We start from the raw sequence: 113413 nt of genomic DNA, 5'->3' as shown, positions 1-113413 counted from the left end.
TTTGCCGACCGCATGATCGCCACCAGCGAACGCCCGGACATCCCGGTGATCGAGGCCAACGCCAACGTGCCGCTGCTGGCCGCCACCGGTAACGCCGCGCGCGGTGCGGGCAAGGTGGTCAACCCGCATACGTTCCTGTCGATCAGTGCGTCGATTGCCCAGGTCAACAATATCGCCCGCGAACTGGGCAAGCTGGACCCGGACAACGCCAAGACCTACACCCAGAACGCTCGCGCCTACGGCAAGCGTCTGCGCCAGATGCGCGCCGATGCACTGGCCAAGCTGACCAGCGCGCCTAACCCGGACCTGCGCGTGGCCACCGTGCACGCAGCCTATGACTACCTGCTGCGCGAATTCGGCCTGGAAGTCACCGCCGTGGTCGAACCGGCCCACGGCATCGAGCCAAGCCCGAGCCAGTTGAAGAAGACCATCGATGAACTGCGCGCCCTGGATGTGAAGGTGATCTTCTCGGAGATGGATTTCCCGTCGACCTACGTCGATACCATCCAGCGTGAGTCCGGGGTCAAGCTGTACCCGCTGTCGCATATTTCCTACGGCGAATACAGCGCCGAGAAGTACGAAGTGGAGATGACCGGCAACCTCAATACGGTGGTGCGGGCGATTCAGGAGTCCGGATCATGACGGCGGCGGAACAGCTGAGTGCCGTCAGCGTCGGCCCGACGCTTGAGTTCGATCAGGTTGCGCTGACGCTGGGACGCACGGTGATCCTGGATGACGTGAGCTTCCAGGTACAGCCGGGCAGTATCCATGCACTGGTCGGCCCCAACGGCGGCGGCAAAAGCTCGTTGATCAAGACGCTGCTCGGGCAAACCCCTCACCAGGGACGCTTGAGCCTGCACTGGCCAGCCACACCCGGCACCATTGGCTATGTGCCGCAGGCCCTGGAATTCGACCGGGGCTTGCCGATGACCGTGGATGATTTCATGGCCGCCATGTGCCAGCGGCGCCCGGCGTTTCTGGGCCTGTCCAAGCATTACGCCGGTGCGATTGGCGATGCGCTGGAGCGCGTCGGCATGCAAGACAAACGCAAGCGACGCATGGGCGCGCTGTCCGGCGGTGAACGCCAGCGCGTGTTGCTGGCCCAGGGACTGATCCCGGCGCCACAGCTGTTGGTGCTGGATGAACCGATGTCGGCGCTGGATGAAGCCGGTATCCAGGTGTTCGAACGCCTGCTCAATGACTGGCGCCTGGCCGGCATCACCGTGTTGTGGATCGAGCATGACCTGGAGGCCGTGGGCCGCCTGGCCGACCGCGTCACCGGCCTGAACCGCCGCGTGCTGTTCGACGCCACGCCTAAAGAGGCGTTGACCCCGGATCGCCTGCTGACCCTGTTCTCCACCCACCCTCGGAGCCCGGCGCAATGAGTTATGAAGCTTTTCGCTTGATGGTCCAGGGCTGGGCCTCTTCCGGTTATCTGCCGGAAGCGCTGGCCTACGGTTTTGTGGTCAACGCCCTGCTCGCCGGTCTGCTGATCGGCCCGGTACTGGGCGGTTTGGGCACGCTGGTGGTGGTCAAGCGCTTCGCGTTTTTCTCCGAAGCGGTCGGCCACGCTGCGCTGACCGGCGTGGCGGTGGGCATTCTGCTCGGTGAACCCTACACCGGCCCGTATGGCGCGTTGTTCGGCTACTGCCTGCTGTTCGGCATCCTGCTCAATTACCTGCGCAACCGCACCGGCCTGGCGCCGGACACCTTGATCGGCGTGTTCCTGTCGGTGTCCCTGGCGCTGGGTGCGAGCCTGTTGCTGATTTTGGCGGGCAAGATCAACGTGCATATCCTTGAGAACGTGCTATTTGGCTCGGTGTTGACGGTCAACGGCAACGACCTGCTGGTGCTGGCGGTGGTCGGCTCGCTGGTGATGGCCCTGGCGCTGCCGCTGTACAACCGCATCATGTTGGCCAGCTTCAACCCGCAATTGGCGGCGGTGCGCGGCGTCGCGGTGAAGACCTTGGATTATCTGTTCGTGATCCTGGTGACGCTGATCACCGTCGCGGCGGTCAAGGTCATCGGTGCGATCCTGGTGGGGGCGCTGTTGGTCATTCCAGCCGCCGCGGCACGCCTGTTGAGCCAGTCGCTCAAGGGCTTCTTCTGGATCTCGGTCGCGATTGCCACTGTCAGCACCCTGTGCGGGATCCTGCTGCCGATCATCTTCGACCTGCCTGTGCCGTCCGGCGCCGCCATCATTCTGGTCGCCGGTATCGCCTTCGCCCTGGCCGCCATCGCGCGCGGTACGGTGCCCAGCCTTAAAGGGAATCTTGGATAATGCGCTCCGTTCTTTCTCCCCTGGCCCTGGCCATCGCCTGCTTGTTCACCACGCCATTGATGGCGGCTGAAGCGGCCAAACCAGCTGCCCACGCGGCAAAACCGGTCAAAGTGCTGGCCTCGCTGCCGATCACCTATGGCCTGGCTGAAGTACTGCTCAAAGGCACCGACGTGCAGCTCGAACGCGCCGCCCCGGCCAACCTGCCGGGTTCGCGGCAAGTGTCCTACTTCACCGGCCGAGGCGCGCCAGCTCTGAGCAAATTGGCACTGGACGCCGACGCTGCCATCGGCCTGCGCTCGCTGTGGGCCGATGACCCGCTCTACCCGGTGGCGCGGCGCAGCAACATCCGCATCGTTGAAGTTGACGCTGCACGTCCGGTGGACGGCGGTCTGCCGGGCATCGCGGTGCAGCCGGGCGTCACCGATGGGCTGAACAGTCAGCCGTGGCTGTCGAGCAACAACATGGGACGCATGGCCGATGTGCTGGCCGCCGACCTGAGCCGCCTGGCGCCCACTGCCAAACCGAAGATCGACGCCAACCTCGCCACCCTCAAGCAGCGCCTGCTCAAGCTCACCGCCGACAGCGAGGCGCGACTGGCCAAGGTGGATAACCTGAGCGTGGTCAGCCTGAGTGATCACTTCGCGTACCTGGTCAGCAGTTTGAACCTGGAAGTGCTCAGCACCGATGCGCGACCCGACGCGGATTGGACGCCTGAGGCCTTGCAGAAACTGAGTGCCGAGCTAAAGGACAACGAGGTGGCCGTGGTGCTGCATCATCGGCAGCCGAGTGACGCGGTGAAGGCGGCTATCACTGCCGGTGATTCAAAACTGTTGGTGTTGAATGTGGACGGTGCCGAGCCGGTGACAGAGCTGGAAACCAATGTGGATCAGGTGATCAAGGCGCTGACCCCATAACATCCACACCCACATGAATGGCATCATGCCGCCAGAACTCCAGGTCGCAGTCGATCAACCGCTGGTGCTGATCATAATTGACCCGGGCGATCCGCAAGCCCGGGCTGCCCACCGACACGCGCAACGCGGCGGCGGCTTCCACCGGCAGTGACGTCGGCACGATTTCAAAGCGCACGCGCCCGTAGTGCAGGTCGTACTTACGCGCGTACAACTCCGTCATCGACTGATTCAAATCACACGCCAGGATCCCCGGAAAATACTGCGGGTTCAGGTAGTGCTCCACATACAGCACCAAGCGCCCATCAATCCGCCGTCCCCGGCAGATCTGGATCACACTGGACAGCGCCGGCAACTGCAACCACGCACACACCGCCGCCGAGGCCGGTTGCAGGCGTGCAGAGATGACTTCCGTAGAAGCGACCCGCCCCTGGTCGCTGACCATGGCGTGAAAGTGGCTGCGTTGCATCAGGTTGTACGCCAGCCGTGGCGGTGAGACAAACCAGCCGCGCCGCTCCTCGCGATAGATCTGGCCTTGGGCTTCCAGTTGTAACAAGGCTTCCCGCACGGTAATCCGGGTGGTACCAAACAACTCGCTGAGCTTGCGCTCGGCAGGCAGTTTGCTGGCAGGCGGCAACAAACCATGGTCGATCTGCTCTTGCAGCGCCAGGCCAATGGATGTCACCGCCTTGATTGCCTCATCACGCATCAACGTTACCTATCTGGACTAGACCAGCACCGATCCGGTGCACAAACCGCTGGGTAAACCGGCCAGCACTCAATCTTGCCAGCCTAGGCATTACAGATGACCGACAGATGACAGTCCGTATCCATCGCCCTTAGCACACCCTGCAATACATCGGCCAAGTCCAATCAACGCGGGCACTTGGGCATGGTCTACGCTAACTCTGCGACAAGCGACATCAGCGATTTAAAAACGACATCGACATGAAACTGTCATCCATCGAGCCTAGATTGGCTCAGGTATTGCTGACCTAGACCAACACCACCGCAAACGTCGATAAAAACGCAGCGTTGAAAACGCCCAAAGGAGCTTCGGATGAAACAGCTTTTCCTGGCATCACTGTTAGGCTCGACCATTGCCATGTGCACCGCCGCCATGGCCGCTGATACCGATCTAAAAACCCTGGAAGCTGCCGCAAAGGCAGATGGCGCCGTCAACAGCGTCGGCATGCCCGATGACTGGGCCAACTGGAAAGGCACCTGGGAAGACCTGGCCAAGACCTACGGCCTCAAGCACATCGACACCGACATGAGCTCGGCCCAGGAAATCGCCAAGTTCAAGGCCGAGAAAGACAACGCCAGCGCCGACATCGGTGACGTGGGCGCAGCGTTCGGTCCGATTGCGGTGAAGCAGGACGTCACCCAGCCGTACAAACCGTCCACCTGGGCCCAAGTGCCGGATTGGGCGAAAGACAAAGACGGCCACTGGGCCTTGGCCTACACCGGCACCATCGCGTTTATCGTCAACAAGAAGCTGCTGCACGGCTCTGAAGTGCCGACCAGCTGGGCTGACCTGCAAAACGGCAAGTACAAAGTCTCCATCGGTGACGTGAGCACTGCAGCGCAAGCGGCCAACGGTGTACTGGCAGCGGCCATCGCCAATAAAGGCGACGAAAAGAACATCGCCCCCGGCCTGCAATTTTTCACCAAGATCGCCCAGCAAGGCCGTCTCTCGCTGTCCAACCCGACCATCGCCACCCTGGAAAAAGGCGAAGTCGAAGTGGGCGTGGTCTGGGACTTCAACGGCCTGAGCTACAAGGCCAAGATGGCCAACCCGGACGACTACGTGGTGCTGATCCCATCGGACGGCTCGGTGAAATCCGGCTACACCACCATCATCAACAAATACGCCAAGCACCCGAACGCCGCGAAGCTGACCCGCGAATACATCTTCAGCGACGCAGGCCAACTCAACCTGGCGAAAGGCAATGCGCGCCCGATCCGCGCTGAAACCGACCTGAAACTGCCGGCCGATATCGCCAAGAACCTGATCCCGGGCGAGCAGTACACCAAGGCCAACCCGCAGCCGATCAAGGATGCGGATGCTTGGGAAGCCACGTCCAAGAAACTGCCTCAGTTGTGGAACGAGCAGGTCATCGTAGAGATGAAGTAAAGGTCTGAAATGCGGTCAGTGTGGGAGCTGGCTTGCCTGCTCCCACATTTTAAACCCAGCTAAGTCAGAGAAATTGAGTCAAACCTACTGTTGCGGAGCCCCAGCCCCCATGAAGCACAACGTCATCCTTGTCGTGCTCGACGGCCTGAACTTCGAGGTTGCGAGGCACGCCATGGGGCACTTGCAGGCCTATGTCGGCGCAGGACGCGCAGCCCTCTACAAACTGGAATGTGAACTGCCCGCCCTGTCCCGCCCGCTGTATGAGTGCATCCTCACCGGCGTGCCTCCGATCCAGAGCGGCATCGTGCACAACAACGTCTCGCGCCTGTCCAACCAGCGCAGCATTTTCCATTACGCCACCGACGCCGGCTTGACCACGGCAGCGGCGGCTTACCATTGGGTCAGCGAGTTGTACAACCGCACGCCCTTCCTCGCCGCCCGCGACCGTCATACCGACGACAAGTCACTGGCGATCCAGCACGGGCATTTCTACTGGAATGACCACTACCCGGATTCCCACCTGTTTGCCGACGCCGAGAGCCTGCGCCTCAAACACGCGCCGAACTTCCTGGTGGTGCACCCGATGAACATCGACGACGCCGGTCACAAGCACGGCCTCGACACCCCGCAATACCGCAACAGCGCACGCTCGGCCGACATTATCCTGGCCGACTACCTGCAAGCCTGGCTCGACGCCGGATACCAAGTGCTGGTGACCGCCGACCACGGCATGAACAATGACCGATCCCACAACGGCCTGTTGCCGGAAGAGCGCGAAGTGCCGCTGTTTGTCCTCGGCAATTCCTTCAGCCTGAACCCCAACGCCATGCCGAAACAGATCGACCTCTGCGGCACCGTCTGCGAGTTGCTGGGCGTGCCCCACGACAAACCTTTCTGCCGGGAGCTGTTGAAATGATCCGTGGCAAATGGCTGGCGCTGCTGTGCCTGGTGCCCTTCGCGCTATTCTTTACCGTGTTCGAAATCGCCCCATTGGTATGGGTGCTGATCAACAGCCTGCAAACGGAAGAGGCCGGTTGGGGCGTGGAAAACTTCGTGCGCATCTTCAGCTCGAAGTTCTACCTGCAAGCCATCCAGTTCAGTTTGGAGATCAGCTTCTACTCCAGCATCTTCGGCATCATTATCGCCACGCTGGGCAGCTACTCGTTGCGCCGGGTGGATTCGCCGCTGCGCAATTTCGTCACCGCCTTCGCCAACATGACCAGCAATTTTTCCGGTGTGCCCTTGGCCTTCGCGTTCATCATTTTGCTGGGCTTCAACGGCAGCATCACGATCATGCTCAAGCAGGCGGGGATCATTCAGGACTTCAACCTGTATTCGAAGACCGGCTTGATAATCCTCTATACCTACTTCCAGATTCCCCTGGGCGTATTGCTGCTGTACCCGGCCTTCGATGCATTGCGCGAAGACTGGCGTGAGTCGGCTGCACTGCTCGGCGCGAATGGCTGGCAGTTCTGGCGGCATATCGGCCTGCCCGTGCTCACCCCGGCCCTGCTCGGTACGTTCGTGATTCTGCTGGCCAACGCCCTGGGCGCCTACGCCACGGTGTACGCCTTGACCACCGGTAACTTCAACGTGCTGCCGATCCGTATCGCCGGGCTGGTCTCCGGTGATGTGTCCCTCGACCCGAACATGGCCAGCGCCCTGGCCGTGGTGCTGGTGGCGCTGATGACCGTGGTCACTGTGGTCCATCAACTGCTGCTCAAGAGGAGCTACCATGTCTCGCGCTGAAGCCGGCCCGGCCTCCCTCTACCATCGGGTGGTGGTGTGGCTGTTGTTTGCAATCCTGGTGCTGCCGTTGGTGGGCACCTTCGTCTACTCCATTGCCAGCAGTTGGTCAGCAACCATCCTGCCCGCCGGCTTCACGATGAAGTGGTACGTGCAGCTGTGGAGCGACCCGCGCTTTTTGATGGCCTTCGGGCAGTCGTTGCTGGTGTGTGTCGGCGCGCTGATCCTGTCGGTGGTATTGATTTTGCCGCTGCTGTTCGTGGTGCATTACCACTTCCCCAAGCTTGATGCGCTGATGAACATCCTGATCCTGCTGCCCTTCGCGGTGCCGCCGGTGGTGTCGTCGGTGGGCCTGCTGCAGCTGTATGGCTCCGGGCCGATGGCGATGGTGGGTACGCCGTGGATTTTGATCGGCTGCTACTTCACCGTCGCACTGCCGTTCATGTACCGGGCGATCACCAACAACCTGCAAGCCATCAACCTGCGCGACCTGATGGACGCCTCGCAACTGCTCGGCGCCAGCACCTGGCAGGCGGCGATCCTGGTGGTGCTGCCGAACCTGCGCAAAGGCTTGATGGTGGCGTTGCTGCTGTCGTTCTCGTTCCTGTTCGGTGAGTTCGTGTTCGCCAACATCCTGGTGGGCACCCGCTACGAAACCCTGCAGGTGTACCTGAACAACATGCGCAACAGCAGCGGCCATTTCACCAGTGCCGTCGTGATTTCCTATTTCTTCTTTGTGCTGGTGCTGACCTGGGCCGCCAACATCTTGAACAAGGACAAAAGCCAATGAGCTTCGTCAGCGTCCAACACCTGCAAAAAGGCTACGCCGGCACTCCGGTGTTCAGTGATATCAACTGCGAGATCACCAAGGGTGAGTTCGTCACCCTGCTCGGACCGTCCGGTTGCGGCAAATCCACACTGCTGCGCTGCATCGCCGGCCTGACCTCGGTGGACAGTGGGAAAATTCTGCTGGATGGGCAGGACATCGTCCCATTGAGCCCGCAGAAACGTCACATCGGCATGGTGTTCCAGAGCTATGCACTGTTCCCCAACATGACCGTGGAGCAGAACGTCGCGTTCGGTCTGCGCATGCAAAAGGTCAACGCCGACGATAGCCACAAGCGCGTGCAGGAAGTGCTGCAACTGGTAGAGCTCAAGGACCTCGCCGGTCGTTACCCGCACCAGATGTCCGGCGGCCAGTGCCAGCGTGTGGCCCTCGCCCGCTCCCTGGTCACCCGCCCACGTTTGTTGTTGCTGGATGAGCCGTTGTCGGCGCTGGATGCACGGATTCGCAAGCACCTGCGCGAGCAGATCCGCCAGATCCAGCGCGAGCTGGGGCTGACCACGATCTTCGTGACCCATGACCAGGAAGAAGCCCTGACCATGTCCGACCGGATCTTCCTGATGAACCAGGGCAAGATCGTGCAGAGCGGCGATGCAGAGACCCTCTACACCGCGCCGGTTGACGTGTTCGCCGCTGGTTTTATCGGCAACTACAATCTGTTGGACGCCGACAAGGCCAGCCAATTGCTGCAACGCCCGATCAACAGCCGCATTGCCATTCGCCCGGAGGCCATCGAACTGAGCCGCGACGGCGAACTGGACGCCCTGGTGCGCAGCCACAGCCTGTTGGGCAACGTGATTCGCTACCGCATCGAAGCGCGCGGCGTGGAGTTGGTGGTGGATGTGCTTAACCGTTCGGCTGACGATCTGTACCCCGAGGGGCAACGCCTGGCACTTTCCATCGACCCCAGCGCCCTGTGTGAAGTAGCCTGATGCAACGATTGATTGAGAGAGCGTGACCGATGGCATTGGTAATTTTTGATCTGGACGACACCCTCATCCACGGTGACTGCGCCACCCTGTGGAGCGAGCAGATGGGCCGCCTGGGCTGGGTCGACCCTGAGTCGTTCATGCGCAAGAACCACGAACTGATGGACGCCTACAGTCAGGGCAAGCTGAAAATGGAAGACTTCATGGACTTCAGCCTGGAGCCGATGATCGGCCGCACGCCGGAGGAAATCGAGCATTTAGTCGAGCCGTGGGTCGAGGACGTGATCGAGCCGTTGATCTACAGCGACGCCACCAAGACCATCGCCCGTCACCGCGCCAATGGCGACCGGATCCTGGTGATCTCGGCGTCGGGCACGCACTTGGTCACGCCGATTGCGGCGCGGATCGGGATTGATGAGGTGCTGGGGATCAACCTTGAAGTCAGCCATGGCGTGTACAGCGGGCATACCGTAGGTGTGCTGACTTACCGTGAGGGCAAGATCACGCGATTGCTGGAATGGTTGGAAAAGGAAGGTGAAACGCTGGGAGGCGCGTATTTCTATTCGGATTCGCGCAATGATTTGCCGTTGCTGCTGAAGGTGGATCATCCGCAGGTGGTGAACCCGGATCCCGTGTTACGTGCCCACGCGGAACAGGCTGGGTGGCCGATCCATCACTGGACCTGATTCAACAGAGATCAAAATGTGGGAGCGGGCTTGCTCGCGAAGGCGGTGTGTCAGATGAAACATTCTTCACAGATACGCCGCCTTCGCGAGCAAGTCGAATCGTCGCACCGCCGCTCCCACATTTGGACTGCATTCCAAATTGAGATCAGTTCAAGGCCTCATCAATCACTAACACCAACTTTCCAGAAATCCGGTTGGTCGCCAGCTCGGCAAACGCCGCCTCGGCATCCTTGATCGGGAAGGTCTTGGCCAGTTGCGGGCTAAGGCGCCCTTCAACAAACAACGGCCAAACATGCTGGCTCAAGTCGCTGAACAGGTCGGCCTTGAACTGATCACTGCGGCTTCGCAAAGTCGAGCCCAATAGCTGAATACGCTTGCCCAGCACCTGCGCCAGGTCCAACTTGGCCTCGCGACCGCCCATCAAACCGATCAACACCCAACGGCCATCCAGGGCGAGCAGCTTGAGGTCCAGCGCCGCATAGTCGCCACCCACCGGATCGAGGATCACATCAAACGGCCCGAAATCCCGCAGCCCTTCGAGGCCATCGGTGCGCACCACGCCGCCCTGGGCGCCGAGCGCCTCGCAATAGGCCAGGCGCTCCGCCGAGCCGACGCTGACCCAGCACGGGCTGCCAAACGCCTTGCACAACTGGATCGCCGCCGAGCCCACGCCACTGGCGCCAGCATGCAGCAGCACTTTCTCACCAGGCTTGAGGCCGGCCAGTTGGAACAGATTGAGCCACGCAGTGCTGTACACCTCAGGCAGCGCCGCCGCTTCGATCAGCGACAATCCTTCCGGCACCGGCAGAACGTGACGCGCATCCACCACCACTTCTTCGGCCATGCCACCCCCGGCCAACAGCGCGCAGACACGGTCACCGACTTGCCAGGATGAGCCCGCCCCCACTTCGCTGATCACCCCGGAACACTCCAGGCCCAGCACCTGGCTGGCGCCTGGCGGCGGTGGATAAAGCCCCGCGCGCTGTAATAAATCGGCGCGATTGAGGCCCGCTGCCGCCACACGAATGCGAACTTGCCCTACATCGCACGTAGGAACGGGTTCTTCCAACCACGCCACATGACCGTCAACGCCTTGCAATGCTTTCACACTGCCTCCATAGTGAGTCTGGACTGAGCCCGTAGCTGTATCGCCGGGCTTTTTGCATTATGCGACCGGACCATATGGAACCGGCTCCCTCAAAGACGGCCTAATATGCGTTATCAATTGCCCCCGCGTCGAATCAGCATGAAGCATTTGTTCCCCAGCACCGCCCTCGCTCTTTTCATTGGTCTCGGCTTTGCGTCGATGTCGACCAATACGTTCGCAGCCAACAGCTGGGACAACCTTCAGCCGGATCGCGATGAGGTGATTGCCAGCCTTAACGTCGTCGAGTTGCTCAAGCGCCATCACTACAGCAAGCCGCCGCTGGACGACGCACGCTCGGTGATCATCTATGACAGCTACCTCAAGCTGCTGGATCCGTCGCGCAGCTACTTCCTTGCCAGCGATATCGCCGAATTCGACAAGTGGAAGACCCAGTTCGACGACTTCCTCAAAAGCGGCGACCTGCAACCCGCATTCACCATCTACAAGCGCTACCTGGACCGCGTCAAAGCGCGTCTGGACTTCGCCTTGGGTGAGCTGAACAAAGGCGTCGACAAGCTCGACTTCACCCAGAAGGAAACCCTTCTGGTGGACCGCAAGGACGCGCCTTGGCTGACCAGCACCGCCGCCCTCGACGACCTGTGGCGCAAACGCGTCAAGGACGAGGTGTTGCGCCTGAAGATCGCCGGCAAAGAGCCTAAGGCTATCCAGGAGCTGCTGACCAAGCGCTACAAGAATCAGCTCGCGCGCCTGGACCAGACCCGCGCCGAAGATATCTTCCAGGCCTACATCAATACCTTCGCGATGTCCTACGATCCGCACACCAATTATCTGTCGCCAGATAACGCGGAAAACTTCGATATCAACATGAGTCTGTCGCTGGAAGGCATCGGTGCCGTCCTGCAAAGCGACAACGACCAGGTCAAGATCGTGCGTCTGGTGCCAGCAGGTCCGGCGGACAAGACCAAGCAGGTGGCTCCGGCCGACAAGATCATCGGTGTTGCCCAGGGTGACAAAGAGATGGTCGACGTGGTCGGCTGGCGTCTGGACGAAGTGGTCAAGCTGATCCGTGGGCCGAAAGGCAGCGTGGTGCGCCTGGAAGTGATTCCGCACACCAATGCGCCGAACGACCAGACCAGCAAAATCGTGTCCATCACCCGTGAAGCGGTGAAGCTCGAAGACCAGGCCGTGCAGAAGAAAGTCCTCAACCTCAAGCAGGATGGCAAGGACTACAAGCTGGGTGTGATTGAAATCCCGGCCTTCTACCTGGACTTCAAGGCCTTCCGCGCGGGCGATCCGGACTACAAGTCCACCACCCGTGACGTCAAGAAAATCCTGACCGAACTGCAGAAGGAAAAAGTCGACGGCGTGGTCATCGACCTGCGCAACAACGGCGGCGGTTCCCTGCAGGAAGCCACTGAGCTGACCAGCCTGTTTATCGACAAGGGGCCGACCGTGTTGGTGCGCAACGCTGACGGCCGCGTGGATGTGCTGGAAGACGAGAACCCAGGTGCCTTCTACAAAGGCCCGATGGCGTTGCTGGTCAACCGCCTCTCGGCTTCGGCTTCAGAGATTTTCGCCGGCGCCATGCAGGACTATCACCGCGCCCTGATCATCGGCGGCCAGACCTTCGGCAAAGGCACCGTGCAGACCATCCAGCCGCTGAACCATGGCGAGCTGAAACTGACGCTGGCCAAGTTCTACCGGGTTTCCGGCCAGAGCACCCAGCACCAGGGCGTACTGCCGGATATCGATTTCCCGTCGATCATCGACACCAAGGAAATCGGCGAAAGCGCCCTGCCGGAAGCCATGCCGTGGGACACCATCCGCCCTGCGATCAAGCCCGCTTCGGATCCGTTCAAGCCATTCCTGGCGCAGTTGAAGGCTGACCACGACACCCGCTCCGCCAAGGATGCCGAGTTCGTGTTTATCCGCGACAAGCTGGCCCTGGCGAAGAAGCTGATGGAAGAAAAAACCGTCAGCCTCAACGAAGTGGATCGCCGCGCGCAGCACTCCGACATCGAAAACAAGCAACTTGTCCTGGAAAACATCCGCCGCAAGGCCAAGGGTGAAGATCCACTCAAGGAGCTGAAGAAAGAAGACGAAGATGCGCTGCCGGCCGAAGCCGACAAGACCAAGCCGGAAGACGACGCCTATCTCGCCGAGACGGGCCGGATCCTGCTGGACTACCTGAAGATCACCAAACAGGTGGCCAAGCAGTAAATGATGGCGATTTAATGTGATCGCTCAGCAGAGTGTCATCATATAGACATCATTCTGTCGTGAAATGAAGGACCGCAGGTTTCCAGCCTGCGGTCCTTTTTTTTCGATCGAGATCGCCATGACCATGACCGAACAGCTGAATGCACTGGGCTCTATCCTGGCTCAAGGCAGTGTGCACAGCTTGTTCCAACCGATCATCAGCCTGTCCGAACGGCGCATTCTCGGCTATGAAGCCCTCAGTCGTGGCCCTTCCAACAGCCCGCTGCACTCCCCCATCGCCCTGTTCTCGGTGGCCAGCCAGGCCGGGCGGCTGAGTGAATTGGAGATCGCCTGCCGCGAAAGTGCGTGCCGACGCTTCAGTGAACAGAAGCTGCCGGGCAAGCTGTTCCTCAATGTCTCGCCGCAATCCTTGATGGAAACTGCACATCAACCAGGGCGCACTCTGCAATTGCTGCGCGACTTCGGTATTCCACCGAGCCAAGTGGTAATCGAGCTCACCGAGCAAACCCCCACCAACGATATCGACCTGCTGCAAACCGCCCTGCACCACTACCGCAACATGGGGTTCTCGATTGCCCTGGACGACCTGGGCGCCGGTTATTCCAGCCTGCGCCTATGGTCGGAGCTGCGCCCGGATTATGTGAAGATCGACCGCCACTTCATCGACGGCATCCATCAGGACGCGCTCAAGCGGGAATTTGTCGGCTCCATCCTGCAAATTGCCAAGGCGTCACGGGCCCAGGTGATTGCCGAAGGGATCGAGTTGCCTGAAGAGTTGGCGGTACTGACGGAGATGGGCGTGGACCTGGTCCAAGGCTACCTGCTCTGCCGTCCACAGGAGCAACCGCCGCAGGAAGCGCGCCTGATGCTGCCCAAGCCCGACAGCGCCAACGTGGCACTGAACGACGAAGGCAGTGACCTCAGCGCCCTGCTCAGCGAACAGCCAGCAGTAGATCAGGACACCGCCACCGCCCAAGTGCTCGAAGCGTTTCGCCGCCAGGCCAACCTCAATTCCCTGGCAGTGCTGGATGGGCGCGGGCACCCAATCGGTATCGTCCACCGACATTCACTGTCGGATGCACTGCTGAAACCCTTCGCCACCGACCTGTTTGCGCGCAAGCCCATCAGTCGCTTGATGAGCACCGACTTTCTGGCAGTGGAGCTGAGTCAGTCCCTGCAGCAAGTCAGCCGTTTGCTTACCAGTCGCGCGCGGCAACGCATCGAAGAAGACTTCATCATCACGCTCAATGGCGATTACCTGGGCCTGGGCCGGGTGATCGATGTGCTCAAGCTGATTACCGAATTGAAGATCCAACAAGCGCGCTACGCCAACCCGCTGACCCTGCTGCCGGGCAACGTGCCGATCCAGCAGTGCCTGACGCGATTGCTGCAACAGCAGCGCGAATCAGTGATTTGCTACGTGGATATCGACAGCTTCAAGCCATTCAACGATATCTACGGCTATGGGCGTGGGGATGAGGTGTTGTTGTGCCTGGCGCAGTGCCTGAACGACCGTGTCGACCCCAGCCGCGATTTTGTCGGGCATATCGGCGGTGATGACTTTTTGCTGGTACTGGGCCCGCAGGATTGGCGCAAACGCCTTAATCAGCTGCTGGATGACTTCCACACCCAATGCCGACGTTTCTACCGCGCCGAGCACCTTGAAGCGGGCTGCTTCGTGGCGCTCAACCGCCAGGGCGTGCGCCAGGAGTTTGCGCTGCTGTCACTGTCGATCGGCGTGGTGCATTTGTATCCACAGGCCTGTGGACAACTCGATGCCAGCCAGTTGGCGGAGCTGGCCTCGCAGGCCAAGCACCATGCCAAGGACATGGCCGGGTACAGCATCCATGTGATCGACAGCATGGACGCGCTGCCCCAGGCGCTTTAGGCCTCGGCAGACTCCGGGTACTCGTATTCGAACACCCGCACCACTTCCGATGCGTGCCAGGAGGCAGCGGCCACGCCATCGGACGGCCCACTGAAACGGCCCAGGCGCTCGACACATTCAAAGAAACCGGTACGCGGGAGGCGACTGGCGCCCTGGCTGATCACCAGCGAACTGCGCAGCGGCTGCTCGGCCTTGGCGTCCAACGCCGCCAGGTGCTCCAGAGCGGCAGCCAGGGTCTGCATGGCCGGCGTGGGGAATTGCAAGCGCTCCAGCAGCGCGCGGTAGGTCAGCAAATGGCGCTGGCGGCGCGCCTGGTCCAGTTCGTTGAGTAACCCATCCCAGTGTTGACGGCTGATACGTAGGCTCAAGATTCATCCCTCCAACCTGAAACGCCCAATTCCCAGGCCAGGCTGCGGCGGATTGCGGCATCCGGCTGGCGTTCACCACTTTCAATCAATCCAAGATATGAGGGGCTGATCCCCACGGTGCGGGCCAGGGTTTCAATCGCCAGGCCTTTGCCCTCACGCAAGCCGCGCAGGTCTGCGAGCGGGCGCAGGTCCTGTGCAGGGGCGGCTTGGGCAGGCGATGAGAGAGGAGGAAGCGAAGGTTGTTGCTGACCGGCAGCTTTTAGCAGCGCCTGGTACTGGTCCCATGGCAACACCGCGTACTCGGGTTCGCCATTGCGTGAAATTATCTGAATATCCATGACTGCCCCGTAGGATAACTGCACTTACTTAGTAAGCTCTTTCCTTAGGAGTGTAATCCTAACAGCCCTAAAGGTCGCAGGGGGATAGTCACGTCATGCGTTTTTTTGCGGGTTTTCCTTGGCCAGCAGAGCGGGCGTCGCAGGCAGGCGCTCAACCACGGCAAGCTTTTCCGGACGCTGGGCGTCGCGCCAGGCGCGAAAGGCGCTCAGTTCGCCGTCCAGGGTCTTCATGACCCACGCCAGCACGGCAATGTCGTCGAGCATGCCGAACATAGGGATGAAGTCTGGGATCGCATCGATCGGGCTCAAGAAGTACATCAAGCCTGCCACCACCGAGATCAGCGCCTTGGGGCTGATGGCCCGGTACTCGCCGCGCCAGTAAGCCAGGCACAAGGCCTGGAGCAACTTGAAGTCATCCTTGAGCTTGCCCAGGCGATTGCCCTGGCTGGAGCCCTTGGCGGCGACCGCGAACAGCAGCGTCGGCAAGCGCCCACGGCCCAGGAGGCGTGCGGCCATGGGCAGGAAACGGGTGAAATTGAAGGGTGGTTTCATCGGTCACTCCAGTTCCAGGCGACATAAAAGGTTATCCACACAAATTGTGGATAACCTTGTGAACAGAGCCTATTTTCTGCGCTGAAAGCCACGTAGTACAAGGCTTGCAGTCAGATCGGGCGTTTTTTGCGCACTGAAAAAAAACCCAAGATTTCATTGACTTGGCGTTGATGTGCGGCTACCCGTACTCGAGTCTTATATCAGACTGTTGCAGGCTGCAGGCGTTCGATCGGATGTGTGCGGGTGCGGGCTCTGCAACCCCCAGAAACAACAAAGCCCCGTCGAGACGGGGCGTTGTGTGTTCAGGCGCCTGTTACTTCTTGGCAGCCGGTGCAGCAGGAGCGTCAGCCTTGGCTGGGTCCTTGATGGCCAGCAGTTCCAGGTCGAATACCAGCACGGAGTTGGCTGGGATCGCTGGGCTTGGGCTTTGTGCGCCGTAGGCCAGGTCCGAAGGAATGTACAGCTCGACCTTCTCGCCCACGTGCATCAGTTGCAGGCCTTCGACCCAACCTGGGATTACGCCGCTGACCGGCAGGTCGATCGGGCTACCGCGGTCCACGGAGCTGTCAAAAGTGGTGCCGTTGGTGAGTTTGCCGGTGTAGTGCACAGTCACCACGTCAGTCGGCTTAGGCTGGGCGCCGTCGGCTTTCTTGGTGATCTTGTACTGCAGACCGGAAGCGGTGGTGACGACGCCGTCTTTCTTGGCGTTGTCTTCGAGGAATTTCTTGCCGGCGGCTGCCGACTCTTCACTCATCTTGGTCATGCGTTCTTCAGCACGTTTTTGCAGTGCGGCAAACGCTTCAACCAGCTCGTCGTCTTTGAGCTTCTGCTCTTTTTTGCCGACGGCATCTTCGATGCCTTGGGCTACTGCTTTGGAATCCAGGTCATCCATGCCTTCTTGGGCAAGGCTCTTGCCCATGTTCAGGCCGATGCCGTAGGAAGCTTTCTGCGCCGGGGTTTTCAGCTCTACGCTGGTCTGCGAATCACAACCCGCAAGTACCAGGCTAACCAGGGCCACCGCCGCCGCCAACCGATGCTGTTTCATGCTATTTCCTTGTTCATGCGCCAATAGGGCATTCGAATAAAGTCGCGAGCTTATCAGGCGGCCACGACCAATGGCTACCGGCATGTGAGCAGGAAACTTCTGATAAGTTCACGTGTTTAAAAGCATTTTCATTCATGATGGAGGCTCGCGAAGGATCGCGGTACCGCCCACTACCGGGCTCATGGCCACTTGCCGCACCTGTGGCGTAGTGGCATAACATCGCGACAACTCGACAAGGCCGAGACAAGGATAGCCATCTTGCGCATTTTTTCCCGTGTTTTACTCCTGATATTGATAGCTCTGGGCCTGATCCTGGCCGTGGTGCTCTATTACACCGTCAACCCCAAGCTGCCGGACTACGTGCCCGTGGAGCAGGTGCACTACCAGGACCAATGGAGTGCCGCCGACCGCCAGACCTATTACTTCACGCCTCAGGGCACCCAGGTAAAAGGCCTGCACTACGACTGGTTCACTGCCCTGGAGCTGCCGTTTTCCGAACAGCGTTTCGCAACGCCCGAGTATCTGGCGCGCTTTGGCTTCCTGGTGGACCCCAAGCAAGTGCCCACTGCGCAAAACCCCGGCAACCTGCCGGTGGGTTTCGCCCGGCATAAAAACGCCGGCAGCAACGCCCAATATCTGGATATCACCTGCGCCGCCTGCCACACCGGCGAATTGCATTACAAAAACCAGGCCCTGCGTATCGACGGCGGTTCCGCCCAGCACGTGCTGCCCTCCAGCGTGCCAACCTTGCGCGGCGGCAGTTTCGGTCAGGCCCTGGTCGCCAGCCTGGCGGCCACCTATTACAACCCGTGGAAGTTCGAACGTTTTGCCCGCCAGGTGCTGGGGGATCGCTACGACGCCGAGCACACGCAACTGCGTAAGGACTTCAAGCAGTCACTGAACCAGTTCCTCAAAGTGGCCTGGAACGACACTCACCGTGGCCTCTACCCTACTGAAGAAGGCCCAGGCCGTACGGATGCCTTTGGCCGTATCGCCAACGCCAGCTTTGGCGATGCCATTTCCCCGGACAACTATCGCGTCGCCAATGCGCCGGTGGACTACCCGCAGTTGTGGGACATCTGGACCTTCGACTGGGTGCAGTGGAACGGCTCGGCCCAGCAGCCCATGGCGCGTAACATCGGCGAGGCCCTGGGGGTCGGCGCGACGCTGGCGTTTTTCGACGACGCCGGCCAGCCACTCCAAGGCGACGCGCGCTACCCGTCCAGCGTGCGGGTACGCGACCTCAACCTGATCGAAGAAACCCTGCAACGCCTCAAGCCACCGACCTGGCCCGAGGACCTGTTCGGCACCGTCGACAAGCCGCTCGCCGCCCAAGGCCGCGCACTCTTTGCCGAAAACTGCGCCGGCTGCCATGTGCCCAGCGTCAGCCAGGAAGGCGGACGCCCGGTGCAACAGCTGAAAATGCTGCCAGTGGACTACATCGGCACCGACCCCGGCACAGCCAGCAACATCGCCGACCAGCGCTACGACCTCAGCGCGTTGCAATGGGACCTGGCGGAATTGGCCAAACTCAACGTCGAACTGCACCCCACGCCGACCGAGCCGCTGGACCTGAAAAAGATGTCCGTGGCCAAGGGCCTTGCCTACGTCACCGCGTTCGTCGAAGAACATGCCTACCGCGCCGCTGGCGTGACCCCGGCCGAACGCCCGCGCCTGGACGGTTACGGCCTGCCCATCGGCGTACGTGAGCTGCGCGCCTACAAGGCGCGGCCATTGGCGGGCGTGTGGGCGACGCCGCCGTTCCTGCATAACGGTTCGGTGCCGACGATCTACCAATTGCTCTCGCCCCAGGACGAGCGCAGCACCACCTTCTATAAAGGCACGTTCAACTACGACCCGCGCCACCTCGGCTTCGAGACCGGTGCGTTCAAGAATGCCTTCCTGTTCGATACCAAAATCACCGGCAACCACAACAGCGGTCACGAATTCCGTGCCGGCAGTCGTGGCAACGGCGTAATCGGCCGTGGCCTGCTGCCGCAGGAACGCTGGGCGCTGCTGGAATACCTCAAAGTGCTGGGCGGCCCGCTGGAGCAACAACTGCCATGATGATTCGATCCCCCTACGACCGACCTTCCCTGCTCGCACGCCTGTGGCTGCGCATCGGCGCGTTTCTGGGCAAGACTCTGCTGTGGCTGGTGGGCCTCGGCCTGCTCGGTTGGCTGGGCGCCAGTGCCTGGTACGCCTGGCAACACAGCGGCCCGGTGTCGCCGAATGAGCAGATTCCGCCCGGCGAAGCGGCGATGACCCAAGGCATCATCCAGACGGCGGTGCGCATCGTCGACCAGCACCGCGAAGGCACACGCTACCTGCGCGATGCCCACGCCAAGGCCCATGGTTGCGTGAAGGCCGAGGTCAACGTGGTACCTGATCTTGATCCAGCATTGCGCCAAGGCGTGTTCGCCGAACCGGGCAAGACCTGGCAGGCGATGATGCGGCTGTCCAACGGCAACGCCTACCCGCAGTTCGACAGCATCCGTGATGCGCGGGGCATGGCGCTCAAGCTGCTGGACGTGCCGGGCAAGCAACTGCTGGCCGACCAACAGGCGCGCACGGAACAGGACTTCGTGATGTTCAGCCACCCGAACTTCTTTGTCAGCGATGTGGCGGAGTACGCGCAGAACATCGGCGCGCAAGCAGATGGCAAGAAAGTCCTGGCGTTCTTCCCCAAGGCCGACCCACGGACCTGGCAGGTACGTCATTTGTTTATCGCCCTGGCGACCCTGGCGCCCGCACCGGCGAGCCCGACGCAGACCACCTACTTTTCGGTGTCGCCCTACAAGTTCGGCGCGGCCAACGCCAAGTTCCGCGTCGCACCCGACCCGCAGAGCTGCCCGGAATATCAACTGCCCAAGCAGAACCAGGCCCTGCCGAACTTCCTGCGCAGCGCCTTGAGCCAGCAGTTGTCCACTGACCGCGTGCCTGCGTGTTTCGTGCTGCAGATCCAGCGGCAGAACCCGCAGAAATTCATGCCGATCGAAGACACCAGCATCGAATGGAAGGAGAGCGATGCGCCCTATGAAACCGTGGCCAAGGTGCGTATACCGGCGCAGGATTTCGACACACCCGAGCAGAACCTGGCGTGCGACAACCAGTCGTTCAACCCCTGGTTTGGTGTAGCGGAACACCGCCCAATCGGCGGCATCAACCGCTTGCGCAAAGCCGTGTATGAAGCGGTCAGCGATTACCGCCACAGCCGCAACGCTCCGTAAAGAATGCGTAACAATGGACCCGACGGCGTAAGGATTGCGTCGGGTCTATTGAGCCGTTTTCACCCCGCCTCTACCGTGAGTGCCTACCCCATCACCCGTAGGAAATCACCGTGGAAAGCTCAACCCTCGGCATGATCGTACTGACCCTGATCGCCGTGTTCGGCACCGCGTCTTTTTGCTTCGAACACCTGGCGACACGCCAGGCCAAAAAGAAAAAAACCGGCCAGCACTGACCCTCAGCCAGCCTGTTCTGCCTGTGCCGTCCGAGCCTGCAACCACTGACGAAAACTGCGCACCGCCGCCGGAGGGTTGCGGTGGTGCGGCTGCATCAGGTGCAGGCGGCCACGACTGTGCATGCTGTGGGGTAAGGCCATTTGCAGGCGCCCGGAATCGAGGTCGCTGTCCAGCAAGCGCTTCCAGCCGAGGGCGACACCGTGCCCCATCACCGCCGACTGCATCAACAGTTGATAGCTGTTGGTGCGCAAGGCGTGACGCGGCGAGTAGTAATCGGCGCCCGCATCGGCAAACCAGTCGGCCCAGGTGAGCCAGTCGTGATGGTGGTCCTCGACGATCAGCAAAGTGTGAGCGTGCAACAAGTGATGCAGGTCGCGAATCGGGCCGTGACGCTCAAGGTAATCGGGGCTGCACACGGTGATGACCTGTTCGCTGTCAAACACCGGTGACAGCTCAAGGCCGTGGGGCGCCGCCAGTTCATCCAAGTGATAGAACAAACCCAGGTCGTATTCGCTGACATCCAGGTGGCTGGGACTTTCGCTGCACAGGATACGGATATCCAGGTCCGGGTGGTCGCGCTGGAACTGCGGCAACAGACCGGACAGCCAGATGGAACTGATGGTGGGCGTGCTGGCCAAGGTCAACTGGCGGTCGGCACCGCGCCTGCGCAACTCGGCGGACTCGCGGTCAAGCTCGCGCAACAGGCGTTGGACGGTACGGAAATAACGTACCCCGGCGGGTGTCAGGCTCAAGCCCTGGGCCAGTCGATAAAACAGCGGGCGAGCCAGGTCTTCTTCGAGGCGTTTGACCTGGCGGCTGACTGCGCTCTGGGTCAGGTTCAGTTCATGGGCCGCCTGGGTAAAGCTCAAATGGCGGGCCGCCGCTTCGAAGGTCTGCAAGCAGTTGAGGGGAGGAAGATCGACGTTTCGGCGCGACATGAGCAAGTCCATTGGCAATGACGGGCCCAGGTTACCCCAGGCCCGCAGAGATCACGTTGGCGTGCATCCTGCCAGTTGCCTGCTCAGAGCGCGACCCTGGCCACGCGTTTACTCCATTGCCGACGGTGTTCCAACTGGCCGTTTTCCCAGGCGGTCTGCTCCGCTTCGATGTAGAACCACTCGGCATCGGCGTGCACGCTCAAGTGGCTTTCCACCTCCACGGTCCACTGATCACGGCCGACACGGTAGTGCCATTCGATATCGGCGCGCGTCGACAGCGGGTCCCAAGGCAAGGTGCGGTATTGCTCGGTGCAACGCTGGTCCACCGACAAGCCGTGGTCGGTAAAACGCACCGAACCCAAGTCATCTTCGATTTTCACGCAGACTTCGCCACTGCCTACGTCTTCGATCAGCGTACGTTTCGGCGCAGCAGCACGTAGGACTTCCATCGCCACCGGCGTAGCCGACTGCGGCGCTTCGAACGGGCAGTCCACCGCCTCGCCGTTGAATATCGGCAGCTGCAGGCTTTGCAGGCTCGGCAGCAATGTCAGCGTGGTCAGCTCGCGGCTCGGCCACAGCAACGGGAAACTCGCGGTGCTGAGGGCCAGGCGCAAACGGTAGCCGGCGGGCAGGCGCATGCCGATGTGGTCGAGGTTTAACTGCACATCCATCGGCTCTCCTGGGACTACAGGCGTTACCTGGGAAAAGTCCTCACGCAAGGTGAGATTAAGCACACCGTAGCTGATCTGCGTGACCTGCCCGTCCGGCGCTATCGCATTCAGCCGGGCGACCAATTGGCCACAGGCGGTGTCACTGGCCAGGCGCAACTTAAGACGTGCATCGCCGAGCAGCGCCAGCGACTCGGTCAGCGGCTGGGAGTCGAAGCACAGCGAGTGGGCGTCATCACGGCGTTGATCCGTCGGCCCGTCGGGGCCAAACCAGATGGCACAGTATTCGCCCTGATGCAGGCCGGTGGTCAGCGGCGAGCAGATGGTGCGCGGCGTCGCCAAAGGCTTTGATCCTGCACTCAGGCCCTGTTCACCGAGACTGAAATCGGTCCATTGCACCTGCGGATCCGGCCAACCTGCCGTTTGCACCCAAATCCCCGGCCGCTCGGCATAACTGCCCTTCGGCGGCAGAATATCCTGTAGGTAAAAAGTGCAGGCTGCGTCATCCATTACCCCGTTATCGATGCCCTTAAGCCAGTGATCCCACCAGCGTTTGGCCTCTTGCAGAAAACCAATGGCCGGGTTCGGCACGGCAAAATGCGGGTACTTGTGGATCCACGGTCCGATCATGGCTTTCTTCGGGCCCGGCAGGTTTTGCATCAGGCGCGAAACGGTGTTGCGATAGGCATCGCCCCAGCCGCCGACGGCATACACGGCCGCCTTGATCTTTGAATAGTCCTCGCACACCGAGCCGTGGCGCCAGTAATCATCGCGGGTCTGGTGTTGCAGCCAGGTTTCCGCCAGCAACGGCATGGCGTCCAGGCGTTGGTGCCAGAGGCTTTTCCAGTCGTCGACCAACAGCGGGTCAGGCACCGCCGCGCTGAAGTTGAGCATGGTGGCAGCCCAGCCGAAGTTCTCCATCAACAGGTTGCCGCCCTTGTAATGGATGTCGTCGGCGAAGCGGTCATCGGTGGAGCACAAGGTGATGATTGCTTTCAACGCCTGGGGCTGGCGCGCCGCGACTTGCAGGCCGTTGAAGCCGCCCCAGGAAATGCCCATCATGCCGACATGGCCGTCGCACCAGGGTTGCTGGCACAACCAGTCGATCACTTCGAGGGCATCTTCCTGTTCCTGCAACAGGTATTCATCGGCCATCAAGCCCTGGGATTCGCCGTTGCCTCGCATGTCCACCCGCACACACACATAGCCCTGCCCTGCCATCCACGGGTGGGTCAGCGCATCGCGTACGGCGGTGCCATCGCGTTTGCGGTACGGCAGGTATTCGAGGATTGCCGGGAAGGTCTGCAAACCGGCGACTTCCGGCAACCAGATGCGCGCGGCCAGTTGGGTGCCGTCCTTCAAGGGGATCAGGCAGTGCTCGATTTCGCGCACGGTGTAAGCAAATTCAGTGACGATGTCCATCAGTAACTCCTACAGCGGTTCAATCGATCAGCGGGCGAAATCCGGCACCGGGCTGGCGCCGCGCAGTTCCGTCTCGGGGGTCAGCTGAAGGCGTTTCACGTCCAGCAATGCGGGGTTTTTCAACCAGAAGATCAGCGAGGTACTGGCCAGCAACACCAGGATCATGCCCGGCAGGCCGCCGAGGTTGGAGAGCATCTTCACGCCGTCAATGCCGACGAATGAGACCATCACCCACGACACCGAGCCGATGATCACGCCCCAGACGATCTTCAACAGCGGGTTGCCGTCCAGGTCGGAATCGGCGGTCACGCCTTTGCTGCACAGGTTGGCGATCACATCGGTGCTGGAGTCGGCGGCAGTGACAAAGGAGATGAACGCCACGAACAGCAGGAACGCGATCATCAGGCCGCTCGCCGGCAGTTGCTGGAACATCTGGTACAGCACGTGCTCCACCCCCTGCTCGTTCAGCACACGGTTGAGGCTGCCGTCGCCCAGCGCATCGAAGTACAGGCTGGTGCCGGAGAAGATGCAGATCCACACCGCCGTGAACAGCGCCGGGTAGAGCATGTTGATATGGATGAATTCACGCACCGTGTAGCCACGGCCGATCTTGCCGAGGAACAACGCGCTGACCGGCGCCCAGGCAAACCACACCGACCAGTAGAACACCGTCCAGCTGTGCGGCCAGGTGTCGCCACTGGCGGCGCCGGTGAACAGGCTGCGGCTGAAGAAGGTGTCGAGGTACACGCCCAGGGACTCGACGCCGAGGCTGAACATGTACAGGGTCGGCCCGCACAACAGCACGAACAGCCCCAGGGCCAGCATGATCCAGGTGTTGAACGAAGACAGCATCACAATGCCTTTCTGCAGGCCGCTGGCGGCCGAGGCAACAAAGGTGATGACGATGATTGCAATAATGATGGCCAGGCGGAACGGTGTGGTTTCACCGCCGATGTACTGGGCCAGGCCACCGGCCAGGGTCAATGCGCCGGTGCCCAGGGACGACGCCATGCCGGCCACCAGGGCGAACATCGCCAGGGTGTCGATCAGCCCGGCATAGCGCCGGACCCGCGCTTCGCCCAGCAACGGTTCAAGCATGGCGCCGATGGAAAAGTTGCTGCGACGGTTGTAGAACACCAACGCAAACACCAGCGAGGGCACCAGGTAGATGGCGTAGGGCGTGATGGTCCAGTGCAGGAACATCGTCGACATGGCAAAGCTCTTCGCCGCCGAGCTGCCCGCCTCGATCGGCAGGCTGGTGGGCGGGCCGTACAGGTGGTAAAGCGGTTCGGCGGTGGTCCAGAACAGCACGCCCACCGCCAGCGTGGTGCACAGCGCCACCATGAACCAGCGCCACTTGCTCAGCAACGGCTGGGCGTCTTCACCGCCGATACGCACCTTGCCCAGCGCGGAAAAGTAGACGATCGCAGTCAGCACCACCATGGCAAACGAGCCGGCACTGAACAGCCATGAGAAGTTCTTCAGGATCAGGTTGTTGAGCTGTTTGCTGACCGCAAGGAATGCATTCAGGTCAACGTAGCTGGCGATCACTGCCGCCAGCAGGATCAGGAACGTTGGCCAGAACACCAACGGACGCAGTGGATATTTCATAGAGAGCCATTCCCCTTGCAGACTATTTTTATGTTGGAGAGCGAGTCCCCGCAGCATCCTGCTGCCGGTAACCCGCCTGGAAGTCTTCGCGTGGCTATAGATAAACGTTTAAGCGACCGAGGGCGCAATCAACCAATGTGCATGGGGGTATTCCCCCACGTCATGACGCACCCGTACAGTTCAGGACGAATAAGCAGTGCACAACGGGAGTGCGCAAAGAGGATAAATCGCAGACGAAAAAAAGCCCGCTCAATGAGCGGGCTTCTTGGGGTGACCTGGCGTTCAGTGTTCCAGGTGACCGAATATGGCGCAGCGGACGGGACTCGAACCCGCGACCCCCGGCGTGACAGGCCGGTATTCTAACCGACTGAACTACCGCTGCGCGTAACACGTAAAACGAATGGTGGGTGATGACGGGATCGAACCGCCGACATTCTGCTTGTAAGGCAGACGCTCTCCCAGCTGAGCTAATCACCCTTCGTTTCGGTGTGGGCGCATCATACACCAAAAAATCGTAATGTCTTGATTTAAATGCAATTTATTTAAAAAAAGTTTAAATCGCGATTTTTTGCCATATTCCGGACAAAGAAAAGCCCGCGATTAAGCGGGCTTTCTGTGGTGACCTGGCGTTCAGTGTTCCAGGTTACCGAATATGGCGCAGCGGACGGGACTCGAACCCGCGACCCCCGGCGTGACAGGCCGGTATTCTAACCGACTGAACTACCGCTGCGCGTAACACATAAAACGAATGGTGGGTGATGACGGGATCGAACCGCCGACATTCTGCTTGTAAGGCAGACGCTCTCCCAGCTGAGCTAATCACCCTTCGTTTCGGTGTGGCGCGCATTCTACGGAGCGACCTTGAGTCTGGCAAGCACTTTCTTAAATCTTTTTTTTGATAGCTTCCAATGGCTTAGGCAGGGTTGGCCTGGGACGTTATCAAGAGAATAATGCCCCCCTTTGTATAAAGGAGAGACTCACCCCATGTGGTTCAAGAACCTGCTTATCTATCGCCTGACCCAAGATCTGCCTGTTGATGCCGAGGCGTTGGAAGCGGCCATGGCCACCAAACTGGCGCGCCCTTGCGCGAGCCAGGAATTGACCACCTACGGTTTCGTCGCGCCTTTTGGTAAAGGTGAAGACGCGCCCTTGGTCCACGTCAGCGGTGATTTCCTGCTGATCGCTGCGCGCAAGGAAGAGCGCATCCTGCCGGGCAGCGTAGTGCGTGACGCACTGAAAGAGAAAGTCGAAGAAATCGAGGCCGAGCAAATGCGCAAGGTCTATAAGAAGGAACGCGACCAGATCAAGGATGAAATCATCCAGGCCTTCCTGCCACGCGCCTTTATCCGTCGCTCGTCGACCTTCGCCGCCATCGCGCCGAAACAGGGCCTGATCCTGGTGAACTCGGCCAGCCCGAAACGCGCCGAAGACCTGCTGTCGACCCTGCGGGAAGTGATCGGCACCCTGCCGGTTCGCCCACTCACCGTGAAAACCGCGCCCACCGCAATCATGACCGACTGGGTCACCACCCAGAAGCCGGCCGATGACTTCTTCGTCCTCGACGAATGCGAGCTGCGCGACACCCACGAAGACGGCGGCATCGTGCGTTGCAAGCGCCAGGACCTGACCGGCGAAGAGATCCAACTACACCTGACCACTGGCAAAGTCGTGACCCAATTGTCCCTGGCCTGGCAGGACAAGCTGTCCTTCATGCTTGACGACAAAATGACCGTCAAGCGCCTGAAGTTCGAAGACCTGTTGCAAGACCAGGCGGAACAGGACGGCGGCGACGAGGCCCTGGGCCAACTGGATGCGAGCTTCACATTGATGATGCTGACGTTCGGCGATTTCATCCCGGCGCTGGTTGAAGCACTGGGCGGTGAAGAGACACCACAGGGCATTTAACGCCTTGTGAAGATCAAACTGTGGGAGCGGGCTTGCTCGCGAATGCGGTGTGCCAGTCAATGAATATGTTGACTGATCCACCGCATTCGCGAGCAAGCCCGCTCCCACATTTGGATCCGGTTTCCACTCCGACTACCTCTCTAATAAAAGGACATCCCCATGCGCGCACTCGCCGCCTTGAGCCGCTTCGTCGGCAATACCTTCGCCTACTGGGTATTGCTCTTCGCCGTCGTCGCTTTCCTCGAACCCAACTGGTTCATCGGCCTGAAAAGCGCCATCGTCCCGTTGCTGGGCCTGGTGATGTTCGGCATGGGGCTGACCCTCAAACTCGATGACTTCGCCGAGGTCGCCCGCCATCCGTGGCGCGTGGCCCTGGGCGTGGTCGCGCACTTCGTGATCATGCCGGGCGTGGCGTGGTTGCTGTGCCAGGCGTTCCACCTGCCGCCGGAAATCGCCGTCGGCGTGATCCTGGTCGGTTGCTGCCCAAGCGGCACCTCGTCCAACGTGATGACCTGGTTGGCCCGTGGCGACCTGGCGCTGTCGGTGGCCATCGCCGCCGTCACCACCCTCCTCGCCCCGCTGCTCACCCCGGCGCTGATCTGGCTGCTGGCGTCGGCCTGGCTGCCGGTGTCGTTCATGGAATTGTTCTGGTCGATCCTGCAAGTGGTGCTGCTGCCGATCGTGCTCGGCGTACTGGCGCAACGTCTGCTCGGTGAACGGGTACGCCATGCGGTGGATGTGTTGCCGCTGGTGTCGGTGGTGAGCATCGTGATCATCGTCGCGGCGGTGGTGGCGGCGAGCCAGGCGAAGATTGCCGAGTCGGGCCTGCTGATCATGGCGGTGGTGATGCTGCACAACAGCTTTGGTTACCTGCTGGGTTACTTCACCGGCCGCGTATTCAAGCTGCCATTGGCACAGCGCAAGTCGCTGGCGCTGGAAGTGGGCATGCAGAACTCCGGGCTGGGCGCCGCCTTGGCCAGCGCGCACTTTTCGCCATTGGCGGCAGTGCCGAGTGCGTTGTTCAGCGTCTGGCACAATATTTCCGGGGCGTTGCTGTCGACCTACTTCCGCCGCATGAGCGAAAAGGAAGACCGTCGCGTGCTGGAGAACACCCCGCAAACTTGATCAGCCGAGCACTTTTCGGCACTCTACCGAGCTGCGCGGGGACGACCCCGCGACGCTTCAAGCGGCTAATCCGGGGACGACCCCACCTAACGTTAGGAGGTCATCATGTCCTGGATCATTCTGTTTTTCGCAGGTCTGTTTGAAGTTGGCTGGGCCGTCGGCCTGAAGTACACCGATGGTTTCAGCAAGCCTTTGCCCACGGCTCTGACGATTGCCGCCATGGCCGTCAGCCTCGGCCTGCTGGGGTTGGCCATGAAGGAACTGCCGCTGGGCACGGCCTATGCCATCTGGACCGGCGTGGGCGCCGTGGGCACCGTGATTGCCGGGATCATCCTGTTTGGGGAGTCCATGGCGTTGTTCCGGCTGGCCAGCGTGGCGCTGATCATTTGTGGGCTGATTGGCCTGAAAATCTCTACATAACCCTGCGGGCGATGGCGGCCTGAAAATCGCCATCGCCGGCAAGCCGGGCGCCTACAGAACAGTGCCGCGTAGCTGGGTGACTTTTTCCTGTAGCTGCGCGGGAGTGGCAGCGTCTGCCGCCACCGGCTCACCCGCCACCAATACCACCCGCGACCATATGCGATGGAAGAAGCCCTTCTTCGGATCGCGACTGAAGAAACTCCCCCACAACCCCTGCAACGCCATTGGAATCACCGGCACCGCCGTCTCTTCCAGAATCCGCGTCACGCCCCCGCGAAACTCATTCATCTCACCATCGGCGGTCAGCTTGCCCTCAGGGAAGATGCACACCAACTCACCGTCCTTCAGGTACTGCGCAATCCGCGTGAAGGCCTTTTCGTAGATCTGGATATCTTCATGGCGCCCGGCAATCGGAATCGCCCCGGCGGTGCGGAAGATAAAGTTCAGCACCGGTAAACGGTAGATCTTGTAGTACGTGACAAAGCGAATCGGCCGACGCACCGCGCCGCCGATCAACAACGCATCGACAAACGACACGTGGTTGCACACCAGCAACGCGGCGCCTTCATCCGGGATCGCCTCCAGGTTGCGGTGCTCCACGCGGTACATGGAATGGCTGAGCAGCCAGATCATGAAACGCATGGTGAACTCGGGAACGATTTTGAAGATGTAGGTGTTGACCGCGATGTTGAGCAGCGACACCACCAGGAACAACTCGGGTATCGACAGCTTGGCCACACTCAGCAACAGGATCGACACGATGGCCGAGACCACCATGAACAGTGCATTGAGGATGTTGTTGGCCGCAATCACCCGCGCGCGCTCATTCTCGGCGGTACGCGACTGAATCAGCGCGTACAGCGGCACGATATAAAAGCCGCCAAACACGCCCAGGCCAAGGATATCGAACAGCACCCACCAAGCCTGGCCGTAGCTGAGCACGGCAAGCCAATCGTTGACCTGCACGTTCTGCGGGAAGCCGCCGGAGTGCCACCACAGCAGCAGGCCAAACACGGTCAAGCCGAATGAACCGAACGGCACCAGGCCGATTTCCACCTTACGACCGGAGAGTTTTTCGCAGAGCATCGAGCCGAGCGCGATACCCACCGAGAACACGGTGAGGATCAGCGTCACCACGGTCTCGTCGCCGTACAACCATTCCTTGGCGTAGGCCGGGATCTGCGTCAGGTAGATCGCACCGACAAACCAGAACCACGAGTTACCAACGATGGAACGCGAAACGGCGGGCGTCTGCCCCAGCCCCAGACGCAAGGTGGCCCAGGACTCGCTGAAGATGTTCCAGTTCAGGCGCAACCCAGGGGTCGACGCCGCCGCCCGTGGAATGCTGCGGCTGGCCAGGTAACCCAGCACCGCCACGCCGACGATCGCCACCGCCACCACCGGCGCGTAATGGGTGGACGACATCATGATCCCGGCGCCAATGGTGCCGGCCAGGATCGCCAGGAACGTGCCCATCTCCACCAGGCCGTTACCGCCCACCAACTCATCTTCGTGCAAAGCCTGAGGCATGATCGAGTACTTCACCGGCCCGAACAGCGCCGAGTGGGTGCCCATGGCAAACAGCGCCAGCAGCATCAGTTCCAGGTGATTGGTGAGGAAGCCCGTCGCCCCCACGGCCATGATCACGATCTCACCGATCTTGATCGCGCGGATCAACGCGTCCTTGTTGAATTTCTCGCCAAACTGCCCGGCCAGGGCCGAAAACAGGAAGAACGGCAGGATAAACAGCAACGCGCAGAGGTTGACCCAGATCGAGCGGTCACCGTCGATGGTGAGCTTGTAGAGAATGGCGAGGATCAGCGATTGCTTGAAGATGTTGTCGTTGAACGCACCCAGCAACTGGGTGATGAAAAACGGCAGGAAACGCCGTGTGCGCAGCAAAGTGAATTGCGAGGGGTGGCTCATCGTCCGTGTTCCTGCGTGGCCTATTTTTTTGTAAAAGCATTCAGGCCACGACTTTACCTAATCCGGCTTACTTATTCCCTAGTCCCGCAATGCAAGGCGAAACAAAAAGCTCACCTTTATATGCCCCCTGCACCGTGCGCTTGGCCACGATCAGCCACATCAGCGCCAATGCCACCACCAGCACACTGCCGAATACGCTGAAGAAACCCAGGTGCAACAGGCCCGCCAGCTTCAATGTGGCCAGGGCGTACACACCCAATGGGAAGGTGAAGCCCCACCACCCCAGGTTGAACGGAATACCGGCGCGCAGGTAACGCAGGGTGATCAAGACCGCAATCAGCATCCACCACAGACCGAAGCCCCACAGGGTAATGCCCGCCACCAGCCCCAGGCCGTTGGCCATTTCGCCGACACCCGGCAAACCATTGGCCGCGAAAATCGCCGGCGCATCGCCCCCCAGCAACAGCATGCCCAGCGCCCCGGTGCCAATGGGGCCCAACGCCAGCCAGCTCGACGCGGCCATATTGGCGTGGGGCAGTTTATGCAGGGCCATGCGCAGCATCAGGATAGTGAGGATGCTGAACGCCACCGGCAGGGAAAACGCCCACAGCACGTAGCTGGTCACCAGCATCACCAGTTGCGAATGGGCATCTGCCAGGTGTGGTGCGAGCAGGCCACCGCTGGCGGCGGCGACTTCGGCAGCCACCACCGGCAATAGCCAGACGGCGGTCATCTGGTCGATGCTGTGTTCCTGGCGGGTGAACATCATGAACGGGATCAGCACACCGCAGGCCAGGGCCATGGCCACATCCAGCCACCACAGCGCTTCAGCCAGAGGGATCACGTCGCTGCCCCAACGCGGCAGGCCGAACACCAGCAGGCCATTGAGAATGGTCGCCAGTCCCATGGGAATTGTGCCGAAGAACATCGACACCGTGGAGTGTCCGAAAATTCGCCGCGCTTCATGGAAAAACATCACCCAGCGCGCCGCGTACAACCCGCTGAACAGCACAAACAGGCCGATGGTGAACAACCACAGCGCTTCGGCAATCGCGTGCAAGCCAGGCAAATTGAACGGCAGTTGCGCCAACGCCAACGCAAGCACGCCGGTGCCCATGGTGGCGGCAAACCAGTTCGGGGTGAACTGGCGGATCACTTCCCGTGGACGGGTCAAGTGACTGAAGGGTTTGTAGCTGATGGTATTCGAGCAGGTCATGATGGCAATCCTCTTCCTCATTGAGGTTGGGACCATGGTAGAACCCGATCGAATATCTATATAACGGGTAATATCTCTAACTGTTATCTGTTTTACCAATATAGCGTCAAACACTGCCTTCGCTTTCGATCACCAGGATACGCGCCGGGCCCTGAGGGTGAGCCACATGCTCGGTGCCGACGCTGGCGTAGAAGATGTCACCGACGCCCAGTTCCGCCACCTGTTCGAAGCCATTGTCGCGATAGTGCATCTGCACCCGGCCATCGAGCACCACAAACACTTCTTCACCGTCATTGATGTGCCAGCGGTACGGCTGGTCGGTCCAGTGCAGGCGCGTGGTGATGCCGTTCATGTTGGCGATATCCAGCGCCTCCCAGGCCCGGCTGCCGGTGAAGTCCTTGCTGCGGATGATCTTCATGCTTGCCTCTCGGTCAGGCGAATACAAGGCATCGATTATTACCCATCAGCCGCCCGTCGTCGCCCTGGCCCGTGCCGAATCCTGCATCAGTAGACCGATCAGCGCCCCCAGGGCCAACAGGATCAGCACCGCGCCATAGCCATCCGTGGTCACGATCAGTCCATACACGTGGCTCAAGTTACCCGCCAGCAGCGCCGGCAAGCAGAACGCCAGGTAGCTCAGCACGTAGAAAGCCGACATCAATCCAGCCCGTTCGTGAGGCAACGCCAGGCCCACAATGCTGCGGACACTGCCCATGAATCCGCCGCCAAAGCCGAAGCCGGCGATCACACTGGCGGCAAAGAACAGCACCAGGCTGGCGCTCTGCACGGCGACCAGCAGCAAGGCCACGCCCACCGCCAACAGCACGGCCGACAGGCGCATGACCTTGTCCGCCGCGCGATCCCGCAGGCTGTAGATCATCACCGCACCGCTCAAGGTGACCACGGCCACCAACCCGCCGCCGATCAGGTGCGAGGTCGAGCCGGTCGCCGCCCGCACCAGCGAAGGTGCCAGGGAGGAAAAGAACCCGCCGAGTGCCCACACCGCCACATTCAACGGCATCGCCAGCCACAGGGCCCGGCGCGCCTGGTCGGGCACATGCAGGGTCGGCGCCAGGGATTTCAAGGCACCCGGAATCCGGCTGACCGTTTCCGGTAAACGCCAAACATACAGTGCCTGCATCACCATCAAGGCGAGCATCGCCAGATAAATCAGCTGGGTTGGCCGGGGCGCGTATTCCACCAGCAAACCACTGCCCAGGCCGCCACTGGCCATGCCCAACAAAGGCGCCAGGCTGTTGAGCATGGGGCCACGCAGGCGATCGGTATCGAGCAGCGTCGCGCTCAACACCGCCGTGGCCATGCCGGTCGCAAAGCCTTGCAACGCGCGGGCGGCGATCAGGTAAGCGGTGCTGTCGGCGTTGATAAACAGCAGCATCGCCAGAATGTTCAGCAGCAATGCGATGAAGATCACCGGCTTGCGTCCCAGGTGATCCGACAGCGAACCGACGGTCAGCAACGCCGCCAGCAGGCTCACGGCGTAGACGCCGAATATCACCGTAAGCATTGCCGCCGAAAAGTGCAGGTTGTCTTGATACACCTGATACAGCGGCGTCGGCGCGCTGGACGCGGCGAGGAAGGTCAACACCGTGACCACCAGGAAGGCCAGGTTGGCACGGTGTGAAGGAGTACTGGACATGGGCACGCTCCGCTAAAGCTAATATTTTGCTTTTGCCGAGTGTGCTACTGGAAAGCGCTTAAAGCAAATTCTTTGTGTTAAGGTTTTGTGCATGGCGATCAAAGAAGGCCTTCGCCCGGGAGGCCGCAGTGCCCGGGTCCAAGAATCAGTGCATAGCGCCGCGCGTGAACTGCTGGAAGCCCATGAGCGCTCCAGCGTGACCGTGCCGATGATTGCTGCACGCGCGGGCGTTACGCCCTCCACCATCTACCGACGCTGGGGCGACCTCGCCGCCCTGCTCGCCGATGTGGCGTTGGAGCGCCTGCGCCCGGACAGCGAGCCGGCCAACACCGGTAGCCTGCGCGGTGACCTGCGCGCCTGGGGCGAACAATACCTGGATGAAATGAGCTCCGACCTGGGCCGCAACATGATGCGCGACGTGCAGTGCAGTCATCCCAAGGACTACTGCAGCCACATTCTGATGGGCCAGTTGCAGGTCATCCTCGACCGCTATCAGGGCAGCGTCGACGTGTTGCCAAGCCTGGATCGCCTACTGAACCTGATCGCGGCCCCCACGGTGTATCGCAGCCTGTTTTCCAGCGCACCGTTGCCGGTTGAAGAGCTGCATGAACTGATCGATCTGGCCCTGCTCGGCACCTAAAAAAAACGGCCTCAATTGAGGCCGTTTTTTATGGCGGGTCGTCGCTTACGTACGCATCCCGCGCCCACTCACCAGCAGCTTCGCGCAGCCAATGTACAGCACCACCGTCGCCACCAGCATGAAGGTGATTGCCACGCTGATCTTGATGTCCGACACCCCCAGAATGCCGTAGCGGAAGGCGTTGACCATGTGCAGCACCGGGTTGGCCAGCGACACGGTCTGCCAGAATGGCGGCAACAGGGTAATGGAGTAGAACACCCCGCCCAGGTAGGTCAGCGGCGTCAGCACGAACGTCGGGATGATCGAAATATCATCGAAGTTGCGCGCAAACACGGCGTTGATGAAGCCCAGCAGCGAGAAGATCGTCGCCGTCAGCACCACGACCAAAATGGTGACCCCAAGGTGATGCACCTGCAGGTGGGTGAAGAACAGCGACAGCAGGGTCACGATCACGCCCACCATCAAGCCACGCAGCACACCGCCCAGGGTGTAGCCGATCAGGATAGTGTGGGGCGACACCGGCGACACCATCAATTCTTCGATGGAGCGCTGGAACTTGCTGCCGAAGAAACTCGAGACCACGTTGCCGTAGGAGTTGGTGATCACCGACATCATGATCAAGCCCGGCACGATGTACTCCATGTAGGTGAAGCCACCCATGTCACCGATCTGCCGGCCGATCAGGTTACCGAAGATCACGAAGTACAGGACCATGGTGATCGCCGGCGGCAGCAGGGTCTGCGGCCAGATCCGGGTAAAGCGTTTCACTTCGCGATAGACGATGGTTTGCAGCGCGACGAGGTTGGGTTGCAGTTCGGAACTCATACCGCCACCTTCGCCAGATTTTTCTCCACCAGGGACACGAACAACTCCTCAAGGCGATTGGTTTTGTTACGCAGGCTCAGCACTTCGATGTTTTGGGCCGCCAACTGCGTGAACAGCGCGGTGATGCCCATGGCCTTGTCCACCTGCACTTCCAGGGTATGACTGTCCACCAGGCGACTCGGGTAACCGAGCAGTTGCGGCGGCGCCGACAGGTTGTTTTTCAGGTCGAGCAAGAAGGTTTCCACATGCAACTGGCCCAGCAGGTTACGCATGCTGGTGTTCTCGACAATGGTGCCGTGGTCGATGATGCCGATGTTGCGGCACAGCTGCTCAGCCTCTTCCAGGTAGTGGGTGGTGAGGATGATGGTGATGCCCTTCTCGTTCAGCTCGGTGAGAAAGGTCCACATCGAGCGACGCAGTTCGATGTCCACGCCGGCAGTGGGTTCGTCGAGGATCAGCAGGCGCGGTTCATGCACCAATGCGCGGGCGATCATCAGGCGGCGCTTCATGCCGCCAGACAGCGAACGCGAAGGCACGTCGCGCTTGTCCCACAGGCCCAGCTGGGTCAGGTACTGCTCGGCGCGTTCCTTGGCGACTTTCGCCGGGATGCCGTAGTAGCCGGCCTGGGTCACGACGATGTCGAAGGTCTTTTCAAACTGGTTGAAGTTGAATTCCTGGGGCACCACGCCGATGGAACGCTTGAGCGCCGCCGGGGATTTGTCCAGGTCATGGCCAAAGATATTCACCGTGCCACTGGTCTTGTTGACCAGCGTGGAGAGGATACCGATGGTGGTGGATTTGCCGGCGCCGTTGGGGCCAAGCAAGGCGAAGAAGTCACCTTCGGCAACGTCCAGATCGATACCACTCAGGGCCTGGAAACCGTTGCCGTAGGTTTTGGTTAGCTGCCGGATGGACAGAGCGGAACTCATATCGGATTACGCACCAAAGAAGGGAATAGAAAGAGTAGATGAGGGCGCAGCCCAGGTAGTTCAACGGCGGCGCATGACAAGCATGGTGCTTGCCCGCGCCGCACAAGTACAGTCACCCGTATTAATAGTGGGTATTAAGTCAACGCAGTCATGACCGCTTTGCGGTAGGCCGGACGTTGTTGCAGGCGCGCATACCAGGCCTCTAGATGGGGCATCGCAGGCCGCTCAATGGGCATTTCGAACCAGGCGTAGATAAAGCTGCCCAGGGGAATATCGCCCATGCCGATCTCGCTGCCCGACAGATACGGCTGTGTAGCCAGCGCTTCATCAACGGTTTTGAGCACATCGATACAGGCCTGGCGACCGGCGTGGATGTTGTCCCAGTTCTGTTTGTCCGCCGGGGTGCGCAGCACGCCCCAGAACACAATCTTGAACGGTTCGGCAAAAGTGGAGGTGGTCCAGTCCATCCACTTTTCCGCGTTGGCGCGGGCTTTCACTTCTGTCGGATACCAACTGGACGCTTGCTTGGCGCAGAGGTAACGCACGATGGTATTGGACTCCCACAGCACGAAGTCGCCGTCTTCGATCATCGGCACCCGGCCGTTGGGGTTCAATGCCCGATATTGCGGCGTGTCGACCACACCAAAAGCCCCGCCCGCATCAATTGCTTCATAGTCCAGGCCGAGTTCCTCGGCGCACCACAGTGCCTTCCTGACGTTTGATGAATTTTTACGACCCCAGATTTTCAGCATGACCGCGCCTTTCTTGTGGATGAACATGGCTGGATGAAGGCAGCAGCATACGCCGGTTCACGCGCGGCTCAAATCGCTCTGCATGTCGCCGAGTAACGGCGGCAGGTCGTCGGCAAACAGATGCGGGTAACACTGCTGGATATGGGCGAAGAAAAAGGCCTCGGGCACGTCAGGAAATTGCCCGTGGTCGACCACGTATTCCATCGAACGCTGGCCTTGGCGGTTGAACGCGTGGAAAACGCTGTCGTGAAGGCCGTCGAACTCCAGCGGCGGCACATCGAATACATCGCACAGTTGCTGGTTGAACGCAGGCGTGGCCTTGACCCAGCGATCATTCAGGTAAAGCTCGGTATAGCCGTGCATGGCGAACACATCACTCTTGAGCAGCGCGATCAGACGCGGCGTCGACAGATGATTGCGCACATCCGCCAGGCCGATGCGCGCCGGGATCCCGCAATGGCGGGCGCAGGCGGCAAGTAACGTGGCCTTGGGCACGCAATAGCTTTCGCCGGCAGCCAGGGCGAAGCTGGCACTCAATGTGTCTGGATCGCGGCTAAAGGTGTAGGGGTTATAGCGAATCGCCTCACGCACGGCGTAGTAGAGGCTGACTGCCTGGTCACTAAAATCCCTACGGGTTCCACGGTGTTTTTCGGCGAACTCCACCACCGCAGGGTGGTCACTATCGATGAAGCGGCTGGGACTCAGGTAGGTATCCATGAGCTTTATCTCCGAAGGAAGCCTGGAGTCTAACCACAGGCCTGCCGGGGAGATAACGACGAATCGGCCAAATCTCGTTACACCCTGATCACCCCGCTTGTTCGGATGCCGACTAAGCTCCCTGGTGGTTTCGCCCCTGGTTTCACGGAGGATTGAATATGCTGTTGTTGTGGATACTGGTGCTGGTGGTCGGCATTGCCTACCTCGCACACCGCCGCGTCGCGCCCCTGCCCGCCCTGGGCGTGGTTGCCGTCTACCTGCTGGCGATGGGCGCCTGGAGCCACGCACCGGGTTGGCTGCTGCTGATCTTCTGGGTGTTGATCGCCGTGGTGGCCGCGCCCCTGCTGCTGCCCGACCTGCGCCGCCAATACTTCACCAAGCCACTGTTCAGCTGGTTCCAGAAAGTCCTGCCGCCGATGTCCGAGACCGAGCGCGACGCCATCGACGCCGGCACCGTGTGGTGGGACGGCGAACTCTTCAGCGGTCGCCCGGACTGGGACAAGTTGCTGGCCTACCCCAAGGCCCAGCTGACCGAAGAAGAACAGGCGTTTATCGACGGCCCGACCGAAGAACTCTGCGCCATGGTCAGCGACTGGGAAATCGGCCAGGCCATGGACCTGCCGCCCGCGGCCTGGGAGCACATCAAGACCCATGGCTTCTTCGCCCTGATCATCCCCAAGGAATATGGCGGCAAGGGCTTCTCTGCCTATGCGCATTCCCAGGTTGCGATGAAACTCGCCACCCGCAGCGGTGACCTGGCCTCCACCGTGATGGTGCCCAATTCCCTCGGCCCCGCCGAACTGCTGCTGCACTACGGCACCGAAGAACAGCGCAACCACTACCTGCCGCGCCTGGCCCGAGGCGATGACATCCCCTGCTTCGCATTGACGGGCCCATTGGCCGGCTCCGATGCAGGCGCCATGCCCGACACCGGCGTGATCTGCAAAGGTGAATGGGAAGGCAAGGAAACCCTCGGCCTGCGCCTGAACTGGGAAAAACGCTACATCACCCTCGGCCCGGTCGCGACCCTGCTCGGTCTGGCCTTCAAGGCCCATGACCCGGACCACCTGCTGGGTGAAGAAGAAGACCTGGGCATCAGCCTGGCGCTGATCCCCACCGATACCCCCGGCGTAGAAATCGGCCGTCGCCACCTGCCTCTGGGCGCCGCGTTCATGAACGGCCCCAACTCCGGCAAGGATGTCTTCATCCCGCTTGAGTTCCTGATCGGCGGCCAGGAAATGCTCGGTAAAGGCTGGATGATGTTGATGAACTGCCTCTCCGTGGGCCGTTCGATCTCCCTGCCTGCGGTCGGCACTGGCGCGGCCAAGTTCACCAGCCTGGTGACCGGCCAATACGCCCAGGTGCGCGAACAATTCAATGTGCCCCTGTCGGCCTTCGAGGGCATCCAGGAAGCCTTGGCTCGGATCGGCGGCAACGCCTGGCTGATGGACAGCGCACGCATGCTCACCGCCAACGCCGTGGACCTGGGAGAAAAACCCTCGGTGCTGTCGGCGATCCTCAAGTACCACCTCACGGAGCGGGGGCGCGAGTGCATCAGCCACGCCATGGACGTGCACGGCGGCAAGGGCATCATCATGGGCCCGAACAACTACCTGGGTCGCAACTGGCAAGGTGCGCCGATCTTCATCACGGTGGAAGGCGCGAACATCCTGTCGCGCAACCTGATGATCTTCGGCCAGGGCGCGATCCGCTGCCATCCGTTCGTACTCAAGGAAATGGCCCTGGCCGGTCGCGAAGACCATGACCAGGCGCTGAAGGAGTTCGACGGGCTGCTGATGCAACACATCGGTTTCGCTGTGAGCAACGCCGCCAGTACCCTGGTGCTGAACCTCGGCGTCGGTCATTTCGAGAAGGCCCCAGGCAACCGCTTGAGCCAGGGTTATTTCCGCGCACTCAACCGACAGGCGGCCGCGTTCGCGCTGCTGGCTGACCTGAGCATGATGCTGCTGGGTGGCGAGTTGAAGCGTCGCGAACGCCTGTCGGCACGCCTGGGTGATGTATTGAGCCATATGTACCTGGCGTCAGCCGCCCTCAAGCGTTATCACGACCTGGATTCGCCGGATCATCTGGAACCCCTGTTCGCCTGGGCCATGGAAGAAAGCCTTGGCGAATCGGAGCGTGCGCTGGATGAACTGCTGAGCAACTTCCCGAACAAGGTACTGGGCTGCCTGCTGCGGGTGATCGTGTTCCCGTTCGGCCGTCGCCATACCGGGCCGTCGGATGCGCTGGATGCCGAAGTGGCTGCGGTGATCGGCCGTGCCAAGGGTGACCCGACCCTGGAAGAGTTGCTGGCCGGCTGCTATCGCCCGCAATCGGCGGAAGATCCGGTAGGCGCCCTGCAACATGCCTACGACCTGCTCGGCGCCAGCCATCCGCTGCAGAAAAAACTGCACACCGCGCTCAAAAGCGGCCAGGTCAAACCGACCGCCGGGGAGCATGCCATCGACGCGGCGTTGCACGCAGGTGTCTTGCAACCGGCCGAGGCGCAAACCCTGCGTGATGCCGAAGCAGCGCGGCGCAAGGTGATCGACGTGGATGATTTCAGCAAGGAAGAGCTGACCCAGGCCGAGGGTAAAGTCCGCTGAGTCGAGCGGTCATATAAAAACGGGCGCGAGAGGCATATACTCTCGCGCCCGTTTTTGCTTTAGAGGACTTATCTCGTGTCCAACGTCGTTGCCGATCATCTCGTCTTGCTCGACCATCTGCGCAGCATCCTGGTTGCCGTCGGCGAAGCCGAACAGGTGCCCGAGGAAAGCCATTCACTGTTCCTGGAGCGCTTCGACGAATTGCGCGCCCTACTGCCGATCGACCCGATCGAAAGCCAGTACCTGGGCCAGGACCTGATGAGCCAGGTCATCCTGCGCTACCCGCAAATCGCCCACCTGGTGCCGCGCGACCTGCTGTGGTTCTTTGGCGGTGACTGCCTGCACTTCATGCCTGACGAAGAACTGGACCTGTACCAGGCCTTGGAAGAACGTCGCTTCGAAGCCGAACAGAACGACGAACCGTTCGACTGGAACCAGGAAAAGCAGCTGCTGGCCATGCCGGTTGACCAGAGCAAGCACTGATCAGCGACCAGGAATGGGCCGACGCAATGTCGGCTCCTTCGCCATGCACGCCACCAGATAATCAATAAACACCCGCAACTTCGGCGGCAGGTACCGCGTGGGCGAATGCAGCAACCACGCCTCTCCATGGTAGGACGCAATAAAGTCCCACGCCGGCAACACCTGCACCAACCGCCCCTCCTCCAATGCATGGCGCGCCGTGAAATACGGCAAGCTGCCAATCCCCACGTGCTGCAACACCGCATCCAGCCGAACCCCGGTGTGGTTCGCCGCATAACGCCCACGCACCGCCACCGTCACCGCCTTGCCGGCCTGGCGGAATTTCCAGCGTGAATCTCCGGGCGTTTCCCCCAAGTAAATGCAGCTGTGTGCCAGCAGATCATGGGGGTGCTCCGGCGTCCCGTGTTCAGCCAAGTACTGCGGCGTCGCGCACAACAGATGCTCGATGGGCAATAACTGCCGCCCCACCAACCCCGGCGGCGGGCTGTCGGTGATACGGATACTCAGGTCGACGTTGTCATCAATCATGTCCACCTGGCGATCCTCCAGAATCAACTGCACATCCACCTTGGGGTAACGCCGCAGGAATTCCGGCATATGCGGGTGCACCACAAACCGCCCCACCGCCTTGGGCACACTGACCCGCACCAACCCTTCGGCTTCATGGGTGAACTGGCCGCTGATCTCCATCACCGAGCGCGCCGCGCTGACCATCTCCTGGCAGCGCTTGAATACCTCTTCCCCGCCTTCGCTCAAGCGCAATTTGCGCGTGGTGCGTTGCAGCAAGCGCGTAGCCAAAGCTTTTTCCAGACGCGAGATACTGCGGCTCACCGAGGAAGGCGAGGCCCCCAGTTGCCGGGCGGCTTCGGAGAAGCTGCCGGTTTCCACCACTTTGACGAAAATCGCCATTTCGCCCAGCAGCGGCAAAGGAAGATTGATGCTCATGGTGCACAGGTCCATTGATAATTGAGCGGATTATCACCTATCCGCGCACTATTTATACTGCGCGCAGAACCCTGATGCGGATGTAGATGATGACCGAGCGCCTGTTTTTTACCCACGACCACCTGACTGCCGAGCTGGAGGTGCTGAGCTGCACCCCCCACGAGGGGCAGTTCGCAGTCATCCTGCAGTCGACGATTTTTCACCCCCAGGGCGGTGGGCAACCTTTCGATACCGGCTGGCTGGGTGAAAGCACTGTGCTGCGCGTCACCCAGGAAGCCGACCGCGTGGTGCACTATGTCGACCGGCCATTGGAACCCGGTCCGATCACCGCGCGGGTCGATGAGCAGCGTCGTACTCTACACACCCGACTGCATTCCGCCGGGCACTTAATTGGCAACGCAGGCGAAACCCTGGGCTGGATGCCGATCAAGGCCCATCACTGGCCCGGCGAAGGCAAGATCACCTTCATCCGTGGCGAAGCGGCGCAAGCCATGGACGCCGAGGCGATCCAACAACAGGTCAACCAATGGATCGCCGCAGACTACCCGCGCCACATGAACCTGGAAGACGGCACCCGCGAAGTCGGCTTTGGCGAATTGCCCGCGTACGCCTGCGGCGGTACTCATGTACAGGCACTGAGTGAGTTGGGCCAGGTGACCATCCTGACCCTTTCAGAAAAAAAGGGTGCGCTGTCCGTGCGCTACGAACTCGATTAAACCTCACTCACCCCCGCCCGCCCTGGTTCCACCACAAACGACTTGAGGGTCGACACCGTGGCCATCGGGTCGCGAGGGTCGGTAATCACCCGCAGGTTCGTGAGCATCCTGCCCTCCTCCACCTCCACCGACACATACCCTCGTTGGCGGCTGTCGAAGAACTTTACATGGGGGTTGAGCGGCAGCAGCTTGCTGAACGCATCAAAGGGCGGCCCATCGGAGGTCACCGAGGTACCAACAAATTCCGTGGCCACCACCCGCGAATCCGGGTTGTTGGCATCGGCGTGCAAATCCGTCACCCAGAACGAGTGGATATCGCCGCCCCAGAACACCGGGTTGTTGACGCGATTGCGCTCGATGGACGCCAGCATCCGCGAACGGTTGGCCATATAGCCATCCCACCCGTCGGTCCAACGCCCCGGCTTGTGGTTGGTCAGGTCACGCTGGGTCAGCGGCGCTACCAACAGGTCCTGGGCGATGATGTTCCACTGCGCTTTTGACTGGGCAAACCCCTGGTCCAGCCAAGCCTCTTGCTGCCAACCCAGCATGGTGCGGCCAGGGTCGCGCAAGTCGTGACAGAGGTTATCGGCGATATGTCCCTGGTGGCTGCCATTCGCCGGAATGCACGGTTGTTCGGAACGGTATTGCCGACCATCCAGCACGTGGAAACGGGCCAGTCGGCCGTAGTCCAGGCGCCGATAAATGCGCATGTCCGGACCTTTCGGCAAACTGCTGGCACGCAGCGGCATATGCTCGTAGTAAGCCTGGTAGGCCGCCGCACGCTGCTGCAGGAATTGCCCGATCGGAATCTTCGGGTCCTGGGACCAGCGGTTGGCGTAGTCGTTCTGCACTTCGTGATCGTCCCAGGTCGCCACGCTCGGTGCAGCAGCGTGCAGGGCCTGTAGATCCGGGTCGGTTTTGTACAGGGCATAGCGGTTACGATAGTCGCTCAGGCTCACTGCATTACCGCTGCCGTGGGGGCGAATGATCTTGCCCGAATCCGCCGCGTAGGAACTGTCGTAGATGTAGTCGCCGAGAAAGAACACCAGGTCGGGCTGTTCCTCTGCCAGGTGGCGATAGGCACTGAAATAGCCGCGCTCCCAGTGGGAGCACGAGACAAACCCCAGGCGCGCCGACACCATGGCATGCACCGCAGGCGCCGTGCGCGACTGCCCCACCGGGCTTTGCGCGCCCAGCCCTTCGAACTGATACCAATACGGCCGGCCCGCCTCCAACCCCGCGACTTCCACATGCACCGAATGGCCCCAGCGCTCGCTGGCCATGACTTCGCCCTGGCGCACCACGCGGGTCATCGCGGCATCGCTGGCGACCCGCCAACGCACGGGCACGGAACGGCTCAAGCCGCCCCGGCCATCCACGGCATTGAACAACGGCGCCAGGCGCGTCCAGATCACAAACCCATCGGGCAACGGGTCCCCGGAAGCCACGCCGAGGGTGAACGGATAATCCACGCCGGCACTGCGCGCAAACGGACTGAGGATCGCAAACGAGGTGGCGACAGCCAGCCCGGCAAGGACCCGGCGCCGGCCATGATCGACCTCGCCACTCACAGTCGAAACTCCCAATCCTGACGCAAAGTGGCGAACACCAACATGTCCTCATGCACGCCGTTCTTGAGAAATGCCCCGCGCAGACAACCTTCATACTGCAGGCCGATTTTCTCCATGACTCGCGCCGATTCTTTGTTGCGACTGAAGCACTGGCTGCCCACGCGATGCAGGCCGAGTTCGGCAAAGCCGTAGTCCATCAGCGCACGCGCTGCTTCTGCCGCATAGCCCTGGTTGCGCGCGTCCGCCGCCACCCAGCCGCCCAGGTGTCCGTAGAGGTGATCCTGCTTGATGCGTAGGCTGACGATGCCGATCAGCTCGCCGCTGTCACGCCGGTGCATGCCCAGGCTCAACAGGTGGGCCGAGCGAAATTTCTCCGGCATGCCAGCGATAAAGTCCTGCGCGATTTCGAGGGTGTAAGGCGAAGGAATACTCGCTGTGTTGTCAGCGATTTTCGGGCCGTTGGCGAGGGTGCACAACGTCTCGGCCTGGTGGTTTTCCAGTGCGCGCATTAACAGTCGCGGCGTGGATATCTGTGGCAGTTCACGGCTCATTTCCAGGGGCCCTCGATGTAAAGTTTTTGAGAATGCCCCTGGTGCATGTCAATTCTGTTACGTCACAAAAATGTCTTGAGAATTGTCTGAAATACCTGTCCTAGAGCCCTCAAAACGTCAATTAAAGTTAACCAATCGGTCATTTTTGGTTGTTAGCGTGTCGCCCCTAATTCAATAACGGGGTAGCGGAATGAGAACCTGGGACGAACCGAAAAAACGCAAGGCGCACATCGAACTGATCCCGATGATCGACGTGATGATGTTCCTCCTGGTGTTTTTCGTACTCGTGAGCCTGAACGTGATTCCGGCCCTCGGCATGAAGACGCAACTGCCCAGCGCCAGCAGTTCACAGCAGCTCAAACCACAGAACAAATTCATCCTGACACTGGGCCTGGAAGGCCAACTGCAACTGGATGGCAAGGACCTCACGGTCGATGCGCTGGTGCCGGCGCTGAAGGCGGCCGAAAAGCCTGACACCAAGTCGACCATCATCGTCAACAGCGACAAAGGCGTAGAAGTTTCGCGCCTGGTGGAGGTGATGGACACCCTGCGTCTGGGTGGCTTTACCTCCGTGTCCATTGCCACGCGTAAGTCCTGATCATGTACGTATTGTTTCGTGCGCGTCAGCTGCTGGGCAGTGTCCCGGCCCTGATCGCCCTGGTGCTGATTGCACTGGGTATCCAGTCCCAGACCTTGAAGGTTGAGCCGGTGTATGACGAGTCGGCGGTCGAGTTGGCGCTGGTCGAGCCGGAGCCAGAAGTGATCCCCGAGCCGGTGGTGGAACAAGAGCCGCCACCGCCGGTGATCGAGGATGAAGAGGCAGAACCGGCCCCGCCACCGCCGCCGCCAAAACCGCTGCCAAAACCCAAGCCTGAGCCCAAGCCAAAACCTGTGCCCAAGCCCGTGGTCGCCAAGCCAACGCCCACCCCGACACCCCCACCGGTCGCCGCCAAACCGGCACCGGCGCCCGTGGCCCAGGCCGCGCCGACACCCGCGCCGCCCGCGCCGCCCGCGCCCCCCAAGGTCGACGGCCAAGCGCTGGAAGGCGGTTACCTCAAGGGTTTGCGCAACGAGCTGGATACCTACAAGCAGTACCCCACCGGACGCCAGGCCTCCCTTGAACGCCCCACCGGCGAAGTGGTGGTCTGGTTGCTGGTCGACCGCCAGGGTCGGGTTCTCGACTCCGGTTTGCAGACCCAGGCCTCGAGCATGTTGCTCAACCGGGCCGCCACCAACAGCTTGCGTCGTATCAAGCAAGTCAAGCCGTTCCCCGAGCAAGCCTTCGGGGGCCGCAATGAGCAGCGCTTCACCGCCACCTTCAACTACAGCGTGCAATAAGCACCCGACACCAGGACGACAGAGATGAGGTTCACACGGATTCATCTGGCACTCGTTGCCGCAAGCATGGGCCATGGAATGGTCATGGCCGACACCAGCAACAGCGACGTCGGGACGATTGGGGTTCAGGGCAAGGCCACGGCAGGTGGCGGCTACATGGTGCAGGAAGAAAGCATCAAGGGCCGCTCCACCGTGACCAAGGAAGCGCTGGATAAACAGACCGCCACCGGCAACGCCGTGGACAAGCTCAAGTACACGCCGGGCTTGAACATTTCCAGCGAAGACAACACCGGCCTGTCCGGCTTTCGCTTCACCATGCGCGGGCTCAACTCCGACCAGGTGGGGATGTCGGTGGACGGCATGCCGATCAACGACTCCGGCAACTACGCGCTGTACTCCAACCTGCTGGGCGACCCGGAAAACATCGAGCAGATCTTCGTCACCCAGGGTTCTTCGGAGGCCGACGGCCCGCACATCGGCTCCAGCGGCGGCAACATCGGCATCGTGACCATTCGCCCGACCAAGGAAACCGGGGCGTTCGTCAAACAGGTGATGGGCAGCAACGCCACGCGCAAGACCTTTGCCCGCCTCAACACCGGCGAGATCAATGGCCTGAGCAACTGGTTGTCGGCGTCCCACACCGAAGGCCAGATGTGGCGCGGTTCGGGCGCCGTGCGCGCGGACAAGGTCGAATGGAACAGCTTCTTCGACGCCGGCGATGGCAACACCGCCAACCTGATCCTCAAGTACCACGAGCAGGACAACAATAGCTACAGCCAGCTGACCAAGGCCCAGTACCAGCAGAACGGTCGCAAGTACGACCCCTACCCGGCCACGCCGACCGTGGGCAGCAACGGCAAGTACAACAGCTACTACGCCCTGGCGCAGAACCCGTTCCAGACCTTCACCGCCGTGCTCAACACCCAGTTCAAACTGGCAGACAACCTCGCGTTGTCGGTGATCCCGTATTACTACTGGGGTAACGGCAGCGGTGTCGGTTCGGCCAGTTATGCGCTGAACCGCGGCTCCAACCAAGGCGGCGTGTTCGACCTGGGCAACCTGCCCACCGGCGCCCAATACAACGCCGACGGCACCCCGAACAACGGCGTGTATTACCGCCCTTCGCGCACCCAGACCTGGCGTCCGGGCATCACCACCAAACTGAACTGGGACCTGGGCGATCACAGCCTGCAAGTCGGCTACTGGTACGAGCGCGCACGCCAAAGCCAGACCCAGCCGTTTATTCCGCTCAAGGCCAGTGGCAAGCCCGTCGACACCTGGCCGGACTCCAACGACGCGGTGGTCGATGCCAATGGCAACACCATCCAGGGACGCGACCGCTTCACCATCACGCCGGCGCAGAAAGTCTGGGCCCAGGACACCTGGTACATCAACTCGGACTGGACCCTGATCGCCGGCCTGGCCTACATGAACGTCAAGCGTGACGGCACCAACCACGGCAGCCTCACCGAGCAGCCGGAAAAACGTAACCAGACCTACAACAAGCTGCTGCCCAACGCCGGCCTGAAATACCAGCTGGATGAACGCGATCAGTTGTTCTACAGCCTGTCGCGCAACATGCGCATCCCGCAGAACTATGTGCTGTACGACAAGGGCGTGGGTTCCATCGACTCCAAGCCGGAAACCAGCTGGAACCACGAGTTGGGCTGGCGCTACACCGATGAAGACATGACCGTGGCCGCCACCTTGTTCTACATGCAGTTCAAGGATCGCCAAGTGTCGTCGCGGGACATCAACGGCGACTTCGCCGACATCAACGCCGGCTCCGTCAACAACAGCGGCCTGGAGTTGGAGTGGAGCGGCCTGCTACCCAATCACTTCAACTACTACACCTCCTACACCTACACCAAGGCCGAGCAGCAAGACGACCTGACCGTGTACAACGCCGGCCAAGCCATCTTGCTGCCCACCAGCGGCAAGCAGTTCGCCAACGTGCCGAAAAACATGCTGGCCGCCAACATCGGCTACGACGACGGCCGCTTCTACGGCACCTTCGGCGGCAAGTACACCAGCAAGCTCTACGGCGACCTGACCAATGACGAAGCCATCTCCGGCCGCACCGTTTTCAACGCCGGCGCGGGTATCTACCTGCCGGTGGACAAGAAGGTAGTCAAGGACGCCACCCTGCGCCTGAACGTCGACAACCTGTTCGACAAGAAGTACCTGGACGGCGTGTACACCACCAAGACCAACGCGGCCAGCTACAGCGGTTTCCGCGACGGCGACCCGGCCTACATCGTGGGTCTGGAACGTACCGTGACGGTTTCCCTGGAAGCCAACTTCTAATTGCGAGGTAAATGAACATGGACATGAACCTGCTCCACGACATCACCTTTTATGTGATGTATGCCGCGATGGCCATCGCGATCTTTATCACCATCGAGCGCGGGATTTACTTCGCGTATGTACGCCGCCAAGCCCGCGCGCTGACCGAGGTGCTGGGCGCCAATGTGCACAGCGAACGCGACCTGCCGGAAAGCCTGACCCGCCGTGACAGCCTGCCGCTGAGCATGGTGTTGCCAGTGCTGGCACAGAAAGCCTCACAGGGTTCGCGCAAGGACTTGGATGACGTGATCGAAACCCAGTACCTGACCACCCGTGCCCCCCTGGCCCGCAGCCTGTGGATTATCGAAACCATCACCACCGCCGCGCCGCTGTTGGGTTTGCTGGGCACCATCCTCGGCATCATCGACACCTTCAAGGCGCTGGCCACGGCGGGCGTGTCCGACCCAGGGCAGATTTCCGGTGGTATCGGCACGGCCTTGTTCGCCACCGGCCTGGGGATCGCCATCGCGCTGTTCTGCGTGGTGTTCCACAACTTCTTCCAGGACAGCCTGGAGCGCATCAACGACCAGCTGAAAATCCTGCTGATCCGCGCCGCCACCGGCGCCCGCGTGCAGAGTGAAGTACCGCACCTGGTGCCGACGCCACTGCACAGCCGCACGGCGTAAACGTAACAGCGGGCGCGCAATGCGCCCGCTTTCTTTTGTGATGGGAATTCCTATGTCCATTTCCTTGAAATTGCGCATCGCAGGCCTGGCAGGCTTGCTCATGAGTCCGCTGGCCCAAGCGGACTTTTCGATTCCGGGGTTTGAATTGGTGCACACCGTGCCGGTGGACACCGCCCTCGGCACCGACGACTTGCGCCAGCCCGGCCCAGTGTGGAGCGAGCTGTTTGACGGCGCAAAAAGCAGCATCGACATTGGCCAGTTCTACGCCGCCGATCACCCAGGCTCGGTGATGGACCGCGTGATCGAACGCCTGGAAGCCGCCGGTAAACGCGGTGTGAAGATTCGTTTTCTGCTGGAAGAAAAAGGCATCCGGTTGTCGGAAGCGTCCACCCTGGAACGCCTGCGGAAAATCCCCAACCTGACCTTTCGCGTGCTGCCCTACGCGCGGGTGAGCGGTGGGATCATCCACGCCAAATACCTGGTGGTGGATGGCAAGCAGGCGTTTGTCGGCAGCCAGAATTTCGATTGGCGTTCGCTGGAACATATCCACGAAACCGGGCTGCGTATCACCGACCCGACCGTGGTGAGCCAAGTGCAGGCGATCTTCGAACAGGACTGGAAAGCCCAGCAGGCATTGGCCAACAACCAGCCGGTGCCACTGCCTGCCTCCAGCAAAGAGCCGCCACGCACCGGCAACTACCTGGTCGCCAGCCCGCAACGCTACAACCCGCCAGGCGTCGGCGATTCACAGCTGGAACTGCCGCGTTTACTCAGCGAAGCGAAACACGAAGTGCGCGTGCAACTGCTCGACTATGCGCCACTGTCCTACGGACCTGACAAGACCCGTCCGTACTACGCAGTGATCGACAATGCCGTGCGTGCGGCGGCGGCACGTGGGGTGTCGATCAAGCTGATGGTGTCCAACTGGAACACCGACACGCTGGAGTTGCCCTACCTCAAAAGCCTCGCTGTGCTGCCCAACGTGCACATCAAGATCATCACCCTGCCCGAGGCCAAGCAAGGCTTTATCCCGTATGCGCGGGTGATCCACAGCAAGACCATGGAAATCGACGGCGAGGTTGCGTGGATCGGCACCAGCAACTGGCTGGGCGGGTACCTGGATAACTCGCGCAACCTGGAAGTGGTGATGCGCAGTGAAGCGATGGCCAAGCGGGTCGGGGAGTTGCATGAGCAATTGTGGGATGGGCCTTATGCTAGAGCCTTGAACGTGACCGAGGAGTACCCTGAGCCCCACCCTGGCCAGCATTGACCAGAGGCACCTGAGTAGTGGTAGTGTGTGGAAATGTTTCTGACAGATTGATCAGAAACGTCCTACTCACTACCTGCAAAGGAATGCGTCCCTCCATGCACTTTCCACTCAAGCAATTGGCGGCTGCCACCCTGTTCGCGGCGAGCCTTTCGGCCATCACCAGCCCCGCTTTCGCCAACATCACCCCGGACCAAAGCACGGCAATTCTGAAGCATTTCAACGAAACGTCAGTCACCGACTTCCGTGGTTTCCTCGGCGCCCTGGCCAAGGGCGACCTGGGCAAGACCCGTGATGTGGGCCCGGCGATCAGTGCGTTTCTTGATAACAAAACCTTGAGCGCGGATCAGCAGAACGAGATCAATCGCCTGCTCGGTATCTACACGCGAGTGAAGTACGGCAAGGCCGCCACCGAAACCCTGCGTGAGCTGGTGGAAATCCCGACGTTCAACGTGGACGGTCTGCCGCAGTACAAGAACCCGGAGTTCATCAAGATTGCCGGCAAGATTGAGGCACTGGCCAAGGCCTTTAACCTGACGTTCCGCAATATCGACAACCGTGTGTACGAAATTTCCCTGGAAGGCAGCGGTGATGAAGTGGTCGGTATCCACGCCCACGCCGACGTGGTGCCTGTGACACCGGAAAACTGGGTGTTGAAAGACGGCACCAAGCTCGACCCGTTCAAAGTCACGCTGATCGGCGACCGCATGTACGGGCGTGGCACCGAGGATGACAAAAACGGCATCGTCGTGGCGATGTATGCCATGAAGGTGATCAAGGAAGAGAAGCTGCCGCTGGCACGCAATTTCAAGCTGCTGGTGGACACCACCGAAGAAACCTCCGGCGACGCGATTCCCTACTACTTCGAAAAGAACCCGACACCGCAGTACAACCTGGCGCTGGATGGCGGTTACCCGGTGGTGATTGCCGAGAAAGGCTACGGCACGGTGATGGCCACCTTCCCGCGTCGCAAGGGTGAAGGCAAAGGCGCGGAAATCATCTCGATGACGGGCGGCATGGCAACCAACCAGATTCCATCAGCTTCGGTGGCGACGTTCGTAAGCGACAAGCCGGCCGAATTGGCCGCCAGCTTGCAAAAGGCCGGCACCGACTACGCCAAGCGCAACGGTGGCGATTTTGAAGTGGCCGCCAAGGTCGACGGCAAAAACGTCAAGCTGACCGTCACCGGCGTGTCCGCGCACTCGTCCGAGCCGGAATCCGGGGTCAACCCGGTGGCGCGCATGCTGGAGTTGATCCACAGCGTCGATGGCAAGATCGCCTTCAAGCACAACCACATCACCGATGCTGCACGTTATGCGTCCGACAACTGGGGCCTGGATTACCTGGGCGGCAAGTTGGGCGTGGGCTTCTCTGATGAGTTCATGGGGCCGCTGACCACTTCTCTGACCTTTGTCGGCCTGGATGACAAGGCCTTCAAGCTGGCCGTGAACCTGCGCGTGCCAAAGGGCAAGTCACCGGAAAAACTCAAAGCCGAGATCGCCGACAAGCTGAGCGCCTGGGACAAGAAAACCAAGGTCAAGGTGGGCTTCACCTACTCTGTGGCCGAGCCGATGTACCGCAACCCTGAAGGTGAGTGGGTCAAGGCCCTGTTGGCGGTGGCCAGCGAAAACCTGGGCATGGAACATAAATTTGGGACCTCTGCGGGCGCGACCTCCGTGCATGAACTGCCCAACGGCGTGCAATTCGGCCTGGCGCGCCCGGAAGTGAAGTACACCGGGCACACCGACAACGAGTTCAAGACCGTCGACCAGTTCCTGCTGGACCTGCAGATCGTCACCGAAATGATGGGCCGCATCGGCCAACTGCCCAAGCTCTGATAAACAGCAGCCCGCCGCAACGGCGGGCTGTTCAGGCTTGCAGCATCAGCATATCTTCGAAAAAACCACCGACCGGTTCCGTGGGATGGCACAGCTGGATTTCCAGGACCCAGGCCATTTCACTCGGTGGGATTTCCAGGTCCGCCAGCACCTTGCTCTCGAACAACGCGTGGGGGAAATCCGCAAGGCGGTGCCCTGCGAGGTTACGCGCCAGCCTCCAGCCTTTTGCCACGGCGCTCTGCTCGGCGAAGTCATAGAGTTCGCGACCAGTGAGGCCCTGTAGCCAGGCGTCGCGGGTTTCGTCGAACACCTCATGCAGTGCGGTCCTGCACGCCAGGTGCAGCGGCGCGTCACCGAACACAAAAGTGTCACCATAGTCGCCCTCGTAACCGTCCCACACCGGGCCCAGATCGACCACGACAATGTCGCAGGCGCGCAGCCTGCGCTGGCGGTCAACGCCTTCGCGGGGCGGGCGGACCGTGTCGTCGCCAAAACGGATGTAGGTCGGGTGCCAGGTGTGGGAGGCGCCCATGGCTTGCAGTTGGTCGGCGGCCATGTCGAGGGCTTCGCCGGTGGTCATGCCCACTTGTAGTCGGCTGGCAATTGCCGCCAGGGCACGGATGGACTGATCGCGCGCGGCCAACATGCCGTCCAGAGAATAACGTGGGCCGACTTTCTCCCAGACCGGGTGCAACGCCTTGGGCGCCGTGCCGGCACTCGACCGGCCACTGGGCACAAAGGCTTCCGCGACGAATCGATGACCGGGCAAGCCGGCGTCCAGACACGCCGTGCGCACCTGACTGATCATGGCGCCATTACCGCAGGCATACACCTGGGCGACTTGCCAGTCGTGCCCGTGATTCAGCGCAACTTCCTGCACTCGTCCGTGGGAGGCCAACACCGGGTGCCAGTGAAAGCGTGGGTAATCATTGACTGCTTGGTCCAGGAACACACGGTCGTAGAAATCTGCCGGCTGCCCGCCGCCCCAGTACAAGGTCACGTCAACATCACGCTTTAGGGCGGTCAGCAGGATCGGCTTGATGCCTGCATAACCGGTGCCCGTAGCGAACAGGACCACGGACACATCGTCATTGTCCTGCCAGGTACAGGCACCAAACGCTCCTTCCAGTTGCAACAGATCGCCAGCCTCCAGGTCGGCCAGCAACGTTTCGGAAAACAGCCCGCCACTCACCTGGCGAATCTGAAAAACCAGCCGCCCATCGTCGTCGGCCGGCAGGTTGGCGATCGAGAAGCACCGCGAGTCACCGTCGACCAGGCGGAACTTGAGGTACTGACCCGCCCGCACTGCCAGCGGCCTGTCCGGCATCAGCACCAGCTCAATGATGTCGGGGCTCAGTGCGCGTTTGCTCACGACCTGCGCCTCGACCACCAGCGCGGGTGTGTCCAACGACCAGCCGGGGATTTCCAGGCGCATGTCGCCGCAGGCGTGGCTCTGGCACAACAGCATTTCATTGGCGGCCAACGGATAACACGGCGCGGGTGCGTCCGGCGCCAGCTGTTTGGCCCGGTACGCCCCTTCTGCGACCACCACTTTGCACGACCCACAGGCACCACGCCGGCAGGAAAACGGCACGGACAGGCCATGGGCGAGCATTGCATCCAGCAACAGTTCATCACCGGCCTCAAAGGTTTTCCCCGAGGGGGAGAGTTCGATGACATGGCGTGTATTCATAACAACCTCGGGGTGAGTGAGCCGTGATTGTTGCGCTAGACTAGGCCCATTAAAACCTCCAGTTTTGGATACTTCAGATGGTCCAGATGCGAAAATGGCGACCGCTGCTCAAGCTCAACGACAGTGCAAGCCAGGCGTCCTATCGCAAGATTGCCGAAGGCCTGGTGACCGCGATCGTTGAAGGGCGATTGCTGCCAGGCACACTGTTGCCGGGCACTCGGGAAATGGCGCAGTTGCTCGACGTCAACCGCAAGACTGTGGTGCTGGCCTACGAAGAGGCCATGACCAAGGGCTGGCTGGTCAGCGAGCCGCGGCGCGGGACCTTCGTCAATGCGCAGTTGACGGCCAAGCAACTGCCGAGCCGCGCGCAGGCGCCCTTCGCGCCGCCCATCCTGGCGCAGACAGCCGCGCCCTATTTCGCCCAGAACGCCCAGGTGACGGCGCTGAACCATCGGCATGACGCGCTGTTTTTCGATAACGGCACCAGCGACCACCGCCTGCTGCCCCAAGCCGTGCTGCACCGCTACTACCGCAATGCCCTGCGCAGCAGCTTTGCGTCCAACACCCTGCGCTACGGCAGCGAGGGCACCGGCTATCATCTGCGCTGCGCGCTGGCCGAGATGCTGCGTAACAACCGTGGGTTGACGGTCGGCGCCGAAAACATCTGCCTGACCCAAGGCACTCAGATGTCGCTGTACCTGACCGCCAGCCTGTTGCTCAAACCCGGCGACGTGGTGCTGGTGGAGCGCCTGAGTTACCCGCCAGCGTGGGAAATTTTCCGCAGGTTGGGTGCGCAACTGGTCACGGTGGACATCGACGAAGAAGGCTGTCGCACGGACCAGATCGATCGCCTGTGCCGCGAACACAAGGTGCGGATGATCTATCTCACGCCACACCACCAGTTCCCCACCACCGTGAGCCTGCACGCGGCGCGGCGGCAGCAGTTGCTGGCATTGGCGGCGCTGCATGATTTCTGCATCATCGAAGAAGACTACGACCACGAATTTCACTTCAGCGGGCGCCCCTACCTGCCCCTGGCCAGTGATCGTGCGCAGCGGCATGTGATTTATGTTGGCTCATTATCCAAGGCTCTCGGCTCGACGTTCCGCTGCAGTTATGTGGTGGCTCCTGCGCAGGTGGTCGAAGCCCTGCATAGCAACGCCGCACTGATGCTGGGCGATGCCGACGCGGTCGCGCAGAAGATGCTTGCCAACCTGATCAACGACGGCGAACTCAAGAAGCACCTGCGCCGGGTATCAAAGGAATACCGCGCCCGCCGTGAAACCTTGCAAGGCTGCCTGCATGCGGCGTTCGGTGAGCGGATCCAGGTGCGCGAGCCCGAAGGCGGCCTGGCGCTGTGGGTGCGTTTCGACGATGCAATCGACGTCGACCAGACGGTGAACGCAGCCCTTGATCACGGGCTGGTCGTACGCAGTGGCCGGCAGTTCTCGCCGATGGACCAGGCAGAAAATGCGCTGCGCCTGGGCTTCGCCTCGCTGAATCAGGAAGAGATCCGCGAGGCTACGTTGCGCTTGGCCAAAGCGGCGAACCGGCGCACACACAAAAATGCCGATCATCACTGATCGGCATTCGGTTAGAGCGGCAGCAGGAAGCGTGATCGCTCCTCGGTCCGGGCAAGCTCCGGGAACTCCAGCAGCAGCGCCCGGTTGCCCCGGCCAATATGCTCCATCACCGCCCGCGTAATGTACTCACGCACCATGCCCGTCGAGACGTAATACATGGCCCAGGCTTGTTCGGGCGTACAGTGGCCGATCTGTTCCTCGATGTCCTTGTACGCCTTGTCATCGTCCGACTTCACGTCGCGCTGATATTCGGCTTGGCCCATGATTGTTCTCCTTCACTGGCACGTCTGCAGCAGCCCGACCCGCCTATTCATTCACCCGATCAGGTGCCGCTCTTCACCTTGGTCCACACCCGCGTGCGGATTCGCTCCAATTTCAAGGGCAGCGGCTCCAGGGGAACCAAGGTGGCGATCGTCTCTTTGGACGGGTAAATCCAGGGGTTGTCGCGCAACTTCTGCTCGACCAACACGGTGGCGTCCTTGTTGGCGTTGGGGTACAGCGTGTGGTTGGAACTCTTGGCGATCACTTGCGGGTCGAGCATGTAGTTGATGAACGCCAGACCCTGCTTGGCATGCGGCGCATCCTTGAGCAGCACAAAGTTTTCCGACCACACCAACCCGCCCTCACGCGGCAGGCTGTAGGCAATCTTGCGGCCGGTGTTGTTTTTCTCATTGATGGCCTGCGCCGTCAGCGCCCCGCTCGCCCAGCCGACCACCACACAAATATTGCCGTCGGCAAAGTCGGCGTCGGTCCTGGAAGAGTCAAAGTAGAGCACGTAAGGGCGGATCTTCAGCAGCAGCGCCTGGGCTTTCTGGTAATCCTCAGGGTTCTGGCTGTTGCTTGGCAGGCCGAGGTAATGCAAGGCAATCGAGATGATTTCGCTCGGCGAGTCGAGCATCGCCACGCCACACGACTTGAGCTTGCTGATGTTCTCTTCCTTGAAGATCAGGTCCCAACTGTCTACCGGGGCATCGTCACCCAGGGCGGCCTTGACCTTATCCACGTCGTAACCAATGCCGGTGGTGCCCCACAAATACGGCACGGCATAGCGGTTACCTGGATCATTGGCGGACAGCAGCGCCAGCATTTCCGGATCGATGTGCGAGAAATTACTCAGTTGGGAGCGGTCCAGCGGTGCCAGCACACCGGCCTGGATCAGGCTGGGCAAGACATTCGAGGTGGCGACGACAACGTCATACCCGGTGCGCCCGGCCATGACCTTGCTCTGCATGATCTCGGCACTGTCGAAGGCATCCAGGTGCATCCGGGTACCGGTTTTCTGCTCAAATTCCTTGGGGGTTTCCGGCGCGATCAGCCCGAACCAGTTATACAGGTTGACCCGTGGCTCGGCCGCCGAGACCGGGGCACTGGTACACACAGCGACCAGCGCAGCCATAAAAATGGCGCGCAATTGGGGTTGACTCATCTCGCTATCCTTGTCAAAACGACAGGCCATCATGGCCTGCATCCACTGTTGGGTGAATATACGCGGCACGTCCGATTAGTAAATACCCAGAAGTACTTAGCCCAGCCCCATGAATGCCTAACCCTAAAGGGGTAGTAAATGTCGCTCGACCTTCACAACCTGGCCTGGCATCGGTCCGCCGGAACGCTGATCATGCAGTTGAACCGCCCGGCGTTCTGGAGCTCGCTGGTTCGCGTGTTAAAGGAATATGTCCAGATCGACAATTGGGTTGTATTGATCTTCAGCGACCAACAGGTGCGGGTCATCAGCCTGACCGAAGTCGCCGATGCGGACGAAGTGGACGCCCTGACCCAGCGCTATGTAAAAGGGCTGTACCTGCTGGACCCCTTTTATATCGCCAACCGGGAAAACCCGCAGAGTGGTTTTTTCCATCTGTCCGACATCGCGCCGGAGCATTTCCTGACCACCGAGTATTACCACCAGTACTTCGCCCAGTACGTCAGCGTGGACGAGGTGCAGTACAACGTGCAGCTCGACGTCGACCGAACGCTGTGCATTTCATTTGGCAGCAACGTGCGTTACAGCCCGCAGCAGATCACCACGCTGGACATGATCAAACCGTGGGTGCTGGCATTGATGCATCAACGCATGTGCTTTGAGAATGATGCGGAAAAAAGCCAGGCCGAGCCGCCGCCATGGTCTGAGGCAATCATGCAACTTGGCGCACAAATCACTGCGCGCGAAAAAGATGTGCTGCGGTTACTGTTGAGCGGTTTTTCCAACAAAGAGATCGCCGGCAAGCTGAACCTGTCCACAGAGACCATCAAAGTTCATCGTCGCAACCTTTACAACAAGCTGAGCATCAAGTCTCAGTCCGAGTTGTTTGCACGGTTTTTCATGCCTGGGCAGGAAACGTCGCCTGCGCATTGAACGCCAGCGTCCTCTCACAAATCACGCACAAACAAAAACGCCGATCATTGCTGATCGGCGTTTTTGTTGAATATGGAGCGGGAAACGAGACTCGAACTCGCGACCCCGACCTTGGCAAGGTCGTGCTCTACCAACTGAGCTATTCCCGCAAATGGCGTCCCCTAGGGGACTCGAACCCCTGTTACCGCCGTGAAAGGGCGGTGTCCTAGGCCACTAGACGAAGGGGACACACAACTGAAACACATGGTGTGTATTTCAGCGCCCAGAGGTTAGATCCGAAGATCATGCCCTGGTTTCACTCAGTGCCGCCCGAAGGCCACACTGCTTAAACTTGGAGCGGGAAACGAGACTCGAACTCGCGACCCCGACCTTGGCAAGGTCGTGCTCTACCAACTGAGCTATTCCCGCAAATGGCGTCCCCTAGGGGACTCGAACCCCTGTTACCGCCGTGAAAGGGCGGTGTCCTAGGCCACTAGACGAAGGGGACACACAACTGAAACACATGGTGTGTATTTCAGCGCCCAGAGGTTAGATCCGAAGATCATGCCCTGGTTTCACTCAGTGCCGCCCGAAGGCCACACTGCTTAAACTTGGAGCGGGAAACGAGACTCGAACTCGCGACCCCGACCTTGGCAAGGTCGTGCTCTACCAACTGAGCTATTCCCGCATATTGGCGTCCCCTAGGGGACTCGAACCCCTGTTACCGCCGTGAAAGGGCGGTGTCCTAGGCCACTAGACGAAGGGGACACACGTACAACATTCACTACCTAACCGCGTTTCGCTGTGTGCTTTACGCGTTAAGTGGCGCGCATTCTATGGATGGATTGAAAGGTCGTCAACCCCCAAGGATAAATTTATTAAAATCAATGACTTCGACCTGCTTTCAGAGCCTGCGGGCGAATTGTGCGCGTCCGGGCTTTGACGCCTATATTCTGGCGCCCGACAAGGCGCTATAGTTCGCTCCGGCAAATGATGGCAATGTGCATCCATGCAGGGAGCGCCTATCTATATAGAAGCAAACTACCTGGGCAACTGGTCGATCAGTCCTATCCGCCGGATGGCCCAGTCACTACACTCCACTGTAAACCCTATAAAGAGGTCACACCGGTGACACCACTCATGATCACCCTGCTGGTAATAGCCGGGATCGTAATACTGATCGCCATTGGCTACATGAACCACGTGGTGGAAAACAACAAGCTGGAAAAGAAGCGCACCGAGATCGAGCTTAATGATCGCCTGCGTCGCTGCGGTGAAATCACCGAGACCTTCCCCGGCCAATTGATGACCCCGGCGCTCAAACTGTTGATGACTCGCCTGGAACTCAACGTCAACCAGCGCCTGTTGAACCTCAACAAAGGCAGCGCACCGCTGAAGGCCCGCATCACCGAGCTGAATACGCTGGTGGCCCAGGGCGAATCGATCCCGGTGAACAACCCGCCCGCGCCGATCCAGACCGAAGCCAAGGCCAAGGACGTGCGTTTCCTGCTCGAAGCCCTGCACGGCCAGGTCACCCGCGCCGCCCAGGACGGTTTCCTGCCGGCCAACGAGGCCAAGCACTGGATCCGTGAAATCCGCCATATCCTGGTGTTGCTGCACATCGAGTTCTTCAACAACCTCGGCCAGCACGCCCTGCAACAAGGCCAGCCAGGCCAGGCACGCCTGGCGTTCGAGCGCGGCGTGCAGTACCTGCGCAAACAGCCGGAACCGGTGATCTACAGCACACAGCTGCAACAGCTGGAGGCTCAGCTTGCTCGCGCCAACTCCACGGTGCTGACCAACAGCAAGCCGGCCGAAGACGAGGTCAACGAACTGACCGAAGGCCTCAAAGTGGTGGACACCGACGCCGAGTGGAAGAAGAAAGTCATCTACGATTGATTGGCCCTCCCCCCTGTGGCGAACCCGGTTCGCCACATGCCATCACTTTGCATCTATCCCCCCGCCCCCGACTAGCGTAAAAAAGTGCCCCTTACTCCGTGAAGTCAGAGGCTCGCTATGCCTGTCGCCGTCATTGATGGACAACCGCTGCACTACGTCGACCAGGGCACCGGCCCAGTCGTCCTGCTGGGCTCAAGCTACCTGTGGGACGCCGATATGTGGGCGCCGCAGATCGAAGCGCTGTCGCAACAATACCGTGTCATCGTGCCGGAACTGTGGGGTCATGGTGAATCCGGTGCGTTGCCCGCGCAAACCCATTCCCTGGACGACCTCGCGCGCCAGGCCCTGGCCCTGCTCGACCAGTTGGACATCCCGCAGACCAACCTGGTGGGGCTCTCGGTCGGCGGTATGTGGGGCGCACGCCTGGCGCTGCTGGCCCCCGAGCGAATCAACAGCCTGGTGCTGATGGACACCTACTTGGGCGCCGAGCCCGAGGCCACGCGCCAGTACTACTTTTCGTTGTTCAAGATGATCGAAGACGCCGGCGCCATCCCCGAGCCGCTGCTGGATGTGGTCGCGCCGATCTTCTTTCGCCCGGGTATCGACCGCGAATCAGCGCTATACCAGGATTTCCGCCGACAATTGCAGAGTTACTCCAAGGAGCGCCTGTTGCAGAGCATCGTGCCTCTGGGCCGGCTGATCTTCAGTCGCGAAGACGTGCTGGAGCAACTGCCGCGCCTGGACGCCGACACCACCTTGGTGATGTGCGGCGAGCAGGACAAACCCCGCCCTCCCGCCGAGTCCGAGGAAATGGCGGGCCTGATCGGCTGCAGCCTGATCCTGATTCCGGAAGCCGGCCATATCAGCGCCAGGGAAAACCCGGACTTCGTCAACGAAGCCCTGCTGACCTTCCTCGCCAACAACGCCTGACCCGCCCTCCCCTGTGGTCGTCGCACTCACGCGGCGATCACAGGCGGAAGTGCCCCACCATGCCCTTGAGTTCCGCGCCCAACTGCGCCAGTTGAATACTCGACGCGGCGTTGCCCTGCATGCTCAGCGCCGACTGATCGGCACTGGCACGAATACTGGTGACGCTGCGGTTGATCTCTTCAGCCACCGAGCTTTGCTCCTCAGCCGCCGCGGCAATCTGCTGGTTCATCTGCTGGATCAACGACACCGCCACTGCGATGCTGCCCAAGGCACTTTCGGTTTCCAGCGCATCGCTCACCGCCAGCTTCACCAACTCGCCACTTTGCTGGATCTGCTGCACCGAGGACTGGGCGGCACTGCGCAAGGTGCTGACCAGTCGCTCGATCTCCTCGGTAGATTGCTGGGTACGCTTGGCCAGGGCCCGTACTTCATCGGCCACCACCGCAAAACCACGGCCCTGCTCGCCGGCACGGGCGGCCTCGATGGCGGCGTTGAGGGCCAGCAGGTTGGTCTGTTCGGCCACGCTCTTGATCACACTCAACACGCTGCCGATGTGCTGAATTTCCGCGCTCAAGCTCTCGATGCTGGCGCTGGCAGAGGTGCTGGAAGCAGCCAGCAATTCAATGCGCTGCAAACTCTGGCGCACCACCTGCTGGCCGCTGTCGACTTTGTCATCGGCGGTCTGTGCGGCTTGCGCGGCCTCTTCGGCGTTGCGCGCCACATCGTGCACGGTGGCGGTCATCTGGTTCATCGCCGTGGCAACCTGTTCGGTTTCTTCTTTCTGGCTGCTGACCTCGACGTTGGTCTGCTCGGTGACGCTGGACAATGAATGCGCCGAACTGGCCAGTTGCTCTATACCGGCTTGCAGGCCGCTGACCATCTGGCTAAGCCCATTACCCATCTGTTGCATCGCCTGCATCAACTGGCCGATTTCATCACGACGGCTGACCTCCATGCGCCCACTCAAATCGCCGGCGGCAATCTGCTGGGCCACCGCAATCACACTGCGCAGCGGCGCGACGATCAAACGGGTGATCACCCACGCCGCAATCAACCCCACCAACAACGCCAAAGCCGAAGAGCCGATGATCAGCATCGCGCTTTTCTTCAACTGCGCCTGCATCGACTGGTCCTCGGCGTCGTAGGCCTGGTTGACCCGACTGACGACCTCCCCCGCCCGATCATGCAACTGCTTGTAGACCACCTTTTCCTGGGCTAGCAGGCCGGTGTACTCGCCGAGCTTTTCACTGAATGCGGCGATATGCCCGGCCACTTCGTTGAGCACGGTCTGGTAGCCGGAATCCTTGACTGAGGTCTTCAGTTGCTCGACCTGGGCAAGCGCCTGGTCGGCCTGCTCGATCTTGCCTTGTTCAGCGTCGTCTTGATCCGCCTTGCGGCTCTGGTCCAGCCGCACATGGGCTTCATTCATGGCTTGCAGCATCAGGCGCGACACCTGGCTGACCTGCCCCGCCTGCTCGATGAACTCGGCGCCTTCCTTGCCCTGGCTTTCCTTCAAGCCATAGGCACCGTCATCCGCCAGCCCGGCCTGCAACACGTCAAGGTTGTTGGCCACGCTGGACACCGACCAACTGGCCATTTCCAACGCCAGGTCTTTGGTCTGGGTCAGTTCGACAAACTCATCGAACGCCTTGCGGTAGGCGGCCAAGGCCTGTTCGACATCGGTCATGACCGGCACGTTGGCCGCCGACTGGGCCTTGAGACTGGCCGCAAGCGCCGCCAAGGCATCAACGCTTTCATGCAGGGCATCGACGGCTTTGGGGTCGGCGTGCAGCGCGTAGTCCTGCTCGATCAGGCGCACCTTAAGCAAGCCGCTGTTAAGCGACGACATGGCCTTGAGGCCTTCGAAACGCTGGCCAACGGTTTGCAGGGACCACACCCCGATCGCCGCGACCAAGGCCGTCAACAGCAATACCAGGGTGAAACCCAAGCCCAGCTTTTTTGCCATACCAAGGTTGGCGAATTGTCGTTGCACGGCCGAAATCATTGCACTTGAATCCTCTTGCAATGGCGGTTGCCATCGAGCCCGGTTTACATAGGCGAGATTCGCAACCACAAGGCACTGAACACAAGTCGTTGGCGCCACAATAATGGCAAAAAGCTACACGTTCGTCGTTTTCAGAATGGTCGAGGTCGATCTGGCGGGCCCCATGGCGCGGAACAACGCCAAGGCCCGTTGATCATCGGCATAGGCCACATTGATGCGCAGCCACTCACTGGGCTCGCTGGTTGGGCTGAACAGCGCTCCCGGCGACAACAAAACCCCGAGCCGCCGGGCACATACCTGTAACCGCGATGAATCCCGTGCCCCTGGTCGCGCCCACACGAACATGCCGCCGGCAGGCACGGTGAACACCTCCCACTCCTCGTCCTCCAGCACCTGCAGCGTAGCCGTCATTTGCGTATTCAACCGCTTGCGCAAGCGCTGTACCCATTTGCGATAAGTGCCATTCGCCAGCAGCGTGGCCACCACCGCTTCGGCAAAGCGTGAGGTGCCGAAACCGGTCAGGGTCTTGAGGCTGGCCAACTGCGTGATGATCGTGGCGCTGGCACTCAGGTAACCCACGCGCAAGGCACTGCTCAAGGTCTTGGAAAAGCTTGCGACGTAGATCACCCGGTCATCATGGGGCAACGCCGATAGGCGCGTGCAACTGGCATGTTGCAAGTCACCGAAGACATCCTCTTCGATGATCAGGAAATTGTCGCGCCGCGCCAGCGCCAGCAAGCGCTCGGCCACCGTGCGGCTCAGGCTGGAGCCGGTAGGGTTGTGATACAGGCTGTTGATGAACAGGCACTTGGGCCGGTGCCGTTGCAGCAGTGCTTCCAGCGCCGGAATGTCCGGGCCCGCGGGGGTTCGCGGCACGTGCAGCAGTTGCACACCGTGGAACGCCAGTTGCCTATAGAGGTTGCCGTACCCTGGCGTCTCGACCACCACGCAGTCGCCGGCCTTGAGCAAGGTGCGTATCAGCAAGTCCTGGGCATGGCTCGCACCCGCCGTGGTAAGGATACGGTCCTGGTGGGCCGCAATGTGGATTCGGCTCAGCCGCTTGAGCAGTTGCTCGCGCAGCGCCGGCAACCCCAGTGGCGTGCTGTAGTTGAACAGGCCCGCGGTGTCGGTACGGGTGACTTCACGAATCGCATAACTGATGTCATCGCTTTCACGCCAGGCATCGGGCAACCAGCCGCAGCCCAGCTTCAGCTCTCCCAGTGGACTATCGACAAAGTCCCCCCATTCCCGCTCGGCGCCTTCGTACCACTGGCCCTCATGCAAGGCCGGTGGCTGAGCCACGCTGAAACCCGAGCCCGGCTTGGAAACCAGCACACCCTGGGCGACCATCCGCTCGAACGCCTCGATCACGCTGGATTGGCTGAGCAGGTTATCGAGGGCCACCTGTCGAATGGACGGTAAGCGTGTGCCAGGGCTCACCCCACTTGTGCGAATCCATTGCGCCACTGCGCTGATGATTTGCTGCACCACCGGTACAAGGGCTTGTCGATCGATCCCTAAATCCATGCGCCACTCACTTCAACTGTCTGTTATTCAACCCAGAACAGTTAAGCACAGAAGCGCATTTCGGCCGCTCGCCAAGTTTTATTAAAGTATTGATTTTATTAGATTATTTACCTTCTGATACACATTCCGACAGGGCACGGTGCCAGCTATGGAAACGCCCCACAGCCCCCCAAACCTTTTCGAATGAAGGGCGGCGTGAGGTCCTAGATAGCGGTCGCACCACCGTCCACCGCCAAGGCTTGACCCGTGGTAAAGGCCGCGCCGTCGCTGCACAGATAAAGCACCGCACTGGCGATTTCCTCAACCTTGCCGATGCGCCCGACCGGGTGCATGGCGGCGGCAAATTCAGCCTTGCGTGGGTCGGCTTCATAGGCGCGCCGGAACATATTGGTATCGATCACCGCTGGGCAGACTGCGTTGACGCGGATTTTCTTCTTCGCATACTCGATGGCCGCCGATTTGGTCAGGCCGATCACCGCATGTTTGGAGGCCGCATAAATGCTCATCTTCGGCGCCGCCCCCAGGCCCGCTACCGAGGCGGTGTTGACGATCGCCCCGCCGCCCTGGGCCAGCAACAGCGGCAACTGGTGCTTCATGCACAACCACACGCCCTTGACGTTGACGCCCATGATCGCGTCGAACTCATCCAGGCTGCCGTCGGCCAGCTTGCCCTTTTCGATCTCGATCCCGGCGTTATTGAAGGCGTAGTCCAGGCGACCGTAGGCAGCAATGGTCTGGGCCATCAATTGCTGCACATCCGCCTCCAGCGTAACGTTGCAGCGCACGAACAGCGCTTCACCGCCAGCCTGGTGGATCAGGGCGACAGTGCCCTCGCCGCCCGCCACGTCCAGGTCGGCAACCACGACCTTCAAGCCTTCGGCGGCGAACGCCAGCGCGGTGGCGCGGCCGATACCGGCAGCGGCGCCAGTCACCAGGGCGACCTGGCCGGAAAACGTCATGCTCATAGAAGATGTCCTGTGGGAGAAAATAGCCGTGGGTCGAGTCTAGCCAACGCCGCGTCGCACGCGTCAGCACTATCAAACCGCCGGTTGGCGCTGCATGGATCGCAGTGATAACAGGCACAGGGCGACTATCAGCAACGCCTATCGACCGGCATTCGCGCCCTCGGTGAACCTTGCCCCCAGCGCGTTCAAGGTCTATCACTTCAGGTTCATTTCCAGAAGAGTCGCTGCCATGACCGCCCAGACCAACCGCCAATTCCTGCTCGCCAAGCGCCCGGTCGGCGCAGCCACCCGGGACACCTTCACTTATCAGGAAGTGCCGGTGGGCACGCCCCAGGATGGCCAGGTGCTGGTGCGCAACGAATACCTGTCCCTCGACCCGGCCATGCGCGGCTGGATGAATGAAGGCAAGTCCTACATTCCGCCGGTCGGCATCGGCGAAGTAATGCGCGCGTTGGGTGTGGGCAAAGTAATTGCGTCGAACAACCCGAAGTTCGCCGTCGGCGACTACGTCAATGGCGCCCTGGGCGTGCAGGATTATTTCCTGGGCGAACCGCGTGGTTTCTACAAGGTCGATCCGAAACTCGCGCCGTTGCCGCGCTACCTGTCCGCCCTGGGCATGACCGGCATGACCGCCTACTTTGCGCTGCTGGAAACGGGTGCGCCCAAGGCCGGCGAAACCGTGGTGATCTCCGGTGCAGCCGGTGCCGTGGGCAGCATTGCCGGGCAGATCGCCAAGCTCAAGGGTTGCCGCGTGGTGGGCATTGCCGGCGGCGCCGACAAGTGCAAGTTCCTGGTGGACGAATTGGGCTTCGACGCCGCCATCGACTACAAAAGCGAAGACGTGCCCGCTGCCCTCAAGCGCGAGTGCCCCAAAGGCGTCGACGTGTATTTCGATAACGTCGGCGGCGATATTCTCGACGCCGTCCTCAGCCGCCTGGCACTGAAAGCCCGCGTGGTCATCTGCGGTGCCATCAGCCAGTACAACAACAAGGAAGCCGTGAAGGGCCCGGCCAACTACTTGTCACTGCTGGTCAATCGTGCGCGCATGGAGGGCTTTGTAGTCATGGATCACGCCGCAGGCTTTGCCGCTGCTGGCCAGGAAATGGCCGGCTGGATGGCCCAGGGCAAGCTCAAGAGCAAGGAAGATATTGTGGAGGGGCTGGAGACGTTCCCGGAGACGCTGATGAAGCTGTTCAACGGCGAGAACTTTGGGAAGCTGGTGCTGAAGGTCAACTGACACACTGTGGATCAAATTGTGGGAGCGGGCTTGCTCGCTCCCACATTTGTTACCAGATTCGACCTGATATCAGGCGATCTCGGCAACCACCGCCGCCAACGCCTTGGCCGGATCCGCCGCCTGGCTGATCGGCCGCCCGATCACCAGGTAATCAGAACCCGCATCCAGCGCCTGACGCGGCGTCAGGATACGGCGCTGATCATCCTGGGCGCTGCCCGCCGGACGAATCCCCGGCGTCACCAGTTGCAGCGACGGGTGTGCCGTCTTCAGTGCCTGGGCTTCCAGCGCTGAACACACCAGGCCATCGAGACCGGCTTTCTGCGCCAGGGCAGCCAGGCGCAGCACCTGCTCTTGGGGCTCGATGTCCAGGCCGATGCCGGCCAAGTCTTCACGTTCCATGCTGGTAAGCACGGTCACGCCGATCAACAAAGGCTTGGGACCGCTGCGCTGTTCCAGCACCTCACGGCAAGCACTCATCATGCGCAGGCCACCGGAGCAATGCACGTTGACCATCCACACGCCCATTTCGGCAGCGGCCTTGACCGCCATGGCGGTGGTGTTGGGGATATCGTGGAATTTCAGGTCGAGGAACACCTCGAAGCCTTTATCACGCAAGGTGCCGACGATTTCCGCCGCGCAACTGGTGAACAATTCCTTGCCGACCTTGACCCGGCAAAGCTTCGGGTCCAACTGGTCAGCCAGCTTCAGTGCGGCGTCACGAGTGGGGTAATCCAGGGCGACGATGATAGGAGTCTGGCAGACGGACATTGGAATGGGCTCTCAGGCAAGTCGAAATCGGCGCGGATTGTAGCGCAAGCGGCGCCGTTGCGGGATCCGATGATCGGTAAATACTGACCAAGCGCCATCGGGCGGGCATTTTCTCCAATTATTTCAAAGCTGATACATTCACGACATGCCCCCAACACGCCCCAGGGCTAGCCTCGCTCGCACGACCCACCGACCAGCACTTCCAGCCATGGGGCTGGACGCCTATGCTGAGCGCAACGACCAGGCAGATGATCGCATTATGCAGACCCCTTCCGTCTCTTTGAACGACGAGCAAAAAGGCGCGGTGATCGCCGATGACAAGCGCTGGAACACTCGTGCGCTGATCGTTGACGACGATGTGCCGATCCGCGAACTGCTGATCGACTACCTCGCCCGCTTCGGCATCCTGGCCACTGGCGTCACCGACGGCACCGCCATGCGCCAGGCCATGCAGGCTGAAACCTTCGATGTGGTGGTGCTCGACCTGATGTTGCCCGGCGAAGATGGCCTGTCGCTGTGCCGTTGGCTGCGTGCGGAGTCGGACATTCCGATCCTGATGCTCACCGCCCGCTGCGAGCCGACGGACCGCATCATCGGCCTGGAGCTGGGCGCCGACGACTATATGTCCAAGCCGTTCGAGCCGCGTGAGCTGGTAGCGCGGATCCAGACCATCCTGCGCCGTGTACGCGATGACCGCACCGAACAGCGCGCCAACATCCGCTTCGACACCTGGCGCCTCAACAGCGTGTTGCGCCAACTGGTGGCTGACGATGGCCTGGTGGTGCCGCTGTCCAACGCGGAATTCCGCCTGCTGTGGGTGTTCATCGAGCGTCCGCGCCGGGTGTTGAGCCGCGAACAATTGCTGGATGCCGCCCGCGGCCGCTCCATTGAAGCCTTTGATCGCAGCATCGACTTGCTGGTGTCGCGCCTGCGGCAAAAACTCGGGGACGATCCCAAGGCCCCGCAACTGATCAAGACCGTGCGCGGCGAAGGCTACCTGTTCGATGCGCGGGATATCGGTTGATGCGCAACACCTTCAACACGCTGTTCGGTCGACTGTTTGGCGTGTTGCTGGTGGCGATCGTGCTGGCCCACGTGTTGGCGATCTCCTGGTTTCGTTATTACGGCCCGCCCCCGCCGCCGCCCCAGGAAACCTACGTCGAACAGCCCGACGGTACGATGAAGCACCTGCCCAAGCACAAACGCCCGTGGTTTGGCGGCCCGGTGGTGCCGCTGACGTTCCAGTTCATCTCGTTGATCATCGCCGCCTGGTACGGCGCCAAGCTGCTGAGCCGGCCGATCCAGCGCCTGAGCGAGGCCGCCGAACGCCTGAGCCTGGACCTCGACAGCCCGCCCCTCGACGAGTCGGGACCGCGTGAGGCCCAGCAGGCCGCGTCGACCTTCAACCTGATGCAACGGCGCATCCGAGAACAGGTCAGCCAACGCGCGCGCATGCTCGGCGCGGTCTCCCATGACCTGCGCACCCCGCTGTCGCGCCTCAAGTTGCGCCTGGAACAGATCGAAGACACCCAGCTGCAAGGCCAGATGCGCCAGGACCTGGACGATATGATCGGCATGCTCGACGCCACCCTGAGCTACCTGCACGAACAACGCACCAGCGAAACCCGGCATTGGTTGGACGTGCAGGCGCTGGTCGAGTCCATGAGCGAAAACGCCCAGGACCAAGGCTGCGACGTACAATTCGCCGGCACCTGCGCGCCGCTGCAGGTGCAGCCGATGGCCTTGCGTTCGTGCCTCAACAACCTGATCGACAATGCCCTGCGCTATGCCGGTACGGCACGCATTGAGTTGGCAGACAGCCGCGAGGCCTTGGTGATCCGCGTGATCGATCACGGCCCTGGCATTGCCGCCGACAAGCGCGAGGCGGTGTTCGAGCCGTTCTATCGGCTGGAAGGCTCACGCAATCGCAACTCCGGCGGGGTCGGCCTGGGCATGACGATTTCCAAGGAAGCCGCCGAACGCCTCGGCGGTCGGCTGCACCTGGAGGAAACCCCCGGCGGTGGCTTGACCGCCGTGATGTGGTTGCCCAGGGCTTAAAGCGGTTTGTCTTCCCGACGCCCTTGGGCCTGGGTCGCGCTCCAATCCATCAACAGGCTGTAGGCCACCGCCAGCAGGGTCGGGCCGATAAACAGGCCGATGAACCCAAACGCAATCAAACCGCCGAACACGCCGAGCAACACGATCACCAGCGGCAGGTTGCCGCCACGGCTGATCAGGTAGGGCTTGAGCACGTTGTCCACGCCGCTGATGATGAAGGTGCCCCACACGCCGAGGAACACCGCGTAGGTGTAATCACCCTTCCACGCCAGCCAGGCCGTGGCCGGGATCCACACCAGCGGCGGGCCCATGGGGATCAGGCTGAGCAGGAAGGTGACGATACCCAGCACCAATGCACCCGGTACGCCGGCGATCCAGAAGCCGATCAACGCCAACAGCGCTTGGGCAGCGGCGGTGCCGATCACGCCGTTGACCACCCGTTGCACGGTGCCGGCCACCAGTTCGATGTAGTAGCCGGCGCGATCGCCGATCAAGCGTTCCAGCAGGCGGTGCACGAAGACCGCCAGGCGCGGCCCGTCCCGATAGAAAAAGAACACGAATACCAGGCTCAGGGTCAGCTCCAGAATCCCCCCACCGATTTGCGCACTGCGCGCCAGCAACCAATTACCGACCTGCCCCAGATAGGGCTTGATGCTGACCATCAAGGCTGCGCCCTGTTGGTCGATGCTGTCCCACATCGCCACCAGGCGTTCGCCCACGAACGGTATCGAACCCAGCCACGTCGGCGCCTCGGGCAAACCGTCGACCTGAATATCCTTGATCAAGCCCACGGCATCACGCACATGGTCCGCCAGGTTGAAGCCCAGCCACACCAGCGGCACTGCCACCAGCAACATCCAGCCTAGCGTCAGAATGCCCGCTGCCAGGGATTCCCGGCCGCCCAGCCAACGGGTCAGCAGGCGCATCACCGGCCAACTGGCAAACGCCAGCACCGCGCCCCAGAACAGCGCCGACCAGAACGGCGCCATCACCCAGAAGCTGGCACCGAACAGCACCAGCAGCAGGATTTGCACCAGGAGGCGATCGTTATTGAGCATGTAGGATCTCGAAAGGAAGACTGTAGGAAGACAGCTTAGGCGAACGGCACGGGTCCGTTCGCCCTGTTACGCCTAGCGTATCAGATGCAGGTGCAGGCCCTTGGCGTCACCTGTGCCGGTTTCCATGCGTGCAGCGCGCACGCCTTTGTCGACCAACGCCTGGCGCCAGGCTTCGGCGGTTGGGCCGGTCAGGCTAACGCGCAACGTGGCATCCAGGTTCAGGCCACGGGAAATCAGGGTCAGCCAGGTGTCGTCCGGGTCGCCGCCCAATGCCGGGAAATCCAGCTCGCCGGTGCTTTTCAATTCCCGCAGCAGGGTCGCTGAGGTGGGTAGCAGGTCGGCCAGCGGCGCGTTGGCGTCCAACTGTTCTACGTGCAGGTAAGCGCGGCGGTTGCCACGGGTGATGCCGTACAGCGCCACCAGGGAGTTTTCCTGGGGAGCCGCGAGGCGCAGCAGCAGGTATTCCTGCTGCCCGTCGGCACCGACCAGCTTGGCGTTGCCGAACACTTCATTGGCCCACAGGCTGCTTTCACCGCAATCGCGGGCCTGGCACCAGAACAACAACTGCGCGCCCTTCTCCTGCAAGGCTTCACGCGTCGCCTTGAACGCGGCGCTGGAGCTGTGCTCGGCGGGCAGTTCATAGGTGATGGCGGTGGTTTGGCCACGGGCGGTGGCCTGGCCTTCATAACGCAACTGGCCGCTGATCTTGCGGATCGCGCCCATGGGGTAGATACGTTCTTTTTCTTCGGCGGGACGGTAGTCGACGATTTGCGAGTCGACCTGGCGGGCCACGGTGGGCAGGTCCTGGCTGCCCGGTACGTCGGCGGCGAATACCAGTGGGCTCAAAAGGCTCAAGCCCAGGATACGGATACATCCGTTACGCACGCTCATAAGATCAACGAGCCCTGGCCATCGGAGGTCGCAGCGGTGTTGAGTTTGTTCATGGTTGACTCCCTTTCAATCCGCCCAGCCTCGGCAGTTGACCGCCCCAAGTCAAGGCGCGGAGAAGAACCGATTGAAACAGTCTGCAACAAGGACCGCGCCGGACTCATCATTCAGGTGTAAATGATGGCCGCCTGGCAGCGTGGTGACCGTAAAGGGCAGCTGGGAAAGCAATTCGGAATGTTTCGCCAACATGCCGTCAGCAGCGACCACCAACTGGGTAGGACAACCCACGCGTCGCACGAAAGCCATCGCCTGTTCCTCAGTCAGACGAACCGGCGAAGCCAGGGTCAGTCGGCTGTCGGTACGCCAGGTGTAACCGCCCGGCACTGGCATCAAACCGCGCTGGGCCAGCCGTTCGGCGGCTTCGCGGCTGACCGCCACCACGCCTTTCATACGAGCCTCGACCGCTCGATCCAGGGTGTTGTAGACCGGCTTGCGCTTGTCTTGCAGGTTCAACTGCGCCTGCAAGGCCATGCCCAGTCGCTCGGCGGCGTTCTCGCCGCTGGCGGTGGGCGGGATCACACCGTCGATCAATCCCAGGTGTGTCACTCGCTCCGGTAAAGCTCCGGCCAACACCAAGGACACGATGGCGCCAAGGGAATGGCCAAGTAATGCAAAACGTTTCCAGCCCAGTTGTTCAGCGACTTGCAACACGTCAAAGACGTAATCCCACAAGGCATAACCGGCACCGGTAGGACGATGCGCCGAATGCCCGTGCCCGGCCATGTCCAATGCAACGATACGCAGGCCCTGGAGTTTCGGCGCCAGCCGCGCAAAGCTGTTGGCGTTGTCCAGCCAGCCATGCAGGGCAATCACCGGCAACCCGTCCTCGGGCCCGAACAGATGGGCCGCCAGTTCGATATGCGGCAGGCTCAGGCGCACTTCTTCGACCGGCGTGCTCATGCGCAGCTGCGCTCACGGGCTTCCCAGCGGGAGAACAGGTTCTTGATCAAGGTCGCGGTGTCCTGCGGGCGCTCAAGGGGGAACATATGGCCGCCGGGCATGGTGAGCATTTCGCCCATGGGCAGACGCCCGACGCCGCTGGCGTGGTGACGCATCACCACCCGGCTCTGCCGGCCGCGCACCACCGCCAGTGGCACCTTCAACTGGCGCACTTGGCCGGGGCTGGTGTGGGGCACGCCACGGTAGATGCTGATTTCGGTGGCCGGATCGAAACGCAGGCGCAGGCGATCGCCCACTTGCAACAGCCCGTGTTGCAGGTAAGCGTCGAAACATTCGGGGTCAAAGCCACGGAACAGGGTCTTGCCGGCGAAATAACTGCGCGCCGCGTCCAGGTCGCTGAACTCTTCTCGACGGCCCAGGGTGCGCCCGGCCGGGGTCAGGCGGTCGATAAACCCGAAGCGCTTGGCCGCGCGGATCACCCAACGGTCGGCGCGGGTCAGCACCGGCGAATCCAGCATAACGACGCCGCGATACAACTGCGGGCAACGCATGGCCGCGTGCAGGTGCAACACGCCGCCGAGGGAATGGCCCACGCCCCACACCGGTTCCGGTTGCTGTTCCAGGTGGTGGATCAGCTCGTCCACCAGGTTCTGCCAGTTGTCGTCCACCGGAAACCTGGGGTCGTGACCGTGCTGCGGCAGGTGAGCCACCGCATATTCCGGGGCCAGGGCGGCGAACAACTTGCCGTAGGTGGCCGAGGGGAAGCCATTGGCGTGGGCAAAAAACACGTGCTGCGACATACCGGATCCATCTACAAAAACAGAGATTGATTGTCACCATGCCCGGCCGGCACAGCAATGACTGTAACTGCCAGGAATGATGACACTCACGCCACGCCTATCGCGCCGGTGGGTTCTCGCCCAGCGGCACCACGGCCATGGTCAGGCGCGACACGCAACTGGCCTTGCCCTCATCATTGGTCAGGCGGATGTCCCAGACCTGGGTCGTGCGGCCAATATGAACGGCCTTGGCCACCGCCGTCACCCGCCCGCTGCGCACACCGCGCAGGTGATTGGCGTTGACCTCCAGGCCCACGCAATAAAACTTGCTCGGGTCGATGCACAAGTAGGCCGCCATGGAGCCAACGCTCTCGGCCAACACCACCGAGGCGCCGCCATGCAGCAAGCCGTAGGGCTGATGGGTGCGATGGTCGACCACCATGCTCGCGGTCAGGGAATCGTCGTCGAAGCTTTCAAAACGGATGTCCAGCAGTTCACCGATGGTGTTTTTCTGGATCGCGTTGAGTTGGTCGATATTCGGTTGGGTGCGCCACAGGCTCATGGGGATTGTCCTTATTGGTTTTATTACGGCCCTAATCCTGCCACAGAACCGTTTCGGAACGCTCGCTCCATGTCTGGAAATATTCGCCGTAAACCGATTCGATCACGTTGCGCTTGATCTTCAAGGTCGGCGTCAGAAAGCCGTTTTCCACCGCCCAGTTGTCTTTGACCACCACCAATTGGCGCAGGCGTTCATGCTTATCCAGCGCCTGGTTGACCTGTTCCAACCAGCGCTCCAGGCTGGCACGCAGGGCTGGCAAGCCGTCCCCACCCGCCGATAACACGCACAAGCCTATCGGCGCGATCAGTCCCTCGCCCACCACGCACACCTGCTCGATACGCGCATGCTCGGCCAGGCGGTTTTCAATCGGCGCCGGCGCCACGTATTTGCCTTTGCTGGTCTTGAAGATTTCCTTGAGTCGGCCGGTCAGGCGCAAACGCCCCTCAGCGTCCTGCTCGCCTTTGTCGCCCGTGCGCAGGAAGCCGTCGGCGGTGATGGTTTCGGCAGTTTTCTGCGGGTCCTTGAAGTAGCCGAGCATGGTCGCGCCGCTGCGCACCTGCACTTCCCCCGCCGGGTCGATGCGCACTTCCACACCGGGGCACGGCAAGCCGATCCAGCCGAGGGTCTGCTGGCCGGAGCGGCAGACATGGGAGTAGCCACAACTTTCGGTCATGCCATACACCTCAAGCACATCCAGGCCCAGGCGTTGATACCAGCGCAGCAACGCCTCAGGCACAGGCGCCGCTCCCGAAAGCGCGATACGCAACGCGTCCAGCCCCAGGCCGGCGAGCACCTTGTGGCCCACGCGTTTGCCGATGAAGGGCAGGCGCAGCAAGGTATCCAGGCGTTTAGCGGGTATTTTGGCGTAGACGCCCAGCTGGAATTTGGTCCAGATGCGCGGCACGCCAAACAGTGCGGTCGGACGCGCCCTACGCAGGTCTGTCAGAAAGGTTTCCAGGCTTTCGGCGAAAAATACCGTTTGCCCGGTGTAGATCGAGGCCATTTCCACAAACATCCGTTCCGCCACATGGCACAGCGGCAGGTAAGACAGCAATCGGTCGCCCTCGCCCAAGCCAAACAATTCGGTACCACGGGTGGCGGCGAACCCCAGCGCGCCGAAGCTGTGCATCACGCCCTTGGGCAGGCCGGTAGTGCCGGAGGTATAAATGATGGTCGCCAGGTCCGAGGCGACCGGCGCCGGGTCATCCTGGATCGGTGCACAGGCTTGCAGGTCGGCCCAGCTGAAATCGAACTCGCCCGCTGGGCACAGCGGCAGGCTGATGGTCGGCACATCCGCAGGCACGCCGGGCGCCATGGCCGGCCAGTCGTCAAGCTTGCCGATAAACACCAACGCCGCCTCGGAATGAGTGAGCACATGGGCGACAGAGTCGGCGGTAAGGTTGGGGTACAGCGGCACCGAGACATGCCCGGCCATCCAGATCGCCAGGTCGGCGATGATCCAGTGCGCACAATTTTTCGAAATCAGCGCGATGTGCGAGCCCTGGGGCAACTCCCGGGCGCGCAACCAGTGCGCGGCGCAGCGCGCCTGGTGACCGACGTCGCCCCAGGTGAGGCTTTGCACCTGGCCACCCCCCACCGGCTGCACCAGAAAGGTTTGGCGCGGATGTCGCGCTTCACGTTCGAAGAAGACCTGCAACGGCAAACGAAAAGCGACGGGCATGGGACGCGCTCCTTTGTGGTACGACGATAGCCAACCAAGCACTTGCTTGGTTGACTATATAGCACACACAAAGCCGCGATAAAGCCTACGGATTCTTCACGCTGACCAGGCTCATCAGCCCCGCCAGCGGGAAATCTCCTTCCAGTTCCGCCAGGCTGGCGGTGTGCATCGGCTCCGGCTGGCGCTGGTGACCGTGCTGCAGAAAGCTTATCAGGCTGCCCACCAACGGCTGGTGGCTGACCAGCAACACATTGTCATCAGTGTCGAGCTGTTCCAGCACCTGCAACGGGTTGCCCTCGGGGGTCAGCCACGGCACGGTGCGGATCTCCGGCTCGAAGCCCAGCGCTTCACGCACCAGGTGTGCGGTCTGCTGCGCCCGCACATAGGGGCTGGCGATGATGGCGCTGAGGGGCTGGCCGATCAGGTGCGCAGCACTGCGCAACACTTCGCCACGGCCATGCTCGGTAAGGTTGCGTTCGGCATCGGTGCGCGCGTGCCCTTCGGCCTCGCCGTGGCGCAGGATCCACAGCTTCACAGTTTCGGTTCTTCATCACGCACCGGGTGCGGCGCTGGCGGCACGCTGTGGGCGGCTTCGCCCTCGGGTGCGCGCGGAGTCGGCCAGTCGGCGAACGGCCACGGTTTCTGCTCGGTGTGGAAGCTGCCGAAACGGCCGATCTGCGCCAGGAACTGGCTGAGGTTGTCGCCAAAGTTCATCAGGCCCAGGTTCGGGGCGCCGTAGACCAGGCGGTAGATCAGCTGCACCACCACCAGCGCGCCGAGCAGGAACTGCGCCACTTGCCACACCAGGGCAAACACCAGCATCCACAGGATGCGCAGGGCAATGGATTCGTACTTGGGGGCTGTTTTCGGATCGTTCATGACGCGTTCCTCAGTTGAAACCACTGGTGGAAATAAAGTCGACATCGGTCTTGGGCTCGGCACGCATCAGCAACTCGATGACCTGGTTCAAGGTGCGCCCTTCAAACAGGATCGCGTGCAACCCGGCGACCAGCGGCATATACACGCCGACTTCCTGGGCCTTAGCCTTGAGCACCTTGAGGGTATTGACCCCTTCGGCGACTTCGCCCAGGCGGGTCACTGCGTCTTCCAGGCTCAGGCCCTGGCCGAGGGCAAACCCGACCTGGTAATTGCGGCTTTTCGGCGAGGAGCAGGTGACGATCAAGTCGCCCACGCCCGCCAGCCCCAGGAAGGTCATCGGGTTGGCGCCCTGGTTCACCGCAAAGCGGGTCATCTCGGCCAGGGCGCGGGTGATCAGCATGCTCTTGGTGTTTTCACCCATGCCCAGCGCCACGGCCATGCCGGCGATGATCGCGTAGACGTTTTTCAGCGCACCGCCCAGCTCGACGCCAAAACGGTCGCTGCTGGCGTAAACGCGGAACGTACGGCCATGCAACACGGCCTGGACGCGTTCGCAGAGCTCCTCATCTTCACTGGCGACCACCGTGGCGGTCAGCGCGTGTTCGGCCACTTCCCGTGCCAGGTTCGGCCCGGACAGCACGCCAATGCGCGCCTGGGGAGCGATTTCTTCGAGGATTTCGCTCATCAGCTTGAAGGTCTGCGCCTCGATGCCCTTGGTCAGGCTGACCAGCAGCTTGCCGGCCAGACGCTCGGCGTGGGGCGCCAGCACCGAGCGCAAGGCGCTGGAGGGCAGCGCGACGAAGCACAGGTCGCACGCTGTGAGGGTTTCCAGCAGGTCGGTGACCGGCTCGACCGCCGGATGAATCTTGATGCCTTTGAGGTAACGCGGATTTTCCCGGTGCACCCGAATGGCCTCGGCCTGTTCGGGATCGCGCATCCACTGGCGCACAGCGTGGCCGTTCTCGGCCAGCAGGTTTGCCACGGCGGTACCAAAACTTCCGCCTCCCAGGACCGCAATAGGGCGCTGTTCAGTCATATGCAATCCGTTAATCCATACCAGTGGCGATGGCGGCATTATACGGGCCGACCCGCTGGCGGCCAGCCCCCGCATCAATTCGTGCGTTTGTCGGAAAATGCCACATTTTCATGAAGCAATTGCAAGTCCGACGACTGGCAAAAGGCCTCACCTCAGTTAACATGGGCGGCTATCCGCAATTATCAAGGCCGTGCCGTGTATTTGGGCCCTCCTCCTCGCTCATCCCTCTGGTTGATGTTGTTGTGCAGCGCACCGACGCTGGCCGACGACCTGTTCCTCGACAGCCAGCCGCTGCCCCAGGTATTGACGGCCACGCGCCTCAAGCAGTCGGCCGCCGCTGTACCGGGCAGCATGACCGTGATCGACAGCGAGCTGATCAAAGCCAGTGGCGCGCGGGACATCAGTGAGTTGCTGCGCCTGGTGCCGGGGATGATGGTCGGTTACACCACCGGCAACCAGGCGGCGGTGAACTACCACGGCACCAGCGCCAGCGACGCGCGGCGCATGCAGGTGTTGATCGACGGCCGCTCGGTGTACCGCGCGGGCCTGGCCACCGTGGACTGGAGCGACATTCCGGTGGCCATGGAAGATATCGAGCGCATCGAAGTGTTCCGTGGCCCCAACACCGTCAGCTACGGCGCCAATGCCTTGATGGCGGTGGTGAACATTCTTACGCGCTCGCCGGCCAACAGCCACGGTACGCGGGTAAAAGTGGTGCGTGGCGAACGCGGTATCAACGACTTTTATGCCAGCCAGGGCGCGGGCTGGGAAACCGGCGACTTGCGCCTGTCCCTGTCCGGGCAGCAAGACGACGGCTTCGACAGCGATGCCTCCGGCGCCGACCGCCGCGACAGTCGCCGCCTCAGCCGCTTCAGCCTGGCAATCAGCCAGACGCTGAACACGCAGCAAAGCATCGACGTGCAACTGGACGCAAAGGAAGGCACCAACCAGCGGCCGTATACCTACAGCCCTGTCTTTGCCGGGATTACCGAAGGCGGTAACAATTCTGACGTCACCGCCAAGGACTATGCCGGCTCCCTGCGCTGGAACTTCGACTTCAACCCTGAGCACAGCCTGTATATCCAGGGCTCGGCCCAGCAATGGGACCGCCAGCAAGTGTGGAAAGCCTGTGACGCCAAGGTCTCGTTCAGCCCCGAGCTGACCCAGTTGTGGCAGATGAACCCCAACTACGCCGAACTGCTGGCGCGCCACATGGACACCTACAGCCAAGGCAGCGCACCACCGGGCAGCGCCGCCGAACAGGCGTTGGCCAACCAAGTGCTGCAACAGTGGCGCAACGGTGCCAGTCAAAGCGTGTGCGGCGACATCGACCAGAGCACCCGCGAGAGCCGCTACGACCTGGAGATTCAAGACACCCTCAGCCTGTCCGACAGCCTGCGCCTGGTCAGCGGTATGAATTATCGCTATGACCGTGCTGACTCCGACACCTACTTCAACGGCACCTTGGACGACACCACCTGGCGCCTGTTCGGCCAGTTGGAATGGCGCGCCAGCGAGCATTGGCTGCTGCAAGGCGGCGCCATGTATGAAGACACCCACCTGAGCGGCAACTCGCTGACGCCACGGGTGGCGGTCAACTACCTGATCAACCCGCGCCACGGCCTGCGCGCGGTGTACTCCGAGGCAATCCGCTCGCCGGACATGTTCGAGAACAACGTCAACTGGAGTTATCGCGTCACCAACCTCAGCTCCCCGGCCTACGGACAGACCACCGGGCAATACTTCGTAAAGACCCGGGGCCCGGGCAACCTCGATAAAGAGATGATGAAGTCACGGGAACTGGGGTACAACGGCTTCTTTGCCGACATCGGGCTGAACATGGACGTGAAACTGTTCTACGACGAGATCACCGACATGATTAGCTCGCCGCTGCGCAATAACCAGTACATTGCCAGCAACGCCAACAGCGCGCGGTTTACCGGCGCCGAATCGCAGTTCGACTGGCGCGTGAGCAACGCTGATCGTCTGCGGCTCACCTATGCTTACGTCGATGCCAGCAGCAGCAACCCGCTGGACAAAGCACAGACCGCGCGCAACAGTGGCTCCGCCGGCTGGTTGCGTGAGTGGGGCCAGGGTTGGTCCAGCGCGCTGTTCTACTATGGCGATGACGCACTCAACCAATATCGCTTCGAACGGGTCGACCTGCGGGTGGCCAAGCGCATTGCCCTGGGCAAAGCCAACGTGGAGCTGGCCGGCATGTTGCAGGAACGCCTCGACAACCAGCCCACCACCTGGGCTGACAACAACTATGACCATCGCCACGTGCTCTACTTCAGTGCCGAGCTAGAGTTCTGACATGGGCGACTCGTCACGGATGACTGGCCTGTTGATCACTCGGCTCTGGCGGCGAGCCCTGCTGCTCGCCTGCCTGCTGTTGGCGGCGCCGGCGTGGAGCGCCGACATCTTGCTGACCGCCGCCGAAGACGGCGCCGGTGTGCAAGCCTTTGCCCAGGCCCTGGCCCAGCAACGCCCTGAAGACCGAGTCACCTTCACCGCCCTTAAAGATTTGCCAGCACCCGGTCGACTGCCGGCCAACACCCGTCTGATTTTGCTGGACCTGCCCGGCCTCGACTGGCGCCTGCAAGAGCCTCAGGGCCCACCGACCCTGGTGCTGCGCATCAGCCGCCTGCAAGCCCATCAGCGCCTGGGCAGCATGCCGCACCCACGCATCAGCCTGCTGTGGAGCGACCCACCGCTGGATCGCCAACTGCGCCTGATCGCGGGCATCCTGCCGCAGGCGCGGCGCATCGGCGTGCTCTATGGCGCCGACAGTGAGTTCCTGCTGCCCGAGCTGCGCCAGCATGCCACGCCGCTGGGCCTGGAGATCGTGCCGCAGCTGTGGGACAACATTAATGACAGTCGGCCGCTGCAGACCCTGTTCCGCAACAGTGACGTGCTGCTCGGCCTCGACGACCCGCAGTTGTACAACCCGAAAACCGCGAAGAACCTGTTGCTGAGCAGTTACGCCCAGCAGTTACCGCTGATAGGCCCGAACGCAGGCTTTGTGCGGGCCGGCAGCCTGGCCAGCACCTACAGCGACCAGGCCGACTGGCTGGCCGTGCTCGACCGCCTGCTCGACCACTCGCCGGCCAACTGGCCGCGCTCGCTGTACCCGGAACGCTTCAAAGTCGTGGGCAACCCGCAAGTCGCGCGCTCACTGGGGATCGAACAGGTGGACGAAGCCAGTGTCGGCGCCCGATTGGCCGAAGGAGAAAAACGCCCATGACCTTGCGTCGTCGTTGGGACATCAACACGCGAACCCAGCTCATCACCCTGGGCCCGGCGCTGTTGCTGACGTTGCTGTTGATCAGTTTCTTCACCTTCGTGCGTATCCAGGATTTGCGCCAGGAACTGGACCACACCGGCCAACTGATCGCCAACCAATTGGCACCCGCCACCGAGTACGGAGTGATTTCCGGCAACAATGACGTGCTCGACAGCCTGTTGCGCGCCACGCTGGCCACGCCCCATGTGCGTTTCCTGGAGATCCAGGACAGCAGCGAAAATATTCTGGTGTATGTCGAGCAACCGTCGGAGAAGCACGACCGTTCGCTGTCGGTGAAAGTGTTCCAGGCGCCGATCCGCCTGCAACATATCCAGCTGGGCAATGATTTTTTCCAGGACAACCTCAATGAACCCAAGGCCCCGCGCGCGGACTACCTGGGCCGGGTGATCGTCGGCATGTCCAACGATGCGTTCAGCCAGCGCCAACAGGAGATCCTGTTCAAGGCCGGCATCCTCGCGCTGTTCGCCCTGCTGTTTACCTTCCTGCTCGCACGGCGCCTGGCCGCCAGCCTGTCGCAGCCGATCAGCGCCATGGGCCATGCGGTGAAGGCGATCCAGCAAGGCGACTACCAGACGCAACTGCCGATTGTGGATGACTCGGAGCTGGGCGACCTGTCGCGGCATATCAACAACCTTGCCGAAGGCCTCAACCAGGCCAGTCGCGAACAGCAACAGGCCATGGCCCAGTTGATCCAGACCCGCGAAGAAGCCGAGCGCGCCAACAACGCCAAGTCAGACTTCCTGGCCATGATGAGCCATGAACTGCGTACCCCCATGAACGGCGTGCTGGGTATGTTGCAGTTGCTGGAAACCACCGAGATGACCGAGGAACAGACCGAATACGCGGCGCTGGCGTCGGAGTCCACCGAGCATTTGCTCAAGGTGATCAACGATATCCTCGACTTCTCGCGGATCGAACGCGCCGCCCTGGAGCTGGAGCATATTCCGTTCAACCTGGCGGACCTGATCAACAGTTGCGCCCAGGCCTTCCAGCACAGCGCCCAGCAACGTGGACTGGCGCTGCAACTGGCGATCCCGCTGGGGATGGACGCCTTGCACGTGCAGGGTGACCCGACGCGGATCCGCCAGATCCTGGTGAACCTGATCGGCAACGCCTTGAAGTTCACCGAGCACGGCTGCGTCAGCGTCGAGCCCCATTGGCAGACCCTCGACCATGAACTGGTGTGGTTCACCTGCACCGTGCGCGACAGTGGCATCGGCATTTCCGCCGAACGCCTGGAGGCGATGTTCGACGCGTTCCAGCAGGCCGACAGTTCCATTTCAAGACGTTACGGCGGCACCGGCCTGGGCCTGCCCATCGCCCGTACCCTGGCCGAACGCATGGGCGGCACCCTGCGCGCCCATAGCGAGGAAGGCCGCGGTTCGGTGTTCACCCTGGAAATTCCCCTGGCCATCGACCAGCACAGCGTGCCGGCGATTGCCAACGACGCCGACGGCAAAGCCAGCGCGGGCGATGGTCGCCATGTGCTGCTGGTGGAAGACAACCCGGTCAACCGCACCGTGGTCGAAGCCATGCTGCGCAGCCTGGGGTTTGAAGTGAGCCTGGCCACCGACGGTGCCGAAGCGATCCGCAGCGCCGAGAGCCTGATTTTCACGGCAATCCTGATGGATTGCCGGCTGCCGTTGATCGACGGCTACGAAGCCACCCGGCAGATTCGTCAGTTGCCGGGCTGCGCCGACTTGCCGATCATCGCCCTGACCGCCAACGCCTTACAGGGCGACCGTGAAGCCTGCCTGGCAGCGGGAATGAACGATTACCTGGCCAAGCCGTTCAAACGCACGGATTTGCAGCAAATCCTACAGCGCTGGGTGCAATAGCGCCGCGCCATCAGCCAAGTCTGACTGGCGTGAAAGACGAAAGTGCGGCAGTCTTAGGCACCCGAACGGGCCGATAAACAGGCCCGGTTTAAAATTTCAGTGAACAAGTGTACATTCAGTACCTTACCGCTGTGACTTTCACTACAACGCAATAGTCTATGTGTAGGCTGCCGACATGAGGCATGAACGCTTCATTCGGTTCGGGAAGATTTACCCTACCCTGCCGCATGGGATTATTGAGGAGCTCGCATGACCAAACAAAACGCCTTTACTCGGGAAGACCTGCTGCGCTGCAGTCGCGGTGAGCTGTTCGGCCCAGGTAACGCGCAACTGCCCGCCCCGAACATGCTGATGGTGGATCGCATCACCCATATCAGCGAAGAGGGTGGCAAGTACGGCAAAGGTGAATTGGTCGCCGAGCTGGATATCACCCCGGACCTGTGGTTCTTTGCCTGCCATTTCGAAGGCGATCCTGTCATGCCAGGCTGCCTGGGCCTTGACGCCATGTGGCAGTTGGTCGGTTTCTTCCTCGGCTGGCAAGGCTTGCCGGGCCGCGGTCGCGCCCTGGGTTCGGGCGAAGTGAAGTTCTTTGGCCAGGTCCTGCCGACCGCCAAGAAAGTCACCTACAACATTCAAATCAAGCGCGTCCTCAAGGGCAAGCTGAACCTGGCCATCGCCGATGGTTCGGTGAGCGTCGACGGTCGCGAGATCTATACTGCCGAAGGCCTTCGGGTCGGCGTATTCACATCCACTGACAACTTTTAAGGGTTATCCGCATGCGCCGCGTCGTTATCACTGGTCTGGGCATTGTTTCTTGCCTGGGCAATGACAAAGAGACCGTCACCGCTAACCTGCGTGCAAGTCGCCCTGGCATCCGCTTCAACCCGGAATATGCCGAAATGGGTCTGCGTAGCCAGGTTTCCGGCTCCATCGACCTGCCCCTCGAAGAACTGATCGATCGCAAGATCTATCGCTTCGTCGGCCACGCTGCCGCTTACGCCTACCTGGCCATGAAAGACGCAATCGCCGACTCCGGCCTGAGCGAAGACCAGGTTTCGAACGTACGCACCGGCCTGATCGCCGGTTCGGGCGGCGCATCGACCCTGAACCAGATGGAAGCGCTGGACATCCTGCGCGAAAAAGGCGTGAAGCGCGTTGGCCCGTACCGTGTCACGCGGACCATGGGCAGCACCGTTTCCGCCTGCCTGGCCACGCCGTTCCAGATCAAGGGCGTTAACTACTCGATCTCCTCGGCCTGCGCCACCAGTGCACATTGCATCGGTACTGCGGTTGAGCAGATCCAGCTGGGCAAGCAGGACATCGTGTTCGCCGGCGGCGGTGAAGAAGAACATTGGAGCCAGTCGTTCCTGTTCGACGCCATGGGCGCACTGTCCACCCAGTACAACGAAACCCCGGAAAAGGCCTCCCGCGCCTACGACGCCAAGCGTGACGGTTTCGTCATCGCCGGCGGTGGCGGCATGGTGGTGGTCGAGGAGCTGGAACACGCCCTGGCCCGTGGTGCCAAGATCTACGCGGAAATCGTCGGCTACGGCGCCACTTCCGACGGCTACGACATGGTTGCCCCGAGCGGTGAAGGCGCCATCCGTTGCATGCAGATGGCCATGTCCACCGTTGATACCCCAATCGACTACCTGAACACCCACGGCACCTCGACTCCGGTCGGCGACGCCAAGGAAATGGAAGGCGTGCGTGCGGTATTCGGCGACAAGGCTCCGGCGATCAGCTCTACCAAGAGCCTGTCGGGTCACTCCCTGGGCGCTGCTGGCGTTCACGAAGCGATCTACTGCCTGCTGATGATGGAAGGCAACTTCATGGCCGGCTCGGCCAACATCGACGAGATTGATCCGGTGGTGGCTGACATGCCGATCCTGACCAAGACCGTTGAGAATGCGAAAATTGACACCGTGATGAGCAACAGCTTCGGCTTTGGTGGCACTAACGCTACCCTGGTGCTGAAACGCTGGCAGGGCAAGTAAGCCCTGTAGCTTGACTGCATGAAAAAGCCCCGACTGGTTCGGGGCTTTTTTGTGGGCAATAGCCAACCCTGTGGCGAGGGAGCAAGCTCCCTCGCCACAAAAAGCAGTTACACCGAAAACCGCGCCACCATGGTGTTCAAATCCACCGCCAACCGCGACAACTCCTGGCTCGCCGCACTGGTCTGGTTCGCCCCCGTGGACGTCTGATGCGCCAAATCGCGAATGTTCATCAAATTGCGGTCCACCTCACGCGCCACCGCTGCCTGCTGCTCTGATGCGCTGGCGATCACCAGGTTGCGCTCGTTGATCAAGGTGAACGCCGAGGCGATTTCCTCCAGTGCCGTGCCCGCCGATTTGGCGATGTCCAAGGTCGAGCGTGCACGGGTGTTGCTGTGTTGCATCGAGCTGACCGCCTGATCGGTGCCCTGTTGAATCCCGCTGATCATCTGCTCGATTTCCTGGGTCGACTGCTGGGTGCGATGAGCCAAAGCCCGCACTTCGTCGGCCACCACCGCAAACCCACGTCCGGCATCCCCGGCACGCGCCGCTTCAATCGCCGCGTTCAACGCCAGCAGGTTGGTCTGCTCGGCAATCGAGCGGATCACGTCCAACACCTTGCTGATGCCATACACCTTTTGCGCCAGGTCCTCGACCTGGGTCACGTTGTCGGTGACATCGGTGGCCAGCGCCTCGATTGACACCACGGTCTGATGCACCTGCTCACGCCCATGCTGGGCAATGCGGTCGGACTCGCGTGAAGCCTGAGACGTGGCCACCGCGTTGCTTGCCACCTCCTCCACCGCCGCCGTCATCTGATTCACCGCCGTGGCGGCCTGCTCGATTTCCTGGTTCTGCTGGTGCAGGCCGCGAGTGGCATCTTCAGTCACGCAACTGAGCTCCTCCGAGGCGGACGCCAACTGGTTCGACGATTCGGCAATACGCCGGATGGTGTCGCGCAGGTTGTCCTGCATGCCCTTGAGCGCCTGCTGCAGGCGCGCCGGCTCATCGTTGCCACTCACATGGATCTCGCCGGTCAGATCGCCACTGGCCACGCCCTGGGCGACTTTCAGCGACTGGGCCAGGGGCAACACGATGCTGCGCGTCAGCCACACGGCCAGGCCGATGGTGATCAGTGCGGTGAGCACGATCATGCCGATCACCCAACTGCGCGACTGGCTGAACACACTTTGTGCCAGGCTGGCAGCCTGATTGGCATTGGCTTTGTTGAGGTTGACCAGGTCGTGCAAAGTCTTGGCCATCTCATCGGCAAGCTGATTCATCTCACCGTTGACTACCCGGATCGCGTCTTCCAGTTGATTGGCCTTGGAAAACCCCACGACCTGCTCCTGACGTTGCAGGTACTGCTGCTCCTGGGCCTTGAAGCGATCAAACAGCGTGCGCTCCTCGGGCAGCACGATCAACGCTTCGTAGAGCGTTTGCGCATGGTGAAGGCCGTCTTTGAGGTCGCTGAGTTTTTGCTCGTTCTGCGCCAACGCCTGGGGATCGCGGTTGACCAGCAGGCGCAAGGTCAGCGCCCGGATGCGCAACAGGTCCTGGCTCATCTCTCCCACGGCCATCACGCTGGGCAGCCAGTTGTTTTCCACCTGATCCGACTGTTGGCGCATATTGGCCATCTGCAACAAGGCGAAACCGCCCAGGGCAAATACCATCAACGCCAATAGGCCAAACCCCAAGCCTGCGCGCGGGGCGATATTCAGACTTCTGATACTCATGCCTTGGCTCCTTCCAAATGCGCTGCATCCATTTGCAGCTGGCTCTTGAAAGGTATCGGCCTATGAGCGCCTTTGCGTAAGACGAAAACGCGATATCAACGCGCCAGTCCATCGCGGGTAGCTTTAGGCAGGATGGCCAGGAAGTTGTCCCGCGCCACTTTTCGGGCGACGGCCTCCGGCAAGGCATCCAAAAAGGGATCGAAGCTACGCATTTTCTTTCCCAACTTGTTGAAACGCCCTACTACGTCCGAACCCAACATAAACCGCTCTGGGAAGCGTGCCACCAGCGCTACCCACTCGGGGCGAGGCTGGCCGGCATCATCCAGCAGATACGGCGTGAGCATGCTCCAGGACAGGTCGATGTACAGGTTGGGATAGGCCTCCAGCAGGCGACTCAAGGTCGGCAGTAAAAAGTCCATCTGCACCTGATGACGATGGATTTCCTTGCTGGTACCGGCATGGGCCCAGATAAAGCGGGTGTGCGGATGGTTGCGCAGCGGCTCTTCCACTTCGGCCAGGTACAGCGGGTTGCGCTCGCGCTTGGAGGTGATGTTGGAGTGCAGCATCACTGGCAGGTCGTTTTCTGCCGCCAAGTGATAGATGCGGGTCATGGCTTCGTTATTGGCGCGCGGGGTGTCGCCAGCAGTGATAGCCGTAAGGTCATCATGGCGCGTAAAGACCTCGCCGATGCCCTGCCACAGCCCTGGGTTGAGGTCGAGCATGCGCTGGATATGGGCGGCCGAGTTCTTATCGTTAGGGTTGAAGCCGGACAGGAACGGATGGAAGTGGCGGCGTTGCTCGGGGGTCAGCTTGTTGACCGCTGCGGCGACGATCACGTCAGTGGCGCTGTACCAGTAGGCATCGGCGTCATCACCGGCGTAGTAACGCGGCCGCTTGGGTTCGTCTTCGTGCCATTTTTTCGCAACGGGTATGCCGGAAATCATCACATGCTCAATGCGATTTTCCGCCATGGCCGTGAGCAGCTTGTCCATGCCGGCGGTTTCCTGAAAGAAATCCACGTAATGCAGGTGCGCATCGCTGTAGGCATAGTCGCGGGCCTGCGCAGCAAGGCTGCTGGCGGTGAGCAACAGGGCAAGCGTCAGGCGGGTCCAGGGCACGATAAAACCTCGATAAGGGCTGATACGGGTAGACCTTGCTCACGCTGCCAGGGTTCATCCGGCAAAAAAACGCGGAACACCGAAGTGCCAGCATGCTCTATAACTGCATGACCTTCATCCTGCCACCTTGTGAGGTTTACCATGCCTGTTACCGTGAATACCCTGAACCAGGACAACTTTCGTCATAGCGTCAATATCAATAACCACGAGTTGTTTACCGACCTGCCCAAAAGCCTGGGCGGCGACGATTCGGCGCCCTCCCCCCACGACTACTTCGATGCCGCGCTGGCATCGTGCAAAGCCCTGACCGTCAAGCTCTACGCACAGAAGAAAGACATCCCGCTGACCGGCGTGACCGTGGAAGTCACCCACGACGCCACTGAAGAGCAGAAAGGCAAATACAAACTCAACGTCAAGCTGACGCTCAAGGGCGTGCTCACCGACGAGCAACGCGACGAACTGCACCGTGTGGCGGATCGCTGCCCGGTGCACAAGCTGATGACCACTGCCGAAGTCACTATCGAGACAAAACTGTCGGAAGGCGCCTTCAGCCAATAGCAGCAACATCCTACCGAGCGGGTTATGCTCAGCTTCATCTAACCCGCTCAGACTGGGACGTGCCATGACCCCCCTCACCGTGATCCGCCCTCGCCTCGAAGACGTCGAAGGCCAACCGATCCTGCGTCCGCTGCCGTCGCGGGAATGCCGCAGCGTCGGGCCCTTTGTGTTCTTCGACCATATGCTGCTCACTCGTTACGCACCGGGCGATGGCATGAATATCCGCCAGCATCCGCATATCGGGCTGTCGACTCTCACCTATCTGTTTGAAGGTGCTTTGCAGCACAAGGACAGCCTGGGTTCGGATCAGGTGGTGCAGGCCGGTGATGTGAGCTGGATGACCGCCGGCAGCGCGATTGCCCATGTCGAACGCACCCCCGAGCCGCTCAAGGCCAGCGGTTTTAGCCTGCACGGGCTGCAAGTGTGGCTGGCCTCGCCCAAGGACCATGAGACGGGACCGGGGCATTACAGCCATCACCCGGCAGCGAGCCTGCCAGTGAGTGACAACCTGGGCGTGCAGGTCCGCATGATCGCGGGCGATGGGTTCTGCCTCAAGTCGCCGGTGCCGGTGCTGTCACCCACACTGTACGCCGAGGTGCAGATGCAGACAGCCACGACGCTGCTGGTTCCGGATGAGCATGAGGAACGAGCGGTGTATGTGCTGGAGGGTGAAGCACAGTTGGACGGTGAACTGCTTGAGGCGCATAGCCTGGTGGTCTTGCCCGCCGGTCAGGAGATGACGCTGTTCGCCGAGAGCGATTGCCACTTGGTGGTATTTGGCGGCGCGCCGTTGGATGGGCCACGGCGGATCAATTGGAATTTTGTCGCGAGTGATCCGGCGGTGATCGAACAGGCCAGGCAGCGCTGGACGGCTGGGGATTGGCCGACGGTGCCGGGGGAGTCTGAAAGAATCGAGTTGCCGGTGAGATAGCATTCGCGAGCAAGCCCGCTCCCACATTTTGAACTGACCCCAAAATGTTGGAGCGGGCTTGCTCGCGAAGAGGCCAGCACAGGCGCTGAAAAATCAGCCCTGGAACACTTCATCCAACAAATCATGCATCGACTTGAACGCCCGCTTGGCCGTCTTCGCGTCATACATCATCTTGCCCGGCACATTGGCATGGGGATCGGTGAAGGAATGCACCGCACCGCCATAGCTCAGCAATTGCCAATCCACACCGGCCGCGTTCATTTCATCTTCGAACGCCGGCAGTTGCGCTTTCGGCACCAATGGATCGGACGCACCATGCAGCACCAGCACTGAACCCTTGACGTGCTTGGCACCGGCCGAGTTCTGGGTGTCGATGGTGCCGTGGAACGAGACCGCCGCCTTCAAGGGCGCACCGGTCCGCGCCAGTTCCAGCGAGCAGAAACCGCCAAAGCAGAAACCGAAGGTCGCCAGCTTCGAAGTATCAACCTCGGCCTGGCCCTGCAACTGCTCAAAGGCAGCTTCCATACGCTTGAGCAACTGTGGATTGTCATTTTTCAACGGCATCATCGCCGCGCCAGCTTCATCGCCATTCGACGGACGCACGGTCTGCCCGTACAGGTCGGCGATCAGCACCACGTAGCCCTTGCTGGCGACGCTCTTGGCGATCTCTTCGGCACCCGCACTCACCCCCATCCAGTTCGGCGCCATGAGCAGGCCCGGCAGCGGGCCCTTGTGGCTGGCATCGAACGCGAGGCGGCTTTCATAAGACTGGCCATCAATCTGATAGACCACGGAACGCACAGTGACTTGGCTCATCATTTACTCCAGTTGAGGTGCACTAGAACGAAAAAACCCGCCGAAGCGGGTTTTTCTACATCAGGGTCAAACCGACAGTTCAACCAACAGCTTGTTCAGGCGGCGCACATAGGCGGCCGGGTCTTTCAAGCTGTCGCCAGCGGCCAGGGCCGCCTGGTCGAAGAGGATGTGCGACAGGTCGCCAAACCGCTCTTCGCTTTGCTCGCCGTCGAGTTTCTCGATCAGCGGGTGAGCCGGGTTGAATTCGAAGATTGGCTTGGAATCCGGCACCTTCTGGCCACTGGCTTCGAGGATCTGGCGCATCTGCATGCCCAGGTCCGCTTCACCGATAGCCAGGATCGCCGGGGAGTCGGTCAGACGGTGGGAAACCCGCACTTCGCTGACCGCCTCGCCCAGGGACGCCTTGATCCGCTCAACCAGGCCTTCTTTGGACTTGGCGACTTCTTCGGCTTCTTTCTTCTCTTCTTCGGAGTCCAGGTTACCCAGGTCCAGGTCACCACGGGCCACGTCGACGAAGGACTTGCCGTCGAACTCGTTGAGGTAGCTCATCAGCCACTCATCGATACGGTCGGTCAGCAGCAGCACTTCGATGCCTTTCTTGCGGAAGACTTCCAGGTGCGGGCTGTTCTTGACCTGGGCGTAGGTTTCGCCGGTCAGGTAGTAGATCTTGTCCTGACCTTCCTTGGCGCGTGCCAGGTATTCGGCCAGGGACACCACTTGCTCGCCGCCTTCTTCGTGAGTCGAAGCAAAACGCAGCAGGCCGGCGATTTTTTCCTTGTTGGCAAAATCTTCCGCCGGGCCTTCTTTCATGACCTGGCCGAAGTTTTTCCAGAAGCCTTTGTATTGCTCAGGCTCGTTCTTCGCCAGTTTTTCCAGCATGTCGAGGACACGCTTGGTCAGCGCCGACTTCATGGAGTCGATGATCGGGTCTTTCTGCAGGATTTCCCGCGACACGTTCAGCGACAAATCGTTGGAGTCGACCACACCTTTGATAAAGCGCAGGTACAGCGGCAGGAAGGATTCCGCCTGGTCCATCACGAACACACGCTGCACATAGAGCTTCAGGCCTTTCGGCGCTTCACGCTGGTACAGGTCGAACGGGGCACGGGCCGGTACGTAGAGCAGCGAGCTGTATTCCAGCTTGCCTTCGACCTTGTTGTGGCTCCAGCTCAGCGGGTTTTCGTAGTCGTGACCGATGTGCTTGTAGAACTCCTGGTATTCCTCGTCCTTGATCTCGGTACGCGGACGGGTCCACAGCGCGCTGGCGCGGTTGACCACTTCCCATTCCTGGGCAGGAGCCTCTTCGCCTTCGGCAGCCGCTTGTTCTTTCGGCAACTCGATTGGCAGGGCGATGTGATCGGAGTACTTCTTGACGATGTTGCGCAGGCGCCAGCCATCGGCAAATTCGTCTTCGCCGGATTTGAGGTGCAGGACGATTCGCGTACCACGGTCTGTCTTGTCGACAGTGGCGATTTCGAATTCGCCCTCGCCTTTGGACGACCAGTGCACGCCTTCGCTGGCGTCGAGGCCGGCACGACGGCTGAACACTTCCACTTGGTCAGCCACGATGAAGGCAGAATAGAAGCCCACGCCGAACTGGCCGATCAGGTGCGAATCTTTCTTCTGATCACCCGACAGGTTCTTCATGAAGTCGGCCGTACCGGATTTAGCGATGGTGCCCAAATGGGTAATCGCGTCTTCGCGGTTCATGCCGATGCCGTTGTCTTCGATCGTGACGGTCTTGGCGTCCTTATCAAAGCTCACACGGATTTTCAGTTCGGCGCCACCTTCCAGCAACTCAGGCTTGGACAGGGCTTCGAAACGTAATTTGTCGACAGCGTCAGAGGCGTTCGAGATCAATTCGCGAAGGAAAATTTCCTTGTTGGAATACAGCGAATGGATCATGAGGTGCAGCAGTTGCTTCACCTCGGTCTGGAAGCCCAGGGTTTCCTTTTGAGTTTCCACACTCATGGTCATCAAACTCCAATTGGATGGCAGTGGCCGCGCCCTTGAGGGTTGGCGGCGGGTTGTCATCAAAGTTGGGGGCTAAGACCAGGATTTCAAGGGCGGCTCTGTTCCTCGATCTTGAAATGCGCACGAGCAGTGGCGATGGGCTCGGCTGCCGTGCTTTGCCAGGCTGTGATCGCCACGTTCGCCACCCGTCGGCCCTGGCGCCACACCTGGCATTTGGCGTAGGTGTCGCGAAACTGCCCGGCGCGCAGGTAATCCAGGGAAAAATCGATGATTTTCGGGATGCCCGGCGCGCCCGTGAACACCAGCAGGTGCAGGGCCGCCGACAACTCCATAAAGCCTGCGATCACGCCGCCGTGCAGCGCCGGCAATATGGGGTTACCAATATTGTCCTTGTTGGCCGGCAGGCGGAACAGCAGCTCATCCCCCAGCCGCGTGCACTCAATGCCGATGAGCTTGGCGTAGGGAATCAGGTTGAGCAGCGCCTCGTAATCGCCACGCTCATGGGCCTGCTCCAGGCGGGTCTTGAATCGGTGCGTCATGCCTGCTCTCCCTTGACCGTACTGCCCAATCCTTGGGTGCCCTTGAGGCGTTTGCCCATGCGCATGAACGTGCCCACCACATGGGCAATGGGTTGCTGGGGGTCGTCCTGATAGGCAAAGCCACGGGTGAAGATCACGTCGGTGGTCACCCGGTAGCATTGAGCGAACCCATACACGGGTTTGTGGGGTGCCGCGGGATGCATGTAGTCAACGCGCAGGTCGAGGGTCGGACACACTTCGAATTCCGGCAGCACACACAGGGTGGCCATGCCGCAGGCGGTGTCCATCAGGGAGGTCAGCGCGCCGCCATGGATCACGCCCGACTGGGGATCACCGACCAAATGCGCCGCGTAGGGCATGATCAAGGTGATGCCCTCCTCGCTGGCCTGATGAGCGGTAATGCCCAGCACCTGACAATGGCGCAAGGCTGAAACAAAGCGCGTCGCACGCTCTAACAGGGGGTTTTCGGTCATTCGTTCCAGACTCTTATTAGTGTTGATTCGCGGAAGGGGTGGGCGGGCAAAAGTTCCGGTTAGTCAGGGATTTATATATCTATGGAATAAAAGGAACTAATGCCGAACCGCCATGCTCGAAAGGCCAGTAGATATCTTCAATAAGGAGAAACACCCATGCGCAAGACTTTAGCTATTTCCATGATGCTCGCCGCTGCCCTCGGTCTCGCTGCCTGCGACAAAAAATCCGAAGACAAAGCCCAAGACGCCGCCGCGCACTCTGAGCAAGCTCAGAAAGATATGGCGAAGGCTCAGGATAAAGTGAACGACGCTGCGAAAGAAAACGCCGATGCTGCCAAAGCTCAGGCTGAATCGAACGAAGCCGCCGCAAAAGAAGCAGCACCTGCTACCCCTGCCACCGGTTCTTGAGACCGCGGCTTGAAATAGCTTGGCTGCAAAAAGAAAGCCCGCTTAGATAGCGGGCTTTTTTTGTCTGGCGTTTTTATTTAAAGGCCTTAGTTAGCCCACTTCTTTAGCCGGCTCCGGCGGCGGCGTGTCCGTCTGCGTATACACCATCACTTGCAGCACGTCGGAATGAAACTCCCGACGGTACAGCACCAACACCACCCCACTGCTCATCAACATGAACAACCAAGGACTGACAAACCACGCCAGCATGGTCATGCCGAAGTAATAAGAACGCAGGCCGAAGTTGAACTGGTTGGCCGCCATGGAAATCACCCGCGCCGCGCGCAGGGCAAACGCATTGCGCTCCTGCTCCGACACATGCCGCTCACCGATCATCGGCGCCGAGCCCACCAGCACCGCCGCGAAGTTGTACTGGCGCATGCACCAACTGAACGTGAAGAACGCATAGACAAACACCAGCGCCAGGCACAACAGCTTGATTTCCGACATGCCCTGGGACGCCTGCTGCACCATGGGGATATCCGCCAGTAACGACACCGCGCGCTCTGAAGCGCCGAGCACGGTGAGAATGCCAGCGAGGATGATCAAGGTGCTGGAGGCGAAGAACGAGGCATTGCGTTCCAGGTTGCCGATCACACTGGCGTCGGCGATGCGGTTGTCGCGCAGCAGCATGCGGCGCATCCAGTCTTCGCGATACAGGTGCAGCACACTGGCCAGGCAGGCCGTGTCGCGGGCTTTCCAGGTGGCATAACGGGTGTAGCCACCCCAGCACAGGACGAACCAGAGCGCGGCAAGCAGATGGATCTGATTGGTTTCGATAAACGACATGCGGGTCCTTATGACGAGCGCGTTTCAACTTGAAGTTTTCCTAACCCCTTCGACGTTAGCCCAAGCTAAAAGACACTGCCTGACGCCCAAAAAAAATGCCCCGTATCGATTGATACGGGGCATTTCGGCAGAGCCTTCAGCGGATCAAGCGATCGCTTCGCTGCGCTTGCCAAGCATCCGATCAATCACCACAGCCACCACCAGGACCATCACCGACGGCACCAGCCAGGCCAGGCCTTGCTCACTCAGCGGCAGGTTGGTCAGTTGCGCCGGCAACCAGTCTGCGAAACCGGCGCCCTTGAGTGCGTCGATGCAACCAAAGATGAACGACACCAGCATCACCGGACCGACAATGCGGCCCTGCTCTTGCCAGAAGTCTTTGCAGAAGCTCAAGGCCACCAACACGATGCACGGCGGGTAGATCGCTGTGAGCACCGGAATCGAGAACGCGATCAGCTTGGTCAGGCCCAGGTTGGACACGAACAGCGAGAACAGCGCCAGGATCACCACCAGCGTCTTGTAGGACAGCGGCAGGATACGGCTGAAGTACTCGGCGCACGCGCAAGTCAGGCCCACGGCAGTGACCAGGCACGCCAGGGAGATCAGCACGGCCAGGAAGCCACTGCCCAGGGAACCGAAGGTGTGTTGCACGTAAGCATGCAGCACCGCAGCGCCGTTGCTCGCGCCCGCGGCAACCGCATGGCTGCCCGAACCCAGGCGGAACAGGCTGACATACACCAGCGCCAGGCCCACACCGGCGATCAGGCCCGCGATGATCGCGTAGCGGGTGATCAGCTTCGGCGACTCCACGCCACGGGAGCGAATGGCGTTGACGATCACGATGCCAAACACCAGGGCACCCAGGGTATCCATGGTCAGGTAACCATTGATGAAACCTTGGGAGAACGGTGCAGCCACGTACTCCGGCGTGGCGACGCCCACTTCACCGGCCGGCAAGGCAAAGGCGGCGATACCGAGGACGGCCAGCGCGATGATCTTCAGCGGTGCGAGGAAGCGACCGACGGTGTCCAGCAAACGCCCTGGGTACAGGGAAACGAAGAACACCACCAGGAAATACACCGAGCTGTAGAGGAACAGCGCCAGCGGACTTTCGCCGGTCAGCGGCGCCAGGCCCACTTCAAAGGACACGGTCGCGGTACGCGGGGTGGCGAACAGCGGCCCTACCGCCAGATACGCCGCCGCCGCGAGCAGGCCACCGGCGATCTTGCCGATCGGGCTGCTCAGCGCGTCCATACCGCCACCGACCTTGGCCAGGGCGATCACGGTGACCACCGGCAAACCCACTGCGGTGATCAGAAAGCCCAGCGCTGCCATCCAGACATGAGGCCCAGACTGCAAACCAACGATAGGCGGGAAGATGATGTTACCGGCGCCCACGAACAGGGCAAACGTCATAAAGCCCAACGCCAGGACATCCTGGCTTTTCAACACTTTCATTTCGGGAAATACCACACTACTGAATCGGAATTTAGAGAGGGATTCCCTATGGATGAGGGAAATACTGCCGGCCCTTATGGGAGCCGACCGGTCTAGCGCGGGGCTTCCTTTTGGGATGCGCACGCATAAAGAGGCGGGTAGGTTACAGAATCGGGCTGACAAACGCACTGTTGCGGGGCGGACTGTCCGATAAGCGACATCTTAATGTCGCGTTTTCATACTTAAATGATGGTTCAGCAAACCCCAGAAAGCACAAAGGCCACCCGAAGGTGGCCTTTGTGTGGATGAAGCGTCAGCTAAGCGCGAGGCTTACTTGACAGCCCAACCGGTCAGCTCGGACAAAGCCTTGCCGATGTCTGCCAGCGAACGCACGGTTTTGACGCCTGCGTCTTCCAGGGCAGCAAACTTCTCGTCTGCAGTACCCTTGCCGCCAGAGATGATTGCGCCAGCATGGCCCATGCGCTTGCCAGCAGGGGCAGTCACACCAGCGATGTAGGAAACAACCGGCTTGGTCACGTGTGCCTTGATGTAGGCAGCCGCTTCTTCTTCAGCCGAACCGCCGATCTCACCGATCATGACGATCGCTTCGGTCTTCGGGTCTTCCTGGAACAGTTTCAGGATGTCGATGAAGTTCGAACCTGGGATCGGGTCACCGCCGATGCCGACGCAAGTCGACTGACCGAAACCGGCGTCAGTGGTCTGCTTCACAGCTTCGTAGGTCAGGGTGCCGGAACGGGAAACGATACCGACTTTGCCTGGCAAGTGAATGTGACCTGGCATGATGCCGATCTTGCATTCGCCTGGGGTGATCACGCCTGGGCAGTTAGGGCCGATCAGGGTAACACCCAGCTCGTCGCACTTAACTTTAGCGTCCAGCATGTCCAGGGTAGGAATGCCTTCGGTGATGCAGACGATCAGCTTGATGCCGCCGAATGCCGCTTCCAGGATCGAGTCCTTGCAGAAAGGAGCTGGAACGTAGATCACGCTGGCGGTGGCGCCAGTGGCAGCTACAGCATCTTTCACGGTGTTGAACACTGGCAGGCCCAGGTGTTCGGTGCCGCCTTTGCCCGGAGTTACGCCGCCAACCATCTTGGTGCCGTATTCGATGGCTTGCTGGGTGTGGAAACTACCTTGCGAACCGGTAATACCCTGGCAGATAACTTTGGTGTCTTTATTGATCAGGACGCTCATTACTTGCCCTCCGCAGCTTTGACAACTTGTTGAGCAGCGTCGGTCAGGCTGGTAGCCGCGATGATGTTCAAACCGCTTTCTGCCAGTACTTTAGCGCCCAGTTCAGCGTTGTTACCTTCAAGGCGGACAACAACCGGGATTTTAACGCCGACTTCTTTCACTGCACCGATGATGCCTTCGGCAATCATGTCGCAACGAACGATGCCGCCGAAGATGTTGACCAGTACTGCAGCGACGTTGGAGTCGGACAGGATGATCTTGAAGGCTTCGGTAACGCGTTCTTTGGTAGCACCACCGCCCACGTCGAGGAAGTTGGCTGGTTTGCCGCCATGCAGGTTGACGATGTCCATGGTACCCATGGCCAGGCCAGCACCGTTGACCATGCAACCGATGTTACCTTCCAGGGCTACGTAGTTCAGTTCGAACTTGGCAGCGTGCGCTTCGCGCGGATCGTCTTGCGACGGATCGTGGAAAGTCTTCAGCTTAGGCTGACGGTACATGGCGTTGGCGTCGATGTTGATCTTGGCGTCCAGGCAGTGCAGATCGCCGTCAGCCTTGATCACCAGCGGGTTCACTTCCAGCAGGGCCAGATCGTGATCCTGGAACAGTTTGGCCAGACCCACGAAGATCTTGGCGAACTGGGCAACTTGCTTGCCTTCCAGGCCCAACTGGAAAGCCAACTCGCGACCCTGGAATGGCTGAGCGCCAACCAGTGGATCGATAGTGGCTTTCAGAATTTTTTCTGGGGTTTCTTCGGCGATCTTCTCAATGTCCACGCCACCTTCGGTGGAAGCCATGAACACGATGCGACGGCTCGAACGGTCAACGACAGCGCCCAGGTACAGCTCTTTAGCGATATCAGTGCACGATTCAACCAGGATCTTGGTGACTGGCTGGCCATTGGCATCAGTCTGGTAAGTCACCAGACGCTTGCCCAGCCACTGCTGTGCGAAGGCCTTGGCGTCTTCTTTGCTGCGAACCAGCTTAACGCCGCCCGCTTTACCGCGACCACCAGCGTGGACCTGGGCTTTGACAACCCACTCAGTGCCGCCGATTTTGTCGCAAGCTTCTGCTGCTGCTTCCGGGGTGTCTACTGCGTAGCCCTTGGAAACTGGCAGGCCGTATTCAGCGAACAGCTGCTTACCCTGATACTCGTGAAGATTCATGCTTTTTACCGTCTTCGTTAGGTACTGCGCATTCGGCGCTGCGCTCATTATGAGTGCCGCGCCACCTGTGACTGCTGCTTGCGCAACTTGCGGGGCTCAAGGCCCGTAAAGCTGCGCAAGGCTGCGTCCAGCGGATATTCCGCGGTGAGTCTTGCGCGCAAGGCTCACGACGGGCAACTCCGCCGTGGTTTCTTATTATCTCGCTTAGCGCTTCTTGCGGTTGGCGATGTGGATGGCGCCGCCATTCACTGCCAACGCTGCTTCGTGCAACGCTTCGGACAGGGTCGGATGGGAGAAGACCATCATGCCCAGGTCCTCGGCACTGGTGCCGAATTCCATACCGATCGCGCCTTGCTGAACCAGTTCTGCAGCGCTCGGGCCAATCACGTGGACGCCCAATACGCGGTCAGTCTTGGCATCAGCGATGACTTTGACAAAACCACCGGTGTCGTTGGCTGCCATGGCACGGCCAGAAGCGGCAAACGGGAAGGTGCCGACGTTAACTTCAACGCCTTCAGCTTTCAACTGCTGTTCGTTCTTGCCGACCCATGCAATTTCCGGGTGGGTGTAGATAACCGATGGGATCAGGTCGTAGTTCATCTGGGTCTTGTGGCCCTTGATGCGCTCGACAACCATGATGCCTTCTTCGGAAGCTTTGTGCGCCAGCATCATGCCGCGAACCACGTCGCCGATGGCGTAGACGCCAGGCACAGTGGTTGCGCAGTGATCGTCAACGTGCACGTAGCCGCGCTCGTCGAGGGTCACGCCGCTGTCGGAAGCCAGCAGGTCGGTGGTCACTGGACGGCGACCCACGGCTACGATCAACTTGTCGAAAGTGATGGTTTTTTCGCCATCCTTGTCGGTGTAGTTGACGACAACTTCTTCACCGTTGACTTTCGAACCGGTCACGCGAGCGCCCAGCTTGATGTCCAGACCTTGTTTGGTCAGGGTTTTCAGCGCTTCTTTGGAGACAGCGGTGTCGGCAGCCAGCAGGAACGTGTCCAGGGCTTCCAGCACAGTCACTTCGGAACCCAGGCGGGACCATACCGAACCCAGTTCCAGGCCGATCACGCCAGCGCCGATCACGCCCAGGCGCTTAGGCACAGCCTGGAATTCCAGGGCGCCGGTCGAATCAACGATCACGTTCTGGTCAACGGGAGCAGGCGGGATGTCGATTGGACGCGAACCTGGAGCCAGGATCACGTTCTCGGCTTCGATGATTTCGGTCGAGCCGTCTGGCTTGGTGATTTCAACTTTCTTGCCGGCCAGCAGCTTGCCGTGGCCTTGCAGGGAAGTCACGCCGTTGGCCTTGAACAAGGTGGCAACGCCGGAAGTCAGGCCTTTAACGATGTTGGCTTTACGGCCGACCATTGCTGGTACGTCCATGGTCACGCCAGCATGGTTGATGCCGTGGATCGCGAAGCCGTCTTGGGCTTCGTGGAATTTCCAGGAGCTGTCCAGCAGCGCCTTGGAAGGAATGCAACCGACGTTCAGGCAAGTACCGCCCAGCGCCAGTTTGCCTTCCTTGTCGGTGTATTTTTCGATGCAAGCAGTCGAGAGGCCCAGTTGTGCGGCCTTGATGGCAGCAACGTAGCCGCCAGGACCTGCACCAATCACTACAACGTCAAATTTCTGCGTCATGAAAATAGTTCCTCTATTCAGCGACAAGCTTCAAGCGACACGTTGCAAGCCAAGCTGCTTTTTCCTACAGCCTGTAGCTCGCAACGTGCAGCTGCGTCTTTAGATGTCCAGCAGCAGACGAGCCGGGTCTTCCAGCAGGTTCTTGATGGTCACCAGGAAAGTCACGGCTTCTTTACCATCGATCAGGCGGTGATCGTACGACAGCGCCAGGTACATCATTGGGCGGATCACAACTTGGCCGTTGATGGCCATCGGACGCTGGATGATGTTGTGCATGCCCAGGATTGCGGCTTGTGGCGGGTTGACGATCGGCGTCGACATCATCGAACCGAAGGTACCACCGTTGGTGATGGTGAAGGTACCGCCGGTCATCTCGTCGATGGTCAGCTTGCCGTCACGGGCTTTCTTGCCGAAGCCGGCGATGCCGCCTTCGATTTCAGCCAGGCTCATCAGCTCGGCGTTACGCAGTACCGGCACCACCAGGCCACGGTCGCTGGACACGGCTACGCCGACGTCTGCGTAGCCATGGTAAACGATGTCGCCGCCGTCGATGGAAGCGTTGACAGCCGGGAAGCGTTTCAGCGCTTCAGTGGCCGCTTTCACGAAGAAGGACATGAAGCCCAGGCGTACGCCGTTGTGGGACTTCTCGAACAGATCCTTGTACTTCGAACGCAGGGCCATGACTTCGGTCATGTCGACTTCGTTGAAGGTGGTCAGCATCGCCATGTTCGACTGTGCTTCAACCAGACGCTTGGCCACGGTGGCACGTACGCGAGTCATCGGTACACGCTTCTCGGTGCGGTCGCCAGCGGCGAACACTGGAGCAGCGGCAGCCGGGGCAGCAGCCTTGGCAGGTGCGGCAGCTGGAGCGTTTTTCTTGGCTTCAACAGCAGCAACCACGTCTTCCTTGGTGATGCGACCGTCTTTGCCGGTGCCTTTGACGGACGCCAGGTTGATGCCGTTCTCTTCAGCCAGCTGACGGGCAGCCGGTGCAGCGATCGGGTCTTCAGCGCCAGCAGCCGGAGCGGCGGCAGGAGCAGCGGCGGCTGCCGGTGCAGCAGCAGGAGCAGGAGCAGCGGCAGCAGCGCTGCCCTCTTCAATCGAGCCCAGCACTTGGTTCGACAGAACGGTAGCGCCTTCTTCGGCAACGATTGCGCCCAGCACGCCGTCAGCTTCGGCCAACACTTCCAGCACGACTTTGTCGGTCTCGATGTCGACGATCAGGTCGTCACGCTTTACAGCGTCGCCTGGTTTCTTGTGCCAGGTGGCAACGGTGCCATCGGCAACCGATTCCGGGAATGACGGGGCTTTGATTTCGATAGCCATTATCTGTGGGTCCTTAAAATTCGGTTTCAGTCAGCGCGAAGGCGTTAAACAGTGAAAGCATCTTGCAGCAGTTTTTCCTGCTGCTCGGCGTGCATCGACGCATAACCACACGCAGGTGCAGCAGAAGCATCACGACCGGCGTACTCCAGGTTCAGCGCCTTGTTGTGGTTACCCATGCTGCGACGCAAATGATGCTGGCTGCTGTACCACGCGCCCTGGTTCATCGGTTCTTCCTGGCACCACACCACGTTGGTGAGGTTGGTGTAAGGCGCGATGGCCTCCATCAGGTCGTCTTCCGGGAACGGGTAAAGCTGCTCGATACGCACAATGGCGATGTCTTCGCGGCCTTCGGCACGGCGTTTTTCCAGCAGGTCGTAGTAGACCTTGCCGCTGCACAGGACCAGGCGAGTCACTTTTGCCGCGTCCAGCGTGTCGATTTCTGGAATCACGGTCTGGAACGAACCATCCGCCAGATCTTCCAGGGTCGAGATGGCCAATTTATGACGCAACAGCGACTTAGGCGTCAGCACTACCAGCGGCTTGCGCAGCGGGCGGATTACCTGGCGACGCAGCAAGTGGTAGATCTGGGCCGGGGTAGTCGGCACGCACACCTGTATGTTGTGCTCGGCGCACAGCTGCAGGTAACGCTCCAGACGGGCCGAGGAGTGCTCAGGACCCTGACCTTCATAACCGTGTGGCAGCAGCATGGTCAGACCGCACAGGCGGCCCCACTTGTGCTCGCCGCTGGTGATGAACTGGTCGATCACCACTTGGGCGCCGTTGGCGAAGTCGCCGAACTGGGCTTCCCAGATCACCAGCGCGTTTGGCGTGGTGGTCGAGTAACCGTATTCGAACGCCAGAACCGCTTCTTCAGACAGGAACGAATCGTACAGGTCGAAACGTGGCTGGCCTTCGTACAGGTTCTGCAACGGGATGTAGGTGCCCGCGTCTTTCTGGTTGTGCAGCACGGCATGACGGTGCGAGAACGTACCACGGCCGATGTCCTGGCCGGTCATGCGGATCGGGTGACCTTCGAACGCCAGGGTCGCGTACGCCATGGTTTCGGCGTAACCCCAGTTGATCGGCAGGCCGCCGGCTTGCATCTTCTGACGGTCTTCGTAGATCTTCGCCACTTGGCGCTGAACCACGAAGCCTTCAGGAATTTCCAGCAGCTTGGCGGACAATTCCTGCAAGGTTTTCAGATCGAACGACGTATCGTGACGCGCAGTCCAGGCGTGGCCCAGGTACGGACGCCAGTCGACGAACAGTTCTTTGTTCGGCTCTTTAACCAGGCTTTTTACAACATGCAGACCATTGTCCAGCGCATTGCGGTATTCATCGACCTTGGCCTGAACACGCGCATCGTCAACCACGCCGGCCTTGGTCAGGCTTTCGGCGTACAGCTCACGGGTGGTGCGCTGCTTGGTGATCTGCTGGTACATCAACGGCTGGGTGCCGCTTGGTTCGTCGGCTTCGTTGTGACCGCGACGGCGGTAGCAGACCAGGTCGATCACCACGTCACGCTTGAACTGCATGCGGTAGTCAATGGCCAGCTGGGTCACGAACAACACGGCTTCCGGATCATCACCATTCACATGGAGGATCGGCGCCTGGATCATCTTGGCAACGTCGGTCGCGTACTCGGTGGAGCGCGCGTCCAGCGGGTTGCTGATGGTGAAGCCAACCTGGTTGTTGATGACGATATGAACGGTACCGCCAGTCTTGAAGCCGCGGGTCTGCGACATCTGGAACGTTTCCAGGACCACGCCTTGACCGGCGAATGCCGCGTCACCGTGGATGGAAATCGGCAGGACCTTTTCACCGGTGGTGTCGTTACGACGATCCTGTCGAGCACGGACCGAACCCTCGACCACTGGAGAAACGATTTCCAGGTGGGATGGGTTGAAGGCCATGGCCAGGTGAACTTCACCGCCGGTGGTCATCACGTTGGACGAGAAACCCTGGTGGTATTTAACGTCACCGGAACCCAGCTCGACCTTCTTCTTGCCTTCGAACTCGTCGAACAGCTCGCGCGGGTTCTTGCCGAAGGTGTTGACCAACACGTTCAGGCGACCACGGTGGGCCATGCCGATCACGATTTCCTTGGTGCCGTAGGAACCGGAACGCTGGATCAGCTCGTCGAGCATCGGGATCAGGCTTTCGCCGCCTTCCAGGCCGAAACGCTTGGTGCCCGGGTATTTGGTACCCAGGTATTTTTCGAGGCCTTCGGCAGCGGTTACGCGCTCAAGCAAGTGGCTGCGTACGTCAGCGGACAAAACCGGACGACCGCGCACACCTTCCAGGCGATGCTGGAACCAGTGGCGTTGCTCGGAATCGGTGATGTGCGTGAACTCAGCGCCGATGGTGCGGCAATATGTCTGCTGCAACGCTTCGTGAATTTCGCGTAGGCTCGCTTCCTCTTTGCCGATGAACAGGTCGCCGGCACGGAAGGTCGTATCAAGATCGGCATTGGTCAAGCCGTAATGATTGATCGACAGGTCAGCAGGTGCAGGACGCTTCCAGAGCCCCAGCGGGTCAAGCTGGGCCGCCTGGTGGCCGCGCATCCGGTAGGCCTGGATCAGTCGCAGTACTTCAACTTGCTTCTTCTCGTGCTCACTGCTCACGCTGCCGGCGGAAACCGGTTGGGCGCGGCGCTGGTTCTTTGCCAGCAGCACAAACTGATCGCGAATTGTGGCGTGCGATACATCGGTGGCAGCGTTGCCGTCTGAAGACAACGTCTGAAATTTGGTGCGCCATTCTTCTGGCACAGCGTTAGGGTCGTGCAGGTAGAGCTCATAAAGCTCTTCCACATAGGCAGCGTTACCACCTGAAAGATAGCCGCTGTTCCACATGCGCTGCATCACGCTTTCTTGCATGCTTGGTCACCCTCGATTTGGGGACACCACCGGCGAAAACACCGAGTTTGCTTGCAAAAGGCCAAGTGCAGCGACCAAAACAAGCCACTTAGGATCACGCTGATAGTTCGGGTACCAACCCGAATGCCCCTGCTTGTCTCATTTCTTCAAAATAAGAGCCGCGGCTTTGTAAGTCGCTGCTCAAGTTAAAACTACGGCGCCGGTTGAAGCCTGCGCCGTAGCATTTACGGGCACAACGGTCCTGCTTTTACTACAACGTCAGTTACACGCCGCTCTGCAGCAGCATGTTACGGATGTGACCAATGGCCTTAGTCGGGTTCAGGCCTTTGGGACATACGTTGACGCAGTTCATGATCCCGCGGCAGCGGAATACGCTGAACGGGTCATCCAGCGAAGCCAGACGCTCGGACGTCTTGGTATCACGGCTGTCTGCCAGGAAGCGGTACGCCTGCAGCAGGGCAGCTGGACCCAGGAACTTGTCCGGGTTCCACCAGAAGGACGGGCAAGAAGTCGAGCAGCAAGCGCACAGGATGCACTCGTACAGACCGTCGAGCTTCTCGCGCTCTTCCGGGGACTGCAGACGCTCGATGGCCGGAGCCGGCGTGTCGTTCTGCAGGAACGGCTTAACTTTCTCGTATTGCTTGTAGAAGATGCTCATATCGACGACCAGGTCACGGATAACCGGCAAACCTGGCAGAGGACGAACGATCAGCTTGTTGCCTTTGACCACGGCGGACAGCGGCGTGATGCACGCCAGGCCGTTTTTGCCGTTGATGTTCATGCCGTCGGAACCGCACACACCTTCACGGCAAGAGCGACGATAGGAGAAACCTTCGTCCTGCTCTTTGATCAGTGCCAATACATCCAGCACCATCAGGTCTTTACCACCGGTATCGACCTGGAATTCCTGCATGAACGGCGCAGCGTCCTGATCAGGGTTGTAGCGATAAACACTGACTTTCAACATGGCAGCCACCCTTAGTAAGTCCGAATCTTCGGTTCAAACGTCGGAACCGTCTTCGGCGAGAAGTTCACGGCACGCTTGGTTACGCGCTTGTCACCCGGGAAGTACAGGGTGTGGCACAACCAGTTTTCGTCGTCGCGGTCTTCAAAGTCTTCACGGGCGTGGGCACCACGGGATTCTTTACGAACCTCGGCAGCGATTGCGGTCGCTTCAGCCACTTCCAGCAGGTTTTGCAGCTCAAGGGCTTCGATACGAGCGGTGTTGAACGCCTGGCTCTTATCGTTGATCTTGACGTTGGCGATGCGCTTGCGCAGATCAGCCAGCTGGGCGATGCCCTTCTGCATGTATTCGCCGGTACGGAACACACCGAAGTAGTTCTGCATGCAGCTTTGCAGCTCGCGACGCAGAGTAGCCACGTCTTCGCCGTCGGTGCGCTCGTTCAGAGCGTTCAGGCGAGCCAGGGCAGCTTCGATGTTGGCGTCGGTGGCGTCATCGTATTCGATGCCGTCGGTCAGCGCTTTTTCCAGGTGCAGGCCAGCAGCACGGCCGAATACCACCAGGTCGAGCAGCGAGTTGCCGCCCAGGCGGTTGGCACCGTGTACGGATACGCAAGCCACTTCGCCTACGGCGAACAGACCGTGGATGATTTCGTCCTGGCCTTCGGCGTTCTGGGTGATCGCCTGGCCGTGGATGTTGGTCGGCACGCCGCCCATCATATAGTGGCAAGTCGGAACAACCGGCACCGGAGCAACCACCGGGTCAACGTGAGCAAAGGTCTTGGACAGCTCGCAGATACCTGGCAAACGGCTGTGCAGCACTTCTTCGCCCAGGTGATCGAGCTTGAGCAGTACGTGGTCGCCATTCGGGCCACAGCCGTTACCGGCGATAATCTCTTTAACCATCGAACGGGCCACAACGTCACGGCCTGCAAGGTCTTTCGCGTTCGGAGCATAACGCTCCATGAAACGCTCGCCGTGCTTGTTGATCAGGTAACCACCTTCACCACGGCAACCTTCTGTAACCAGTACACCAGCGCCGGCAATACCGGTCGGGTGGAACTGCCACATTTCGATGTCTTGTACCGGTACGCCAGCACGCAGTGCCATGCCGACGCCGTCACCGGTGTTGATCAGGGCGTTGGTGGTGGAAGCGTAGATACGGCCTGCACCGCCCGTCGCCAGCACGGTAGCCTTGGCGCGGATGTAGGTGGTTTCACCGGTTTCGATGCAGATAGCGATCACACCGACGAATTCGCCCTGGGCGTTTTTCACCAGGTCGACAGCGTAGTACTCGTTCAGGAACGTGGTACCGGCTTTCAGGTTGCCCTGATAAAGGGTGTGTAACAGCGCGTGACCGGTACGGTCGGAAGCGGCGCAGGTACGGGCAGCCTGCCCGCCCTTACCGTAATCCTTCGATTGACCGCCGAATGGACGCTGGTAGATGCGGCCTTGCTCGGTACGGGAGAACGGCAGACCCATGTGGTCCAGTTCGAACACCGCGGCCGGGCCTTCCTGACACATGTATTCGATAGCGTCCTGGTCACCGATGTAGTCGGAACCCTTGACGGTATCGTACATGTGCCAGCGCCAGTCATCGTTCGGATCGGCAGAAGCGATGGCGCAGGTGATGCCACCCTGGGCCGACACGGTATGGGAACGGGTCGGGAACACTTTGGTGATCACGGCAGTCTTGTGACCGCCCTGGGCCAGCTGCAGCGCAGCGCGCATGCCAGCACCGCCGCCACCAATGATGATGGCGTCGAATGAAATAGTTGGAATGTTAGCCATGAATCAGATACCCCAAAGAATCTGCACACCCCAGACGAAGTAAGCGAACATCGCGACGCCGCAGACTGCCTGGAAGAGAAAACGTACTGCAGTCGCGGACTTGCCCAGCGCCATCGGCGTCAGGTAGTCGGTCGCGATGGTCCACATGCCGACCCAGGCGTGTGCGCCCAGGGCTACAAGGGCCAGCAGACTGAAGATTCGCATCGCATTGTGGGAAAACAGGCCATGCCATTGCTCATAGCTGATGCCTGGATTTGCGACGAGGTATCCGATCAGGAAAATGAAATAAGCCGCGAGAACGACCGCAGACACACGTTGTGCCATCCAGTCATAGAGGCCCGAACGCGAAAGGTTCGTAACGCTGGTTACCATATCCAAACTCCTGCCAGAACGATCAGCACCACGGAAATGGCGATGATGATTTTCGAGCCCAGGCGGCCGCCTTCCAGCGTCTCACCGATACCCGCATCCATGATCAAGTGGCGCACACCGGCTACCAGGTGATACAGCAGAGCGGACAGGAGGCCCCATGCTACGAACTTGGCCAGCGGGCTGGTCAAGCATGCCTTCACCTCGGCGTAACCTTCCTCGGAACCCAGGGATTTGCTCAATGCATAAAGCATGATGCCCAAGCCCAGGAACAGGATGATGCCGGAAACACGGTGCAGGAACGACGTAACGCCGGTGATGGGGAGTTTGATGGTCCTTAGGTCTAGGTTTACAGGTCGTTGGCTATTCACGGCTTTTTTTCACACTGAAGAGCCCCTAACAATCAGGGCAAAGTTGTTGGGGAGTGCACTGGTCAGGTAAGCACCACCCAGGGAGTGCGACCCCCAATGAAAGCAAGCCCAAAAGCCCTTGGCGGTCGGTGGCCGAGTATAGACAGTTAGGTTACTAATGACAACGCGCTCACCTCACCCTAATAGCGGATTGCGCTGACGGGATAAAAGGCGTAAATGGCAGTCAATTTCGAGGAAAAAGTACGGTTAAAGCCTTCTGGTGCAAGACTTTAGGCAAATTGACATCTGGATTTATATCAATATAGTGGTGCGGGCCCTGCGTGGGGGGTCTGTCTGATGATTTGAAGCATAAATAGGAGGCCACATGGCTGACAAAAAAGCGCAGTTGATCATCGAGGGCGCAGCCCCCGTCGAGCTGCCCATTTTAACCGGCACCGTTGGTCCCGATGTTATCGACGTACGGGGCCTGACGGCCACGGGCCGTTTCACATTCGACCCAGGCTTCATGTCGACCGCCTCTTGCGAGTCGAAGATCACCTATATCGATGGTGATAATGGCATTTTGCTGCATCGCGGCTACCCGATCGAGCAGCTTGCTGAACAGTCGGACTACCTGGAAACCTGCTACCTGCTGCTAAATGGCGAATTGCCAACAGCCGAGCAGAAAGCCCAGTTCGTCAGCACCGTGAAGAACCACACCATGGTTCACGAGCAGTTGAAGACCTTCTTCAACGGCTTCCGTCGCGACGCCCACCCGATGGCCGTCATGTGCGGTGTGGTCGGCGCCCTGTCGGCCTTCTATCACGACTCCCTCGACATCAATAACCCACAGCATCGCGAAATTTCCGCGATCCGCCTGGTTGCCAAGATGCCGACCCTGGCCGCAATGGTTTACAAGTACTCCATGGGCCAGCCCATGATGTACCCGCGCAACGACCTGACGTACGCGGAAAACTTCCTGCACATGATGTTCAACACGCCGTGCGAGATCAAACCGATCAGCCCGACACTGGCCAAGGCCATGGACCGGATCTTCATCCTCCACGCCGACCACGAACAGAACGCATCGACCTCTACCGTGCGCCTGGCGGGTTCTTCGGGTGCCAACCCGTTCGCCTGTATTGCCGCCGGTATCGCCGCACTGTGGGGCCCTGCCCACGGCGGTGCGAACGAAGCCGTATTGACCATGCTCGATGAAATCGGCGATGTGTCCAACATCGACAAGTTCATCGCCAAGGCCAAGGACAAGAACGATCCGTTCAAGTTGATGGGCTTCGGTCACCGGGTCTACAAGAACCGCGACCCGCGCGCCACTGTCATGAAGCAGACCTGCGACGAAGTGTTGAAGGAACTGGGCATCAAGAACGATCCGCAACTCGAACTGGCCATGCGCCTGGAAGAGATCGCCCTGACCGACCCGTACTTCATCGAACGCTCGCTGTACCCGAACGTCGACTTCTACTCGGGGATCATCCTCAAGGCGATCGGCATTCCAACCAGCATGTTCACCGTGATCTTCGCCCTGGCGCGGACCGTGGGCTGGATCTCCCACTGGAAAGAAATGCTCTCCAGCCCGTACAAGATTGGCCGCCCGCGCCAGCTGTACACCGGCTACGAGTCGCGTGACATTACCAAGCTGGAAGATCGCAAGTAAGCCTCGCTTAGTTGCACTGAAAACGGCCTCCCTTAGTGGAGTCCGTTTTTATTTGTGCAGGATTTGAGAAACAGTTTTGTCAGATCAATCTCTAATTTATAGACAAAAAAATACCCCGGCCTTTCGACCGGGGTATTTTCCTATCCAGCTATTACCTTAGTGAGACACCGCCCCACTCGATCCCAGGCCAGTCTGCGAACGCACAAACTGTGGGAAGTACAGCGCACGCTCTTTCTCTGCCGCCGCCGACTTGTCGGTGATGGAGAAGAACCAGATACCGACGAACGCAATGATCATCGAGAACAGCGCCGGGTACTCATAAGGGAAGATGGCTTTTTCATGGTGCAGGATCGACACCCAGATGGTCGGGCCCAGCACCATCAGGCCAACGGCACTGATCAAGCCCAACCAGCCACCAATCATCGCGCCACGGGTGGTGAGGTTTTTCCAGTACATGGAAAGCAGCAGCACCGGGAAGTTACAGCTGGCGGCAATGGAGAACGCCAGGCCAACCATGAACGCAATGTTCTGGCTTTCGAACAGGATACCCAGGCCGATAGCCAGCACGCCCAAGGCGACAGTGGTGATCTTCGAGACGCGAATCTCATCCTTGTCGTTGGCCTTGCCTTTCTTGATCACGCTGGCGTACAGGTCATGGGACACCGCCGACGCACCGGCCAGGGTCAAGCCGGCAACCACCGCGAGGATGGTGGCGAAGGCCACGGCCGAGATGAAGCCCAGGAAAATACTGCCACCCACCGCGTTGGCCAGGTGCACCGCCGCCATGTTGTTGCCGCCCAGCAAGGCGCCTGCGGCATCCTTGAACGCCGGGTTGGTGCTGACCAGCAGGATCGCGCCAAAGCCGATGATGAAGGTCAGGATGTAGAAGTAACCAATGAAACCGGTGGCGTAGAACACGCTTTTGCGGGCTTCTTTCGCGTCGCTGACGGTGAAGAAGCGCATCAGGATGTGTGGCAGGCCAGCCGTACCGAACATCAGCGCAAGCCCGAGGGAGAAGGCTGAAATCGGGTCTTTCACCAAGCCGCCGGGGCTCATGATCGCCTCACCTTTAGGGTGAACCTTGATCGCCTCGGAGAACAGGGCATTGAAGTCGAAGTTGACGTGCTTCATCACCATCAGTGCCATGAACGAGGCACCGGACAGCAACAGCACCGCCTTGATGATCTGTACCCAGGTGGTCGCCAGCATGCCGCCGAACAGGACATACATCACCATCAAGATACCGACCAGGATCACCGCAACATGATAGTCCAGGCCAAACAGCAGCTGAATCAGCTTGCCCGCACCCACCATCTGCGCGATCAGGTAGAACGCCACCACCACCAGCGAACCACAGGCCGAGAGGCTGCGGATCTGGGTCTGGCCCAGGCGATAGGACGCCACGTCGGCAAAGGTGTACTTGCCCAGGTTACGCAGGCGCTCGGCGATCAGGAACAGAATGATCGGCCAGCCCACCAGGAAGCCGATCGAGTAGATCAGGCCGTCATAACCGGAGGTGTAGACCAGCGCGGAAATCCCCAGGAAGGACGCCGCCGACATGTAGTCACCGGCAATCGCCAGGCCGTTCTGGAAACCGGTGATCTTGCCGCCGGCCGCATAGTAGTCGGCCGCCGATTTGTTACGCTTGGAAGCCCAGTAGGTGATGCACAGGGTGGCGCCGACAAACGCGACAAACATCACGATGGCCGAAACGTTCAGGGGTTGCTTGTGCACTTCACCGGTCAATGCGTCCGCAGCCCAAAGGGCCGGAGCAAAGAACGAAGCGCCGAGTAGTGTCAGTAGACGACCGATCATTGCGCAGCCTCCTTGAGAATCGCATTGTTCAGGTCGTCAAACTCTCCATTGGCCCGGCGCACGTAGATGCCGGTCAGGATGAAGGCAGACACAATCAGCCCGACGCCCAGGGGAATGCCCCAGGTAATCGACGAACCGGGGCTGAGCTTGGCCCCCAGTACTTGTGGCCCGTAGGCGATCAACAGGATGAAAGCGGAGTAAAGCCCTAGCATGATCGCCGAGAGAATCCAGGCGAACCTTTCCCTTTTTCTCACCAGCTCCTTGAAACGCGGGCTGTTTTGAATCGAGAGGTAAATGCTGTCGTTCATTGTTTTTATCCTCGCAGCACAGCTTTTTTATTATTGGAACGTATCCACTGTATGCGGCTGCCGTAGAGGTTCCAGACGACCTTAGTATTAGAACGACATCGGGGTTGCCGCCAGTTTTGCAGTGATTGAATTGACAGCCTCTGACCCAGAAACGACAAAGCCCGCCTGGCGAAAACGCCAGGCGGGCTTGCAAGGTACTGTTTAGACGCTTCGGGGGGTTATTTACCGGTCCACTCGGCGACACGCTCAGGGTGCTTGGCGACCCAATCCTTGGCGGCGGCATCAGGCTTGGCGCCTTCTTGAATCGCCAGCATGACTTCGCCGATTTCGTCCTTGGAGGCCCACTGGAATTTCTTCAGGAAGGCTGCGACTTCCGGCGCTTTCTTCTCCAGGCCCTTGCTGCCGATGCTGTTGACGGTTTCAGCAGCACCATAAATCCCTTTTGGATCGTCCAGGAAACGCAGTTTCCACTTGGCGAACATCCAGTGTGGCACCCAACCGGTGACCGCAATGGATTCCTGTTTGTCTTCGGCACGGGTCAACTCGGCGATCATCGCCGCGCCCGAACTGGCTTGCAGCTTGTAATCGAGGCCGTATTGCTTGATGGCTTCGTCGGTCTTGAGCATCACGCCAGAACCTGCGTCGATGCCGACGATCTTGTTCTTGAAGGTGGTGTCGGTCTTGAGGTCTTCGATGGACTTGGCTTTGACGTATTCCGGCACGATCAGGCCGATCTTCGCATCCTTGAAGTTGGGGCCGTAGTCGACCACCTTGTCCTTGTTCTTGGCCCAGTATTCACCGTGGGTGACCGGTAGCCAGGCGGAGAGCATGGCGTCGAGCTTGCCGGTGGCCACGCCCTGCCACATGATCCCGGTGGCGACGGCTTGCAGTTTCACGTCATAACCGAGCTTGGCCTTGATCACTTCTGCCGCCACGTGGGTGGTGGCCACGCTGTCGGACCAGCCGTCCACATAGCCGATGCTCAGGGTCTTGCTGTCGGCGCTGGCCAGTGTGGAGCTCATCGCAACTACCAGAGTGGCAGCTGCGCCCAAGAGTCGTCGCATCTTCATAGTACTTCCCCGAAAGTGCTGCGCCCGGCGGATGCCGAGCGACGTCAACCTGTTGTTATGTGGTGCACCGCGCCCCCTTCACGCGCATCGATCCGGTTGCAGTGACATCAGTGGAGTGCTGACACTTCGATCATCAACCTGCCGGGGCCTTCGACCTGCTCTGTCAGCGACCTCATACAAGCAGGAAACGACATCACATAGCCAGTAGGACGCTTTGTAGGATTTGACGTCAAAATCCCGCCCGAACTTTGCATGTCAAAATTATGCAGCCCCACTGGGACGGGGCAAATCCGGGTAAGATGCGCGCCTTTGCTCCTACAGTTAAGCCGACCATGCCCGCGACTGCCCGCTTCCCCGCCCTGCCCTATTTTTTCGCCTTGATCCTCGGCCTGCTGGCCCTGATCGGTTACTGGTATGGCCTCGGCCGGCCGGTGGTATTGCCCGACGTCGCCAGTGCCACGCACAAGATGCAGTGCGCGTCCTATACCCCTTTCGATAAAGACCAATCGCCGTTCGACCAGCCATTCACGCTGCGTCCGGAGCGCATGGACGCTGACCTCGCCCTGCTGGCGACCCGCTTCGAGTGCATCCGCACCTATTCCATGACCGGCCTGGAAGCCTTGCCGGATATGGCGCGCAAGCACGGGCTGAAGGTGATGGCCGGCGCCTGGGTCAGCAGTGACCCGGTCGCAACCCAAAAGGAAATCGACGAACTGATCGCCTCGGCCAACGCCCATCCGGACGTGGTGACCTCAGTGATCGTCGGCAACGAAGCGCTGCTGCGCAAGGAAGTCACCGCCGCACAGCTGGTGAAGCTGATCCAGACCGTCAAAAGCCAGATCAAGCAGCCGGTGACCTACGCGGACGTGTGGGAGTTCTGGCTGCAACACCCGGAAATCGCCCCGGCCGTGGATTTCCTCACCATCCACTTGTTGCCGTACTGGGAAGATGACCCGTCCGGCATCGACCAGGCCCTCAAGCACGTGGGCGATGTGCGCCAGACCTTCGGCAACAAGTTTGCCCCCAAGGACATCCTGATCGGTGAAACCGGCTGGCCAAGCGAAGGCCGCCAGCGTGAAACCGCCGTGCCGAGCCGGGTCAATGAAGCGAAATTCATGCGTGGTTTTGTCGCCATGGCTGAAGCCAATGGCTGGCACTACAACCTGATCGAAGCCTTTGACCAGCCGTGGAAACGTGCGAGCGAAGGCGCCGTGGGCGGTTACTGGGGCCTGTTCGATGCGGATCGTCAGGACAAGGGCATCCTCGCCGGGCCGGTGACCAATGTGCCGTACTGGCCGCTGTGGCTGGGCGTCGGCGGGATGATACTGCTGGGCACCCTGGCATTGGGGGGTCGCGTACGCAGCACGCGTGCCGCGCTTGCCCTGCCGTTGTTGGGCGCCGTTGCAGCCTGCTCCATTGGCACCTGGGCCGAGCTGACCCGCGTGACGGCGCGCTTCAATGATGAATGGGTGTGGGCAGGTTTGCTGCTGGTGTTGAACCTGCTGGTGCTGGCCCATGCGGCCTTGGCCTTGAGCCCACGGGAAGGTTGGCGTGAGCGGGCGTTCAACTGGCTGGAGCAACGCGCAGGCTGGTTGGTGGCGATCGCTGGGTTCGCGGGCGCGGTGATGATGCTGGCGTTGATGTTTGACCCGCGCTATCGCAGCTTCCCGAGCGCGGCGCTGGTGTTGCCGGCGTTGGTTTGCCTGGTGCGTCCAGTGACAGGACCGCGTCGGGAGATTGCGCTGCTGGCCTTTATCATCGGTGCGGGTATTGCGCCGCAGTTGTACCGTGAAGGCCTGTTGAATCAGCAGGCGTGGGGTTGGGCGGTGGTTAGCCTGCTGATGGTTGTGGCTTTGTGGCGGTGCTTGCGGGTGCGTAAGGCTTAAACCTAACCTGTGGCGAGGGAGCTTGCTCCCTCGCCACATAAGGATAATCAGGCAGCCCTAGGCTTACGTACCAACCGCAACCCCGCAATCACCACCGCAAACACCGCAAACGTGGTGTTGTACAACGCCAGCGCCGGCAACCCGAACACCATCCCCAGCACGGCCAACCCCCACCCCGCGCGACCCGGCACGAAAAACCCCAGCACCGCCGTGATCAACGCCGCCCAGCCCAACACCTTGAAGTGGATCATCAAGCCCAGGTTCGAGCGTAACTGGCATTCCCAGCGGCTGGCCTCATCCGCGCAGATGCCCACCCACTGGCCATCTTGCATAAAGCCATAGCGCGCGCCATAACTGGCGGCCAGCCACAGCGGCAGGGCAATAATCAGCAGAATCAACGGCAAACGACGGGACATGAGGCACTCCGATAGGCAAAAACGGCGCTCAGCTTAATGCGCCAGTGGGCGTTAGCAAGGTGCATACACACAATTAATGTTTACCTACACGTGTCAAAGTGTATCGTCTGGCTACTATTACCCCGATTCCGACGTTATTTTCCGACATTTCGTGCCGCGTGATGGCACTTCGGCGATAGGACGGCGGTCATAGCCTG

At 60.6% G+C, this 113413-nt stretch carries 102 protein-coding genes, 10 tRNA genes and 2 pseudogenes (1 of these 114 running past the window's edge); 45 read left to right on the top strand and 69 right to left on the bottom strand.

The genetic code is table 11. The features are described from left to right. The 4 genes in view from ACP7EW_RS15115 to ACP7EW_RS15100 are tightly spaced (each overlapping or abutting the next) and all read left to right on the top strand, a layout consistent with a single transcriptional unit that may run on beyond the window. On the top strand, positions 1 to 642 hold the 3' portion of the coding sequence (locus ACP7EW_RS15115; RefSeq protein WP_016980243.1) for a metal ABC transporter substrate-binding protein. It extends 279 nt beyond the left edge of the window; the window shows 642 of its 921 coding nt (coding positions 280–921); its start codon lies beyond the left edge, outside the window; its stop codon occupies positions 640 to 642. Continuing rightward, complete coding sequence (locus ACP7EW_RS15110) at positions 639 to 1385, top strand: metal ABC transporter ATP-binding protein (protein ID WP_061435968.1); 747 nt, start codon at positions 639 to 641, stop codon at positions 1383 to 1385. Before ACP7EW_RS15115 ends, ACP7EW_RS15110 begins: the two co-directional genes overlap by 4 nt. Beyond that, positions 1382 to 2281, top strand: coding sequence for a metal ABC transporter permease (locus ACP7EW_RS15105; protein WP_033900316.1), 900 nt, complete (start codon positions 1382 to 1384; stop codon positions 2279 to 2281). The genes ACP7EW_RS15110 and ACP7EW_RS15105 overlap by 4 nt, the downstream gene beginning before the upstream one ends. Next, positions 2281 to 3195: a metal ABC transporter substrate-binding protein gene (locus ACP7EW_RS15100; RefSeq protein WP_426218001.1), complete on the top strand. Its 915-nt coding sequence runs from the start codon at positions 2281 to 2283 to the stop codon at positions 3193 to 3195. The genes ACP7EW_RS15105 and ACP7EW_RS15100 overlap by 1 nt, the downstream gene beginning before the upstream one ends. Here ACP7EW_RS15100 and ACP7EW_RS15095 read toward each other — a convergent pair. Further along, positions 3176 to 3901 (bottom strand): UTRA domain-containing protein, encoded by a 726-nt coding sequence (locus tag ACP7EW_RS15095; protein WP_033900319.1) that lies wholly within the window; start codon positions 3899 to 3901, stop codon positions 3176 to 3178. The genes ACP7EW_RS15100 and ACP7EW_RS15095 overlap by 20 nt on opposite strands. Before the next feature lie 351 nt (positions 3902 to 4252). On the opposite strand from ACP7EW_RS15095, the gene ACP7EW_RS15090 reads away from it, so the two are divergent. The 6 genes from ACP7EW_RS15090 to ACP7EW_RS15065 all read left to right on the top strand — a co-directional run bounded on the left by ACP7EW_RS15090 (position 4253) and on the right by ACP7EW_RS15065 (position 9534). Beyond that, positions 4253 to 5329: an ABC transporter substrate-binding protein gene (locus ACP7EW_RS15090; protein WP_426217998.1), complete on the top strand. Its 1077-nt coding sequence runs from the start codon at positions 4253 to 4255 to the stop codon at positions 5327 to 5329. A gap of 109 nt (positions 5330 to 5438) precedes the next feature. Beyond that, positions 5439 to 6245: an alkaline phosphatase family protein gene (locus ACP7EW_RS15085; protein WP_426217996.1), complete on the top strand. Its 807-nt coding sequence runs from the start codon at positions 5439 to 5441 to the stop codon at positions 6243 to 6245. Beyond that, complete coding sequence (locus ACP7EW_RS15080; protein ID WP_095015377.1) at positions 6242 to 7078, top strand: ABC transporter permease; 837 nt, start codon at positions 6242 to 6244, stop codon at positions 7076 to 7078. Before ACP7EW_RS15085 ends, ACP7EW_RS15080 begins: the two co-directional genes overlap by 4 nt. Continuing rightward, positions 7065 to 7865, top strand: coding sequence for an ABC transporter permease (locus ACP7EW_RS15075; protein WP_426217993.1), 801 nt, complete (start codon positions 7065 to 7067; stop codon positions 7863 to 7865). Before ACP7EW_RS15080 ends, ACP7EW_RS15075 begins: the two co-directional genes overlap by 14 nt. Continuing rightward, positions 7862 to 8851 carry an ABC transporter ATP-binding protein gene (locus ACP7EW_RS15070; protein WP_426217990.1) on the top strand — a complete coding sequence of 330 codons (990 nt, stop codon included), beginning with the start codon at positions 7862 to 7864 and terminating at the stop codon, positions 8849 to 8851. The genes ACP7EW_RS15075 and ACP7EW_RS15070 overlap by 4 nt, the downstream gene beginning before the upstream one ends. Before the next feature lie 29 nt (positions 8852 to 8880). Continuing rightward, positions 8881 to 9534 (top strand): HAD family hydrolase, encoded by a 654-nt coding sequence (locus tag ACP7EW_RS15065; RefSeq protein ID WP_426217988.1) that lies wholly within the window; start codon positions 8881 to 8883, stop codon positions 9532 to 9534. A gap of 145 nt (positions 9535 to 9679) precedes the next feature. Here the strand turns inward: ACP7EW_RS15065 and ACP7EW_RS15060 are convergent, their stop codons facing one another. Further along, complete coding sequence (locus ACP7EW_RS15060) at positions 9680 to 10642, bottom strand: zinc-binding dehydrogenase (RefSeq protein WP_061435960.1); 963 nt, start codon at positions 10640 to 10642, stop codon at positions 9680 to 9682. 138 nt (positions 10643 to 10780) lie between these two features. Between ACP7EW_RS15060 and ACP7EW_RS15055 the strand changes: the two genes are divergently transcribed. Together ACP7EW_RS15055 and ACP7EW_RS15050 are read left to right on the top strand one after the other, a co-directional pair. Beyond that, positions 10781 to 12862: a carboxy terminal-processing peptidase gene (locus tag ACP7EW_RS15055; RefSeq protein ID WP_426217986.1), complete on the top strand. Its 2082-nt coding sequence runs from the start codon at positions 10781 to 10783 to the stop codon at positions 12860 to 12862. Positions 12863 to 12980: 118 nt separating this feature from the next. Then, a complete protein-coding gene (locus tag ACP7EW_RS15050) occupies positions 12981 to 14750 on the top strand; it encodes a bifunctional diguanylate cyclase/phosphodiesterase (protein WP_426217985.1) in 1770 nt (589 codons plus the stop codon). Here the strand turns inward: ACP7EW_RS15050 and ACP7EW_RS15045 are convergent. From ACP7EW_RS15045 to ACP7EW_RS15030, 4 genes are all read right to left on the bottom strand, one after another. Beyond that, positions 14747 to 15118: a hypothetical protein gene (locus tag ACP7EW_RS15045; protein ID WP_005786715.1), complete on the bottom strand. Its 372-nt coding sequence runs from the start codon at positions 15116 to 15118 to the stop codon at positions 14747 to 14749. The two genes, ACP7EW_RS15050 and ACP7EW_RS15045, sit on opposite strands and share 4 nt — an antisense overlap. After that, entirely contained in the window at positions 15115 to 15456 is a 342-nt protein-coding gene (locus ACP7EW_RS15040; protein WP_426217982.1) for a helix-turn-helix domain-containing protein, read from the bottom strand. The genes ACP7EW_RS15045 and ACP7EW_RS15040 overlap by 4 nt, the downstream gene beginning before the upstream one ends. A gap of 93 nt (positions 15457 to 15549) precedes the next feature. Continuing rightward, a complete protein-coding gene (locus tag ACP7EW_RS15035) occupies positions 15550 to 16008 on the bottom strand; it encodes a YkvA family protein (protein WP_033897693.1) in 459 nt (152 codons plus the stop codon). A 313-nt stretch (positions 16009 to 16321) separates the two neighbouring features. Further along, entirely contained in the window at positions 16322 to 17053 is a 732-nt protein-coding gene (locus ACP7EW_RS15030) for an FKBP-type peptidyl-prolyl cis-trans isomerase (RefSeq protein WP_033897692.1), read from the bottom strand. A gap of 258 nt (positions 17054 to 17311) precedes the next feature. Here ACP7EW_RS15030 and ACP7EW_RS15025 point away from each other — a divergent pair, with 258 nt between their 5' ends. From ACP7EW_RS15025 to ACP7EW_RS15015, 3 genes are all read left to right on the top strand, one after another. Then, positions 17312 to 19120 (top strand): di-heme-cytochrome C peroxidase, encoded by a 1809-nt coding sequence (locus ACP7EW_RS15025; protein ID WP_426217979.1) that lies wholly within the window; start codon positions 17312 to 17314, stop codon positions 19118 to 19120. Then, complete coding sequence (locus tag ACP7EW_RS15020) at positions 19117 to 20283, top strand: catalase family protein (RefSeq protein WP_426217977.1); 1167 nt, start codon at positions 19117 to 19119, stop codon at positions 20281 to 20283. The genes ACP7EW_RS15025 and ACP7EW_RS15020 overlap by 4 nt, the downstream gene beginning before the upstream one ends. Before the next feature lie 110 nt (positions 20284 to 20393). After that, entirely contained in the window at positions 20394 to 20516 is a 123-nt protein-coding gene (locus tag ACP7EW_RS15015; protein ID WP_426217975.1) for a hypothetical protein, read from the top strand. Between the two features lie 3 nt (positions 20517 to 20519). Here ACP7EW_RS15015 and ACP7EW_RS15010 read toward each other — a convergent pair whose 3' ends face one another. The 7 genes from ACP7EW_RS15010 to ACP7EW_RS14980 all read right to left on the bottom strand — a co-directional run bounded on the left by ACP7EW_RS15010 (position 20520) and on the right by ACP7EW_RS14980 (position 25981). Further along, positions 20520 to 21455 (bottom strand): LysR substrate-binding domain-containing protein, encoded by a 936-nt coding sequence (locus tag ACP7EW_RS15010; RefSeq protein ID WP_426217973.1) that lies wholly within the window; start codon positions 21453 to 21455, stop codon positions 20520 to 20522. A gap of 83 nt (positions 21456 to 21538) precedes the next feature. Continuing rightward, on the bottom strand, positions 21539 to 23545 hold the full coding sequence (locus ACP7EW_RS15005; protein WP_426217971.1) for a CocE/NonD family hydrolase: 2007 nt from the start codon (positions 23543 to 23545) through the stop codon (positions 21539 to 21541). Between the two features lie 27 nt (positions 23546 to 23572). After that, complete coding sequence (locus ACP7EW_RS15000) at positions 23573 to 25156, bottom strand: BCCT family transporter (protein ID WP_426217969.1); 1584 nt, start codon at positions 25154 to 25156, stop codon at positions 23573 to 23575. A gap of 305 nt (positions 25157 to 25461) precedes the next feature. Continuing rightward, positions 25462 to 25538 (bottom strand) — tRNA-Asp (locus tag ACP7EW_RS14995). Between the two features lie 19 nt (positions 25539 to 25557). After that, positions 25558 to 25633: transfer RNA gene (locus ACP7EW_RS14990), tRNA-Val, on the bottom strand. Positions 25634 to 25809: 176 nt separating this feature from the next. Then, positions 25810 to 25886, bottom strand: a tRNA-Asp gene (locus ACP7EW_RS14985). Positions 25887 to 25905: 19 nt separating this feature from the next. Beyond that, a tRNA-Val gene (locus ACP7EW_RS14980) sits at positions 25906 to 25981 on the bottom strand. 159 nt (positions 25982 to 26140) lie between these two features. On the opposite strand from ACP7EW_RS14980, the gene rdgC reads away from it, so the two are divergent. The 3 genes from rdgC (at position 26141) to sugE (ending at position 28606) form a co-directional block, all read left to right on the top strand. Beyond that, on the top strand, positions 26141 to 27061 hold the full coding sequence (gene rdgC / locus ACP7EW_RS14975; protein ID WP_010211632.1) for a recombination-associated protein RdgC: 921 nt from the start codon (positions 26141 to 26143) through the stop codon (positions 27059 to 27061). A gap of 159 nt (positions 27062 to 27220) precedes the next feature. Next, complete coding sequence (locus ACP7EW_RS14970; RefSeq protein WP_178955644.1) at positions 27221 to 28186, top strand: bile acid:sodium symporter family protein; 966 nt, start codon at positions 27221 to 27223, stop codon at positions 28184 to 28186. Between the two features lie 105 nt (positions 28187 to 28291). Next, positions 28292 to 28606 (top strand): quaternary ammonium compound efflux SMR transporter SugE, encoded by a 315-nt coding sequence (gene sugE / locus ACP7EW_RS14965; RefSeq protein ID WP_010211634.1) that lies wholly within the window; start codon positions 28292 to 28294, stop codon positions 28604 to 28606. Between the two features lie 51 nt (positions 28607 to 28657). Here the strand turns inward: sugE and ACP7EW_RS14960 are convergent, their stop codons facing one another. The 4 genes from ACP7EW_RS14960 to ACP7EW_RS14945 form a co-directional block, all read right to left on the bottom strand. After that, positions 28658 to 30532, bottom strand: coding sequence for an MFS transporter (locus tag ACP7EW_RS14960; protein ID WP_426217966.1), 1875 nt, complete (start codon positions 30530 to 30532; stop codon positions 28658 to 28660). A 67-nt stretch (positions 30533 to 30599) separates the two neighbouring features. Next, the gene (locus tag ACP7EW_RS14955; protein WP_426217964.1) at positions 30600 to 31748 is read right to left on the bottom strand and encodes a TDT family transporter; all 1149 of its coding nucleotides are present in this window, start codon (positions 31746 to 31748) and stop codon (positions 30600 to 30602) included. Between the two features lie 106 nt (positions 31749 to 31854). Beyond that, entirely contained in the window at positions 31855 to 32166 is a 312-nt protein-coding gene (locus ACP7EW_RS14950; RefSeq protein ID WP_033897679.1) for a cupin domain-containing protein, read from the bottom strand. 45 nt (positions 32167 to 32211) lie between these two features. Beyond that, positions 32212 to 33405, bottom strand: a complete 1194-nt coding sequence (locus tag ACP7EW_RS14945) for an MFS transporter (RefSeq protein WP_426217962.1) — start codon at positions 33403 to 33405, stop codon at positions 32212 to 32214. 91 nt (positions 33406 to 33496) lie between these two features. Between ACP7EW_RS14945 and ACP7EW_RS14940 the strand changes: the two genes are divergently transcribed. Then, a complete protein-coding gene (locus ACP7EW_RS14940; protein ID WP_426217960.1) occupies positions 33497 to 34045 on the top strand; it encodes a TetR/AcrR family transcriptional regulator in 549 nt (182 codons plus the stop codon). 45 nt (positions 34046 to 34090) lie between these two features. Here ACP7EW_RS14940 and ACP7EW_RS14935 read toward each other — a convergent pair whose 3' ends face one another. From ACP7EW_RS14935 to ACP7EW_RS14920, 4 genes are all read right to left on the bottom strand, one after another. Next, the gene (locus ACP7EW_RS14935) at positions 34091 to 34870 is read right to left on the bottom strand and encodes an ABC transporter permease (RefSeq protein ID WP_012723134.1); all 780 of its coding nucleotides are present in this window, start codon (positions 34868 to 34870) and stop codon (positions 34091 to 34093) included. Beyond that, positions 34867 to 35799: an ABC transporter ATP-binding protein gene (locus ACP7EW_RS14930; RefSeq protein ID WP_426217958.1), complete on the bottom strand. Its 933-nt coding sequence runs from the start codon at positions 35797 to 35799 to the stop codon at positions 34867 to 34869. Before ACP7EW_RS14930 ends, ACP7EW_RS14935 begins: the two co-directional genes overlap by 4 nt. Before the next feature lie 134 nt (positions 35800 to 35933). Beyond that, positions 35934 to 36551, bottom strand: coding sequence for a glutathione S-transferase family protein (locus ACP7EW_RS14925; protein WP_426217956.1), 618 nt, complete (start codon positions 36549 to 36551; stop codon positions 35934 to 35936). Between the two features lie 57 nt (positions 36552 to 36608). Beyond that, positions 36609 to 37268, bottom strand: coding sequence for a transglutaminase-like domain-containing protein (locus tag ACP7EW_RS14920; protein WP_426217954.1), 660 nt, complete (start codon positions 37266 to 37268; stop codon positions 36609 to 36611). Positions 37269 to 37426: 158 nt separating this feature from the next. Between ACP7EW_RS14920 and ACP7EW_RS14915 the strand changes: the two genes are divergently transcribed. Further along, positions 37427 to 39874: an acyl-CoA dehydrogenase gene (locus ACP7EW_RS14915; protein WP_426217952.1), complete on the top strand. Its 2448-nt coding sequence runs from the start codon at positions 37427 to 37429 to the stop codon at positions 39872 to 39874. Between the two features lie 75 nt (positions 39875 to 39949). Then, positions 39950 to 40357: a PA2817 family protein gene (locus tag ACP7EW_RS14910; RefSeq protein WP_016979513.1), complete on the top strand. Its 408-nt coding sequence runs from the start codon at positions 39950 to 39952 to the stop codon at positions 40355 to 40357. Here the strand turns inward: ACP7EW_RS14910 and ACP7EW_RS14905 are convergent, their stop codons facing one another. Beyond that, positions 40358 to 41302 carry a LysR family transcriptional regulator gene (locus ACP7EW_RS14905; RefSeq protein ID WP_177110959.1) on the bottom strand — a complete coding sequence of 315 codons (945 nt, stop codon included), beginning with the start codon at positions 41300 to 41302 and terminating at the stop codon, positions 40358 to 40360. 89 nt (positions 41303 to 41391) lie between these two features. Between ACP7EW_RS14905 and ACP7EW_RS14900 the strand changes: the two genes are divergently transcribed. Continuing rightward, positions 41392 to 42018 carry an alanyl-tRNA editing protein gene (locus ACP7EW_RS14900; RefSeq protein WP_426217949.1) on the top strand — a complete coding sequence of 209 codons (627 nt, stop codon included), beginning with the start codon at positions 41392 to 41394 and terminating at the stop codon, positions 42016 to 42018. On the opposite strand, the gene ACP7EW_RS14895 is transcribed toward ACP7EW_RS14900, so the two are convergent. Further along, complete coding sequence (locus tag ACP7EW_RS14895) at positions 42015 to 43589, bottom strand: alkaline phosphatase D family protein (RefSeq protein ID WP_426217947.1); 1575 nt, start codon at positions 43587 to 43589, stop codon at positions 42015 to 42017. The two genes, ACP7EW_RS14900 and ACP7EW_RS14895, sit on opposite strands and share 4 nt — an antisense overlap. After that, complete coding sequence (locus ACP7EW_RS14890; protein ID WP_426217945.1) at positions 43586 to 44140, bottom strand: GNAT family N-acetyltransferase; 555 nt, start codon at positions 44138 to 44140, stop codon at positions 43586 to 43588. The genes ACP7EW_RS14895 and ACP7EW_RS14890 overlap by 4 nt, the downstream gene beginning before the upstream one ends. A gap of 190 nt (positions 44141 to 44330) precedes the next feature. Here ACP7EW_RS14890 and ACP7EW_RS14885 point away from each other — a divergent pair, with 190 nt between their 5' ends. The 6 genes from ACP7EW_RS14885 (at position 44331) to ACP7EW_RS14860 (ending at position 51555) form a co-directional block, all read left to right on the top strand. Then, positions 44331 to 44738: an ExbD/TolR family protein gene (locus tag ACP7EW_RS14885; protein WP_005786670.1), complete on the top strand. Its 408-nt coding sequence runs from the start codon at positions 44331 to 44333 to the stop codon at positions 44736 to 44738. 2 nt (positions 44739 to 44740) lie between these two features. Beyond that, positions 44741 to 45478: an energy transducer TonB family protein gene (locus tag ACP7EW_RS14880; RefSeq protein ID WP_426217943.1), complete on the top strand. Its 738-nt coding sequence runs from the start codon at positions 44741 to 44743 to the stop codon at positions 45476 to 45478. 24 nt (positions 45479 to 45502) lie between these two features. Beyond that, positions 45503 to 47785: a TonB-dependent receptor gene (locus ACP7EW_RS14875; RefSeq protein ID WP_426217941.1), complete on the top strand. Its 2283-nt coding sequence runs from the start codon at positions 45503 to 45505 to the stop codon at positions 47783 to 47785. Between the two features lie 17 nt (positions 47786 to 47802). Next, on the top strand, positions 47803 to 48450 hold the full coding sequence (locus ACP7EW_RS14870) for a MotA/TolQ/ExbB proton channel family protein (RefSeq protein ID WP_028615752.1): 648 nt from the start codon (positions 47803 to 47805) through the stop codon (positions 48448 to 48450). Between the two features lie 52 nt (positions 48451 to 48502). Further along, a complete protein-coding gene (locus ACP7EW_RS14865) occupies positions 48503 to 49720 on the top strand; it encodes a phospholipase D-like domain-containing protein (RefSeq protein WP_426217939.1) in 1218 nt (405 codons plus the stop codon). Positions 49721 to 49815: 95 nt separating this feature from the next. Further along, positions 49816 to 51555, top strand: coding sequence for a dipeptidase (locus ACP7EW_RS14860; RefSeq protein WP_426217936.1), 1740 nt, complete (start codon positions 49816 to 49818; stop codon positions 51553 to 51555). Positions 51556 to 51586: 31 nt separating this feature from the next. On the opposite strand, the gene ACP7EW_RS14855 is transcribed toward ACP7EW_RS14860, so the two are convergent. After that, entirely contained in the window at positions 51587 to 53248 is a 1662-nt protein-coding gene (locus ACP7EW_RS14855; protein WP_426217934.1) for a M24 family metallopeptidase, read from the bottom strand. Positions 53249 to 53325: 77 nt separating this feature from the next. Here ACP7EW_RS14855 and ACP7EW_RS14850 point away from each other — a divergent pair, with 77 nt between their 5' ends. Next, entirely contained in the window at positions 53326 to 54831 is a 1506-nt protein-coding gene (locus ACP7EW_RS14850) for a PLP-dependent aminotransferase family protein (RefSeq protein ID WP_426217932.1), read from the top strand. Between the two features lie 11 nt (positions 54832 to 54842). Here ACP7EW_RS14850 and ACP7EW_RS14845 read toward each other — a convergent pair whose 3' ends face one another. Further along, positions 54843 to 55094 (bottom strand): hypothetical protein, encoded by a 252-nt coding sequence (locus ACP7EW_RS14845; RefSeq protein WP_016979527.1) that lies wholly within the window; start codon positions 55092 to 55094, stop codon positions 54843 to 54845. Positions 55095 to 55153: 59 nt separating this feature from the next. After that, complete coding sequence (locus tag ACP7EW_RS14840; protein WP_426217930.1) at positions 55154 to 56257, bottom strand: polyamine ABC transporter substrate-binding protein; 1104 nt, start codon at positions 56255 to 56257, stop codon at positions 55154 to 55156. Positions 56258 to 56395: 138 nt separating this feature from the next. On the opposite strand from ACP7EW_RS14840, the gene ACP7EW_RS14835 reads away from it, so the two are divergent. Continuing rightward, entirely contained in the window at positions 56396 to 57187 is a 792-nt protein-coding gene (locus ACP7EW_RS14835; RefSeq protein WP_426217926.1) for a response regulator transcription factor, read from the top strand. A 73-nt stretch (positions 57188 to 57260) separates the two neighbouring features. Here ACP7EW_RS14835 and ACP7EW_RS14830 read toward each other — a convergent pair. The 6 genes from ACP7EW_RS14830 to ACP7EW_RS14805 form a co-directional block, all read right to left on the bottom strand. After that, positions 57261 to 57336 (bottom strand) — tRNA-Gly (locus ACP7EW_RS14830). Positions 57337 to 57339: 3 nt separating this feature from the next. Then, positions 57340 to 57415 (bottom strand) — tRNA-Glu (locus ACP7EW_RS14825). A gap of 104 nt (positions 57416 to 57519) precedes the next feature. Continuing rightward, positions 57520 to 57595, bottom strand: a tRNA-Gly gene (locus ACP7EW_RS14820). Positions 57596 to 57598: 3 nt separating this feature from the next. Continuing rightward, positions 57599 to 57674 (bottom strand) — tRNA-Glu (locus ACP7EW_RS14815). Positions 57675 to 57778: 104 nt separating this feature from the next. Next, a tRNA-Gly gene (locus tag ACP7EW_RS14810) sits at positions 57779 to 57854 on the bottom strand. Positions 57855 to 57858: 4 nt separating this feature from the next. Continuing rightward, a tRNA-Glu gene (locus tag ACP7EW_RS14805) sits at positions 57859 to 57934 on the bottom strand. A 372-nt stretch (positions 57935 to 58306) separates the two neighbouring features. Between ACP7EW_RS14805 and ACP7EW_RS14800 the strand changes: the two genes are divergently transcribed. Next, positions 58307 to 59065 (top strand): hypothetical protein, encoded by a 759-nt coding sequence (locus ACP7EW_RS14800; protein WP_426217924.1) that lies wholly within the window; start codon positions 58307 to 58309, stop codon positions 59063 to 59065. Positions 59066 to 59182: 117 nt separating this feature from the next. Next, positions 59183 to 59995: an alpha/beta fold hydrolase gene (locus tag ACP7EW_RS14795; protein ID WP_426217922.1), complete on the top strand. Its 813-nt coding sequence runs from the start codon at positions 59183 to 59185 to the stop codon at positions 59993 to 59995. A gap of 37 nt (positions 59996 to 60032) precedes the next feature. On the opposite strand, the gene ACP7EW_RS14790 is transcribed toward ACP7EW_RS14795, so the two are convergent. The 4 genes and pseudogenes from ACP7EW_RS14790 to ACP7EW_RS14775 form a co-directional block, all read right to left on the bottom strand. Then, a complete protein-coding gene (locus ACP7EW_RS14790; protein WP_370590780.1) occupies positions 60033 to 60875 on the bottom strand; it encodes a methyl-accepting chemotaxis protein in 843 nt (280 codons plus the stop codon). A 15-nt stretch (positions 60876 to 60890) separates the two neighbouring features. Next, positions 60891 to 61091: pseudogene (locus ACP7EW_RS14785) on the bottom strand (HAMP domain-containing protein); the annotation flags it as partial. Between the two features lie 1023 nt (positions 61092 to 62114). Further along, positions 62115 to 63527 (bottom strand): PLP-dependent aminotransferase family protein, encoded by a 1413-nt coding sequence (locus ACP7EW_RS14780; RefSeq protein ID WP_426217920.1) that lies wholly within the window; start codon positions 63525 to 63527, stop codon positions 62115 to 62117. A gap of 203 nt (positions 63528 to 63730) precedes the next feature. Beyond that, entirely contained in the window at positions 63731 to 64492 is a 762-nt protein-coding gene (locus ACP7EW_RS14775) for an SDR family oxidoreductase (RefSeq protein ID WP_426217918.1), read from the bottom strand. Positions 64493 to 64721: 229 nt separating this feature from the next. On the opposite strand from ACP7EW_RS14775, the gene ACP7EW_RS14770 reads away from it, so the two are divergent. Then, entirely contained in the window at positions 64722 to 65729 is a 1008-nt protein-coding gene (locus ACP7EW_RS14770) for an NADP-dependent oxidoreductase (RefSeq protein ID WP_177113624.1), read from the top strand. Between the two features lie 69 nt (positions 65730 to 65798). Here ACP7EW_RS14770 and pyrF read toward each other — a convergent pair whose 3' ends face one another. After that, a complete protein-coding gene (pyrF, locus tag ACP7EW_RS14765; protein WP_010211681.1) occupies positions 65799 to 66497 on the bottom strand; it encodes an orotidine-5'-phosphate decarboxylase in 699 nt (232 codons plus the stop codon). Positions 66498 to 66756: 259 nt separating this feature from the next. Between pyrF and ACP7EW_RS14760 the strand changes: the two genes are divergently transcribed. Both ACP7EW_RS14760 and ACP7EW_RS14755 read left to right on the top strand, forming a co-directional pair. Continuing rightward, entirely contained in the window at positions 66757 to 67521 is a 765-nt protein-coding gene (locus ACP7EW_RS14760) for a response regulator (RefSeq protein WP_033897703.1), read from the top strand. Further along, positions 67521 to 68555 carry a sensor histidine kinase gene (locus ACP7EW_RS14755; protein ID WP_426217916.1) on the top strand — a complete coding sequence of 345 codons (1035 nt, stop codon included), beginning with the start codon at positions 67521 to 67523 and terminating at the stop codon, positions 68553 to 68555. Before ACP7EW_RS14760 ends, ACP7EW_RS14755 begins: the two co-directional genes overlap by 1 nt. Here ACP7EW_RS14755 and ACP7EW_RS14750 read toward each other — a convergent pair. The 9 genes from ACP7EW_RS14750 to ACP7EW_RS14710 form a co-directional block, all read right to left on the bottom strand. Further along, on the bottom strand, positions 68552 to 69613 hold the full coding sequence (locus ACP7EW_RS14750; protein WP_033897653.1) for an AI-2E family transporter: 1062 nt from the start codon (positions 69611 to 69613) through the stop codon (positions 68552 to 68554). The genes ACP7EW_RS14755 and ACP7EW_RS14750 overlap by 4 nt on opposite strands. Before the next feature lie 72 nt (positions 69614 to 69685). Next, on the bottom strand, positions 69686 to 70504 hold the full coding sequence (locus ACP7EW_RS14745) for a DUF4892 domain-containing protein (RefSeq protein ID WP_177113620.1): 819 nt from the start codon (positions 70502 to 70504) through the stop codon (positions 69686 to 69688). A 102-nt stretch (positions 70505 to 70606) separates the two neighbouring features. Then, positions 70607 to 71461: an alpha/beta hydrolase gene (locus ACP7EW_RS14740; protein ID WP_033897651.1), complete on the bottom strand. Its 855-nt coding sequence runs from the start codon at positions 71459 to 71461 to the stop codon at positions 70607 to 70609. Continuing rightward, positions 71458 to 72261: an alpha/beta fold hydrolase gene (locus tag ACP7EW_RS14735; RefSeq protein WP_033897650.1), complete on the bottom strand. Its 804-nt coding sequence runs from the start codon at positions 72259 to 72261 to the stop codon at positions 71458 to 71460. The genes ACP7EW_RS14740 and ACP7EW_RS14735 overlap by 4 nt, the downstream gene beginning before the upstream one ends. 97 nt (positions 72262 to 72358) lie before the next feature. After that, positions 72359 to 72802 (bottom strand): hotdog fold thioesterase, encoded by a 444-nt coding sequence (locus ACP7EW_RS14730; RefSeq protein ID WP_177075450.1) that lies wholly within the window; start codon positions 72800 to 72802, stop codon positions 72359 to 72361. A 31-nt stretch (positions 72803 to 72833) separates the two neighbouring features. Next, positions 72834 to 74483 carry an AMP-binding protein gene (locus tag ACP7EW_RS14725; RefSeq protein WP_426217912.1) on the bottom strand — a complete coding sequence of 550 codons (1650 nt, stop codon included), beginning with the start codon at positions 74481 to 74483 and terminating at the stop codon, positions 72834 to 72836. 85 nt (positions 74484 to 74568) lie between these two features. Then, positions 74569 to 75018 (bottom strand): phosphohistidine phosphatase SixA, encoded by a 450-nt coding sequence (gene sixA / locus ACP7EW_RS14720; RefSeq protein ID WP_033897647.1) that lies wholly within the window; start codon positions 75016 to 75018, stop codon positions 74569 to 74571. Next, positions 75015 to 75362, bottom strand: coding sequence for a DUF4389 domain-containing protein (locus tag ACP7EW_RS14715; RefSeq protein WP_426217909.1), 348 nt, complete (start codon positions 75360 to 75362; stop codon positions 75015 to 75017). The genes sixA and ACP7EW_RS14715 overlap by 4 nt, the downstream gene beginning before the upstream one ends. A gap of 10 nt (positions 75363 to 75372) precedes the next feature. Beyond that, a complete protein-coding gene (locus tag ACP7EW_RS14710) occupies positions 75373 to 76398 on the bottom strand; it encodes an NAD(P)H-dependent glycerol-3-phosphate dehydrogenase (protein WP_012723107.1) in 1026 nt (341 codons plus the stop codon). 195 nt (positions 76399 to 76593) lie between these two features. Between ACP7EW_RS14710 and ACP7EW_RS14705 the strand changes: the two genes are divergently transcribed. The 5 genes from ACP7EW_RS14705 (at position 76594) to fabB (ending at position 83540) form a co-directional block, all read left to right on the top strand. Then, positions 76594 to 78714 (top strand): TonB-dependent receptor plug domain-containing protein, encoded by a 2121-nt coding sequence (locus ACP7EW_RS14705; RefSeq protein WP_426217907.1) that lies wholly within the window; start codon positions 76594 to 76596, stop codon positions 78712 to 78714. A gap of 1 nt (position 78715) precedes the next feature. After that, complete coding sequence (locus ACP7EW_RS14700) at positions 78716 to 79645, top strand: ABC transporter substrate-binding protein (protein WP_426217905.1); 930 nt, start codon at positions 78716 to 78718, stop codon at positions 79643 to 79645. Continuing rightward, positions 79642 to 81543, top strand: coding sequence for an ATP-binding protein (locus ACP7EW_RS14695; protein WP_426217903.1), 1902 nt, complete (start codon positions 79642 to 79644; stop codon positions 81541 to 81543). Before ACP7EW_RS14700 ends, ACP7EW_RS14695 begins: the two co-directional genes overlap by 4 nt. 249 nt (positions 81544 to 81792) lie before the next feature. Then, positions 81793 to 82308, top strand: a complete 516-nt coding sequence (fabA, locus tag ACP7EW_RS14690) for a 3-hydroxyacyl-[acyl-carrier-protein] dehydratase FabA (protein WP_010211704.1) — start codon at positions 81793 to 81795, stop codon at positions 82306 to 82308. Between the two features lie 11 nt (positions 82309 to 82319). Next, the gene (gene fabB, locus ACP7EW_RS14685) at positions 82320 to 83540 is read left to right on the top strand and encodes a beta-ketoacyl-ACP synthase I (RefSeq protein ID WP_017134470.1); all 1221 of its coding nucleotides are present in this window, start codon (positions 82320 to 82322) and stop codon (positions 83538 to 83540) included. A gap of 107 nt (positions 83541 to 83647) precedes the next feature. Here fabB and ACP7EW_RS14680 read toward each other — a convergent pair whose 3' ends face one another. The 3 genes and pseudogenes from ACP7EW_RS14680 to ACP7EW_RS14670 form a co-directional block, all read right to left on the bottom strand. Continuing rightward, a complete protein-coding gene (locus tag ACP7EW_RS14680; protein WP_371317968.1) occupies positions 83648 to 84511 on the bottom strand; it encodes a methyl-accepting chemotaxis protein in 864 nt (287 codons plus the stop codon). Then, positions 84503 to 85273 (bottom strand): annotated as a pseudogene (locus ACP7EW_RS14675) (MCP four helix bundle domain-containing protein); the annotation flags it as partial. The gene ACP7EW_RS14680 and the pseudogene ACP7EW_RS14675, both read right to left, overlap by 9 nt. A gap of 95 nt (positions 85274 to 85368) precedes the next feature. Beyond that, the gene (locus tag ACP7EW_RS14670) at positions 85369 to 86391 is read right to left on the bottom strand and encodes an amidohydrolase family protein (RefSeq protein WP_426217900.1); all 1023 of its coding nucleotides are present in this window, start codon (positions 86389 to 86391) and stop codon (positions 85369 to 85371) included. A 141-nt stretch (positions 86392 to 86532) separates the two neighbouring features. Between ACP7EW_RS14670 and ACP7EW_RS14665 the strand changes: the two genes are divergently transcribed. Together ACP7EW_RS14665 and ACP7EW_RS14660 are read left to right on the top strand one after the other, a co-directional pair. Further along, positions 86533 to 86949, top strand: a complete 417-nt coding sequence (locus ACP7EW_RS14665; RefSeq protein ID WP_033897639.1) for an OsmC family protein — start codon at positions 86533 to 86535, stop codon at positions 86947 to 86949. Positions 86950 to 87013: 64 nt separating this feature from the next. Next, on the top strand, positions 87014 to 87880 hold the full coding sequence (locus ACP7EW_RS14660; protein WP_426217898.1) for a pirin family protein: 867 nt from the start codon (positions 87014 to 87016) through the stop codon (positions 87878 to 87880). A gap of 93 nt (positions 87881 to 87973) precedes the next feature. On the opposite strand, the gene ACP7EW_RS14655 is transcribed toward ACP7EW_RS14660, so the two are convergent. The 4 genes from ACP7EW_RS14655 to ACP7EW_RS14640 all read right to left on the bottom strand — a co-directional run bounded on the left by ACP7EW_RS14655 (position 87974) and on the right by ACP7EW_RS14640 (position 91682). Next, positions 87974 to 88696, bottom strand: a complete 723-nt coding sequence (locus ACP7EW_RS14655; RefSeq protein ID WP_426217896.1) for a dienelactone hydrolase family protein — start codon at positions 88694 to 88696, stop codon at positions 87974 to 87976. Between the two features lie 66 nt (positions 88697 to 88762). Further along, entirely contained in the window at positions 88763 to 90667 is a 1905-nt protein-coding gene (gene htpG / locus ACP7EW_RS14650; protein ID WP_426217894.1) for a molecular chaperone HtpG, read from the bottom strand. Positions 90668 to 90756: 89 nt separating this feature from the next. After that, on the bottom strand, positions 90757 to 91209 hold the full coding sequence (locus ACP7EW_RS14645) for a PaaI family thioesterase (protein WP_038850334.1): 453 nt from the start codon (positions 91207 to 91209) through the stop codon (positions 90757 to 90759). Continuing rightward, entirely contained in the window at positions 91206 to 91682 is a 477-nt protein-coding gene (locus tag ACP7EW_RS14640; RefSeq protein ID WP_426217893.1) for a PaaI family thioesterase, read from the bottom strand. Before ACP7EW_RS14640 ends, ACP7EW_RS14645 begins: the two co-directional genes overlap by 4 nt. A gap of 156 nt (positions 91683 to 91838) precedes the next feature. Here ACP7EW_RS14640 and ACP7EW_RS14635 point away from each other — a divergent pair, with 156 nt between their 5' ends. Further along, positions 91839 to 92090: a hypothetical protein gene (locus ACP7EW_RS14635; protein ID WP_010211724.1), complete on the top strand. Its 252-nt coding sequence runs from the start codon at positions 91839 to 91841 to the stop codon at positions 92088 to 92090. A 90-nt stretch (positions 92091 to 92180) separates the two neighbouring features. On the opposite strand, the gene ACP7EW_RS14630 is transcribed toward ACP7EW_RS14635, so the two are convergent. The 11 genes from ACP7EW_RS14630 to sdhC form a co-directional block, all read right to left on the bottom strand. Beyond that, positions 92181 to 92918, bottom strand: a complete 738-nt coding sequence (locus ACP7EW_RS14630; protein ID WP_033897634.1) for a DUF599 domain-containing protein — start codon at positions 92916 to 92918, stop codon at positions 92181 to 92183. A 144-nt stretch (positions 92919 to 93062) separates the two neighbouring features. Beyond that, positions 93063 to 94376, bottom strand: coding sequence for a branched-chain amino acid transport system II carrier protein (brnQ, locus tag ACP7EW_RS14625; RefSeq protein WP_033897633.1), 1314 nt, complete (start codon positions 94374 to 94376; stop codon positions 93063 to 93065). 309 nt (positions 94377 to 94685) lie between these two features. Beyond that, entirely contained in the window at positions 94686 to 95567 is an 882-nt protein-coding gene (gene sucD / locus ACP7EW_RS14620) for a succinate--CoA ligase subunit alpha (protein ID WP_010166265.1), read from the bottom strand. Next, positions 95567 to 96733 (bottom strand): ADP-forming succinate--CoA ligase subunit beta, encoded by a 1167-nt coding sequence (sucC, locus tag ACP7EW_RS14615; RefSeq protein ID WP_003210567.1) that lies wholly within the window; start codon positions 96731 to 96733, stop codon positions 95567 to 95569. The genes sucD and sucC overlap by 1 nt, the downstream gene beginning before the upstream one ends. Positions 96734 to 96937: 204 nt before the next feature. Next, the gene (gene lpdA / locus ACP7EW_RS14610; protein ID WP_033897632.1) at positions 96938 to 98374 is read right to left on the bottom strand and encodes a dihydrolipoyl dehydrogenase; all 1437 of its coding nucleotides are present in this window, start codon (positions 98372 to 98374) and stop codon (positions 96938 to 96940) included. A gap of 99 nt (positions 98375 to 98473) precedes the next feature. Next, positions 98474 to 99700 carry a 2-oxoglutarate dehydrogenase complex dihydrolipoyllysine-residue succinyltransferase gene (gene odhB, locus ACP7EW_RS14605; RefSeq protein WP_177001957.1) on the bottom strand — a complete coding sequence of 409 codons (1227 nt, stop codon included), beginning with the start codon at positions 99698 to 99700 and terminating at the stop codon, positions 98474 to 98476. 44 nt (positions 99701 to 99744) lie between these two features. Then, the gene (locus ACP7EW_RS14600; protein ID WP_016979562.1) at positions 99745 to 102576 is read right to left on the bottom strand and encodes a 2-oxoglutarate dehydrogenase E1 component; all 2832 of its coding nucleotides are present in this window, start codon (positions 102574 to 102576) and stop codon (positions 99745 to 99747) included. Positions 102577 to 102838: 262 nt separating this feature from the next. Further along, complete coding sequence (locus ACP7EW_RS14595; protein WP_003172807.1) at positions 102839 to 103543, bottom strand: succinate dehydrogenase iron-sulfur subunit; 705 nt, start codon at positions 103541 to 103543, stop codon at positions 102839 to 102841. An 11-nt stretch (positions 103544 to 103554) separates the two neighbouring features. Next, the gene (gene sdhA / locus ACP7EW_RS14590) at positions 103555 to 105327 is read right to left on the bottom strand and encodes a succinate dehydrogenase flavoprotein subunit (protein ID WP_016979563.1); all 1773 of its coding nucleotides are present in this window, start codon (positions 105325 to 105327) and stop codon (positions 103555 to 103557) included. A gap of 3 nt (positions 105328 to 105330) precedes the next feature. Next, positions 105331 to 105699 carry a succinate dehydrogenase, hydrophobic membrane anchor protein gene (sdhD, locus tag ACP7EW_RS14585; protein WP_016974690.1) on the bottom strand — a complete coding sequence of 123 codons (369 nt, stop codon included), beginning with the start codon at positions 105697 to 105699 and terminating at the stop codon, positions 105331 to 105333. Beyond that, positions 105693 to 106067: a succinate dehydrogenase, cytochrome b556 subunit gene (gene sdhC, locus ACP7EW_RS14580; RefSeq protein WP_016979564.1), complete on the bottom strand. Its 375-nt coding sequence runs from the start codon at positions 106065 to 106067 to the stop codon at positions 105693 to 105695. The genes sdhD and sdhC overlap by 7 nt, the downstream gene beginning before the upstream one ends. A 364-nt stretch (positions 106068 to 106431) precedes the next feature. Between sdhC and gltA the strand changes: the two genes are divergently transcribed. After that, positions 106432 to 107721: a citrate synthase gene (gene gltA / locus ACP7EW_RS14575; RefSeq protein ID WP_078047629.1), complete on the top strand. Its 1290-nt coding sequence runs from the start codon at positions 106432 to 106434 to the stop codon at positions 107719 to 107721. A gap of 156 nt (positions 107722 to 107877) precedes the next feature. On the opposite strand, the gene ACP7EW_RS14570 is transcribed toward gltA, so the two are convergent. From ACP7EW_RS14570 to ACP7EW_RS14560, 3 genes are all read right to left on the bottom strand, one after another. Continuing rightward, on the bottom strand, positions 107878 to 109536 hold the full coding sequence (locus ACP7EW_RS14570) for a cation acetate symporter (protein ID WP_038850336.1): 1659 nt from the start codon (positions 109534 to 109536) through the stop codon (positions 107878 to 107880). Next, positions 109533 to 109844 carry a DUF485 domain-containing protein gene (locus ACP7EW_RS14565; RefSeq protein WP_016972153.1) on the bottom strand — a complete coding sequence of 104 codons (312 nt, stop codon included), beginning with the start codon at positions 109842 to 109844 and terminating at the stop codon, positions 109533 to 109535. The genes ACP7EW_RS14570 and ACP7EW_RS14565 overlap by 4 nt, the downstream gene beginning before the upstream one ends. Positions 109845 to 110062: 218 nt before the next feature. Next, positions 110063 to 110914, bottom strand: coding sequence for a glycine betaine ABC transporter substrate-binding protein (locus ACP7EW_RS14560; RefSeq protein WP_025857941.1), 852 nt, complete (start codon positions 110912 to 110914; stop codon positions 110063 to 110065). A 332-nt stretch (positions 110915 to 111246) separates the two neighbouring features. Between ACP7EW_RS14560 and ACP7EW_RS14555 the strand changes: the two genes are divergently transcribed. Further along, the gene (locus tag ACP7EW_RS14555; RefSeq protein WP_426217890.1) at positions 111247 to 112800 is read left to right on the top strand and encodes a glycosyl hydrolase family 17 protein; all 1554 of its coding nucleotides are present in this window, start codon (positions 111247 to 111249) and stop codon (positions 112798 to 112800) included. Positions 112801 to 112847: 47 nt separating this feature from the next. On the opposite strand, the gene ACP7EW_RS14550 is transcribed toward ACP7EW_RS14555, so the two are convergent. After that, positions 112848 to 113216 (bottom strand): hypothetical protein, encoded by a 369-nt coding sequence (locus tag ACP7EW_RS14550; protein ID WP_426217888.1) that lies wholly within the window; start codon positions 113214 to 113216, stop codon positions 112848 to 112850. Between the last annotated feature and the right edge of the window lie 197 nt (positions 113217 to 113413).

This window comes from Pseudomonas sp. DWRC2-2 (genome assembly GCF_049897885.1).
GTDB classification, from domain to species: Bacteria; Pseudomonadota; Gammaproteobacteria; order Pseudomonadales; family Pseudomonadaceae; genus Aquipseudomonas; species Aquipseudomonas azotoformans_A.
This window is presented reverse-complemented; position numbering and strand designations above follow the sequence as displayed.

Coding starts and splice junctions, on each gene's coding strand:
- ACP7EW_RS14970 (WP_178955644.1), top strand. CDS start 27,221: ATGCGCGCACTCGCCGCCTTGAGCCGCTTCGTCGGCAATACCTTCGCC.
- ACP7EW_RS14935 (WP_012723134.1), bottom strand. CDS start 34,870: ATGAGTTCCGAACTGCAACCCAACCTCGTCGCGCTGCAAACCATCGTC.
- ACP7EW_RS14800 (WP_426217924.1), top strand. CDS start 58,307: ATGATCACCCTGCTGGTAATAGCCGGGATCGTAATACTGATCGCCATT.
- ACP7EW_RS14775 (WP_426217918.1), bottom strand. CDS start 64,492: ATGAGCATGACGTTTTCCGGCCAGGTCGCCCTGGTGACTGGCGCCGCT.
- ACP7EW_RS14700 (WP_426217905.1), top strand. CDS start 78,716: ATGGGCGACTCGTCACGGATGACTGGCCTGTTGATCACTCGGCTCTGG.
- ACP7EW_RS14855 (WP_426217934.1), bottom strand. CDS start 53,248: ATGAATACACGCCATGTCATCGAACTCTCCCCCTCGGGGAAAACCTTT.
- ACP7EW_RS14755 (WP_426217916.1), top strand. CDS start 67,521: ATGCGCAACACCTTCAACACGCTGTTCGGTCGACTGTTTGGCGTGTTG.
- ACP7EW_RS14795 (WP_426217922.1), top strand. CDS start 59,183: ATGCCTGTCGCCGTCATTGATGGACAACCGCTGCACTACGTCGACCAG.
- ACP7EW_RS14645 (WP_038850334.1), bottom strand. CDS start 91,209: ATGACGCACCGATTCAAGACCCGCCTGGAGCAGGCCCATGAGCGTGGC.
- ACP7EW_RS15075 (WP_426217993.1), top strand. CDS start 7,065: ATGTCTCGCGCTGAAGCCGGCCCGGCCTCCCTCTACCATCGGGTGGTG.
- sucC (WP_003210567.1), bottom strand. CDS start 96,733: ATGAATCTTCACGAGTATCAGGGTAAGCAGCTGTTCGCTGAATACGGC.
- fabB (WP_017134470.1), top strand. CDS start 82,320: ATGCGCCGCGTCGTTATCACTGGTCTGGGCATTGTTTCTTGCCTGGGC.
- ACP7EW_RS14960 (WP_426217966.1), bottom strand. CDS start 30,532: ATGAGCCACCCCTCGCAATTCACTTTGCTGCGCACACGGCGTTTCCTG.
- ACP7EW_RS15070 (WP_426217990.1), top strand. CDS start 7,862: ATGAGCTTCGTCAGCGTCCAACACCTGCAAAAAGGCTACGCCGGCACT.
- ACP7EW_RS14710 (WP_012723107.1), bottom strand. CDS start 76,398: ATGACTGAACAGCGCCCTATTGCGGTCCTGGGAGGCGGAAGTTTTGGT.
- ACP7EW_RS14600 (WP_016979562.1), bottom strand. CDS start 102,576: ATGCAAGAAAGCGTGATGCAGCGCATGTGGAACAGCGGCTATCTTTCA.
- ACP7EW_RS14890 (WP_426217945.1), bottom strand. CDS start 44,140: ATGAGCCGTGAACTGCCACAGATATCCACGCCGCGACTGTTAATGCGC.
- ACP7EW_RS15100 (WP_426218001.1), top strand. CDS start 2,281: ATGCGCTCCGTTCTTTCTCCCCTGGCCCTGGCCATCGCCTGCTTGTTC.
- ACP7EW_RS14840 (WP_426217930.1), bottom strand. CDS start 56,257: ATGAGTCAACCCCAATTGCGCGCCATTTTTATGGCTGCGCTGGTCGCT.
- ACP7EW_RS15090 (WP_426217998.1), top strand. CDS start 4,253: ATGAAACAGCTTTTCCTGGCATCACTGTTAGGCTCGACCATTGCCATG.
- ACP7EW_RS14560 (WP_025857941.1), bottom strand. CDS start 110,914: ATGAAGATGCGACGACTCTTGGGCGCAGCTGCCACTCTGGTAGTTGCG.
- ACP7EW_RS15040 (WP_426217982.1), bottom strand. CDS start 15,456: ATGGATATTCAGATAATTTCACGCAATGGCGAACCCGAGTACGCGGTG.
- brnQ (WP_033897633.1), bottom strand. CDS start 94,376: ATGAAAGTGTTGAAAAGCCAGGATGTCCTGGCGTTGGGCTTTATGACG.
- fabA (WP_010211704.1), top strand. CDS start 81,793: ATGACCAAACAAAACGCCTTTACTCGGGAAGACCTGCTGCGCTGCAGT.
- pyrF (WP_010211681.1), bottom strand. CDS start 66,497: ATGTCCGTCTGCCAGACTCCTATCATCGTCGCCCTGGATTACCCCACT.
- ACP7EW_RS15035 (WP_033897693.1), bottom strand. CDS start 16,008: ATGAAACCACCCTTCAATTTCACCCGTTTCCTGCCCATGGCCGCACGC.
- ACP7EW_RS15050 (WP_426217985.1), top strand. CDS start 12,981: ATGACCATGACCGAACAGCTGAATGCACTGGGCTCTATCCTGGCTCAA.
- ACP7EW_RS14930 (WP_426217958.1), bottom strand. CDS start 35,799: ATGAGTTCCGCTCTGTCCATCCGGCAGCTAACCAAAACCTACGGCAAC.
- ACP7EW_RS14715 (WP_426217909.1), bottom strand. CDS start 75,362: ATGAACGATCCGAAAACAGCCCCCAAGTACGAATCCATTGCCCTGCGC.
- ACP7EW_RS15105 (WP_033900316.1), top strand. CDS start 1,382: ATGAGTTATGAAGCTTTTCGCTTGATGGTCCAGGGCTGGGCCTCTTCC.
- ACP7EW_RS14920 (WP_426217954.1), bottom strand. CDS start 37,268: ATGGATACCTACCTGAGTCCCAGCCGCTTCATCGATAGTGACCACCCT.
- ACP7EW_RS14940 (WP_426217960.1), top strand. CDS start 33,497: ATGGCGATCAAAGAAGGCCTTCGCCCGGGAGGCCGCAGTGCCCGGGTC.
- ACP7EW_RS14665 (WP_033897639.1), top strand. CDS start 86,533: ATGCCTGTTACCGTGAATACCCTGAACCAGGACAACTTTCGTCATAGC.
- sdhA (WP_016979563.1), bottom strand. CDS start 105,327: ATGGCTAACATTCCAACTATTTCATTCGACGCCATCATCATTGGTGGC.
- ACP7EW_RS14875 (WP_426217941.1), top strand. CDS start 45,503: ATGAGGTTCACACGGATTCATCTGGCACTCGTTGCCGCAAGCATGGGC.
- ACP7EW_RS14745 (WP_177113620.1), bottom strand. CDS start 70,504: ATGAGCGTGCGTAACGGATGTATCCGTATCCTGGGCTTGAGCCTTTTG.
- ACP7EW_RS14870 (WP_028615752.1), top strand. CDS start 47,803: ATGGACATGAACCTGCTCCACGACATCACCTTTTATGTGATGTATGCC.
- ACP7EW_RS14760 (WP_033897703.1), top strand. CDS start 66,757: ATGCAGACCCCTTCCGTCTCTTTGAACGACGAGCAAAAAGGCGCGGTG.
- ACP7EW_RS14905 (WP_177110959.1), bottom strand. CDS start 41,302: ATGAGCATCAATCTTCCTTTGCCGCTGCTGGGCGAAATGGCGATTTTC.
- gltA (WP_078047629.1), top strand. CDS start 106,432: ATGGCTGACAAAAAAGCGCAGTTGATCATCGAGGGCGCAGCCCCCGTC.
- ACP7EW_RS14770 (WP_177113624.1), top strand. CDS start 64,722: ATGACCGCCCAGACCAACCGCCAATTCCTGCTCGCCAAGCGCCCGGTC.
- ACP7EW_RS14550 (WP_426217888.1), bottom strand. CDS start 113,216: ATGTCCCGTCGTTTGCCGTTGATTCTGCTGATTATTGCCCTGCCGCTG.
- ACP7EW_RS14750 (WP_033897653.1), bottom strand. CDS start 69,613: ATGCTCAATAACGATCGCCTCCTGGTGCAAATCCTGCTGCTGGTGCTG.
- ACP7EW_RS15000 (WP_426217969.1), bottom strand. CDS start 25,156: ATGAAATATCCACTGCGTCCGTTGGTGTTCTGGCCAACGTTCCTGATC.
- ACP7EW_RS15055 (WP_426217986.1), top strand. CDS start 10,781: ATGAAGCATTTGTTCCCCAGCACCGCCCTCGCTCTTTTCATTGGTCTC.
- ACP7EW_RS14555 (WP_426217890.1), top strand. CDS start 111,247: ATGCCCGCGACTGCCCGCTTCCCCGCCCTGCCCTATTTTTTCGCCTTG.
- rdgC (WP_010211632.1), top strand. CDS start 26,141: ATGTGGTTCAAGAACCTGCTTATCTATCGCCTGACCCAAGATCTGCCT.
- ACP7EW_RS14570 (WP_038850336.1), bottom strand. CDS start 109,536: ATGATCGGTCGTCTACTGACACTACTCGGCGCTTCGTTCTTTGCTCCG.
- ACP7EW_RS14790 (WP_370590780.1), bottom strand. CDS start 60,875: ATGGTCAGCGGCCTGCAAGCCGGTATAGAGCAACTGGCCAGTTCGGCG.
- ACP7EW_RS14565 (WP_016972153.1), bottom strand. CDS start 109,844: ATGAACGACAGCATTTACCTCTCGATTCAAAACAGCCCGCGTTTCAAG.
- ACP7EW_RS14635 (WP_010211724.1), top strand. CDS start 91,839: ATGCGCAAGACTTTAGCTATTTCCATGATGCTCGCCGCTGCCCTCGGT.
- ACP7EW_RS15020 (WP_426217977.1), top strand. CDS start 19,117: ATGATGATTCGATCCCCCTACGACCGACCTTCCCTGCTCGCACGCCTG.
- ACP7EW_RS14640 (WP_426217893.1), bottom strand. CDS start 91,682: ATGACCGAAAACCCCCTGTTAGAGCGTGCGACGCGCTTTGTTTCAGCC.
- ACP7EW_RS14955 (WP_426217964.1), bottom strand. CDS start 31,748: ATGACCTGCTCGAATACCATCAGCTACAAACCCTTCAGTCACTTGACC.
- ACP7EW_RS14740 (WP_033897651.1), bottom strand. CDS start 71,461: ATGAGCACGCCGGTCGAAGAAGTGCGCCTGAGCCTGCCGCATATCGAA.
- ACP7EW_RS14725 (WP_426217912.1), bottom strand. CDS start 74,483: ATGCCCGTCGCTTTTCGTTTGCCGTTGCAGGTCTTCTTCGAACGTGAA.
- ACP7EW_RS14735 (WP_033897650.1), bottom strand. CDS start 72,261: ATGTCGCAGCACGTGTTTTTTGCCCACGCCAATGGCTTCCCCTCGGCC.
- ACP7EW_RS15085 (WP_426217996.1), top strand. CDS start 5,439: ATGAAGCACAACGTCATCCTTGTCGTGCTCGACGGCCTGAACTTCGAG.
- ACP7EW_RS14780 (WP_426217920.1), bottom strand. CDS start 63,527: ATGGATTTAGGGATCGATCGACAAGCCCTTGTACCGGTGGTGCAGCAA.
- lpdA (WP_033897632.1), bottom strand. CDS start 98,374: ATGACGCAGAAATTTGACGTTGTAGTGATTGGTGCAGGTCCTGGCGGC.
- ACP7EW_RS14950 (WP_033897679.1), bottom strand. CDS start 32,166: ATGAAGATCATCCGCAGCAAGGACTTCACCGGCAGCCGGGCCTGGGAG.
- ACP7EW_RS14860 (WP_426217936.1), top strand. CDS start 49,816: ATGCACTTTCCACTCAAGCAATTGGCGGCTGCCACCCTGTTCGCGGCG.
- odhB (WP_177001957.1), bottom strand. CDS start 99,700: ATGGCTATCGAAATCAAAGCCCCGTCATTCCCGGAATCGGTTGCCGAT.
- ACP7EW_RS15005 (WP_426217971.1), bottom strand. CDS start 23,545: ATGGACATCGTCACTGAATTTGCTTACACCGTGCGCGAAATCGAGCAC.
- ACP7EW_RS15080 (WP_095015377.1), top strand. CDS start 6,242: ATGATCCGTGGCAAATGGCTGGCGCTGCTGTGCCTGGTGCCCTTCGCG.
- ACP7EW_RS14945 (WP_426217962.1), bottom strand. CDS start 33,405: ATGTCCAGTACTCCTTCACACCGTGCCAACCTGGCCTTCCTGGTGGTC.
- ACP7EW_RS14680 (WP_371317968.1), bottom strand. CDS start 84,511: ATGCAGGACAACCTGCGCGACACCATCCGGCGTATTGCCGAATCGTCG.
- ACP7EW_RS14660 (WP_426217898.1), top strand. CDS start 87,014: ATGACCCCCCTCACCGTGATCCGCCCTCGCCTCGAAGACGTCGAAGGC.
- ACP7EW_RS15065 (WP_426217988.1), top strand. CDS start 8,881: ATGGCATTGGTAATTTTTGATCTGGACGACACCCTCATCCACGGTGAC.
- ACP7EW_RS15010 (WP_426217973.1), bottom strand. CDS start 21,455: ATGTCGCGCCGAAACGTCGATCTTCCTCCCCTCAACTGCTTGCAGACC.
- ACP7EW_RS15030 (WP_033897692.1), bottom strand. CDS start 17,053: ATGAAACAGCATCGGTTGGCGGCGGCGGTGGCCCTGGTTAGCCTGGTA.
- ACP7EW_RS15110 (WP_061435968.1), top strand. CDS start 639: ATGACGGCGGCGGAACAGCTGAGTGCCGTCAGCGTCGGCCCGACGCTT.
- ACP7EW_RS14850 (WP_426217932.1), top strand. CDS start 53,326: ATGGTCCAGATGCGAAAATGGCGACCGCTGCTCAAGCTCAACGACAGT.
- ACP7EW_RS14595 (WP_003172807.1), bottom strand. CDS start 103,543: ATGTTGAAAGTCAGTGTTTATCGCTACAACCCTGATCAGGACGCTGCG.
- ACP7EW_RS14695 (WP_426217903.1), top strand. CDS start 79,642: ATGACCTTGCGTCGTCGTTGGGACATCAACACGCGAACCCAGCTCATC.
- ACP7EW_RS15095 (WP_033900319.1), bottom strand. CDS start 3,901: ATGCGTGATGAGGCAATCAAGGCGGTGACATCCATTGGCCTGGCGCTG.
- ACP7EW_RS14900 (WP_426217949.1), top strand. CDS start 41,392: ATGACCGAGCGCCTGTTTTTTACCCACGACCACCTGACTGCCGAGCTG.
- ACP7EW_RS14865 (WP_426217939.1), top strand. CDS start 48,503: ATGTCCATTTCCTTGAAATTGCGCATCGCAGGCCTGGCAGGCTTGCTC.
- ACP7EW_RS14915 (WP_426217952.1), top strand. CDS start 37,427: ATGCTGTTGTTGTGGATACTGGTGCTGGTGGTCGGCATTGCCTACCTC.
- htpG (WP_426217894.1), bottom strand. CDS start 90,667: ATGAGTGTGGAAACTCAAAAGGAAACCCTGGGCTTCCAGACCGAGGTG.
- ACP7EW_RS14885 (WP_005786670.1), top strand. CDS start 44,331: ATGAGAACCTGGGACGAACCGAAAAAACGCAAGGCGCACATCGAACTG.
- ACP7EW_RS14730 (WP_177075450.1), bottom strand. CDS start 72,802: ATGAGCCTGTGGCGCACCCAACCGAATATCGACCAACTCAACGCGATC.
- ACP7EW_RS14630 (WP_033897634.1), bottom strand. CDS start 92,918: ATGTCGTTTATCGAAACCAATCAGATCCATCTGCTTGCCGCGCTCTGG.
- sdhD (WP_016974690.1), bottom strand. CDS start 105,699: ATGGTAACCAGCGTTACGAACCTTTCGCGTTCGGGCCTCTATGACTGG.
- sugE (WP_010211634.1), top strand. CDS start 28,292: ATGTCCTGGATCATTCTGTTTTTCGCAGGTCTGTTTGAAGTTGGCTGG.
- ACP7EW_RS14845 (WP_016979527.1), bottom strand. CDS start 55,094: ATGGGCCAAGCCGAATATCAGCGCGACGTGAAGTCGGACGATGACAAG.
- ACP7EW_RS14835 (WP_426217926.1), top strand. CDS start 56,396: ATGTCGCTCGACCTTCACAACCTGGCCTGGCATCGGTCCGCCGGAACG.
- ACP7EW_RS14655 (WP_426217896.1), bottom strand. CDS start 88,696: ATGAGCCAAGTCACTGTGCGTTCCGTGGTCTATCAGATTGATGGCCAG.
- ACP7EW_RS14880 (WP_426217943.1), top strand. CDS start 44,741: ATGTACGTATTGTTTCGTGCGCGTCAGCTGCTGGGCAGTGTCCCGGCC.
- ACP7EW_RS14925 (WP_426217956.1), bottom strand. CDS start 36,551: ATGCTGAAAATCTGGGGTCGTAAAAATTCATCAAACGTCAGGAAGGCA.
- sucD (WP_010166265.1), bottom strand. CDS start 95,567: ATGAGCGTCCTGATCAATAAAGACACCAAAGTTATCTGCCAGGGTATT.